Origin of the sequence: Micromonospora sp. DT231 (assembly GCF_049847025.1) — a bacterium.
GTDB lineage: Bacteria > Actinomycetota > Actinomycetes > Mycobacteriales > Micromonosporaceae > Micromonospora.
Genome location: NZ_JBNCNO010000005.1, coordinates 57,672 through 172,632 on the forward strand (window position 1 = coordinate 57,672; position 114,961 = coordinate 172,632).

The 114,961-nt window shown below is 71.7% G+C and carries 96 protein-coding genes, 1 pseudogene and 1 riboswitch (1 of these 98 running past the window's edge); of the genes and pseudogenes, 45 read left to right on the forward strand and 52 right to left on the reverse strand.

Annotated features, from left to right (window positions below):
* Positions 1-398 precede the first annotated feature (398 nt).
* Positions 399-1,037 (reverse strand): TetR/AcrR family transcriptional regulator, encoded by a 639-nt coding sequence (locus ACPXBU_RS14680; protein ID WP_425758419.1) that lies wholly within the window; start codon positions 1,035-1,037, stop codon positions 399-401.
* Between the two features lie 61 nt (positions 1,038-1,098).
* On the opposite strand from ACPXBU_RS14680, the gene ACPXBU_RS14685 reads away from it, so the two are divergent.
* Entirely contained in the window at positions 1,099-1,785 is a 687-nt protein-coding gene (locus ACPXBU_RS14685; RefSeq protein WP_425758420.1) for a class I SAM-dependent methyltransferase, read from the forward strand.
* A gap of 95 nt (positions 1,786-1,880) precedes the next feature.
* Positions 1,881-3,809, forward strand: a complete 1,929-nt coding sequence (locus tag ACPXBU_RS14690; RefSeq protein WP_425758421.1) for an ABC transporter ATP-binding protein — start codon at positions 1,881-1,883, stop codon at positions 3,807-3,809.
* An 84-nt stretch (positions 3,810-3,893) separates the two neighbouring features.
* Here ACPXBU_RS14690 and ACPXBU_RS14695 read toward each other — a convergent pair whose 3' ends face one another.
* Together ACPXBU_RS14695 and ACPXBU_RS14700 are read right to left on the reverse strand one after the other, a co-directional pair.
* On the reverse strand, positions 3,894-4,430 hold the full coding sequence (locus tag ACPXBU_RS14695) for a PepSY domain-containing protein (RefSeq protein ID WP_425758422.1): 537 nt from the start codon (positions 4,428-4,430) through the stop codon (positions 3,894-3,896).
* Between the two features lie 162 nt (positions 4,431-4,592).
* Positions 4,593-5,042 (reverse strand): GNAT family N-acetyltransferase, encoded by a 450-nt coding sequence (locus ACPXBU_RS14700; protein WP_425758423.1) that lies wholly within the window; start codon positions 5,040-5,042, stop codon positions 4,593-4,595.
* 100 nt (positions 5,043-5,142) lie between these two features.
* Here ACPXBU_RS14700 and ACPXBU_RS14705 point away from each other — a divergent pair, with 100 nt between their 5' ends.
* Complete coding sequence (locus ACPXBU_RS14705; protein WP_425758424.1) at positions 5,143-6,024, forward strand: LysR substrate-binding domain-containing protein; 882 nt, start codon at positions 5,143-5,145, stop codon at positions 6,022-6,024.
* 34 nt (positions 6,025-6,058) lie between these two features.
* On the opposite strand, the gene ACPXBU_RS14710 is transcribed toward ACPXBU_RS14705, so the two are convergent.
* Genes ACPXBU_RS14710 through ACPXBU_RS14720 form a run of 3 tightly spaced genes read right to left on the reverse strand, consistent with a single transcriptional unit; the run spans position 6,059 to position 8,623 of the window.
* Entirely contained in the window at positions 6,059-6,613 is a 555-nt protein-coding gene (locus ACPXBU_RS14710) for a DUF5872 domain-containing protein (RefSeq protein WP_425758425.1), read from the reverse strand.
* A gap of 28 nt (positions 6,614-6,641) precedes the next feature.
* On the reverse strand, positions 6,642-7,931 hold the full coding sequence (locus tag ACPXBU_RS14715) for a HAMP domain-containing sensor histidine kinase (protein WP_425758426.1): 1,290 nt from the start codon (positions 7,929-7,931) through the stop codon (positions 6,642-6,644).
* Positions 7,928-8,623 carry a response regulator transcription factor gene (locus tag ACPXBU_RS14720; RefSeq protein ID WP_425758427.1) on the reverse strand — a complete coding sequence of 232 codons (696 nt, stop codon included), beginning with the start codon at positions 8,621-8,623 and terminating at the stop codon, positions 7,928-7,930. The genes ACPXBU_RS14715 and ACPXBU_RS14720 overlap by 4 nt, the downstream gene beginning before the upstream one ends.
* Positions 8,624-8,725: 102 nt before the next feature.
* On the opposite strand from ACPXBU_RS14720, the gene ACPXBU_RS14725 reads away from it, so the two are divergent.
* Both ACPXBU_RS14725 and ACPXBU_RS14730 read left to right on the forward strand, forming a co-directional pair.
* Positions 8,726-9,190: a septum formation initiator gene (locus tag ACPXBU_RS14725; protein WP_425758428.1), complete on the forward strand. Its 465-nt coding sequence runs from the start codon at positions 8,726-8,728 to the stop codon at positions 9,188-9,190.
* A 103-nt stretch (positions 9,191-9,293) separates the two neighbouring features.
* The gene (locus ACPXBU_RS14730; protein ID WP_425758429.1) at positions 9,294-9,698 is read left to right on the forward strand and encodes a hypothetical protein; all 405 of its coding nucleotides are present in this window, start codon (positions 9,294-9,296) and stop codon (positions 9,696-9,698) included.
* A gap of 54 nt (positions 9,699-9,752) precedes the next feature.
* Here ACPXBU_RS14730 and ACPXBU_RS14735 read toward each other — a convergent pair whose 3' ends face one another.
* Positions 9,753-13,682, reverse strand: a complete 3,930-nt coding sequence (locus ACPXBU_RS14735) for a ThuA domain-containing protein (protein WP_425758430.1) — start codon at positions 13,680-13,682, stop codon at positions 9,753-9,755.
* Between the two features lie 257 nt (positions 13,683-13,939).
* The gene (rpsD, locus tag ACPXBU_RS14740; RefSeq protein WP_393361060.1) at positions 13,940-14,548 is read right to left on the reverse strand and encodes a 30S ribosomal protein S4; all 609 of its coding nucleotides are present in this window, start codon (positions 14,546-14,548) and stop codon (positions 13,940-13,942) included.
* A gap of 110 nt (positions 14,549-14,658) precedes the next feature.
* Here rpsD and ACPXBU_RS14745 point away from each other — a divergent pair, with 110 nt between their 5' ends.
* Positions 14,659-15,318: a DUF2470 domain-containing protein gene (locus tag ACPXBU_RS14745; RefSeq protein WP_425758761.1), complete on the forward strand. Its 660-nt coding sequence runs from the start codon at positions 14,659-14,661 to the stop codon at positions 15,316-15,318.
* 90 nt (positions 15,319-15,408) lie between these two features.
* Here ACPXBU_RS14745 and ACPXBU_RS14750 read toward each other — a convergent pair whose 3' ends face one another.
* The 3 genes from ACPXBU_RS14750 to ACPXBU_RS14760 all read right to left on the reverse strand — a co-directional run bounded on the left by ACPXBU_RS14750 (position 15,409) and on the right by ACPXBU_RS14760 (position 19,719).
* A complete protein-coding gene (locus tag ACPXBU_RS14750) occupies positions 15,409-16,869 on the reverse strand; it encodes a hypothetical protein (RefSeq protein WP_425758431.1) in 1,461 nt (486 codons plus the stop codon).
* Positions 16,866-18,716 (reverse strand): dynamin family protein, encoded by a 1,851-nt coding sequence (locus ACPXBU_RS14755; RefSeq protein ID WP_393364396.1) that lies wholly within the window; start codon positions 18,714-18,716, stop codon positions 16,866-16,868. The genes ACPXBU_RS14750 and ACPXBU_RS14755 overlap by 4 nt, the downstream gene beginning before the upstream one ends.
* Before the next feature lie 115 nt (positions 18,717-18,831).
* Positions 18,832-19,719: an IniB N-terminal domain-containing protein gene (locus tag ACPXBU_RS14760; RefSeq protein ID WP_425758432.1), complete on the reverse strand. Its 888-nt coding sequence runs from the start codon at positions 19,717-19,719 to the stop codon at positions 18,832-18,834.
* 293 nt (positions 19,720-20,012) lie between these two features.
* Between ACPXBU_RS14760 and ACPXBU_RS14765 the strand changes: the two genes are divergently transcribed.
* The 6 genes from ACPXBU_RS14765 to ACPXBU_RS14790 all read left to right on the forward strand — a co-directional run bounded on the left by ACPXBU_RS14765 (position 20,013) and on the right by ACPXBU_RS14790 (position 27,451).
* Positions 20,013-21,269: an Hsp70 family protein gene (locus tag ACPXBU_RS14765; protein WP_425758433.1), complete on the forward strand. Its 1,257-nt coding sequence runs from the start codon at positions 20,013-20,015 to the stop codon at positions 21,267-21,269.
* Between the two features lie 5 nt (positions 21,270-21,274).
* Positions 21,275-23,842, forward strand: a complete 2,568-nt coding sequence (locus tag ACPXBU_RS14770) for a LuxR C-terminal-related transcriptional regulator (protein ID WP_425758434.1) — start codon at positions 21,275-21,277, stop codon at positions 23,840-23,842.
* A 43-nt stretch (positions 23,843-23,885) separates the two neighbouring features.
* A complete protein-coding gene (locus tag ACPXBU_RS14775; protein ID WP_425758435.1) occupies positions 23,886-25,835 on the forward strand; it encodes a nitrate- and nitrite sensing domain-containing protein in 1,950 nt (649 codons plus the stop codon).
* Positions 25,832-26,278, forward strand: a complete 447-nt coding sequence (locus ACPXBU_RS14780; protein WP_393361078.1) for a roadblock/LC7 domain-containing protein — start codon at positions 25,832-25,834, stop codon at positions 26,276-26,278. The genes ACPXBU_RS14775 and ACPXBU_RS14780 overlap by 4 nt, the downstream gene beginning before the upstream one ends.
* Positions 26,256-26,636, forward strand: coding sequence for a DUF742 domain-containing protein (locus tag ACPXBU_RS14785; protein ID WP_425758436.1), 381 nt, complete (start codon positions 26,256-26,258; stop codon positions 26,634-26,636). Before ACPXBU_RS14780 ends, ACPXBU_RS14785 begins: the two co-directional genes overlap by 23 nt.
* Positions 26,637-26,710: 74 nt before the next feature.
* Positions 26,711-27,451 carry a hypothetical protein gene (locus tag ACPXBU_RS14790; RefSeq protein WP_425758437.1) on the forward strand — a complete coding sequence of 247 codons (741 nt, stop codon included), beginning with the start codon at positions 26,711-26,713 and terminating at the stop codon, positions 27,449-27,451.
* Positions 27,452-27,525: 74 nt separating this feature from the next.
* On the opposite strand, the gene ACPXBU_RS14795 is transcribed toward ACPXBU_RS14790, so the two are convergent.
* Together ACPXBU_RS14795 and ACPXBU_RS14800 are read right to left on the reverse strand one after the other, a co-directional pair.
* On the reverse strand, positions 27,526-28,467 hold the full coding sequence (locus ACPXBU_RS14795; protein ID WP_425758438.1) for a DUF4394 domain-containing protein: 942 nt from the start codon (positions 28,465-28,467) through the stop codon (positions 27,526-27,528).
* 138 nt (positions 28,468-28,605) lie between these two features.
* Positions 28,606-29,175: a hypothetical protein gene (locus ACPXBU_RS14800; protein WP_393361090.1), complete on the reverse strand. Its 570-nt coding sequence runs from the start codon at positions 29,173-29,175 to the stop codon at positions 28,606-28,608.
* Between the two features lie 184 nt (positions 29,176-29,359).
* Here ACPXBU_RS14800 and ACPXBU_RS14805 point away from each other — a divergent pair, with 184 nt between their 5' ends.
* Together ACPXBU_RS14805 and helR are read left to right on the forward strand one after the other, a co-directional pair.
* Positions 29,360-29,740 carry a YccF domain-containing protein gene (locus ACPXBU_RS14805; RefSeq protein WP_393361093.1) on the forward strand — a complete coding sequence of 127 codons (381 nt, stop codon included), beginning with the start codon at positions 29,360-29,362 and terminating at the stop codon, positions 29,738-29,740.
* A 150-nt stretch (positions 29,741-29,890) separates the two neighbouring features.
* Positions 29,891-32,020, forward strand: a complete 2,130-nt coding sequence (gene helR / locus ACPXBU_RS14810; RefSeq protein WP_425758439.1) for an RNA polymerase recycling motor ATPase HelR — start codon at positions 29,891-29,893, stop codon at positions 32,018-32,020.
* A gap of 19 nt (positions 32,021-32,039) precedes the next feature.
* Here helR and ACPXBU_RS14815 read toward each other — a convergent pair whose 3' ends face one another.
* Both ACPXBU_RS14815 and ACPXBU_RS14820 read right to left on the reverse strand, forming a co-directional pair.
* Entirely contained in the window at positions 32,040-34,124 is a 2,085-nt protein-coding gene (locus ACPXBU_RS14815; RefSeq protein ID WP_425758440.1) for a PQQ-dependent sugar dehydrogenase, read from the reverse strand.
* Positions 34,125-34,303: 179 nt separating this feature from the next.
* The gene (locus ACPXBU_RS14820; RefSeq protein WP_425758441.1) at positions 34,304-34,855 is read right to left on the reverse strand and encodes an RNA polymerase sigma factor; all 552 of its coding nucleotides are present in this window, start codon (positions 34,853-34,855) and stop codon (positions 34,304-34,306) included.
* Positions 34,856-34,908: 53 nt separating this feature from the next.
* Between ACPXBU_RS14820 and ACPXBU_RS14825 the strand changes: the two genes are divergently transcribed.
* Positions 34,909-36,273 carry a serine/threonine-protein kinase gene (locus ACPXBU_RS14825; protein WP_425758442.1) on the forward strand — a complete coding sequence of 455 codons (1,365 nt, stop codon included), beginning with the start codon at positions 34,909-34,911 and terminating at the stop codon, positions 36,271-36,273.
* Here the strand turns inward: ACPXBU_RS14825 and ACPXBU_RS14830 are convergent.
* On the reverse strand, positions 36,270-36,974 hold the full coding sequence (locus ACPXBU_RS14830) for a hypothetical protein (RefSeq protein WP_425758443.1): 705 nt from the start codon (positions 36,972-36,974) through the stop codon (positions 36,270-36,272). The genes ACPXBU_RS14825 and ACPXBU_RS14830 overlap by 4 nt on opposite strands.
* A 317-nt stretch (positions 36,975-37,291) precedes the next feature.
* Between ACPXBU_RS14830 and ACPXBU_RS14835 the strand changes: the two genes are divergently transcribed.
* The 3 genes from ACPXBU_RS14835 to ACPXBU_RS14845 are packed head-to-tail and all read left to right on the forward strand — an operon-like array spanning position 37,292 to position 41,250.
* On the forward strand, positions 37,292-39,259 hold the full coding sequence (locus tag ACPXBU_RS14835; protein WP_425758444.1) for a serine hydrolase domain-containing protein: 1,968 nt from the start codon (positions 37,292-37,294) through the stop codon (positions 39,257-39,259).
* A 42-nt stretch (positions 39,260-39,301) separates the two neighbouring features.
* A complete protein-coding gene (locus ACPXBU_RS14840; protein WP_425758445.1) occupies positions 39,302-40,597 on the forward strand; it encodes a sensor histidine kinase in 1,296 nt (431 codons plus the stop codon).
* The gene (locus ACPXBU_RS14845; protein WP_425758446.1) at positions 40,594-41,250 is read left to right on the forward strand and encodes a response regulator; all 657 of its coding nucleotides are present in this window, start codon (positions 40,594-40,596) and stop codon (positions 41,248-41,250) included. The genes ACPXBU_RS14840 and ACPXBU_RS14845 overlap by 4 nt, the downstream gene beginning before the upstream one ends.
* 13 nt (positions 41,251-41,263) lie before the next feature.
* Here the strand turns inward: ACPXBU_RS14845 and ACPXBU_RS14850 are convergent, their stop codons facing one another.
* The 11 genes from ACPXBU_RS14850 to ACPXBU_RS14900 all read right to left on the reverse strand — a co-directional run bounded on the left by ACPXBU_RS14850 (position 41,264) and on the right by ACPXBU_RS14900 (position 53,941).
* A complete protein-coding gene (locus ACPXBU_RS14850; RefSeq protein ID WP_425758447.1) occupies positions 41,264-42,388 on the reverse strand; it encodes an LLM class flavin-dependent oxidoreductase in 1,125 nt (374 codons plus the stop codon).
* An 18-nt stretch (positions 42,389-42,406) separates the two neighbouring features.
* Positions 42,407-43,474 (reverse strand): LLM class flavin-dependent oxidoreductase, encoded by a 1,068-nt coding sequence (locus ACPXBU_RS14855; RefSeq protein WP_425758448.1) that lies wholly within the window; start codon positions 43,472-43,474, stop codon positions 42,407-42,409.
* Positions 43,475-43,484: 10 nt separating this feature from the next.
* The gene (locus ACPXBU_RS14860) at positions 43,485-44,843 is read right to left on the reverse strand and encodes an NtaA/DmoA family FMN-dependent monooxygenase (RefSeq protein WP_425758449.1); all 1,359 of its coding nucleotides are present in this window, start codon (positions 44,841-44,843) and stop codon (positions 43,485-43,487) included.
* Between the two features lie 16 nt (positions 44,844-44,859).
* Complete coding sequence (locus ACPXBU_RS14865; protein WP_425758450.1) at positions 44,860-46,068, reverse strand: LLM class flavin-dependent oxidoreductase; 1,209 nt, start codon at positions 46,066-46,068, stop codon at positions 44,860-44,862.
* Between the two features lie 11 nt (positions 46,069-46,079).
* Positions 46,080-47,705, reverse strand: coding sequence for a dipeptide ABC transporter ATP-binding protein (locus ACPXBU_RS14870; RefSeq protein WP_425758451.1), 1,626 nt, complete (start codon positions 47,703-47,705; stop codon positions 46,080-46,082).
* Positions 47,705-48,595, reverse strand: coding sequence for an ABC transporter permease (locus ACPXBU_RS14875; RefSeq protein WP_425758452.1), 891 nt, complete (start codon positions 48,593-48,595; stop codon positions 47,705-47,707). Before ACPXBU_RS14875 ends, ACPXBU_RS14870 begins: the two co-directional genes overlap by 1 nt.
* Positions 48,596-48,598: 3 nt before the next feature.
* Positions 48,599-49,534 (reverse strand): ABC transporter permease, encoded by a 936-nt coding sequence (locus tag ACPXBU_RS14880; protein WP_425758453.1) that lies wholly within the window; start codon positions 49,532-49,534, stop codon positions 48,599-48,601.
* Between the two features lies 1 nt (position 49,535).
* The gene (locus ACPXBU_RS14885; protein ID WP_425758454.1) at positions 49,536-51,179 is read right to left on the reverse strand and encodes an ABC transporter substrate-binding protein; all 1,644 of its coding nucleotides are present in this window, start codon (positions 51,177-51,179) and stop codon (positions 49,536-49,538) included.
* Positions 51,180-51,574: 395 nt separating this feature from the next.
* On the reverse strand, positions 51,575-52,483 hold the full coding sequence (locus ACPXBU_RS14890; protein WP_425758455.1) for a zinc-binding dehydrogenase: 909 nt from the start codon (positions 52,481-52,483) through the stop codon (positions 51,575-51,577).
* A gap of 35 nt (positions 52,484-52,518) precedes the next feature.
* A complete protein-coding gene (locus ACPXBU_RS14895; protein WP_393361153.1) occupies positions 52,519-53,052 on the reverse strand; it encodes a flavin reductase family protein in 534 nt (177 codons plus the stop codon).
* Positions 53,053-53,086: 34 nt separating this feature from the next.
* Positions 53,087-53,941 carry a DUF1684 domain-containing protein gene (locus ACPXBU_RS14900; RefSeq protein ID WP_425758456.1) on the reverse strand — a complete coding sequence of 285 codons (855 nt, stop codon included), beginning with the start codon at positions 53,939-53,941 and terminating at the stop codon, positions 53,087-53,089.
* Positions 53,942-54,312: 371 nt separating this feature from the next.
* Between ACPXBU_RS14900 and ACPXBU_RS14905 the strand changes: the two genes are divergently transcribed.
* Positions 54,313-55,110: an SAM-dependent methyltransferase gene (locus ACPXBU_RS14905; protein WP_393361159.1), complete on the forward strand. Its 798-nt coding sequence runs from the start codon at positions 54,313-54,315 to the stop codon at positions 55,108-55,110.
* A gap of 55 nt (positions 55,111-55,165) precedes the next feature.
* Here ACPXBU_RS14905 and ACPXBU_RS14910 read toward each other — a convergent pair whose 3' ends face one another.
* The 4 genes from ACPXBU_RS14910 to ACPXBU_RS14925 form a co-directional block, all read right to left on the reverse strand.
* The gene (locus tag ACPXBU_RS14910) at positions 55,166-55,987 is read right to left on the reverse strand and encodes a cellulose binding domain-containing protein (protein ID WP_425758457.1); all 822 of its coding nucleotides are present in this window, start codon (positions 55,985-55,987) and stop codon (positions 55,166-55,168) included.
* A 228-nt stretch (positions 55,988-56,215) separates the two neighbouring features.
* On the reverse strand, positions 56,216-57,607 hold the full coding sequence (locus ACPXBU_RS14915; RefSeq protein ID WP_425758458.1) for a right-handed parallel beta-helix repeat-containing protein: 1,392 nt from the start codon (positions 57,605-57,607) through the stop codon (positions 56,216-56,218).
* A 186-nt stretch (positions 57,608-57,793) separates the two neighbouring features.
* Positions 57,794-58,705, reverse strand: coding sequence for a winged helix DNA-binding domain-containing protein (locus ACPXBU_RS14920; RefSeq protein WP_425758459.1), 912 nt, complete (start codon positions 58,703-58,705; stop codon positions 57,794-57,796).
* Between the two features lie 440 nt (positions 58,706-59,145).
* Complete coding sequence (locus ACPXBU_RS14925) at positions 59,146-60,396, reverse strand: DUF222 domain-containing protein (protein WP_425758460.1); 1,251 nt, start codon at positions 60,394-60,396, stop codon at positions 59,146-59,148.
* Between the two features lie 598 nt (positions 60,397-60,994).
* Between ACPXBU_RS14925 and ACPXBU_RS14930 the strand changes: the two genes are divergently transcribed.
* On the forward strand, positions 60,995-66,457 hold the full coding sequence (locus ACPXBU_RS14930; RefSeq protein ID WP_425758461.1) for a carboxyl transferase domain-containing protein: 5,463 nt from the start codon (positions 60,995-60,997) through the stop codon (positions 66,455-66,457).
* Between the two features lie 33 nt (positions 66,458-66,490).
* On the opposite strand, the gene ACPXBU_RS14935 is transcribed toward ACPXBU_RS14930, so the two are convergent.
* Positions 66,491-66,613: a hypothetical protein gene (locus ACPXBU_RS14935; protein WP_425758462.1), complete on the reverse strand. Its 123-nt coding sequence runs from the start codon at positions 66,611-66,613 to the stop codon at positions 66,491-66,493.
* Between the two features lie 141 nt (positions 66,614-66,754).
* Between ACPXBU_RS14935 and ACPXBU_RS14940 the strand changes: the two genes are divergently transcribed.
* From ACPXBU_RS14940 to ACPXBU_RS14950, 3 genes are all read left to right on the forward strand, one after another.
* Complete coding sequence (locus tag ACPXBU_RS14940; protein WP_425758463.1) at positions 66,755-67,228, forward strand: RNA polymerase sigma factor; 474 nt, start codon at positions 66,755-66,757, stop codon at positions 67,226-67,228.
* A 13-nt stretch (positions 67,229-67,241) separates the two neighbouring features.
* Positions 67,242-67,688, forward strand: a complete 447-nt coding sequence (locus ACPXBU_RS14945; protein WP_425758464.1) for a hypothetical protein — start codon at positions 67,242-67,244, stop codon at positions 67,686-67,688.
* A 70-nt stretch (positions 67,689-67,758) separates the two neighbouring features.
* Positions 67,759-71,118 (forward strand): hypothetical protein, encoded by a 3,360-nt coding sequence (locus ACPXBU_RS14950; RefSeq protein WP_425758465.1) that lies wholly within the window; start codon positions 67,759-67,761, stop codon positions 71,116-71,118.
* Positions 71,119-71,166: 48 nt separating this feature from the next.
* Here ACPXBU_RS14950 and ACPXBU_RS14955 read toward each other — a convergent pair whose 3' ends face one another.
* On the reverse strand, positions 71,167-71,745 hold the full coding sequence (locus ACPXBU_RS14955; protein WP_393361189.1) for a sigma-70 family RNA polymerase sigma factor: 579 nt from the start codon (positions 71,743-71,745) through the stop codon (positions 71,167-71,169).
* A 185-nt stretch (positions 71,746-71,930) separates the two neighbouring features.
* Here ACPXBU_RS14955 and ACPXBU_RS14960 point away from each other — a divergent pair, with 185 nt between their 5' ends.
* From ACPXBU_RS14960 to ACPXBU_RS14985, 6 genes are all read left to right on the forward strand, one after another.
* On the forward strand, positions 71,931-72,515 hold the full coding sequence (locus tag ACPXBU_RS14960) for a hypothetical protein (RefSeq protein ID WP_425758466.1): 585 nt from the start codon (positions 71,931-71,933) through the stop codon (positions 72,513-72,515).
* A 6-nt stretch (positions 72,516-72,521) separates the two neighbouring features.
* Positions 72,522-73,754 (forward strand): efflux RND transporter periplasmic adaptor subunit, encoded by a 1,233-nt coding sequence (locus ACPXBU_RS14965; protein WP_425758467.1) that lies wholly within the window; start codon positions 72,522-72,524, stop codon positions 73,752-73,754.
* Between the two features lie 5 nt (positions 73,755-73,759).
* Positions 73,760-74,440, forward strand: a complete 681-nt coding sequence (locus tag ACPXBU_RS14970) for an ABC transporter ATP-binding protein (protein ID WP_425758762.1) — start codon at positions 73,760-73,762, stop codon at positions 74,438-74,440.
* Positions 74,437-75,666 carry an ABC transporter permease gene (locus ACPXBU_RS14975; RefSeq protein ID WP_425758468.1) on the forward strand — a complete coding sequence of 410 codons (1,230 nt, stop codon included), beginning with the start codon at positions 74,437-74,439 and terminating at the stop codon, positions 75,664-75,666. Before ACPXBU_RS14970 ends, ACPXBU_RS14975 begins: the two co-directional genes overlap by 4 nt.
* Positions 75,667-75,739: 73 nt before the next feature.
* Positions 75,740-76,441 (forward strand): response regulator, encoded by a 702-nt coding sequence (locus tag ACPXBU_RS14980; protein ID WP_425758469.1) that lies wholly within the window; start codon positions 75,740-75,742, stop codon positions 76,439-76,441.
* Positions 76,438-78,261: a sensor histidine kinase gene (locus tag ACPXBU_RS14985; protein WP_425758470.1), complete on the forward strand. Its 1,824-nt coding sequence runs from the start codon at positions 76,438-76,440 to the stop codon at positions 78,259-78,261. Before ACPXBU_RS14980 ends, ACPXBU_RS14985 begins: the two co-directional genes overlap by 4 nt.
* A gap of 53 nt (positions 78,262-78,314) precedes the next feature.
* Here the strand turns inward: ACPXBU_RS14985 and ACPXBU_RS14990 are convergent, their stop codons facing one another.
* The 4 genes from ACPXBU_RS14990 to ACPXBU_RS15005 form a co-directional block, all read right to left on the reverse strand.
* Positions 78,315-79,262: a metallophosphoesterase gene (locus ACPXBU_RS14990; RefSeq protein ID WP_425758471.1), complete on the reverse strand. Its 948-nt coding sequence runs from the start codon at positions 79,260-79,262 to the stop codon at positions 78,315-78,317.
* A 201-nt stretch (positions 79,263-79,463) separates the two neighbouring features.
* A complete protein-coding gene (locus ACPXBU_RS14995; protein ID WP_393361211.1) occupies positions 79,464-80,372 on the reverse strand; it encodes a hypothetical protein in 909 nt (302 codons plus the stop codon).
* Between the two features lie 31 nt (positions 80,373-80,403).
* On the reverse strand, positions 80,404-81,201 hold the full coding sequence (locus tag ACPXBU_RS15000; RefSeq protein WP_425758472.1) for an SDR family NAD(P)-dependent oxidoreductase: 798 nt from the start codon (positions 81,199-81,201) through the stop codon (positions 80,404-80,406).
* Positions 81,202-81,249: 48 nt separating this feature from the next.
* The gene (locus ACPXBU_RS15005) at positions 81,250-82,080 is read right to left on the reverse strand and encodes a fumarylacetoacetate hydrolase family protein (RefSeq protein WP_425758763.1); all 831 of its coding nucleotides are present in this window, start codon (positions 82,078-82,080) and stop codon (positions 81,250-81,252) included.
* Positions 82,081-82,196: 116 nt separating this feature from the next.
* Here ACPXBU_RS15005 and ACPXBU_RS15010 point away from each other — a divergent pair, with 116 nt between their 5' ends.
* The 4 genes from ACPXBU_RS15010 to ACPXBU_RS15025 all read left to right on the forward strand — a co-directional run bounded on the left by ACPXBU_RS15010 (position 82,197) and on the right by ACPXBU_RS15025 (position 85,700).
* Positions 82,197-82,907, forward strand: coding sequence for a (Fe-S)-binding protein (locus ACPXBU_RS15010; RefSeq protein ID WP_425758473.1), 711 nt, complete (start codon positions 82,197-82,199; stop codon positions 82,905-82,907).
* A gap of 62 nt (positions 82,908-82,969) precedes the next feature.
* Positions 82,970-84,349: a LutB/LldF family L-lactate oxidation iron-sulfur protein gene (locus tag ACPXBU_RS15015; RefSeq protein ID WP_425758764.1), complete on the forward strand. Its 1,380-nt coding sequence runs from the start codon at positions 82,970-82,972 to the stop codon at positions 84,347-84,349.
* Complete coding sequence (locus ACPXBU_RS15020; protein ID WP_425758474.1) at positions 84,346-84,993, forward strand: LutC/YkgG family protein; 648 nt, start codon at positions 84,346-84,348, stop codon at positions 84,991-84,993. The genes ACPXBU_RS15015 and ACPXBU_RS15020 overlap by 4 nt, the downstream gene beginning before the upstream one ends.
* Positions 84,990-85,700, forward strand: a complete 711-nt coding sequence (locus ACPXBU_RS15025; protein WP_425758475.1) for a siderophore-interacting protein — start codon at positions 84,990-84,992, stop codon at positions 85,698-85,700. Before ACPXBU_RS15020 ends, ACPXBU_RS15025 begins: the two co-directional genes overlap by 4 nt.
* A 116-nt stretch (positions 85,701-85,816) precedes the next feature.
* Here ACPXBU_RS15025 and ACPXBU_RS15030 read toward each other — a convergent pair whose 3' ends face one another.
* From ACPXBU_RS15030 to ACPXBU_RS15040, 3 genes are all read right to left on the reverse strand, one after another.
* Positions 85,817-86,287, reverse strand: coding sequence for a GNAT family N-acetyltransferase (locus ACPXBU_RS15030; protein WP_425758476.1), 471 nt, complete (start codon positions 86,285-86,287; stop codon positions 85,817-85,819).
* A gap of 165 nt (positions 86,288-86,452) precedes the next feature.
* Positions 86,453-87,001 carry a DUF1772 domain-containing protein gene (locus ACPXBU_RS15035; RefSeq protein ID WP_425758477.1) on the reverse strand — a complete coding sequence of 183 codons (549 nt, stop codon included), beginning with the start codon at positions 86,999-87,001 and terminating at the stop codon, positions 86,453-86,455.
* The gene (locus ACPXBU_RS15040) at positions 86,998-87,843 is read right to left on the reverse strand and encodes an NAD(P)H-binding protein (protein ID WP_425758478.1); all 846 of its coding nucleotides are present in this window, start codon (positions 87,841-87,843) and stop codon (positions 86,998-87,000) included. The genes ACPXBU_RS15035 and ACPXBU_RS15040 overlap by 4 nt, the downstream gene beginning before the upstream one ends.
* A 95-nt stretch (positions 87,844-87,938) precedes the next feature.
* On the opposite strand from ACPXBU_RS15040, the gene ACPXBU_RS15045 reads away from it, so the two are divergent.
* Positions 87,939-88,886 (forward strand): cupin domain-containing protein, encoded by a 948-nt coding sequence (locus tag ACPXBU_RS15045; RefSeq protein ID WP_425758479.1) that lies wholly within the window; start codon positions 87,939-87,941, stop codon positions 88,884-88,886.
* A 57-nt stretch (positions 88,887-88,943) separates the two neighbouring features.
* Here the strand turns inward: ACPXBU_RS15045 and ACPXBU_RS15050 are convergent, their stop codons facing one another.
* From ACPXBU_RS15050 to ACPXBU_RS15060, 3 genes are all read right to left on the reverse strand, one after another.
* On the reverse strand, positions 88,944-89,243 hold the full coding sequence (locus ACPXBU_RS15050; protein ID WP_425758480.1) for a hypothetical protein: 300 nt from the start codon (positions 89,241-89,243) through the stop codon (positions 88,944-88,946).
* The gene (locus ACPXBU_RS15055) at positions 89,240-89,419 is read right to left on the reverse strand and encodes a hypothetical protein (protein WP_425758481.1); all 180 of its coding nucleotides are present in this window, start codon (positions 89,417-89,419) and stop codon (positions 89,240-89,242) included. The genes ACPXBU_RS15050 and ACPXBU_RS15055 overlap by 4 nt, the downstream gene beginning before the upstream one ends.
* Positions 89,420-89,740: 321 nt before the next feature.
* Positions 89,741-90,952, reverse strand: coding sequence for a helix-turn-helix domain-containing protein (locus ACPXBU_RS15060; RefSeq protein ID WP_425758482.1), 1,212 nt, complete (start codon positions 90,950-90,952; stop codon positions 89,741-89,743).
* A gap of 604 nt (positions 90,953-91,556) precedes the next feature.
* On the opposite strand from ACPXBU_RS15060, the pseudogene ACPXBU_RS15065 reads away from it, so the two are divergent.
* The 4 genes and pseudogenes from ACPXBU_RS15065 to ACPXBU_RS15080 all read left to right on the forward strand — a co-directional run.
* A pseudogene (locus ACPXBU_RS15065) lies at positions 91,557-92,018 on the forward strand (exonuclease domain-containing protein); the annotation flags it as partial.
* Between the two features lie 207 nt (positions 92,019-92,225).
* On the forward strand, positions 92,226-93,092 hold the full coding sequence (locus ACPXBU_RS15070) for an Lsr2 family DNA-binding protein (protein ID WP_425758765.1): 867 nt from the start codon (positions 92,226-92,228) through the stop codon (positions 93,090-93,092).
* Between the two features lie 552 nt (positions 93,093-93,644).
* The gene (locus ACPXBU_RS15075) at positions 93,645-94,202 is read left to right on the forward strand and encodes a toll/interleukin-1 receptor domain-containing protein (RefSeq protein WP_425758483.1); all 558 of its coding nucleotides are present in this window, start codon (positions 93,645-93,647) and stop codon (positions 94,200-94,202) included.
* Complete coding sequence (locus tag ACPXBU_RS15080; protein WP_425758484.1) at positions 94,172-94,594, forward strand: hypothetical protein; 423 nt, start codon at positions 94,172-94,174, stop codon at positions 94,592-94,594. The genes ACPXBU_RS15075 and ACPXBU_RS15080 overlap by 31 nt, the downstream gene beginning before the upstream one ends.
* Before the next feature lie 290 nt (positions 94,595-94,884).
* On the opposite strand, the gene ACPXBU_RS15085 is transcribed toward ACPXBU_RS15080, so the two are convergent.
* From ACPXBU_RS15085 to ACPXBU_RS15105, 5 genes are all read right to left on the reverse strand, one after another.
* A complete protein-coding gene (locus ACPXBU_RS15085; RefSeq protein WP_425758485.1) occupies positions 94,885-98,052 on the reverse strand; it encodes a S8 family serine peptidase in 3,168 nt (1,055 codons plus the stop codon).
* A gap of 306 nt (positions 98,053-98,358) precedes the next feature.
* Positions 98,359-99,063 (reverse strand): DUF998 domain-containing protein, encoded by a 705-nt coding sequence (locus ACPXBU_RS15090; protein ID WP_425758486.1) that lies wholly within the window; start codon positions 99,061-99,063, stop codon positions 98,359-98,361.
* Between the two features lie 86 nt (positions 99,064-99,149).
* A complete protein-coding gene (locus ACPXBU_RS15095) occupies positions 99,150-100,373 on the reverse strand; it encodes a low temperature requirement protein A (protein WP_425758487.1) in 1,224 nt (407 codons plus the stop codon).
* On the reverse strand, positions 100,373-100,987 hold the full coding sequence (locus ACPXBU_RS15100; protein ID WP_393361257.1) for a TetR/AcrR family transcriptional regulator: 615 nt from the start codon (positions 100,985-100,987) through the stop codon (positions 100,373-100,375). Before ACPXBU_RS15100 ends, ACPXBU_RS15095 begins: the two co-directional genes overlap by 1 nt.
* Complete coding sequence (locus ACPXBU_RS15105; RefSeq protein WP_425758766.1) at positions 100,980-101,816, reverse strand: alpha/beta fold hydrolase; 837 nt, start codon at positions 101,814-101,816, stop codon at positions 100,980-100,982. The genes ACPXBU_RS15100 and ACPXBU_RS15105 overlap by 8 nt, the downstream gene beginning before the upstream one ends.
* A gap of 302 nt (positions 101,817-102,118) precedes the next feature.
* Between ACPXBU_RS15105 and ACPXBU_RS15110 the strand changes: the two genes are divergently transcribed.
* The 3 genes from ACPXBU_RS15110 (at position 102,119) to ACPXBU_RS15120 (ending at position 104,216) form a co-directional block, all read left to right on the forward strand.
* Entirely contained in the window at positions 102,119-102,430 is a 312-nt protein-coding gene (locus tag ACPXBU_RS15110; RefSeq protein ID WP_393361260.1) for a hypothetical protein, read from the forward strand.
* An 85-nt stretch (positions 102,431-102,515) separates the two neighbouring features.
* A complete protein-coding gene (locus ACPXBU_RS15115; RefSeq protein ID WP_425758488.1) occupies positions 102,516-103,289 on the forward strand; it encodes a TSUP family transporter in 774 nt (257 codons plus the stop codon).
* A 159-nt stretch (positions 103,290-103,448) separates the two neighbouring features.
* Positions 103,449-104,216 (forward strand): TauD/TfdA family dioxygenase, encoded by a 768-nt coding sequence (locus tag ACPXBU_RS15120; RefSeq protein ID WP_425758489.1) that lies wholly within the window; start codon positions 103,449-103,451, stop codon positions 104,214-104,216.
* A 25-nt stretch (positions 104,217-104,241) separates the two neighbouring features.
* Here ACPXBU_RS15120 and ACPXBU_RS15125 read toward each other — a convergent pair whose 3' ends face one another.
* Positions 104,242-107,415 carry an AfsR/SARP family transcriptional regulator gene (locus tag ACPXBU_RS15125; protein ID WP_425758490.1) on the reverse strand — a complete coding sequence of 1,058 codons (3,174 nt, stop codon included), beginning with the start codon at positions 107,413-107,415 and terminating at the stop codon, positions 104,242-104,244.
* Positions 107,416-107,775: 360 nt separating this feature from the next.
* Entirely contained in the window at positions 107,776-108,627 is an 852-nt protein-coding gene (locus tag ACPXBU_RS15130; protein WP_425758491.1) for a CPBP family intramembrane glutamic endopeptidase, read from the reverse strand.
* Positions 108,628-108,675: 48 nt separating this feature from the next.
* Between ACPXBU_RS15130 and ACPXBU_RS15135 the strand changes: the two genes are divergently transcribed.
* Positions 108,676-108,981, forward strand: coding sequence for a hypothetical protein (locus tag ACPXBU_RS15135; protein ID WP_425758492.1), 306 nt, complete (start codon positions 108,676-108,678; stop codon positions 108,979-108,981).
* Positions 108,982-109,003: 22 nt separating this feature from the next.
* Positions 109,004-110,227, forward strand: a complete 1,224-nt coding sequence (locus ACPXBU_RS15140) for an MFS transporter (protein WP_425758493.1) — start codon at positions 109,004-109,006, stop codon at positions 110,225-110,227.
* Between the two features lie 28 nt (positions 110,228-110,255).
* Here the strand turns inward: ACPXBU_RS15140 and ACPXBU_RS15145 are convergent, their stop codons facing one another.
* Both ACPXBU_RS15145 and ACPXBU_RS15150 read right to left on the reverse strand, forming a co-directional pair.
* Positions 110,256-111,248 (reverse strand): zinc-dependent alcohol dehydrogenase family protein, encoded by a 993-nt coding sequence (locus tag ACPXBU_RS15145; protein WP_425758494.1) that lies wholly within the window; start codon positions 111,246-111,248, stop codon positions 110,256-110,258.
* 106 nt (positions 111,249-111,354) lie between these two features.
* On the reverse strand, positions 111,355-111,801 hold the full coding sequence (locus tag ACPXBU_RS15150) for an acyl-CoA thioesterase (protein ID WP_231396807.1): 447 nt from the start codon (positions 111,799-111,801) through the stop codon (positions 111,355-111,357).
* A 196-nt stretch (positions 111,802-111,997) separates the two neighbouring features.
* Positions 111,998-112,211: riboswitch (cobalamin riboswitch) on the reverse strand.
* Between the two features lie 130 nt (positions 112,212-112,341).
* Between ACPXBU_RS15150 and ACPXBU_RS15155 the strand changes: the two genes are divergently transcribed.
* Together ACPXBU_RS15155 and ACPXBU_RS15160 are read left to right on the forward strand one after the other, a co-directional pair.
* The gene (locus ACPXBU_RS15155) at positions 112,342-114,417 is read left to right on the forward strand and encodes a copper resistance CopC family protein (protein ID WP_425758495.1); all 2,076 of its coding nucleotides are present in this window, start codon (positions 112,342-112,344) and stop codon (positions 114,415-114,417) included.
* A 65-nt stretch (positions 114,418-114,482) separates the two neighbouring features.
* Positions 114,483-114,961, forward strand: partial view of a copper chaperone PCu(A)C gene (locus ACPXBU_RS15160; RefSeq protein ID WP_393361290.1) — the 5' portion only. It continues 121 nt past the right edge of the window; the window shows 479 of its 600 coding nt (coding positions 1-479); its start codon is at positions 114,483-114,485; its stop codon lies off the right edge, out of view.

A 114,961-nucleotide genomic window follows, 5' to 3' on the forward strand; every position in this document is an offset into this window, starting at 1 on the left:
CCAGCAGCCGTTGACGGATGGCTTGCTGCGTACCGGTGGCCAGGGGATCTTTGCCGAGGACGCCCACCTCACCGTGACCGGCAGGACCGTCACCATCATCAACCGCGGCGGCGAGACCGACCGAGGTGGAGCGGCGTTGACCGAGCACCCGGCCGGGGCAGGGCCTCAAGGCGAGCCGGCAGCTATTGGGCCACTCATGGCCGCCCACCACGACCCGGTAAATCCGCGACCCGGGTATATCCGCGACCCGGCACATCCACGTCCCTGCCCACCACCCGGAACTGGCGTTGATCGCCTGGATCCGGTGGATACCCAATCGGTGCCGCGGCTCCTGGGATCCGCCGCGAGCACGACGCCTACCATCGCGCGGCTGGAGGGCGATCGTGACGTCCGTCCGCCTAGCCGGGGTCGGCGCAGAGTTGGGAGGTCAAGGTGGTGCGGGCCCATTCTTCCCACGCGTCCGGTGACCAGTCGCGGTCGCGGACGAAGATCAGGTAGAGCTGCGGGCTGAGCAGGCCGAACAGCAGGTCGGCCGCCATCTCGACGGAGAGGCCGGGACGGGTGTCGGGCTTGCTGACCAGGGCTTCGGCCGCCGCGTACTGCACTGTGTAACGCGGATCGGGGCCGTCCGGCCACTGTGCCGCGATCTCCGGGTCGGTGGCCGCGGCAGCCGCGATCAGCGGCATGATCGGGGCGACCCGGCCCAGGATCTCGCAGGTGCCGTGGACGTGCGCGCGCAGCTGCCCGGCCGCGGTGGGTTCGGCGCACGCGGCGCGGAACCACTCACGATCCATTGTGGCGATCGGCTCGGTGTCCCCGGCGATGGACGCGTCGACGACGTCCTTGAACAGCGTGCGCTTGTTGCGGAAGACGAAGTAGACCGTCTGGACGGCCACGCCCGCCCGGTCCGCGACCTCCTGCAGGCTCGTCGCCCCGTAACCCTGCGCGACGAACAACTCGCGAGCCGCGTCGACGACCTTGTCACGGGTACGGCGTGAGCGCTCGGCCCGCTTGTCCGGCCGCTTGACCTTGTCCATATTGCGAGCCTATCTTTAGAGCACGCCACTAGAGTTGCACTCTAAATTATTGGAGGACACGATGGCCCAGCCCAACGCCACCCAGAAGCCGGACCCGGACCTGGCCTCGACGCACCGAGACCCGGAGGAGCAGCGAGACCCGGAGGAGGAGGCCGTCCACCGCGCGCTGGAGCGCTTCTACCGCGCCGGCAAGCCACCGTGGGACACCGGCGTGACGCCGCCCGAGCTGGTCGACCTGGTAGAGGGGCCCGGGGCGCTGCCGCCCGGCCGCGCCCTCGAACTCGGCTGCGGCACCGGGACCAACGCCACCTACCTCGCGCGGCACGGCTGGGAGGTGGCGGCCGTCGACCTGATCGACCGCGCCGTCGACCAGGCCAGGGAGAAGGCCGCGGCGGCGGGCGTGGCGGTACGGGTGCGGCACGGAGACGCCACCCGCCTCGACGAGCTGGACGTGCCGGGCCCCTTCGACCTGTTCTTCGACCTGAGCTGCTACTGCGGCGTCCCACTACACCGCCGCGATGCCTACGCCGCCGGGCTCACCCACCGCGCCGCTCCCGGAGCACGGTTGCTGATGTTCGGGTACGGCCCCGAGCCAATCGGCAATCCCGTCCCCGAGGTCAAATCGTGGGCGGCAGGCGTCACGGCCGACGAGCTCCGCGCCAGGTTCCGCGGCTGGGAACTACTCGACGTCACACCGGGCACCAACTCGGTGCCGACCTTCTGGTTCACGCTGCGCCGCGACGCCTAGCCAATCTCCGGTCGCGCGCCGGGCGGGAACGCTCGGCGCGGTGACTTGACCTCAAGCTCGGGTGAGGTCCTAACCTCCGGTATCGGAGGTAATGCATGAGCATGGAATTTACCGCGTGGACGTCTCTGCACCACGCGATGAACGCGCAGGAAGAACGACCGCTGTCCCGTGTCACCCTGAAGCGCATCGCGGGGTTCGCGCGGCCGCACCGTGCCCTGATCATCAGGTTCCTGCTGTTGAGCGTGGTGACGGCGGTCCTCACGGTGGCGGCGCCGGTCCTCGCCGGACGGGTGGTGGAGGCCATCGTCGACGGTGCCGACAGCGGCGTCGTGATCCGGTTGGCGGTGCTGATCGCCGTGATCGCCCTGGCCGAAGCCGGCCTGGGTCTGGTGACGCGGTTCCTGTCCGCCAGCATCGGTGAGGGGCTCATCGTCCAACTGCGGACGGCAGTCTTCGACCACGTCCAACGCATGCCTGTGGCGTTCTTCACCCGGACGCGCACCGGTGCGCTGGTCAGCCGCCTGAACAACGACGTGATCGGCGCGCAGCGGGCCTTCAGCGACACCCTGTCCGGGGTCGTCGGCAATGCTGTCACCCTGGCGCTGACGCTTGCGGTGATGCTCAGTTTCTCGTGGCAGATCACGGTGCTGGTGCTCGTGCTGCTCCCCGTCTTCGTCCTCCCGGCGCGCCGGATGGGTTCGAAGCTCGCCCAGTTGCAGCGTGAGGCGGCCGAGCACAACGCGGCCATGAGCACACGGATGACCGAACGTTTCTCGGCACCCGGCGCGACCCTGGTCAAGCTGTACGGGCGGCCGGCCGAGGAGTCGGCCGAGTTCGCGGCACGGGCGCGTCGGGTGCGGGACATCGGCATCCGTGCCGCCATGCTCCAGTGGGTCTTCATCACCGCGCTCACCGTCGTCGGCTCGCTGGCGCTGGCCCTGGTCTACGGGCTGGGTGGTCTCTACGCCCTCCGGGGCAGCCTCGACGCCGGGACCGTGGTCGCCCTGGCGCTGCTGCTGTCGCGCCTCTACGCGCCGTTGACCTCGCTGGCCAGCGCTCGGGTGGAGGTGATGAGCGCGCTGGTGAGCTTCGAGCGGGTGTTCGAGATCCTCGACCTCACGCCGCTGATCCGCGACCGGCCCGACGCGCGCCCGCTTCCCGACGGACCGGTCGCGGTGGAGTTCGACAAGGTGCGGTTCGGCTACCCCTCGGCGGACAGGGTGTCGCTCGCGTCCCTCGAGGACGTGGTGAAGCTCGATGCCCGCGGCGGCGAGGAGGTGCTGCACGGGGTGTCGTTCCGCGCCGAGGCGGGACAGATGGTTGCCCTCGTCGGCTCCTCCGGGGCGGGCAAGTCGACGATCGCGCAGCTCGTCCCCCGCCTGTACGACGTCGAGGACGGCGCGGTGACGCTCGCCGACGTCGACGTACGCGACCTGTCGGCCGAGTCGATCCGGACGGCGCTGGGCGTGGTCACCCAGGACGGGCATCTCTTCCACGAGAGCATTCGCGCCAATCTGGCGTTCGCCCAGCCGGACGCCACGGAGGACGAGATGTGGGAGGTGCTCCGACGGGCCCGCCTCGACGACCTGATCCGCTCACTTCCCGATGGGCTCGACACCGTCGTCGGTGAACGCGGGTACCGGCTGTCGGGCGGGGAACGGCAACGGCTCACCATCGCGCGGCTGCTGCTGGCCCGTCCGCGCGTGGTCATCCTCGACGAGGCCACCGCGCACCTCGACTCCACCTCCGAGGCCGCGGTTCAGGAGGCCCTCGCCGAAGCTCTGACCGGCCGGACGAGTGTGGTCATCGCGCACCGGCTCTCCACCATCCGCGCGGCAGACCAGATCCTCGTCGTCGAAGACGGACGGATCGTCGAGCGTGGGCGACACGGCGACCTGCTCGCCGCCGGTGGCCGGTATCAGGAGTTGTACCGCACCCAGTTCGACCAGGAGCAACCGACGGTCCAGGGGCAACCGACGGTCCAGGAGCAACCGACGGCCCAGGAGCAGCGCGTCGCCATCTGAGGCCGCCGTACCAGCCGCCTGCTCCACGACGCGAGCCGCCGCCCGCCCCGGGGGATCCCCGGAACGGGCGGCGGCAGCGGACGGTCAGTCGTCGTCGTCCTTGTCATCGTCGTCCTTGTCATCGGCGTCGTTGTCATCGGCGTCGTTGTCATCGGCGTCGACGGGCTCCTGCTCGGCCTTGACCACCGAGCCGTTGTCCCGGTCGACGTCCACCTCGTGCTCGGTCTCGCCTGCGACGATCTCGACGCTCCACACCGGCCGGCCGTTCTCCTGCTCGGCCTCGACCTCGACGATCTGGCCGCCACCGGCCTTGGCGAGTGCGATCTCGCCGGCACGCTTCTCGTCGACCGCGCTGCCCGCCGGGGCGGTGCTCGTGGTCGGCGTACCGCTCGACGGCGTACCCGACGAGGCGCCGGCCGACGGCGTACCGCTGGTCCCCGGCGTGGCGGTGGTCGCGCCGGCCTCCGGCGCGTCCGTGGCCGTCGGGGCGACGGTGGCCGCGGCGAGTGCCGTGCCGCCGGCCCGCGTGTCGCTCGCGGCGTTGACGCCGAGCGCGACCCCGGCCACCGCCAGCACCGCCGACCCGCCGACCGTCGCCAGAAGCAGGTTGGTGCGCTTCATCGTGGTGTCCACCTTTCCTCGGATGGCAACTCCTGGGTTGTCGACTCTGAGGATCGGCTGAACGGGGATAGCACCGCGCTGTCCGAACGCTAAGGCCGGGTTAAGCCGGCGCTGGCGTCGGCCGTGCGCCGAGCCCCGGAACCCCGCGTCGGCCGGAGGTGATCAGAGCGCCATCTTCATGAAGACGTCGGCGCGGGCGTACGGCGGCAGCGGGATCTGGTCCGGGCTGACGTGCTGGAAGCCGGCAGTCTCGTAGAGGTGCACGGCGTTCGCGAGCGTGGTGCTGCTGCCCAGGAACAGGGTGGTCGCGCCGAGCTGGCGGGCGCGTTCGATCGCCGCCTCGATGAGCTGGCGGCCGAGGCCCCTGCCGCGCGCCGCCGAGACCACCGTCATCTTCGACAGTTCGAAGACGTCGTCCGAGCTGCGGACCAGGGCGACACAGCCGATGATCTCCCCGCCGTCGCGGAGGATCAGCACGTCGCCGCCCGGGGCGACGATCGCGGCGAACGGGTCGCCGAGCGTCTTACGGTCCGACTCCTCGATGGTGAAGAAGTGGGCGATCCATTCCTCGTTGAGCGTCCGGAAGGCCTCGGCCTCCGCAGCGGTCGTCATGGACGTGACGGTGAGCGTGCTCGGGTTCATGGTCCGATTCTCCGGCCGCCCCCATTCGAACGTCCAATATCTTGTTCGGAGTCATTCGTATCCTTGACGTATGGAACCCGAGTTGCGCCACCTGCGCTACTTCGTCGCGGTCGCCGAGGAGCTGCATTTCGGCCGGGCCGCGGCGCGGTTGCGGATGGCCCAGCCGCCGCTGTCGCAGCAGATCCGCCAGCTCGAGGCGATGATCGGTACGCCGCTGTTCGTGCGCACCTCCCGGTCGGTGGCGCTGACGCCCGCCGGCGAGGCGTATCTGGGCCGGTGCCGGCGGGTGCTGGCCGCCGTGGCCGACGACGTGCACGAGGCGGGCCGCATCGGGCGCGGGGAGCAGGGGCGCTTCGACATCGGCTTCGTCAGTTCGGCGATCCCGCTCGGGCTGGCCGGGCCGATCCGTCGTTTCCGCGAGCGGCATCCGGCCGTCCACCTGCGCCTGCACGAGGCGTACACGGCGCATATCGTCGACCGGTTGCTGAACGGCGAGGTCGATCTCGGCGTGGTTCGGGACGCGGACGACCACGACGACCTGGTCGGCACCACGTTCGCCACCGAGACCTTCGTCGCCGTCCTGCCGGCCGACCACCCGCGGGCGGCCAACCTCGCGATAAACGCCGTGGTGCTGCGCGACGACCCGTTCGTCTTCTTCCCCCGGGTGGCCGGCGAGCGGGCCTACCAGCGCAATCTCCGGCCGTGCCTGGAAGCCGGCTACGCCCCGCGCATCGTCCAGGACGCCACCAGTTGGGCCACTGTGGCGCACCTGGTCGCGGCCGGCCTCGGGGTGACGATCGCGCCGGCGAGCATCTCCGCCGTGGTGCCCGCCTCGGTGACAGTGCTGCCGTTGACCGACACCGAGGCCACCACCGAGGTGCAGATCCTGCGCCGCCGAGATGACGACCGGATCACGTCGACGGGCTTCGAGGCCGCAGGTCAGGCACCCTGACCGGCGCGGTGCGGCAGCACCCTGACCGGCGCGGCTAGCCGCGCCTGTTGAGTTCCGCTTCGAGTCGCTGGACGAGCGTCTTGCGGTCCTTGCCGGCATGCTCGTTGCGCAACGCGGTCCTGAGCTGTCGCGTGTCGAGGCCACGGACCAACTTGGCGGCCTCGGCGACCGACATCTCCGACATCCGGGCGGCCGTGGTGGCGTCGCGACGCGCCCGCTTCGCCGGCCCGGTGTTGGCCACGTACTGCTTGCCGGACCGGGAGGCGGCACGCTTCTTGGTGTCGGTCGCGCGCTTCTGGCTGTCCGACATCTCGTCCCAGGCCTTCTTGGGCAGATAGCGGCTCGTCGTGTCGCCCGTGCGCGCCCGGGTGTCGCCCTCTTTCGTCTGCCACTTCTCGTTTCCCCAGCGCTGAAGCGACTTTTGCCGCTCGTCCTTTTCGCCCAGGAATCCCCCGCCGCGCTTCTTGTACTCCTGAGTCACCAGCTGTGACTTGCGCGCCGACCACTGCCCCGGTCTGCCGCCCTTGTCGGAGGCCTTGACCTCTTCCTTGATCTGCTCCCTGAGCTCGGGTTTCGTATACCGCGCCATAGCTGGCAGCTACCCGAGAGCGGCGCGCCTAACCCTCCCGCCGCGACGCCGGTGGACGCAACCGCAGCAGCACCCGCGCCCCGCCGGTCGGGCCGGCCCGCAACTCCAGGCTGCCGCCGCCGGCCTGCGCGGCGCGCCGGGCGATGTCCAGGCCGAGACCTGTCGACCCGGCCGCGCTGGCGCCCCGCCGGACCGCCCCGACCGGCAGGCCCGGGCCGGCGTCCACCACGGTGAGAACCACCTCCCCCTCGTCGCGGGTGAGGTGGACGGCGAACGGCGTCCCGTCGGGGGTGTGCGCGAAGACGTTTCCGAGCAGGGCGTCCACGGCCGCCGCCAGGTCGTCGGCGGGCACGCCCACCGGCAGCGGGCCGGGGACCAGGTCGAGGGTGACGGCGCGGCCGGTGTCCTCGGCCAGCACCGACCAGAACGCGACCCGGTCGGCGACGATCGCCGCCGCGTCCGAGGTGGCCGGCCGCGCCGTCGGCGAGTGACGCCACCGGGCCTGCCGGATCAGCCCGCTGACCGCGCGTTCGAGACCGTCGGCCGCGGTGGTGATCCGGGCGGCGTCGTCCGGGTCCCGCAACGACTCCGCCTCCAGCCGCAACGCCGTCAACGGGGTACGCAACCGGTGCGACAGGTCGGCGACCTGCTCGCGCTCCTGCACCAGGAGCACCTGGATCCGGGTGGCGAGATGGTTGAGCGCACCGGCCACCTCGCGCAGCTCGGCCGGGCCGGCCGGGGTGACCCGGGCGTCCAGTTCGGCGTTGGCCAGCCGGTGCGACACGGCGGACAGGTCGCTGATCGGCCGGACCAGGTTACGGGCCAGCCGGTCGGCCACCAACAGACCGATCAGCACCAGCAGCACACCGAGCAGGGCAAGCACCAACCAGGACCGGGTGACCCCGGCGGTCAGCTCGTGTCGCGGCACCACGATCCGGATCACTCCGGTCCCGTCCGCCCGGCCCTGCACGGCGATGACCACCTCCCGGCCGGCCGCCGACTCCCCGGTGAGGCTCTGCCCGCGCGCGGCCAGGGCCACCGCCGGGGTACGGGGGGTCTGCGCGCCGAGCACCGACCCGTCCGGCAGGAAGACACTCACCGGTCGCCCGGACTCCGCGGCGAGTTGCTCGACGGTGAGTCGGATCGTCGTCGCGTCGGCGGTGCCGACCACCGGCACCAGGCTCTGTGCGTCGGCGGTGGCCGCGACCGTGGCCCGGTCCTCCGCGACGGTACGGACCAGCAGCGCCAGCGGCACCAGGAACGCGATGAGGGTGAGCACGCTGACGGCGGCGACCAGCAGCGCGAGCCGGGCCCTCACGGCTGCGCCGCCGGCGCCTCGAGACGCACCCCGACCCCGCGCACGGTGTGCAGGTAGCGCGGCTGCTGGGCGTTCTCCCCCAGCTTGCGCCGCAGCCAGGACAGGTGCACGTCGACGGTCTTGTCGGCGCCGCCGTACGGGATCTGCCACACCTCGGTGAGCAGTTCACGTTTGGTGACCACCTGGCCGGGGCGGCCGGCCAGGTGGTGCAGCAGGTCGAACTCGCGCGGCGTCAACTCCACAGCCGTCCCGTCCAGGGTGACCTGCCGGGACCGGGGGTCGACGCGCAGCCCACCCACGACGAGCGACGGGTCCTGCCCGTCCCCGCCGGTCGGGCCCCGCCGCAGCACCGCACGGACGCGAGCGTCGAGCTGCGCGGCGGTGAACGGCTTGACCACGTAGTCGTCGGCGCCCGCGTCGAGCACCCGGACGATCTCGGCCTCGTCGTCACGGGCGGTGGCCACGATGACCGGCACCGAGCTGACCGCGCGCAACATCCGCAGCAGCTCGCGGCCGTCCAGGTCGGGCAGGCCCAGGTCGAGCACGACGAGGTCGGGCCGGTCCTCCAGGGCGTCCCGGAGGCCGGCCATCGCGGTCGAGGCGGCAGCCACCGCGTGCCCGCGTTCCCGCAACGCCCGGATCAGCGGCGTACGGATGGTCAGGTCGTCCTCGATGAGCAGCAGGCGGGCCACAGCTGGCAGGTTAACGGCTGCCGCCTGCGGCGAGGCGCACGTTAACCATGCCTTAGCGTCGGGATGTGCCAACGACAAGGACGGATCGGGGATAGTCAGCGCATGGGCCGTCGTTCGCTTCTCGTCGCCGCCGGGTGGGTGGCCACGGTCGCCGTGGCCACCCTGATCGGGTTGGGCGCGATCCGGCTGGTCGGGGAGAGCATCACCGGCACCCCGGGCGGGGTGCGCAGCGAGGCGGAGATCGAACGCGCGCTCGCCTCCCCGGAGCCGGCGCCCACCGGCGCCACCGGCGGCGGCTCGGCCGCTCCGGGCACGACGGGCGCCGCACCGAGCGCCAGTCCCGGGGTCCGTCGGGGTTTCGCCACCGACGGCGGCACGGCCGTGGCCGAGTGCGGGGCCGACGGCGTACGCCTCGTCTCCTGGGCGCCCGCGCAGGGCTACCGGGTCCGGGACGTGGACCGGGGCCCGGACGACGACGTGGAGGTCACGTTCGCGGGGTCGACCCGCCAGTACGAGTTGAAGGTCCGCTGCATCGGCTCGGAGCCGGTGGCCGTCGCCGACGACTGACGTCGCCGCGGGTCCGCGGACGATCGCCCTACTGCCCCACCTGCTGCTCGCGGTGCGCGGCGCGGCCGAGGTGCGGAATTCTGAAGGTCGCTAAGCTCCTGCCGTGATCCGCACCCTCGTCGTCGCCTCTCTGCTGCTGACCGGTTGCTCCGCGACCGAAGCGCCCGCCCCCACCTCGACCACGCCCTCGGACAAGGCTGCGGCCGCCGCCTGCACCCGACTGGTCTACGCCATGGAGGAGGGCGGAAAGCCCTTCGGGGACACGGGCACCGCGATGCGCGCCATCGAGTCGACCGATCCCGGCGTCCGGGAGGCCGGCCAGCGACTGGGGCCGGCCGCCCAGGAAGCCGCCGACCTCTGGGTACTGAACGACCCCACCGTCAACAAGGGACCGGCCGACAAACGTCTGGCCGACGCACGCCAGGGCCTGCTGACCGCGTGCACCGACCTGTTCGGCAAGTACCCGTGGCCGTTCACCCGGACGCCCACACCGACGCCCAGCACGTGAGCGACGGACGGGGCCGACACGGAACACCGTGCCGGCCCCGTCCGCGGTGGTGGTTCAGCTGGCGTACGCCTCCACCTCCCAGAGCGAGTGGCCGTAGCCGGTGCCCCGGGCGGTACCGTTGATCCGTAGGTAACGGCCGTTGGCGCCGAGCCCGGTGTGCTCGTCCACGCCGCCGTCGGCCCCGGTCACCGTCTTCGCGGTGGTCCAGGTGGTGCCGTCGTTCGAGGTCTGGATCTGGTACGCGCTGCTGTACGCCGCCTCCCAGCTCAGCTTGACCCGGCCGATCGCGGTCGGGCTGCCGAGGTCGACCCGGATCCACTGCGGATCGGAGAACGTGCTCGACCAGCGGGTGGTGAGGTTGCCGTCGACCGCCTGGGCGCCCGACACGTCGGCCCCCTCGTTGCTGGACGTCGACGTGGGTTTGTTCAGCAGCAGGTTGCCGCCGGTCGAGCCGCCGGTGCCGCCGTACACCTCGAACTCGAACACCGAGTAACCCCAGGCGGTGCCCCGAGTGGTGCCGAGCAGCCGGATGTACCGGCCGGAGCCGGTGAGCCCGGTCAGGTCGTCCACGCCGCCGTCGCCGCCGGTCACCGTCCGGATCGTGGTGAAGGTGACGCCGTCCGCCGAGGTCTGGATCTGGTACCCGCTGCCGTACGCGGCCTCCCAGGTCAGCTTGACCCGGTTGATGGCGTACGTGGCGCCCAGGTCCACGTCGACCCACTGCGGATCGCTGAACGCGCTGCTCCAGCGGGTGGCGGTCGCGCCGTCGAACGCGTTCGCCGGCGTGTAGGCCCCCTCGGAGCTGGACGCGCGGGCCGGCTTGCCCCGAGCCAGGTTGGCGCCCGGTTCGGGGTCCGGGTCGGGACCGGGCCCACCGGGGCTGGCGGAGAGGGTGAACTCGTCGATGTCGAACCACGGGCCGGCGCCCTTGAAGACCAGGAACAGGGTCCGGGTGCCGGTCGGGGCGGTGACGCCGCCGGTGACCGTGGCGAAATTGGCGTACCCACCGGTGGGGACCACGGTGGCCGAGCCGACGAGCGGCCCGGTGGGCGAGTCGACCCGCAGCTCCACCGTGCCGCCCCCGCCGGCCGGGGCACCGACCCGGGCGCTGAACGACTGGACGCCGGTCAGGTTGTACGGGCGGAACGAGATCCAGTCGTTGTTGTCGATGTAGCCGACCGCCGCGCCGCCGTGCCCGGCCGCCCCGGACACGATCTGGACGCCGGACGAGTCACCGAAGTGCTCGGCCTGGCGGACCCGGGGTTGCAGCACCGCCTGGGTGTGCGTGGTCAGCGGCGGTTGGCCGCCCCCGCCCAGGTCGGTGTACTCGGCGTCGATGATGCCGAAGATGTTCGCCGCCGTGTCGTGCTCACCGTCGGCGGTGGTCTGGATGACGCCGGTGCAGCCCTGCGCGCTGCCGAGTTGGTGGCCGTGCGAGTCGTGGCCGAGGACGTAGTTCACCTTCACCCGCGCGCAGTTGATCGCACCGTCCTGGGCGTCGGTGACCGTGACGCTGAACGGCACGGCGTCCCCGAAGGCGAACGTCTGCCCGTTCGACGGCGTGTTCACGGTGACCACCGGTGCGCTGTTGCCGACGGTGACGACCACGCTCGCCGTGGCCGTCTTGCCGGTGGTGTCCCGCACCGTCAGTGTCGGGCTGCGGGTCCCGTTCGTGGTGTAGGTGAAGCTCGGGTTCGCGGCGGTCGAGTCGGTGCTGCCGTTGTTGTCGAAATCCCAGGCGTAGGTGAACGGGTCACCGTCCGGGTCGAGGGTGCCGGCCGAGGAGAAGGCCACGGTCAGCGGCGCGGTGCCACTGGTCGGAGTGGCCGACACCTTCGCGACGGGCGCTCTGCCCTCGCGGGCGTACTCGATGCGGTAGAGCGCCGAGTTGGCGTCGCCGTTGAACCAGCCGGTGCCGTAGTCGAGCACGTAGAGCGCGCCGTCCGGCCCGAACTCCATATCCATGACCTGCGTGCCGGTCCACGGGAACGGGTTGATCTTCAACGGTTGGCCGGACGCGTCGAGTTTGATGTTCTTGATCCAGCGGCGACCGAACTCGCCGGCGAAGTAGGTCCCGTCGTAGTACTCCGGGAACGCCACCGGCGAGGTGTTGGTCGGGTCGTACCGGTAGACCGGGCCGCCCATCGGCGACAGGCCGCCGCCGGTGAACTCCGGCGGCGAGCCGGAGCCGCCGTACGGCAGCCACGCCGGGACGGCCGGCGGCAGCTGGGTGATGCCGGTGTTGTTCGGCGAGTTGTTCACCGGCCCGCCCGCGCAGTCGAACTTCGGCCCGGACGGCCCGGACGGGAAGGTGTAGTCGTTGTACGCGTCGTTGCGGGCGGTGCAGTACGGCCAGCCGTAGAAGCCGGGCCTGTCGACGCGGGCGAACTCCACGTTGCCCGCCGGTCCCCGGTTCGGGTCGGCGGTGCCCGCGTCCGGACCGTAGTCGCCGAGGTAGACGATGCCGGTGGCCTTGTCCACGCTCATCCGGAACGGGTTGCGGAAGCCCATCGCGTAGACCTCCGGGCGGGTCCGCGCGGTGCCCGGTGCGAACATGTTGCCGGCCGGGATGGTGTAGCCGCCGGCCGCGCTCGGCTTGATCCGGAGCACCTTGCCGCGCAGGTCGTTGCTGTTCGCCGAGGTGCGCTGGGCGTCGGAGGCAGGGTTGCGCCCGGCCCGCTCGTCGATCGGGGTGAAGCCGGCCGAGTCGAACGGGTTGGTGTCGTCACCCGTGGACAGGTAGAGGTTGCCGGCCGCGTCGAAGTCCATGTCGCCGCCGACGTGACAGCACATGCCCCGACTGGTCGGCACGTTCAGGATCAGTGTCTCGCTGGCCAGGTTGATGGTGTTGTCGGCGTTGACGGTGAACCGGGCCAGCCGGTTGACGCCGTCCCAGACGGCGAAGTCGGCAGGGGTGCCGGTGGCCGGGGCGCCGCCACCGGGAGTGTTGAGCGGTGGGGCGTAGTACGCGTACACCCAGCGGTTGGTGGCGAAGTTGGGGTCGGCCTTGATGCCCTGCAGGCCCTCCTCGTCGCCGGTGTAGACGGGCAGGGTGGCGGCGATCTTCGTGTTGCCGGCGGCGTCGGTGTGCCGGATCACGCCGTTGCGGGAGGTGTGCAGCACGCCCCGGTCCGGCAGGACGGTGAGGCTCATCGGCTCACCGGTCTCGGCCGCGCCCTTGGCCAGCTCCACCTGTTGGAAGCTGCTGGTGACGGTGGGGCCGCAGTCGGCGTCGACCGCGCCGGCGGCGGTCCGGATGCCGCCGAGCAGGTGCTGGCGGAAGGTCGCCTCGGTGTACGACGCGTCGGTGTGGCCCAGGCCCGTGTACCAGGCTCGGCCGCCGGAGTAGTTCTGGCACCAGGAGATCGGGTGGTCGGCGCCCATGCTCCCGCCGGTGTAGGTGCTCTCGTCCAGGGTGGCCAGCACGTGGGCGGCGCCCCGGGGGTTGGTGCGGTAGTTGTACAGCTCGTCGAACCGGTTCCACCGCTGTGGCAGGGTCGCGGTGGACGGGTGTACCTGGTCGGCGACCTTGACGGTGACGTTCTGCTCGGCCGGGTGCGAGGCGAAGTACGCCCCGACCAGCCCGCCGTACCAGGGCCAGTCGTACTCGGTGTCGGAGGCGGCGTGCACGCCCACGTACCCGCCGCCGCCGGTGATGTAGCGCTCGAACGCGGCCTGCTGGGCGGCGTTGAGCACGTCGCCGGTGGTGGACAACCAGATCACCGCGGCGAACCGGTCCAGGTTGGCGTCGGTGAACTGGGCGGCGTCCTCGGTGGCCTCGACGGTGAAGCCGTTGGCGGCGCCGAGCTGCTGGATGGCGGCGATGCCGGGGGTGATGGACCCGTGCCGGAATCCGGCGGTCTTGCTGAAGACCAGCACGGTGAACGGTGCGGCGCCGGCCGTGGGTGGCGCGGCGACGATGCCGCCGGCCACGAGGATCGCGCTCAGCGCGACACCGAGCCATGATCTCAGGGATCTGCGCACGGTTGTCCTTTCGTGGTGCGAGGACGGCGTGCGCCGATCACGCCTGGCAGTGGAACGAGGAATGTGAATGCATCGTTGCGTCCGGGTCACGGTCGCGTCAAGCCTCTTCCGCCATCTGTGAGAGCGTTATCTCCGCAGGTCAGGGGCGACCGTTGCCAGCAAGATCGAATAACGGTTTTCGGGTCACGATCGACGCCTGGAGGGTCCCGACGCGCGACGAAGGCGCTCGGAACCCTCCCCCGACGGCCGGTCGCCGCTCAGCGTGAGTAGTACTCGACGACGAGCTGCTCGTCGCAGACCACCGGGACCTCCGCGCGCACCGGAAGCCGGGTCAGACGCGCGGTCAGGCCGGGCAGACTGACGTCCAGGTAGGGTGCGCGGCGCTCCGCGGCGTGCGCCCCGGCCGCCGCGACGACGAACGGCGCCTTGCCCCGGCTGCGTTCCGCCACGGCGATGACGTCGCCGGGCTGCAGCCGTGCCGACGGTCGGTCCAGGCGGCGGCCGTTCACCGTGACGTGCTGGTGGGTGACCATCTGGCGGGCCTGGTAGATGGTGCGGGCGAAGCCGGCTCGCAGCACCAGCGCGTCGAGACGGCTCTCCAACTCGACGATCAGCTCCTCACCGGTCTTGCCCGGCCGGCGCACCGCCCGGTCGAAGGCGCGCCGGAGCTGGCCCTCGTGCAGGTCGTACTGCGCCTTGAGCCGCTGCTTCTCCAACAGCCGGACCTTGTAGTCACTTGTCGTACGTCGCGCACGGCCGTGCTGTCCCGGCGGGAACGGACGGCGCTCGAAGTAGCGCACGCACTTCGGGGTCAGCGCGATGCCCAGAGCGCGGGAACGCTTGACCTTGGGGCGGGTCTGATTCATCCTTCACCTCTCAAGTAAGGTAAGCCTAACCTTATTAGGAGATGATCGCCGTGAGCAAGCCGTCGACTAACACGGACTCCACCGACGACGCAGGTGTCCGACTACGATCGATGCTGGTCGCCACCGACTCCCTCACCCTGCACGTCCCGGGGGTCGAGGCGTACGTCGCCGGCCGGCACGTCGTGACGCCCGACGGGCGACTGCGGATCGACCTGCCGACCGGCTCCCACCTGACCCACCACCTCGCGCAGCACACGGAGACCGTGGCGATGATCGAGGTGACCGACCTGGCGCCCGTCCCGGTCCGCAACCGGGTACGCGCGCGGGGCAGGCTCACCGGCTGGCTGGTGACCGAGGCCGCCGCGACCGGAAACGATCAGGACCTGGCGGTGGTCCTCGACCTCGCCACCGCGGAGCTGACCGTCGACGGCCGCACCAGAGGCGTCGACCCGGAGGTCTTCGCGGCCGCCCAGCCCGATCCGTTGGCGGACGCCGAAGCCGACCTGTTGTGCCACCTCGACCATCACCACCCGCGCACCGTCGAGCGGCTGTGCCGACTGGTCCCCGGTCGCCATCTCCAGGGAGTTCGCCAGGTCCGACCGGTACGCCTGGACCGCCACGGTGTCGTGCTCCGGTTGGAACTGGCCAGCGGTGACCGGGACGTCCGACTGAGCTTCCGCACGCCGCTGCGGCATCCCGACCAACTCGGCGCCCAGATCGAGGCCCTGCTGCGGCAGTCGCACGGCTGCCGAACCCGACGCGCCCGCTGACGATCTCCGGAGGCCCGCACCGCTGCGACGGCAGAGGCCGCGGCTCAGCGACGGCAGAGGCCGCGGCTCAGCGACGGCAGAGGCCGCGGCTCAGCGACCACCCGCCACCAGTTCGGCGATCATCCCCTCGCAACTGCGGACGACGACCTGGGCTCCACGCCGCTGCGCCAGCGGGAGCAGGGGGTCCTCCGCCCGGTCCCGCCACCGCCACTGCGCGTCGGTGGCCACCTCCCAGAGCCGTCGCACGGTCGCCTCGTGCTCGACACCCAGTCGGGCCGCGAGACCCACCCCGTCACCACCGACGAGCCGCTGCGCCTCGGCGGCCACCTCCGCGTCGAAGCCGAGCCGGGCGTTGCGCAGCGCGACAAGCAGGCGCAGCTCCCGGAACTCGTGCGCGCCGGCGAGGATCCGCTCGACCGCTCCGGCCAGCTCCGCGGAACCGGGGACGGGCTCGGCCCGCAGCAGCGCCTCGACCGCGGCCAGCGCGGACCGGGCCTTGAGGGCGTCGCCGCGGTCGATGAAACAGCGGGTCACCGACTCGCGCAGCTCGGTGAGACCGCTGCGCCGGATGAGTTCCGCCGAGAGCTTCACCCGACTGTCGAAACCGCTGCGCACCAACGTGGTCGCCAGCCGGACGCCGAAGAGCCCGAACCGGTCCAGCAGCGCGGCACGTACCTCGGTTTCCAGGCGTACCGGCAGCTCACCACTGAGGAAACGATCGGCGGAGATCAGGTGGGTGTCCAGCTCGGCCCGGGGCACCTGGGCGATGGCGGCGAGCGCGGCGAAGTCTGACTCGCCGAGCATCCGGCCCGCCAGGCCGAGCATTCCACTGCACGCCACCACGTTCACGCTGACCGCGCTCACCCGTGGATCGCGGTAGTGCCGACGGGCGAGCTGCCGGGCGGTGAGCAGGCCGTCGATCCGGCCTCCGCCGATCTCGTCCGCCCGGGACAACACCGTGATCACATTGACCGGGGCGGCCTGCCCGACCACGCTGTCCCGGCCGGACTCCAGCACCCGCAGATCACTGTCGCGAGCGTCGCGGGTCAGATACAACACCGCGTCCGAATCCCGTAACACCCGCTCCCACACCGGCGTCCGACCCTGCTCGACGCTGCCGGTGACCGCCGGGGTGTCGATGAGCGTGACCTGCCGCAGCGCCCGCGTCGGCCACCGCACCACGATGTCGCGCACGTCGCCCGCGCCCCAGCCGAGGTCCACCCGCAGACCGGTCGCCGACTTGACCACCGTCAACTCCTGCGGAGGCTGACCGGCCGGATAGGCGGTCGCGCGCGGCTCGGCGCCGTCCTCGTACCAGGTGAACGCACCGTCGGCCCGCTCGACGGGTGCGACCTCCTCACCCATCAGGGCGTTGAGCACCGTCGACTTGCCGGAACGCCAGGGGCCGGCGACCGCGATCCGCAGCGGTTGCTCCAGGCGGGCGACCTGGTGCCGCAACTGCCCGACGGCCCGCGGATGGTCCTGATAGAGGTCGATGGCCTGGTGCAACAACCCCCAGGCCGCCTCGTCCAGGCGCAGACCCACGGTCATGCCTGCGGCTCCAACAGCAGCGGGGCGGCACGGGTGCCGGTCAACTGCTGAGCCTGTTCGTAGAGCGCGGCCAACCGGGTCATCTTCAACCGGATCTCGCGCTGCCGCTGCTCGCGCAGCGACGCATCCGTGTCGGCCTCCTGTTTGGCGCTGCGGAACGACTGGACGATCGCCTCCTGAAGCTCCTCGGTCAGGCCCGTGAAGTGGTCCCGCAGCATGCGCTGCACCTGCCGGGCGGTGTCCCGACAGTCGCGGATGATCCGGACGAAGACGTCGTCGACATGCCGCTGGATGGCCGTCTTGACGGTCGCCTGACGGCGACGGAGCAACTGCTTGCTCTCGTCGCGGATGCTCTTGCCGCCGAAGAGCGCCCCGATGCCGACCGAGACCGGGTTGATCATCGGCATGCCGGCCAGGGTGGTCGCCAGACCGAACATCAGCATGCCGCCGTACGAGCCCTTCATGCCGGTGAACAGCTTCTGGCTCGGGGTGAACCTGTCGATCGTCGGCATCTGCAACTCGGGCAGCCGCTGCCCGATGTCCTCCGGCATCGTCATTGACCAGGGCGGCAGCACGTCGTAGCCGTACCTGGTGAAGTTGGCGGCCACCCGGCGGGCGAGCCAGTCGCAGCGCTGGATCAGCCACTCGTGGTTCGCCTCCGCCGCCTCCACCAGGCTGCGTTCCAGCCAGTCCTGGAAGGTGTCCCAGGCGACCAACGGATCGGCCGTGTCGAACGCCTCGTCGACGGTCCGCAGGATCTCCCGGGTCCGGTCGCGCAGGTCGTACTCGATGTCGGACAGCAGGTCGGCGATCTCGTCGCTGAGGGTGTTCTGCCACCGGGTGGAGCACCGGCGCAGCTCGTCGACCTCACGCTGCGCCGCGTGCAGCCGGGAGATCGGCCCGGACTGCTCCTCGGCCTCCTGGGTGGTCGCCAACTCGGCGCGCAGCGGGGCGGCCAACTGCTCCACCACCGTCCGGGCCACCGTCTGCACCGAGGCCCGGGCCAGTTGGTCGGCCTTGCCGGCCAGGTCCCGCTGGAGTCGGGCGATCAGCGCGGGAAAGCCGGACTCGGCGTTGAGACCCCGGTCGTCGGCCCCGGCGGCGCGCAGTCGCAACGTCGCCGAGACCGGGATCAGCGTCGCCGGGATGCCCGCCTCGGCCAGGTGCTGCCTGTTGCGGTCGGCCACCGCGCGCCAGTCCGCCACCAGATCGGTCTTGCTCTGCACCACGACCACGTTGGGGTGTGCGCGCATGACGTGCAGCAACATGTTCAACTCGGCGACCGACAGGTCCCGGGTGGAGTCGGAGACCAGCAGCACGGTGTCCGCGCGGGCGGGCGCGGCGACCGAGGCCGCACCGCCGATGGCGGAGACCTCGTCGGCGCCGGGAGTGTCCACCAACACCAGCCCGGCGCCGAGCAGGGCGCGGGGCACTCCGATCTCGACGTACGCCGGGCCACCACCCGGCCGGCGTCCGACCAGGCCGGCGACGCTCTCCGCGACCTGGTTCAGTGCCATCGGGGTCCGCTCGACGGCCCCCGCGACGGCGGCGCCGCCCCGGGCGGGCCGCGGCGCCTGGGCGACCGCGACGGTCGGGGCCTCGGCATGCGACACCACTGTCGGAAGGACAGTCGTGCGGCCGTCGCCGACCGGACAGGCCGGCGCGTTGATGATCGCGTTGATCAACTGGCTCTTGCCCTGGTTCGGCTCACCGATGACCAGGACGCGCAGCGTCGGATCCAGCAGTTGGGCGCGCTTCTGCCGGACCGTCTGGAGCAGGTCACCACGACCGTGTGCACTGCACGTGCGGGCGATGTCGTCCAGTACGTCCAACCAGATCCCGGCCATCACCGCACCAAGTGTGCGGATTTCGGCTCAATTATCAAGAGGTTCCGGAACTGGAACCGGAGAGGGCCGGACCGCCCGAGACGATCCGGCCCTCCGCTCCGACCGGAGATCCGGGTCAGAGCAGGCCGCCGGTGATACCCAGCAGCCCGTGATCGGACGAGGCGTGCGAGTCGCCGCCGAGCACACCATCGGTGACCCCACCGGTCACGTCACCGACAGTGCCGGTGACACCGGGGAGGAGGCTGTCCACCTGGTGCGTCACGCCGCCCACCGTCGACGGCACGTCGAGCGGCGGGACCGTGCCGCCGACGAGACCGTCGCCGTGCCCGAGGCCCAGCCCGCCGAGGGTGTCGCCGACACCGAGCGAGCTGACGACCCCGCCGAGCTGACCGTGGGCGCCGGGGAGGACGCCACCGGACAGGTCGCCGCCGATCAGATTCGGGTCAGCGCCGCCGAGCAGACCGGTCGGGTCGCCGACGGTGCCCGTGACGTCACCGAGCACCGGGTCCGCGATCGCGTCCACCGGCTGCACCACGTCCGCGTCGAGGGTGTGCGCCACGTCGGCGACGCCGGCGAAGTCGGTGTCCAGGCCGTACGGGCCGACGCCCAGGCCGATCCCCGGCAGCACGGTCACCCCGGCGGCGGCCGTCGAGGGGTCGACCGCGATGGCGCCGAGCACGCCGGCCTTGACGTCCACGCCGGTGGGCGAGCTCGTGACGCTGATCTGCTGCGCCACGCTCTGCAACTGACCCACCACGTCGGTGGTGTCGGTGAGCAGCGGGTCGAGCCCGAGCTGCCCGACCGGTCCGGTCAACGGCGCGAGACCCGCCCCCGGCGCGTAGTCGACCACAAGCGGCACGACGTCCTGCACATCCGCGGCGGTGATGTCGGTGAGCCCGGCGCCCCGCAGCGCGCCCTCCGGGTCGAGGTCGAATGCCGACCGCGCGTCGGGGTTCGTCAGCAGGTCGAGAACGAAGTCGTGGAGCGTCTGGTGCGAGTCCATGTGCCGGTTCTCCTCGGAAGTGGCGCCGGGTGTCGTACGTCGACACTGACGCTATTGCCGGGGCTCGCCCCGGGCATCGGGGCTCAACCCGCAACCGGCCCGGTTGAACTAGGGGCTCCGCGACCTCGTACGTTAGGGGGACAGGGGGAAACCGTCCCGGCGAGATTAGGGTCCCGACCAGGGGCTGATCTCTGGTACGAACGTAGGAGCCCGCGGGGTTCGCCGGGGGTGGGTCGTCGGCAGCACCGACACCATCGCCACCGGCCGGCCAACTCACGGGGGGAGAAGAGACGATGCCGTACGTCCTGGGGATAGACATCGGGAGCACCAACACCGCCGCCGCGGTCGCACGGCGCACCGGCGCGACCTGGACGCGTCCCGAGCCCGTCCCACTGCAGGTCGGCTCCCCGCTCGTGCCGTCGGTGCTGTGCCTGGCGGAGGACGGCTCGCTGCACGTCGGCGAGCCCACGACCGACGACGGCAGCCGCACCACCCGCGACTTCGTCCACCGCATCGGTGACGACGTGCCCCTGCTGCTGGGCGGCGAGGCGTGCACACCGCAGACGCTCACCGCGGAACTCGCGACCTGGGTGGTGGAGCGGGTGCACGCCCTGGAGGGCGGCCCGGCCGAGGCGGTCGTGCTCAGTCACCCGGCGGGGTGGCGTCCGTACCGGCGGGAGGTGCTGCACCGGGCGCTGTCCGACTTCGGCCTGCGGCACGTGACGTTGCTGCCGCGCACGGTCACGGTGGCCGAGAGCCACGCGGCTCGCGGGTTCGCGGGCACCACGGCCGCCGTCTACGCCCTGGGGGGCAACAGCTTCGAGGCCGCGCTGGTGCGCCGCACCGCGCGCGGCACCTACGAGACGTTCGGCACGCCGCAGGGTCTCGACTCGGTTGGCGGCGTCGACTTCGACGAGGCGCTGGCCGGGCATACCCGTACGATGCTGGCCCGGGAGCTGGCCAGCACCGCACGCCGCGGCACCCAGGCCGCCCTGCGCGGGCTGCGCGCGGAGTGCGACCGGGCCAAGCGGGCGCTGACCGTCGACCTGACGGCCGACGTGGTGGTGACCCTGCCGAGCGGACCCGCCCGGATACCGGTGACCCGGGCGCAGTTCGAGCACATGATCCGCCCGATGGTGCAGACCACAGTCGACCTGCTGCTGCAGGCCGTGCGCAGCGCGGACCTGACGTCGGCGCAGCTCGACGGCGTCCTGCTGGCGGGCGGCTCGACCCGCGTACCGCTCGTCGTCGAGCTGATCAGCGCGGCCCTTCCGGTGCCCGTCGAGGTCGAACCGGACTCGCAACTGACCGCCGCCGCCGGGGCGGCGTTGGCCGCCGCCCAGGTGGTGTCGCCGCGCGCTCGCCGGCCCGCGCCGGTCCGCGACCCGGTGCGCAGCGCCGGGCGGGCCGCCATCCCGGCGTCGCGCCGCCCCCACCACGACACCGTTCCGGGCGACCCGCCACCGCGGCCGCCGGTCCGGGTCCTCCCACTGGACCTGCCGAAGCCGTCCCGCCTGGCGCTGGCCCGCAGCCGGGGACGCGAAGGATGACCTCAATGATCATGAATGACGTCGACGCACCGGGGCTGACGCTGGACCGGGGGCCACAGGCACTGCTGGACACGGTCGCGCAGGACCCGACCGGCCCACTGGCCGTCGGCATCGCCGGCCCCGGCGGGCACGGCAAGACCGCGCTCCTCACCGAGCTGGCCCGGGTCCACCAGCGGGCCGGGATCCCCGTACGCACGGCCGTCCCGGAGCCCGACGAACCGGTCGACCCCGACACACTCGTGCTCGTCGACGACGCGCACCTGCTCGACGACGCCCGGATCGAGGTGCTCCTGCGCCTGCTCGGCGCCCGCCGGCACCGCCTGGTGGTCGCCCACCGCCCGTGGCCCCGGTCCGCGGCGCTCAGCGAGCTCGTCGACTCCCTGCGGCGGGACGGGCAGGCCGTGCTCCTCACCCCGTTCACGCGGGAGCAGACCGCCAGCTATCTCACCGCCGCGCCGGAGCTGGGCCGCCGCGACGACCTCGTCGACTTCGTCCACACGCAGACGTCCGGCGTACCCCGGGACGTCGAGCGGTTGGCCCGCGGCCTGACCGGCGCGGAGAGCCGGACCGGCGCGGTGGTCAACCCACCCCGGGCCGTCGTCGCCGAGTTCGGGCCGGACCTGGACGTGCAGCCCGCCGAGGTACGACGACTGCTGCTCGCCGTCGCGGCCGGCGGGTCGCTGCCGGCGAACATGCTCGCCGCGCTCCTGGGCGTGGGCCCGGCGGCGGTGGACGAGTTGATCGCCACGACGCGGGCGGCCGGGCTGCTCGGCGCCGACGGCCGGCTCGCGCCGATCGTCCGGCGGGCGGTCACGACGCTCAGCCCCGCCACCGACCGGACCGCGGTCTGGCGTCGGCTCACCGAGGTGCAGCTCGCGCGGGGCGGAGCGGTGCTGCCGCTGGTCCGCTCCCTGCTCGCGGTCGGCGCGCTCGGCGACTGCCCGGCCTCGACGCTGGCCGCCGCGGCGGGTGAGGCCCTGGCCGACGAGCCGGCGTTCGCCGCCGAGTTGTTCGCCGCCGCCACCGCGGCCGGGCAGCCGGCCAGCGCGCAGCAGGCGCTCGCCGCCGCGCTCGCCGGCAACCTCGACGACGCCCTGCGCTTGGCGGACCGACTGCTGGCCACCGCCGCCCCGTCCGACCGCCGCGAGGCGGCCGTGGTGGCGGCGACCGCCCTGGCGCACCGGGGCCACGTCGGCCGCAGCGTGGAGCTGTACCGGTGGTCGGGCACCGCCTCGGCGTTGGCCTTCGCCGTCGTCGGTGGGCTCGCCACCGGAGAGCTGGACGCCACCGCCGCGGCACCGGCGGGTGACCGGCTGGGCGAACCACCGACCCTGCACGCCAGCGCCGCCCGACTGATGGCCGAGGGGGTACGCGAGAGCGTCAGCGGCCCGCCGACCGCCGCGCTCTCCGCGCTGGTGCAGGCCGCCGCGCTGCTGGAACCGGACGGGCGGGCCGCTCTCCTCCCGGACAGCCCGGCGGCGCTCGCCGCGCTGACGGCAGTGCACTGCGGTGAGCTGGAGATCGCCGAGCAGGTGCTGCACCGCGCCCTGGACGCCGGCGTGGGTGGCCCGCTGATGGCTCGCCGCCACCGGCTGTTGCAGGCCTGGATCCTGATGGTCCGGGGCGAGACCCGCGCCGCGACCGAACACCTCGCCGCGGTGACGCTCGACGGACGGCAGTTGGAGTCACGCGACCTGCTCTTCGCCGCCGCGATCCGGATGGGAGTCGGCCGCCGCACCAGCGACATCGGGGCGCTCAAGAGTGGCTGGGGGCAGGCGCTGGAGGCGGTGGTCCGGCACCCCGTCGACCTGTTCACGCTCCTGCCGCTGGGTGAGCTGGCCATCGCCGGCGCGCGCCTCGGTGACCTGGCCCGACTCGAACCGTACCTGCGGGAGGCGCGTGCGCTGCTCGGCCGACTCGGCGATCCGCCACTGTGGAGTGTGCCGTTGCACTGGAGCGGCCTGCACGCCGCGATCCTCACCGGCGCGCCGGACGTCGCCGACGACCACGTCGCGGCCCTGCTGGCCGCGGCCGAGCACAGCCGGTACGCGGCGGTGGTCGCCGCCGCCGCGGAGTGCTGGGTGGAGGTGCTCCGGGGTGTCGTCGACCCGGCCCGCGTGGAGGCCGCCGCCCGGGCGCTGCACGACACCGGACTGCGCTGGGACGGTGCTCGCCTCGCCGGCCAGGCCGCCATCCGCACCGCGGACCGGCGGGCGATGACCACGCTGCTGGAGTGCGCGCGGGCACTGCAGGGGCGGCCGGCCGGCGGCCACGGCGAGCAGGCGCCGACGAGCACCACCGAGAGCACCACGCGGGTCGCCGGCCCCACCCCGCAGGGGCTCAGCGACCGCGAGTACGAGGTTGCCGAGCTGGTGCTCGCCGGGTTGACCTACCGCGAGATCGGCGACCGGCTCTTCATCTCGGCGAAGACCGTGGAACACCACGTGGCGCGGATGCGTAACCGGCTGAACTGCGCCAACCGCACCGAGTTGTTGGCTCTGCTGCGCACCGTCGTCGCCGACCGGGCCAGCGACACGGCCGGGCAGCCGTGGCCGCAGCGGACGACCCGATGAGGGGCTCGCGCCGGGGACGCCGCCGCGCCTGGCGGAGTGGGGCGTGACGCCCGGCGAGGTCCGGCTGATCCGGACCAGGCTCGTCGTGCTGGCCGCCGTCCTGGTCACACTCTGGTCGTACGCGGCCTACCTGACCAGCCAGGACGCCATCGACCTGCTGCGTGTGCGGGCCCTCGCGGACACCCTGGGCCAGCCCATCGACAGGCTGATCCTGAGTCTGCAGACCGAACGCCGGGCCAGCGCCGAGACGATCGCCGGGGCCGGGGCCGGGGCGACGGCGACCCCGCTGGGCGGGGCGCGCGAGCTCACCGACCGGGCCGCCGCCGAGATTCGCCGGTTCACGGTGGGCCGCGACGTCCGGTTGCTCAGCGCCGGCGAGGTACGCGAGCGGGCCGACGAGCTGGTCCGCCGCCTCGACGGCCTGGGCACGATCCGGTCCCAGGTGGACGCCGGGCAACTCGACCAGGCCGAGGCGGTCGACGGGTACGACCAGGTCGTCGACGTCGCCTTCCGGGTGTACGGCCCGGAGTGGGGCGCGTACGAGAGCACGTTGGCCGCCGACACCCGTGCGGTGATCGCGCTGGCCCGCGCCCGGGAGTTGCTGGCGCGCGAGGACACCCTGGTCAGCGCGGCCCTGACCGCCCACCGGCTCGGCCCCGACGATCGACGCCGTCTGACCGAACTCGTCAACAACCAGCGGTTCGCGCGGGCCGAGGCGGCGGCCGGATTGCCCGACGACGGCCCGGGTGAGCACCAGCGCATCACGAGCGGCCCCGAGTTCGCGGGGCTGATCGCCCTGGAGGACAGGTTGTTGCGGGCGGACACCGCGAACGCCCTGGCCGGGACGACATTGGCGGGCTGGCGGGCCGCCGCGGACTCCGCCCTCGGCGCGCTGCAGACCCTGGTGACGAGCACCGCCCGCGGCAGCGTCGAGCGGGCCACGCCGGGCGCCGCCGTGCTCGTCGCCCGGACCGGCGCCGTGGTGGGGCTGGGCCTCATCGTCGTGCTCGTGCTCCTGGTGAGCTGGGCGAGCACCGTCCGACGGCTCACCGACGCGCTGACCCGGCCGGTCGTCGACGCGCCGGTCCCGACCCCGGATGTCGTGACCGCACCGGATGTCGTGGCGGCGCCCGACGGCCCCGACCGGGAGTTGTTCCTGCGGATCACCCGTCGCAACCAGGTCCTGCTGCGTGATCAGCTCAATCTGCTGGACGGGATGCAGCGCCGGGAGCGGTCCGCCGAGGAGAGCGGCGAGCTGTTCCAACTCGACCACCTGACCACCCGGGTTCGGCGCAACGTGGAGAAGCTGATCGCCCTGGCCGGCGCACGGCCGGCCCGTCGCTGGCGGGGCGCGGTGCCGCTGCTCGACGTCGCACGCGGCGCCGTCGCCGAGGTGCCGGACTACCACCGGGTCCTGATCGCGCCGCACTGGCCGTGGTCACTCGCGGGTCCGGCCGTCACCGACGTCGTCCACCTGCTGGCGGAGCTGATCGAGAACGCCCTCGCCTTCTCCCCGCCCGACACCACCGTCCGGATCAGCGGTGAGCACCGGCCACAGGGGTGCGTGGTCCTCGTCGTCGACGACGGGTCCGGCCTGGACGCCACCGCGCTGGCCGAGGCGAACCACGGGCTCGCCAGCCCGCCGGCCGCTCCACCCACGGGTCCCAGCGGTCTGTACACAGTCGCCGTGCTGGCCCACAGGTGTGGCATCCACGTCTCGCTGCGTCCCAGCCGGCGCGGTGGGACGGCGGCGGTCGTGCTCCTGCCGGCCCACCTGGTCCCGGTGAACGACACCGGCCGGGGGCCCTCCACCGCACCACCCACCACCCCGGCCCCGCCAGCGCACCACGGCACCGGCCCACCCGACGCGGGCGGCAACGGCGCGCTGCCGACCCGGGTCCGGCAGACCGGGCCGGCACACCCCGAACACGGCAGGGCCGCCCTCGACACGGTCGAGATGCCGGTCGCCAGAGCAGCGAGGAGACACCCATGACCTCCGCAGTGGTCAGCGACGACCTGACCGGCGCCCTGGACCGCCTGGTCGACCGAGTGCACGGCGCGGAGTTCGCCCTCGTGCTCTCCCCGGACGGCTTGCTCCTCGGCGGCTCCCGGCAGGTGGAGACGAAGCTGGCCGAGCAGATCTCCGGTGTCGTCGCCGGCCTGATCGCGTTGGGGCTCGCCGCCACCCGGACCTGCGACGCGGGCGCTCTGCGTCAGGTCGTGGTGCAGATGACGCGCGCCTTCCTGTTCGTCGCCACCGTCCCGAACGGGACCATCCTCACCGTGCGGATCGCCGGTGACGACGTCAAGGTCGGCGACATGGCGTACGAGGTGGCGCTCTTCGTCGGGCAGGCCGAGCGGCACCTGCCGATCACACTGGGTCCGGCCTCCTCCGCGACGATCGGGGACACCGGTGCGCACCGGCGGCACGGCTGACGAGGCGTGGTACGACGACGACGCGGGCCCGGTCGCCCGGCCGTACACGATGACCGGCGGGCGTACCGCTCCCGCGCGCGGCCAATTCGACCTGATCTCACTTGTCGTCGCCCGGCGGGGGGTCACGCCTGCCACACCCCTCTTTCCCGAACAGGCGCGAATCGTCGAGCTGTGCCACCATCCGGTGTCGGTCGCCGAGGTCGGCGCCGAGCTGGACCTGCCGCTGGGCACCGTCCGGGTGCTGCTCGGCGACCTCCTCGCGGCCGGGCTGATCGAGACGCACGACCCGCCCGTGCTGTCGGAGCTGCCGACCGAGGATCTGCTCGAGGCGATACTCGTCGGGCTCCGCGCCCTGTGACAGGACACCGGCCAGCCGCGACCCGGACCGATCGTGGACGGGCCTCCGGCGACGAACCGAAGGGGAGACAGGCAGTGCCGGCAACACCACCCCAGCCACGCCGTACCGTGGCGATCATCCTGCTGGACCGGATCGTGGCCTTCGCCACCGCCGCCCGGCGGGTGCTCACCGGCCGGGACGACGCCTCGCGGGTCATCTGGGTGGCGGTGGTCGCGGTGCTCGGGGTGCTGGTCACGACAGCCGTACTCGTCGCCGGGGTGCTGCGTACGCCGGGGAAGCTGGCACCGGTGACGCTCGACCCGCCACTGTCGGTGGATCAGGCGGGCACTCCGCCGGCCGGCACTCCCCAGGCGCGGGCACGCCCGGCGGCCACCAGCCCGGCGGCGGCCGCTCCCCCGCCGTCCGCCTCGGTCACCGCGGGCCCACCGACCGTCGGGGTCACGACCAGGCCCGTGCCGACGGGTTCGACAGGCGCACCCACGCCGGCCGCCCGGACCGCCGCCTTCGCCATCGAGGACACCGCCCTGCTCAGTTACGGTGCGGCCGTGACGATCACCAACCCCGGCCCGGCACCGGCGGCACAGTGGACGCTGGTGCTCACGTTTCCCCGGGAGTCGCTGCGGGTCAGCGCGGTCGAGGGCGCGCGGGCCAGCCGCGACGGCGCGGTGTGGACGTTCGTGCCGGACGGCAGCACCGGTCCGGCGCTCGGCAACGCGTCGGTCCGGGTGGCGTTCCGGGTCAACGGCACGCCCGCCGGCGCCGCCCCCGACGCGTGCGCCATCGACGGGGCCGCCTGCACCGGTCTGCCGAACTGACCGGCACGCGCCGGCCGGAGCACGGCCCGGGGGTGACCCACCCGACGGTGGGCCACCCCCTGCCGGAACCCGGGCTACTGCTGGTTGAGGTGCAGGGCGATATCGATGACCAGGTATTTCACGGCGAACGCGCCGGTCAGCTGCGCCGCGCCGGTGAGCAGGTCGATCTGGTAGACCTGGCTGGGGAAGCCGCCGTTGAGGACGGCGTAGGCGTTGTTGCTCACCGCTCGTCCGCCGCGCAGGGTGCTGTGGATGTCGAGGCCGGCCCGTGGGTTGGCGGCCACGCCCAGGCTGCCGGTGGCGACGAGTTGGCCGGAGTTGGCCGGGGACTGCAGCGCGACCTGGTCGAGGTTGGTGTCGATGTCGAACAACGTGGTCGCGGTGAGCGGATCGAGGTCGTTGTTCGTGTAGGCCGCCGCGGTCAGGCCGGGGGCGGCGGCGACCGCGGGCGGGTAGGTGAGGGTGCCGTCGGCGAGTGTGACGCCGCCGACGTTGACGTTGTGCCGCAGATTCTGGCCCACGTCGCTGATGATGCGCAGGCGGTCGGCGGCCGGGTTGAAGTCGACGCCGAAGAACGACCCGCTGAGGGGGACGGTCAACTGGCTGACCTTGGTGGCGGCGGCGGTGCTCGTGGACAGGGTGAAGATGCCGCCGTTGTTCCCGACGCCGTAGAGCCGGCCGTCCTGGACCCGGTAGTCGATGCCCACGAGGTTCTCCGCGCCGGGCAGGTCCACGGTGCCGATCACGCAGGGCAGCTCCGGTCGGTTGGCGGCGAACTTCAACAACTGCTGGTCCTCGGTCAGACCGACCGCCACCCGACCGTTGCGGCCACCGGCGTTGAGCAGGTCCCACAGAATCGTGCAGGGGCCGGCGTCCAACAACGCCAGAGCGGGGGACGAGGTACGCGCCGACGCGACGCGGTCCGGCCGGGCCGCGGCGCCCGTCGAGGTCGTCAGCAGTGCGATGACGACGGCTGTGCCGGTCAGGAGCAGTCCTCGATGGATCGTGCGATGCATGGGCGGGCCTTCCTTGCGCGGAATACGGGAAATGCCCGGCAGTGGCATCGGAGTGGGTCGTCCCGATCGGTCCAATCAGAACGTTTGCCCAGGTCAGACGCTATACGGCCAACTCCGCGGTTACTGTCGGATCACGTACTATCCGAATTCCCTTCGGAGGGCCGGCAGCGCCGGCGCGAGCGCCACCAGCATGGCCAGGCCGGCGACGGGCAGCAGGTCGAGGGTGACGACCGGTAGGACGATGCCGGCGACCAGGAGCGGCACGCTCCACCACGGCAGCCGCCGTCTCGCGGCGAGCATGCCCGCGAGGATGACCAGGCCGAGGAAGAAGAACTGGGGTACGACGTCGTAGAAGGCCACCTCGACGCCGGGGATGTCCTTGAAGTCCGCGCCGAGCGCCGACATCTCCGCCCGGTCCGCGGCCAGGAGACCCTCCACGATGTCGGCGCCGAACTGCACCATCGTCGCGGCGAGCCCCACCATCGTGAGGGTCACCACCCCGGTGCGCCAGGGGCTGCGCGGCAGGAGGCGGGACAGCGCGAGCACACCCGGGACGAAGCACACCATGCCGGCGAGCGCGACCAGATGGGCGGCCTGCCAGTCGATCCCCGGGCCGTACACACCGTCGGATCGTGCCCACAGGCGGACCAGGCCGTAGGCGGCGATGCCGACCGGTCCGGCGATCACGTAGAGCGCTGCGCGTTTCATGCCGATCATCATCTGGTCGTCGGCGCCCCGCCAGCCTCCGGGAAGATCCCTCGCCCGGCCCTGGGTTCCGCCTCAGGTTTCCCACCCAGCAGACCCTCGGTGCGCCCTCGCCCCTCAGGCGCGCCAGATCGGCGGGGCGGCGTGCGGCGACGGTCGGGTGGCGAGCATCGCTCATGCTGGAGGGGTGATTCGTTTCGTACTGAATGTGCTGTGGCTCATCTTCGGCGGTGGCATCGTGCTGGCGGTCGGGTACGGCGTCGCCGCACTCATCTGCTTCGTCCTGGTCGTCACCATCCCGTTCGGCGTGGCGTCGCTGCGCCTCGCCGTCTACTCGCTGTGGCCCTTCGGCCGCACCCTGGTGCCGAAGCCCGGCGCGGGCGTGGCCTCCGGGGTGGCGAACATCCTCTGGCTGGTGCTGGCGGGCTGGTGGCTCGCGTTGTCCCACGTCGTCGCGGGCATCGCCCTCTGCGTGACGATCATCGGGATCCCGTTCGGCATCGCCAACTTCAAGCTCGTGCCGGCGGCGTTCTGGCCCCTCGGCCGCGAGGTCGTGGACACGCCCTGAGCTTGGAAAACGGGGACCCTCGGTCCCCGCCACTTCTAACATATAGCGCACTGGGGGGCTTGCGGCAAGACCCGGGTCGTGCCGCAGAATTCGTCGGCCGAGACCAGAATCTGCCGAATTGGACGTCATTTGAGTTCCCTGCCTACCTCCGTGTTCGATCTCCCCGCGCACCTCTCCCCCAAGGCCGACCCGACGCTCATCGCCCGGGACGAGCAGCACTTCGCCACGATGGCGCAGCACCTGGACCGGCTGAACGCCGAACTCTCCGAACGCCTTGCCGCCGAGCGCCGGGCGCCCGGCGGCAGGGGCCGGCAGGCGATGGACCGGGACGAGGAGATCCGCCGGCTGACCGACCGCCTGCGTGCGCTCAGTCGCTACGGCCTGGACCTGTGTCTCGGCCACGTGGTCGGTGCGGACGAGCCCGAGCCCGCGTACGTCGGGCGGCGCGGCCTCACCGACAACACGGGTCGGCGGCTGCTGCTCGACTGGCGCTCACCCGCCGCCGAGCCGTTCTTCGGCGCGACCCACGCCAACCCCATGGGTCTGGCCAGCCGTCGCCGGTACCGGTGGACGCGCGGCCGGATCAGTGACTACTGGGACGAGGTGTTCACCTCGGACGGTTTCGTGGAGCACGCCGTCGCGCTCGACGACCAGTCCGCGTTCATCGCCAGCCTGGGCAGCGCCCGATCCGCCCGGATGCGGGACGTGCTCAGCACCATCCAGGCCGACCAGGACGCCATCATCCGGGCGGGATCTGCCGGCGCGCTCGTCGTGGACGGCGGTCCGGGCACCGGGAAGACGGTCGTCGCGCTGCACCGCACCGCCTACCTGCTCTACTCCGACCCACGCCTGGGCCAACGCCGAGGCGGCGTGCTCTTCGTCGGGCCGCACCAGCCCTACCTGGCCTACGTATCCGACGTCCTGCCCAGTCTCGGCGAGGAGGACGTACAGACCTGCACCCTGCGCGACCTCGTCGAGGAGGGCGGCGCGGCCATCGTCGAGCCCGACCCGGAGGTGGCCCGGCTGAAGTCCTCGGCGGACCTGGTCGGGGCGATCGAGGCGGCCGTCCGGTTCTACGAGGACCCGCCCGGCACACCGATGACCGTCACTACCGACGAGGCCGACATCCGGCTGAGCGCCGACGACTGGGCCGACGCGTTCCAGGCGGCGGGGCCGGGCACCCCGCACAACGAGGCGCGCGACGAGATCTGGGCGGAGTTGCTCACGATCCTCGTGGACAGGTACGACGGCGACGAGCCGGACGACGTGCTGCGCCTGTCGCTGTCGCGCAACCGCGAGCTGCGCTCCGCCGTCAACCGGGCCTGGCCGTTGCTCGACGCGGCCGACCTGGTGGGAGACCTGTGGTCGGTGCCCGCGTACCTGCGCACGTGCGCGCCCTGGCTCAGCCCGGCGGAGGTACGGAAGCTCCAGCGTGACGACCCCCGGGCCTGGACCGTGTCCGACCTGCCGCTGCTGGACGCGGCCCGGCGGCGCCTCGGCGTCGCGTCGGGGCACACGCAGCGACACGACCCGGCCGCCGAGGTGGAACGCGAACACCGCGCCCGGGTCGTCGACGAACTGCTCGCGGCCGACGCCTACGACGACGGTGAGGGGCTGCTGACGATGCTGCGCCAGCCCGACCTGCACGACGTCCTGGCCGGCGAGTCCGCGGTGCGCACCGCGGAGCCGGACCTGCTGGCCGGCCCGTTCGCGCACATCGTCGTGGACGAGGCCCAGGAGTTGACCGACGCCGAGTGGCAGATGGTGCTGGCGCGGTGCCCGTCGCGCAGTCTCACGATCGTCGGGGACCGCGCCCAGGCCCGACACGGGTTCACCGAGTCGTGGCAGGAGCGCCTTGAGCGGGTCGGGTTCGACCGGATCACCCTGGCCTCGCTGAGCATCAACTACCGGACCCCGGAGGAGGTCATGGCGGAGGCCGAGCCGGTCATCCGGGCCGTGCTCCCGGACGCCAACGTGCCGACCTCCATCCGCGGCAACGGGCTTCCCGTCGTGCGCGGCTCGGTGGCCGAGCTGGGCGCGATCCTGGACGCCTGGCTCACCGCGCACACCGACGGGACCGCCTGCGTGATCGGCGACCCGACGTTCGCGCCGACGTCGCGGGTCCGGTCGCTGAGCCCGGAGCAGGCCAAGGGTCTCGAGTTCGACCTGGTCGTGCTGATCGACCCGGAGGCGTTCGGCACCGGCGTCGAGGGGGCGGTGGACCGTTACGTCGCGATGACCCGAGCGACCCAGCAGCTCGTCATCCTGACGAGGTGCTGAGCCGCCCGGCCCACGGCTGTCAGTTGCCCAACGTGACGTGCAGGATCCTCTCGTTGCTGTTGTTCGGGGTGCTGTCCTTGTCGCCGGTGGTCGTGGTGGTCAGCCACAGCCCGCCGTCCGGAGCCGGCTCCACCGTCCGCAGGCGACCGTAGGTGCCACTGAAGTACGTCTGCACGTTCGTCAGGCTGCTGCCGCTGATCACCGCGCGGTACATCCGGGCACCCCGGGCGCAGGCCACGTAGAGCGCGTCCCGCACGATCGTGATCCCGGAGCAGGACCCGTCCGCGGTCGGATAGGTGCGCGCCGGTGCGATGAACCCGGCGGTGCCGCAGGTGCCGCTGGTGCCCTCACACGCCGGCCAGCCGTAGTTGCCGCCCTTCGTGATCAGGTTGGTCTCATCCATGATCGAGTTGCCGAATTCCTGCTCCCACAGCCGGCCCTGCGAGTCGAACGCCAGCCCCTGCGGGTTGCGGTGGCCGTAGCTCCACACGTAGTTGCCGAACGGGTTGTCCGAGGGGACGGTGCCGTCCGGGTTGAGGCGCAGGATCTTGCCTTCGAGGGCCGAGCGGTCCTGCGCGTAGTTGCCGTTCTGCGCGTCGCCCGTGCTGGCGTACAGCTTGCCGTCCGGGCCGAAGCGCAGCCGACCACCGTCGTGGTACTTGTTGCGTCGGATGCCGCTGACCAGCACCTGCTCGCTGGAGGTGTTGAGGCGGCCGTTCTCGAACTTGATCCGCACGATCCGGTTGTCGCTGGGCGAGGTGTGCATGATGTACAGCCAGCGGTCGCTGGCGAAGCTGGCCGACACGGCGAGCCCGAGCAGGCCGCCCTCACCGTCGGTGCTCTGCACGTTCGGCACCGTGCCCAGGTTGGTCTTGACCCCGGTGGTGGGGTTGAGCTGGATGACGTCGTGCGCGTCGCGGCGGTTGTAGAGCACGGTGCCGTCCGACAGCGTGACGAGCCCCCACGGGATGTCGGTGTCGGTGGTGACCTGGCGCACCCCGCACACCGGGTTGCCGCAGCCCGCGCCCGTGGTCACCGTCGTGGTGGCGCTGCGCGAGGAGGTGTTGTCCTGCGCGTCCCGGGCCACCACGTAGTACTGGTACGCGGTGTTCGCCGCCAGCCCGCTGTCGGTGAAGGTGGTCGCCGGGGGCGTGCCGGTGACCGTGCCGACCTTCACGCCACCCCGGAAGACGTCGTACGCCCGGACGCCGACGTTGTCGGTGGACGCGGTCCAGCGCAGGGTCACGGTGGTGCCCGAGGCGCTGCCGGTGAGCTGCTGCGGCGCGGTCGGCGCCTGGGTGTCGGCCTGACACTGCGGGGGCGTGATCGACACGGTGCTGCTCGCCTGGGACACGTTGCCGGCGGCGTCGCGGGCGTTGACGTACAGGCCCCAGGTCGCTCCGGCGACCACGGTGAGGCTTGCGGACAGCGTCGAGCCGCTCACCGACGTCATCAGCTGACCGTCGTGGTAGATGTCGTAGAAGGCCACCGCGACGTTGTCCGTCGAGGCGTTCCAGGCGAAGGTCACGGAGTTGCACGTCAGGCCGCTGACCCGCGGGCTGCCCGGCGCCGTGGGCGGCTGGGCGTCGGAGCTGCCCAGCGCCGTCGTCCAGCGCTGGTTGGCCTGCCCGTTGCAGGTCCAGAGACCCACCAGGGTGCTGTTGGCGGTGCCGGCGCCGTTGACGTCCAGGCACAGGCTGGACTGGACGCCGACGATGGTCCCGTTGGTGTTGATCCGCCAGCGCTGGTTGGCGCCACCGGTGCAGGTGTTGATCTGCAGGGTGGCCGGCGCGGTGGTGTCCTGACCGACCACGTCCAGGCACATCGTCTCGTCGTAGACCCGCAGCTCGCCGGCCGAGGTGAACGTCCAGGCCTGGTTGGCCTGACCGTTGCAGTCGTAGATGTTGACGCCGGCGCCGGCCGTCCGGACGTTGCCGACGACGTCCAGGCAGCGGCCCGAGGCCACGCCGACCACCGTCGAGGCCACCGCGGCCGATGCGGGTACGCCGATCGCGACGGTCAGCAGCGTCACCGCTGCCATCGCCGCCGGCAGTAGCCGTCGTCGTCGTGCGTGGCGTGGGTTGGGCCGCGCGAAGGCTGCCATCAGTCCTCCAGGGTCGGGGCGTCGACCGGACCGCCCCCGGCACCGGATGGCCCGGCGCCCGACCAAGTCGAACTGTGAACATCGAACATCAAAGATGGGTCGCCGGCGCATGTCAAACGATGTCAGGTGATCGGCGACAAAACCCCAGATCGATGCGATGTCCGGCAGGGGCCGCCGCCCTACTCCCCGCCCCGCAACGACTCCCGGACGTGCCGGCGGGCGTGATGGATCCGCGACTTCAGCGTGCCGACCGGCACGCCCAACTGCTCGGCCATCTCCTGGTAGTCCAGCTGGCACAGGTCCCGCAGCACGAGCGCCGTCACCAACTCCGGCCGGTGGGCCTCCAGCCGGTCCAACGCGTCGAGCAGATCGAGACGCGACCCGGCGATGACGCTCGTCGTACGGGGATCGGCAATCTCGACGGGCAGCAGCGGACTCGGCCGCTCGGCTGCCCGTCGCCGCAGCGACCGATAGGTCTGGCGGGCACAGTTGGCGACCACGACATGCAACCAGGTCGAGAAGAGCGACCGACCCTCGAATCGCTCGATGTTCCTGGCCACCTGCAGCAACGCGTCCTGCGCCGCCTCCTCCGCGTCCTGCTGACAGGGCAGGAACCGGCCACACTGCTCGAGGACCCGCGGACCGATCGCCGCCAGCAATTCGTCACGTGCCGCGCTGTCGCCGGTCGCCGCCCGGCGTGCCAGCTCCTCGGTCGACGACTCCTCCACCACCGGCGCTCCCCCGCTCGTGCGACACCGTTGCCGCGGTGCCGGATAATACGGCGGTGTCCATTCCGCCGCAGATCGGCCGGTACCGCGTCGCACGCCCGGTCGGTGCCGGCGCGTTCGCCACCGTGTGGCTGGCGTACGACGACGAGTTGCAGGCCCCGGTGGCCGTGAAGGTGCTCGCCGAGAACTGGTCGCAACGGGCCGACATCCGGGCGCGTTTCCGCCAGGAGGCCCGGTTCATGCGGCAGGTGGACTCCGACCACCTGGTCCGGGTGTTGGACATCGGCGAGCTGCCCGACGGCCGGCCGTACCTGGTGATGACGTACGCCGGAGGCGGCACGCTCGCCGATCGGCTGGCCGACGGCCCGATGCCGGTACGCGAGGCGCTACGGACCGCCGCCGACATCGCCCGGGCCGTGGCGGTCCTGCACGACAAGGGAGTGCTGCACCGGGACCTCAAACCCTCGAACGTCCTCTTCGACACCACCGCCGCCGGAGCCCGGGTGCTGGTCGCCGACCTGGGACTGGCCAAGGCCCTCGCGCACGCGTCCGGGTTCACGCTCGTCGCCGGCACGCCCGGTTACATGGCACCGGAACAGCTCGTCGCGGGCGGCACGCTGGACGCGCGCGCCGACGTCTACGCGATGGGCGCCCTGACCCAGCACATGATGACCGGAGCGCCGCCGGGGCAGGAGGGGCAGACCGCGTCGGCCGTACCCGCCGTGGTCGAGCGCGTCGTCCGCCGCGCCCTGCACCGTGATCCGGACCGCCGCTGGCCCAGCGCTGCCGCGTACGCCGCCGCGCTGGAGGGCCTACTGGCCCCACGAACGGGTCCGGCCCGGCCGTCGCCACGGCGCGCCCGCCGGGCCCTCACCACCCTCGGCACGGTGGTCACGACGCTGGTCCTGGCCGGTTCGTCGGCCGCCTCCGCCACGCCGCCGGGCTGGACCCGGGTACGCGACGCGACCGGCACCATCTCCGTCGCCGTGCCCGACGACTGGGCCCGGCACCTCCGCGACGGCGGCTGGAAACCGGGAGTGATCGGCCCGCCCGGCGCACACTACCCGGGCCTGGTCGTCGGGCCCGACCTCACCGAGTGGTCCAACGCGAACAGTCCCACGCCCGGCGTGTTCGTCGGGGTGAGCCGGACTCGCACCACCGCGACGGTCCCGCCCACCCTGACCGGCCACAACCGTTGCTCCCGTGCTGCCGACCGCACGATCACGGTCGGCAGCCTCAGCGGGACCGTCCGGCGCTGGACGCGGTGCGCCAACACCACGACGACCTTCAGCGAGGCCATCCTGACCGCGGCCAACGGCACCCTCGACGTCTGGGTCCAGGTCAGACAGACCGCGGGCGCGGATCGCACCGACGAGATCCTGGACACGCTGCGCGTGACCGGCACCACGGCCGAGCCTTAGTACCGCTCCCAGGTGCCGCTGCCGTCGGCCTTGCGCCACCGGCGGGTCTCGGTGCCGCCGTCGATCGTGCGGACGGTGGCCTCCACGTTCTGGCCCACCAGCCGGTACGAGACGAACGTCATGACCTGGTCAACTCCGGAACCGGGCTGGTCTCCCCTGATGGCCGGCCACGCCTGGCGTCCCCGGCCGTTGTCCGAGAGCTGCACGGGCACGAGCGCCTGGCGTCGTGAGGCGTTCGCGTTGCCCAGTTCGACGAGGACGAGCGCGTCCTCGGTCGACGGTGCGTTCGCCGGTTCCTCGACGATGAACTCGCCGTACACCGGCTGCGCGCCGCCGGGCAGGATCCGGCACGGCACGTCGAACCCGTTCGACCCGTTGCGGAACACCACGGCGTCGTCGGACTCGCTGCAGAAGGTCAGCTTGCGAATCACCGCGTTGGGCCAGTCGGTCTGCCTGATCTCGCTCACCTGGGTGGCCGGCCCGGAGGTGCCGGAGACCGGAGCACCCTGGGTGGCGCCGGCGGTGGCCGGCGTACCCGGGCCGGAGCTGGCGGGCGTCGGGGCGCTCGACGCCGACGGGCTCGCGCTGCCCGCGGAAGAGCCGGCGGGCACCGCGTCACCGTCTTGCCGGTCTACCGATGGGGTGCAGCCAGCGCCGAGCGTGACGCCGAGTGCCACACCGACGAGCAGTTTGCCGTGCATGGGTGGTCCTTTCCTCTGCGGGATCCGTCACCACATTTGATGCCCCGGCGCGGGAGGCGGTTCACGCAACGAGCGAGGATCTTTCCACCGCCGGTGCGCACGCCCCTCCTCCTCAGGTCGTAGGCGCATTGCCGTCCTGCGCCAGATGGCGGGGTGCGATCGCTGGAACAGGCTTGGCCCAGGGCGTCGGGTGACGCCGTACGGACCTGCTCCGGACACCCGTTCGCCTGGAAAGGCAGTAACCGACGATGCGATCTTCTTCCTCTTCCCCATCCCGCTCCGCCCGAATCGCACGGCCCGTCGTCCGCCTCGGCGCGGTGGTGGCGACCGCTGTCGTCATCGCCGTGAGCACCGCGGGTTGTGGCGCGGGGCAGAGCGCTCCCGCGCCACCAGTCGACGCTCCGGCGGCACCGGCTGCCGCGAACGGGGCGGCCTCCGCCCTGACCGACGCCGACGTCAACGCCTGGCTCGACGGTCTGTTGCCGGCCGCGCTGGACCGCACCGGCATCGCCGGGGCCACCGCCGCCGTCGTCCACAATGGCCGCATCGTCACCACCCGGGGGTACGGCCACGCCGACACCGGTGACGGTGGCGTCGGGGCGGTGCCTGTCGACCCGGACCGGCATCTGTTCCGGATGGGATCGGTGTCGAAGCTCGTCACCGCCACCGCCGTCCTGCAACTCGTGCAGAGCGGCAAGCTGGATCTCGACGCCGACGTCCAGACGTACCTCGATTTCCGCCTGCCGCGCGGCTTCGAGCGAGCCGTCACCCTGCGGCACCTCCTGACGCACACCGCCGGTTTCGAGGAGCGGGTCGCCGGCCTCATCGGCACCGGCGGCGGCACCGTCAACCTGCGCCGGGCGCTGGTGACCGACCCGCCGGAGCAGATCTACGAGCCGGGCACGGTCCCGGCGTACTCCAACTACGGCAACGCGGTCGCGGGTTACGTCGTCGAGCGCGTCACGGGGACGCGCTTCGAGGAGTACGTGCAGCGCAACATCCTGGACCGGGCGGGCATGCCGTCGTCGAGCTTCGAGCAGCCGCTGCCGACGCCGCTGCGCGAGCGGATGTCCAAGGGGTACGACACCTCCGGCGCGCCCGCCGCGCCCTTCGAGATCATCGGCACTCCCCCGCCCGGCGCGCTGAGCGCCCCGGCGACGGACATGGCACGGTTCATGCTCGCCCAACTCGGGGAGCCCGTCGGTTTCGGGGCCCTGCTGGACCCGCCGACCCGCGAGCTGATGCAGCGCCCGGCGCTCGACGCGACATCGCTCGGCACGCTGGCCGACGGACCCCGGATGACCCTCGGCTTCTTCGACGAGAGCCGCAACGGCCACCGGATCCTCGGCCACGGCGGCGACACCGCGTACTTCCACACCCACCTGCAGATCTACCCCGACGACCGGACCGGCATCTTCCTCTCACTCAACAGCAACGGCTCGGGGGCGCTCGCCAGCCACGAACTCCGCGAGTCGGTCGTGAACGGTTTCGCCGACCGCTACTTCCCCGCCCGCGACGGGCAGCCGACCGCCGGCGTCGACCCGGCGACCACCGCCGAGCACGCCGCGCTGGCAGCCGGCACGTACGAGTCCTCGCGAGCGATACGGAGCAACTTCCTGACGGCGATCGGCCTGGTCGGGCGGACGACGGTGAGCGTCACCGACGGCGACCGGTTGCTGTTCGAGCCCGGGCCACTGTCCGACTCCCCCGCCCGCTACGAGGAGGTGGCCCCCTGGGTCTGGCGGGAGGTCGGCGGGCAGCGCACGATCGCCATGCGGGCAACCGACGACCGGGTCGAGGCGATCGGTTTCGACTCCGCGTTCGCGTTGCTGCCCGTCGAGCCCGCCCGCGCCTCGACGGTGGCCGTCCCGGTGCTCGCCGTCTCGACTGTCGTGCTGCTGCTCACCGTGCTGTCCTGGCCGGTCGGCGCGCTCGTCCGCCGCCGGCTCGGCCGCGCCCCGCGCGAGCGGGCCGGGCGCACCGCGCGGATCCTGAGCCGCGTCGCCGTCGCCGGCACGATCCTCGCCCTGGCCGGGTGGGTGCTGGCCATCAGCAGCATCATGAGCCTGCGGGAAATCCCCGGTGGTGTCCTGCGCGCCGTTCAGGTGCTGCAACTTGTCGGTCTGCTCGGTGTGCTGCCCGCCGCCGTGCGGCTGGCCGACGACGTCCGACGCCACCTCGGCTGGCGCAGGATCGCCGGCAGCGCCCTGCTCCTGCTCGCCCTCGCCGGTGCGGGCTGGTTCGCCGTGGAGTTCCGGCTGCTCGCGCCTAGCATCTCCTACTGACCCGCCCGACCCGGGACGATCCGGAGCGAGGATGCGCACCGCATGAGGGACCACACCGGCACCGAACCCGGCTCGCCGCGACTGACGAGGTGGCTCGACGAACGCCTCACCCGACTCGGCGTGACCGGGGTGTTCCCCCGGGACTGCCTGCTCGCGGCGGCCCTGACCGTCCTGACGTTCGTCCTGTTGACGGTGCTGATCTGGTTCGTGGCACCGGAGGACGGGGTGTCCTTCGACCCGACGCGGGCGTGGCTGCTCATCGCCGTCTGCTGCGTCCAGGCGATGCTGCTGTGCCTGCGTCGGGTCCGCCCGCTGCTCTGCCTCGCGCTCGTCGTCGGCCTCCAACTGCCCGTCATCGGCGTCTCGCTGCCCGAGGCGACCGTCCGGGGCGTCGCGCCGTTCGTCGTGGCGTACACCATCGGGTCGGTGCTGCCGTCCCGGCGCGCGCTGCTGGCCGTCGGCGCGGCCGTGCTGGTGGAGTCGGTCGGGGCGGCCTTCGTGGTGACCCCCAATCTCCTGACGGGCGTCGCGTACGTCGCCGCCAGCGCGCTGACCTACCTCGGCGCGACATTCGTCGGCACCTACGTGGCCACGTCCCGGCGCTACGTGGAGCTGGTCCGGGTGCGGGCGGAGGAGGCGGTCCGGGAACAGCAGACGAAGATCCAGGGGGCGATCGGCGCGGAGCGCACCCGGATGGCCCGGGAGCTGCACGACGTGGCGGCCCACCACCTCTCCGGCATGGTCGTGCAGGCGGCGGCGGTCGAGCGGTTGATCGACCGGGACCCGGCAGCCGCGAAGGCCGGGGTGGCCTGGATCCGGAGCCAGGGCAAGGAGACCCTGGACAACCTGCGGCTGGTCGTCGGCGTGCTGCGCGGCCGCCCGGGACACGAGGGCGGCGACGGCGCCACACCGGTGCCGGGCCTGGGCATGCTCGACGACCTGGTCCGCACCGTCGGCACCCTCGCCGGTCCGGTCGAGTTCGTCCGCGAGGGGCAGCAGCGTGCGGTGCCGCCGATCGCCGACGTCGCGCTCTACCGGATCGCGCAGGAGTCGCTCAGCAACGCCCGTCAGCACGCCCCGGGCGCGGCGGCGCGGGTGGTGCTCCGCTTCCGGCCCCGCTCGGTGTCACTGGAGGTGGTGAACGAACCCGCCGCCCGGCGTACCGTGCCGGCGCCGCGCACCGGCGGTGTCGGCCTGGTCGGCATGCGCGAGCGCGCACAGCTCATCGGCGCGAGTTTCGCGGCCGGCCCGACCACCTCCGGCGGTTGGTCGGTCACCACGACGCTACCGACGAACGACCCCGTCGCGTCGCCGGCAGAGGGAGAGGCCCCGGCATGATCAGAGTGATGCTCGTCGACGACCAGGCGGTCGTCCGCGCCGGCTTCCGCGTCATCCTCGAAGAGGTCGGCGACATCGAGGTCGTCGCGGAGGCGTCCAGCGGTACGGCCGCCGCCGACCTGGCCCGTCGACTGCAACCCGACGTGATCTGCATGGACGTCCGGATGCCACACGGCGACGGGCTCACCGCGACCCGGCAGATCCTCGCGGACGCCGCCGGAACGCCACCGGCGGTGCTCGTGGTGACGACGTTCGACCTCGACGAGTACGTCTTCGGCGCGCTGGAGGCCGGCGCCAGCGGATTCATCCTCAAGGACTGCGAACCGGAGGACCTCGTCGAGGCGGTCCGTCGCCTCGCCGACGGTTACGGCCTCGTCGACCAGGCCGTCACCCGCCGGGTGATCTCGGAGTTCGCCAGGCGCACCCCCGCGCCCCGCTCGGACGCCGCGACGGCCCACCAGCTCACCGCTCGGGAGACCGAGATCGTGCAGTTGCTCGCGCAAGGGCTGTCGAACGTCGAGATCGCCGACCGGCTGTTCATCGAGACCAGCACCGTCAAGTCGCACCTCGGGCGCGCGATGGGCAAGATCGGCGCACGGGACCGGCTGCAGACCGTCGTGTGGGCGTACCAGAACGGGGTGGCCCGCCCCTGACGGGCGCACCGCCTCAGTCGTTCCACTCCTTGGCGAGCAGCTCGTAGGAGCTGACCCGGTCGGCGTGCGCGTGGGTGATCGTGGTGACGAGCAGCTCGTCGGCCGCGGTGACGTCCCGCAGGGTGCGCAGCCGCTCGACCACCGTCGGTGGTGATCCGACGAACTGGGTGTCCACCCGGTCGGCGACGAGATCGCGGTCGTCGTCGGTCCACGGCAGCGCGGCGGCCTGCTCGGGGCTCGGGAAGGGCATCGCGCCCGCGCCGCTGCGGATGCTGCGCACCCACGGCCCGTACGGTGCGGCCAACCGGCGGGCCGTGTCGTCGGTCTCGGCGACGACCACGTCGGCGGAGACCACCACGTACGGCTCGGCGAGCGTGGGAGAGGGTTGGAACGCCGCCCGGTAGGCGGCGACCGCGTCGAGGATCGACGAGGGGCTGACGTGGTAGTTGGCGGCGAAGGGCAGGCCCAGCGCGCCAGCGAGTTGCGCGCTCTCCCCTCCGCTGCTGCCCAACAGCCACACCTGCAGGTCGGTGCCCTCTCCCGGCACGGCGTGCGCGTCCAGGCCGTCGGCGTCGGCGTAGTCGCCGCGCAGCAGGGCCAGCACGTCGGCCACCTGCTCGGCGAAGGGCGGTGGCTGGGCACCCGGCTGGTGCAGCAGTGCGGTGCTCAGGGCGAAGCGTGGCGAGGCGAGCACCTGGGCGTACGAGAACGGTGGCGGGATGAGCAGCCCGTCGACCACCCGAGCCGCCACCGGCGGCGGGGCGGGCGCGGCGCTCTCCCGGGCCGCCTCGATGCGCCGCTGGCCGGAGCGACCCAGCCCGAGGTCGATGCGGCCGGGGTGCAGGGCGGCGAGGGTGCCGAACTCCTCGACCACCGACAGGGCGGTCCGGTGCCCGACCTGGACGGCCCCGGAGCCGACGCGGAGCACGCTGGTGGCCGCGGCGATCTGCCCGATCAGCACGGCCGGCGCGGAACTGGCGACACCGGCGGCGAGGTGGTGCTCGGCCAGCCAGTAGCGGTGGTAGCCGGACTGCTCGGCCCGGCGGGCCAGGTCGACGGTGTTACGCAGGGCGTCGGTGACGGTGCCGCCGGCGGGCACCGGGGACAGGTCGAGGATGGACAGTGGCGTGGACGGCATCGTGGTCCCCGTTTCTGGTCAGGCCGCCGCGGCGGCGGTCGCCGGCGGCGCGAAGGGGCGGCTGGGGATCTCCCGGCGCAGCACCGGGGCCACCTCGGCCTGGAAGAGTTCCAGGCTCTCCCGGTGCTGCTTGTCGGTCAGCCCGTCGTGGTCGGCCTGGAGGTGGATGACCTCGTGGCCGAACCGCTCGTGGTAGCGCAGCACCTTGTCCACGAGCTGTTGCGGGCTGCCGACCAGGATCGAGCTGCGCTCGATGGCGTCCTCCAGGGTCGCGAAGACCGGCTGGATGCCGAGCCGCCGGAACGCGACCAGCCGGGCGTCGAAGATCGGCCGGTACCGCTCGATGGCCTCCTGCGAGGTGCGGGCCACGTAGAAGCCGGCGGTGCCGGCACCGACGAGGGCGTCCGCCGGGTCGTGCCCGTAGTGGACCCACCGTTCGCGGTAGTAACTGATGAGGTCGGCGTACGGCTCGATGGGGTTCGTGACGTTGGCGGAGAAGATCGGGTCGCCGTACCGGGCGGCGAGGTCGACGGAGTCCCTGCTGGTGGCACTGCCGTGCCAGACCCGGATGGGCTGTTGCAGCGGGCGTGGCCAGGTCTCGGCCTCGGTGAGCGACGGCCGGTACGTCCCGGACCAGGTGACCGTGTCCTCCCGCCAGAGCCTGCGGAACAGCTCGTAGCCCTCCCGGTTGCGGTCCCACTGGTCCTCGGCGGTGACGTGGAACAGGTGCGCCTGCGCGGCGCCGTTGCCCTTGCCGATGATCAGTTCGAGTCGGCCGTCGGAGAGGTGATCCAGGGTGGCGTAGTCCTCGTAGGCGCGGACCGGGTCCAGCAGGCTGAGCGTGGTGACCGCGGTGAACAGCCGGATGGTGGAGGTGCGGGCCGCGATGTGGCTCAGCACCACGGGCGGCGACGACGAGATGAACGGGCGCTCGTGCCGTTCACCGACGCCGTACCCGTCGAACCCGAGTTCCTCGGCAAGGACTGCCGTGTCGACCACGTCCCGGAACCGGTCGGTGGTGCTCCTGCGCTGGCCGGTGACCGGGTCGGGCAGGTGGGTGATGAGCGTTATCAGCAGGAACTTCACGCGGCGACCATCACTTTCGGCTGGCGAGCGGGGCGACCGGACGGGCGGGGGCGAGACCGAGGTGGTCGCGCAGGGTGGTGCCGGTGTACTCGCTGCGGAAGACACCGCGTTCCTGCAACAGCGGCACGACCTGGTCGACGAACTCGTCGAGCCCACCGGGGGTCAGGTGCGGCACCAGGATGAACCCGTCGGCGGCGTCCGACTGCACGAAGTGGTTCATCCGCTCGGCGACCTGCCGCGCGGTGCCGACGAAGGACTGCCGGCCGGTGACCTCGATGATCAGATCGCGGATGCCGAGCCCCTTCTCCTCGGCCAGCGCCCGCCACCGCCGCGCGGTGTCGACCGGGTCGGGATACATGCCGGCGCGACCTCGGCTGATCGCGTCGCCGGAGACGTCCGGGTCCTCGGCGGGCAGTGGTCCCTCCGGGTCGTACCCGGACAGGTCCCGGTTCCACAGTTGTTCCAGCAGCAGGATCGCGGTCTGCGGGCTGACCTGCTGGCGGCGGATGTGGTGCGCGCGTTCCTGCGCCTCGGCGTCGGTGTCGCCGAGCACGAACGTGACACCCGGGATGACCAACAGGTCCTCGGGTCGGCGGCCGTAGCGGACCAGCCGGGACTTCACGTCCCGGTAGAAGTCCTGGCCGTCCTCCAGGGTGCCGTGCCGGGAGAAGATCGCGTCGGCGCTGGACGCCGCGAACTCGCGCCCGTCCGGCGAGTCGCCTGCCTGCAGGATCACCGGGTGCACCTGCGGACTGCGGGGCACCGTGAAGTGCCCCGCGATGTCGAACTGGTCGCCGTGGTGGGCGAAGCCGCCGGGGGCGGCCTCGGTGACGAAGCGGCCAGCGTCCCGGTCGCCCACGATCGCGTCCGCCGGCCACGACTCCCACAACTCCCGTGCCGTACGCACGAACTCGGCGGCCCGGTCGTAGCGCAGCGAGCGGTCCAGGTAGCCGCCCCGGCGGAAGTTCTCCCCGGTGAACGCGTCGGAGGTGGTGACGACGTTCCAGGCCGCCCGCCCACCGGAGAGGTGGTCGAGGCTGGCCAACTGCCGGGCCAACTCGTACGGCTCGCGGAACGTGGCGTTGAGCGTGCCGGCGAGACCCAGGTGTGTGGTGACCGCCGCGAGGGCGGCGAGCACTGTCAACGTGTCCGGGCGGCCGACGACGTCCAGGTCGTGGATGCGGCCCCGCTGCTCGCGTAGTCGCAGCCCCTCGGCGAGGAAGAAGAAGTCGAACTTGCCCCGTTCCGCGGTGCGGGCCAGGTGGACGAAGGAGGCGAAGTCGATCTGGCTGCCGGACGCCGGGTCGCGCCACACGGTGGTGTTGTTCACGCCGGGAAAGTGCGCGGCCAGGATGATCTGCTTGGGCATGACGGGTCTCCAGTGCTCAGGCGGTCGCCGCGACGGCGTACCGGCTGGCCGGTCGGGGCAGGCCGAGCAGGTCACGCAGCGATCCGGCCGGATAGTCGGCGCGGAACAGGCCGCGGTCCCGCAGCGCGGGCACCACCGCCCGGGTGACCGCGGTCAGGTCGTCGGGGAGCACGGCCGGTCGCAGCCGGAAACCGTCCACCCCAGCCCGGTGCCACTCGGCGAGCACATCGGCCAACTGCCCCGGCGTGCCGGCGAAGACCGCCGCGTCGGACGTGAACTCCGCGCCGTGCAGCTCGTCCAGGCGGGCCCCACGGTGTCGGGCCAGCGCCGACGTGTCGTCGATCAGCACGACCAGGTCGGCGAGGACGCGCAGTCGCCCGTCGCTCCGGCCGACGGTCTCCTCGGCCGCCCGCACCTCCGCCACGATCGCGGCGGCGTGCCCGGCATCGGTCGGGGTGACGAAGACGACGTCGGCGTGCCGGGCGGCGAACGCGTACGTCACCGCAGCGTGGGCCAGCGCGGCGACGACAGGTTGCCCCTGCGGTGACCGGGGCACGATGGAGGGGCCCCGGACCGAGAACCACGGGCCGGTGAAGTCGACGTAGTGCAGCCGCTCGCGGTCGACGAAGCGGCCGGTCGGCACGTCTCGAATCACGGCGTCGTCCTGCCAGCTGTCCCAGAGCCGGCGGACCACCTCCACCGCGTCGCCGGCCTCGGCGATGAGGTCACCGACGCGCCGGACGACCTCCGGTTCGTCGAGCCGGGCCGGGTCCAGCGGTGGGATGTCACGGCGACCGAAGTGCCCGGCCTCGGCCCTACGGGCGGAGATCCGGGGCCGCCAACCGGCCCGCCCGCCGCTGACGTGGTCGAGCGTGGCGATCGCCGTGGAGACGTGGAACGGCTCGGTGTGGGTGGTGCTTGTGGTCGGGACCAGCCCGATGTGCCGGGTCAGCGGGGCGAGCCGGGCGGCGACCTGCACCGCGTCGAGCCGTCCCCGGAGCTGGTCGGTGCGGTCGTCGGGGCCGTCCGGCCGGGACGTCTGGAGGTCGAGGCTGTCCTCGATGGTCAGCAGGTCGAGTGCGCCGTGTTCGGCCTCGCCCGCGAGGGCGTTCCAGTAGCGGGCGGTCAGTGGGGCTGTCGCGTCGGCGCGCGAGAGCCGCCACGCGGCGGGGTGCCAGCCGAGACCGTCGAGCGCCACGGCCAGGTGCAGGCTCTTGTCGGTCATGGTGTCTCCTCCTACGGTCGGCCGGCGGTGACCAGCGTGGGCAGCGCGTCCAGCAGGGACCTGGTGTAGTCGTGTCGGGGATAGCTGAAGACGTCGCCGACCGGGCCCTGTTCGACCACCGCGCCGTCGTGCATGACGAGCACCCGGTCGCTGAGGTGGTGCACCACGCCCAGGTCGTGGGAGATGAAGAGCAGGGCGGTGCCGTCGGTGGCACGGAGGTCGGCCAGCAGGTCGAGGACCTGCGCCTGCACGGAGACGTCGAGGGCGGAGACGGGCTCGTCGCAGACGATCACGCTGGGTCGGGGAGCGATCGCGCGGGCGATGGCGACCCGCTGCCGTTGGCCGCCGGAGAGGTGCCGGGGGTGCCTGTCGACCAGGTCCGCGCCGAGACCGACCCGGCGCAGCAGGTCGACGACGCGGTCGCGCCGGTCCGACCGGCTGACGTCGCCGTCGAGGTTCTCCGCGACGACCCGCCCGACGGTGTAGCGGGGGTCGAAGGAACTCAGCGGGTCCTGGGAGATGAGCTGCAACCGGCGTCGCAGCGGGCGGCGGGTCCGCTCCCGCACGCCGGTCCACGCGGCGCCCTCGAAGGTGACGGCGCCCGCGTCGGCGTCGAGCAGACCGGCGACGATCCGGGCGACGGTGCTCTTGCCGGAGCCGGATTCCCCGACCAGGCCGAGCGTCTCGCCCTGGGCGATGGTGAAGGAGACGTCCCGCACGACGGTCTGCTCGCCGTAGCTCTTGGTCAGCCCGGCCGCGTCGAGCACGGTGTCGTCGGCACGGACCTCGGGCCGGGCGGGCAGGGCCGCCCGTGCCTTCCCGGACCGGGACACCCCGAGCCGGCGTCCCCGCGACGTCGCCGAGGGCACCGCGTCCAGCAACTGCCGGGTGTACGGATGCGTGGGGGCCCGCAGCAGCGTGGCGGTGGGACCCTGCTCGACGATCCGACCGTCACGCAGCACCAGGACCCGGTCGGCGATCTGGGCGACCACCGCCAGGTCGTGGCTGATCAGCAGAAGACTCACCCCGGTGGCCCGCCGCTCGGCGAGCAGCCGCAGGATCTGCGCCTGCACGGTGACGTCCAGCGCGGTGGTGGGCTCGTCGGCGATGAGCAGGGCCGGTTCCCCGGCGATCGCCGAGGCGATGAGCGCCCGCTGCCGCAGCCCTCCGGAGAGCTGGTGCGGGTACTGGCGGGCGCGGCGCTCCGGCTCCGGTAGGTGGACCTGGTCGAGCAGGTGGCCGACCCGGCCGGCTCGTTCCCGGCGACCGACGATGCCGTGGGTGGTCAGCACCTCGCCGATCTCGGCGCCCACCGTTCGCAGCGGGTCGAGCGAGACCAGCGCGTCCTGCAGGACCAGCCCGGCGAGCCGGCCACGGACCCGCCGCCAGTCCCGTGGCCGGTGCCCCCGCACGTCCTGGTCGGCCAGTTCCAGCCGGGCCGCGCGGACCCGCGCGCCCGGCCCGGCGAGACCGACGAGGGTACGAGCGGTGACGCTCTTGCCGGAGCCGGACTCGCCGACGACCGCCACGCACTCGCCGCGCTCGACGGTGAAGCTGATCCCCCGCACCGCGGCCACCGGGCCGGTCGGGGTGTCGAAGTCGACGTGCAGGTCCTCGACCGTGACCAGGGCGGCCATCAGCGCCGCCGCCCGTCGAAGCGGGCCTGCCAGTGCCGGCCGACGACGGTCAGCGACACCACGGTGGCGGTGACCGCCAGGCCGGGCAGGATGCTGATCCACCAGGCCACCTGGAGGTAGTTGCGACCCTCGGAGAGCATCGCCCCCCACTCCGGTGACGGTGGCTGCGGGCCCATGCCGAGGAAACTGAGCCCGGCGGCGGCCAGGATGGCCTCGCCGAGCCCGATCACGGCGAGCACCGGCACCGGGCCGACCACGTTCGGCAGCACGTGCCGCACCACGAGTCGAGGCCGGGACTGGCCGAAGGTGACGGCCTGCTCGACGTAGCCGGAACGGCGCACGACAAGCGTCTGACCGCGGACCACCCGGGCGTGGTGCGGCAGGGTGGCGATGCCGATCGCCACGATCAGGCTGACGGTGCCGGGACCGGCGATGGCGATGAACAGCAGCGCCAGCAGCAGCATCGGGAACGCCGACAGCGCGTCGAGCGTGCGGCTGAGCGCCTCGTCGGCGACCCGGTGCGCCAGGCCGGCGAGCAGCCCGAGCAGCACGCCGCCGCTCACCGCGATCGCGGTGGCGGCCACCCCGATGGTGAGGGAGTGCCCGGCGCCGTGCAGCACCCGGGTCCAGACATCGCGGCCGAGGTGGTCGGTGCCGAACCAGTGCGCCGCGTCCGGCGGCGCGAGCACGGCCAACGGGTCGGCCGCGAGGGGGTCGCCGGGGGCGAGCACGGCGGGCCAGGCGGCGGCGACGACAAGCAGGAGCAGGTACGCCCCGGCGACGAGCGGGCCGGGTCGCGGCCGGGGCCGTCGGCGTACGGCCGGACGGGCGGGGTCGGCGACTGTCAGCGCCGAGGCGTCGGTGAGCGGTGGGCCCAGGGTGACGGTCATCGGTCAGCTCCTTCGCAGACGCGGGTCGACCAGCAGGTACGCCAGGTCGGCGGCGGTGTTGACCACCACGTAGACGGCGGCCGAGAGCGTGACGACGGCCAGCACCACGGGCATGTCCCCGCCGGTGACCGCGGTGAGGGTGACCTGGCCGAGGCCGGGCCGACCGAAGACCTGTTCGACGATCACGGTGCCGCCGAGCAGGATGCCGAAGAGCCAACCGGCCAGGGTGACGGCCGGCAGGAGCGCGTGCCGCAACGCGTGGCGCAGCAGCACGGTGCGCTCCCGTACGCCCCGGGACCGGGCGGTGAGCACGAACGGTTCGTCGAGAGCCCGGTCGATGCCGTCGCGCAGCACCTGGGCCAGCAGCCCGGCGATGGGCAGCGCGAGGGTGACGGCGGGTAGCACCAACGCGGCCATCCCCTGGTCGCCGGAGACCGGGAAGATCCCGAACCGGAACGACAGCACACTGAGCAGCAGGAGCCCGATCAGGAACGACGGGGTGGAGACCAGCAGCAGTTCGGTGCCGGAGCTGGCCCGGCGCAGCCACGGGCGCCGGTCCCCGGCGGTGGCCACCGCGATGAGCAGGGCGAGGAGCACCCCGAGACCGGCGGCGGCGACCGCGAGGGTGAGGGTGGGGGCGACCTGCTCGCCGATGACCTCGGCGACGGGGCGTTGCAGCAGGTACGAGCGTCCGAGGTCGCCGCCGACGAGCCTCCGGAGGTAGTCGAGGTACTGCACGACGGCCGGCCGTTCCAGACCCCACTCGGCGATGATCTCGGCACGGATCTGCGGGGTGTCGGCTCCGTCGCCGACGATGTTGTCCACGGTGTCACCGGGGGCGGCCAGCAGCGCCAGGTAGGCGGCGGTGGCCGCGACCCAGAGCACGATCAGGCCGGCACCGAGCCGGCGGGCCACGGCACGTACGGGTGGGCTGCTCATCTCATTTCCCGATCCACAGGTCGTAGGCGCTCGCGGGAACCCCGGCGGTGGGCTCGAAGCGCACCCCGCCGACTCCGGTGCTGGCGGCGATCTGGTCGGCCGGCGCGTACAGCGGCAGCGCCAGCGCCTGCTCGGCGACGACCTGCTGTTGCACGTCGGCGTAGATGCCGGCGCGCTTCGTCGGGTCGGCGGCGGCCTGGCCGGCTTCCAGGAGCCTGTCGATGCGCGGGTCGTTGACCTGGGTGCGGTTGATGCCGCCCAACGAGTGCAGCAGCAGGTTGAGGGCGGCACCGGCGTCGGTGTCGGCGCGGGAGTTGTCGAAGACCTCGTACTCGTTGCGCTGGAACGCCTCCGTGGCGGTGCCCTGGTCGACAAGCGACACCTTGAGGTCGATGCCGGCGCTCTGCTTCACCGCGGCCTGCACGGCCTGGGCGAGGACGTCGCGGCGGTCCCGGACGAAGGGTGCGGACTGCACGAGGCGTACGGTGAGCCGCTTGCCAGCCTTGACCCGGTAGCCGTCGGCGTCCCGGGCCGCCCAACCGGCCTGGTCGAGCAGGGTGTTGGCCTTGGCGCTGTCACCGCCGTAGCCGCCTTCGAGGCGCTTGTCGTAGAGCGGGCTGGACGGGCTGATCACGCTCCAGGCCCGGGTGGCGGTGTCGCGGTAGACCGACCTCAACACGGTGTCGACGTCGACGGCCTCCCGGAACGCCTGCCTGACCCGCAGGTCGTCGAAGGGCGCGTGCGAGGTGTTGAAGTAGTAGGAGTACGCGGAACCGGAGTTCAGCTCGCGGGTCAGGCGCAGCGCCCGGTTGCCGGTGACCAGCGGCTGGTCGGTGGCCGGCACCCCCTCGATGAGCTGCACCTGGTTGGACGTGAGGGCCCCGACGCGCACCGCCGACTCCTTGAGGAACCGGTAGGTGATCCCGTCGAGGTGGGCCGGACCGGTGTGTGTGGCGGTGGGCGGCGCCCAGTCGTAGCCGGGGTTGCGCCGGTAGCGCAGCTCCTGACCGGGGACGTAGCGGTCCAGTACGAACGGCCCGGTGCCGACCACGTCGGTGCCACCGGCCTTGAGGTTCTTCGCCTGCCGCAGCGACGTCGGGGAGACCTGCGCGCCCTGCGGGGAGGCCAGGAAGTCGAGGATCAGCACGTCCGGCGCGCTGAGGACGAGTCGTACGGTGCGTGGGTCGACGGTCTCGACGGCCCTGAGGTTGCGCAGTTGGACGGCGGCGACGCCCGGGGCGTACCCGGGTTCCCGGAGTTTGTCGATGTTGGCCTTGACGGCCGCCGAGTCGAAGGGGGTGCCGTCGGTGAAGGTGACCCGGTCGCGCAGCGTCAGGGTGTAGGACAGCCCGTCCGGTGCGACAGTCCAGCCGGTCGCCAGCCAGGGCACGAGCTTGCCCTGCTGGTCGTAGGTGAGCAGGGACTCGAAGGTGTTCCAGACCAGCAGGCGGGCCTTGGCCTGGGCGTACTGGTGCGGGTTGAGGGTGACCGGCTCGGTCTCCACGGCCCAGGTGAGGGTGCCGCCGGAGCGGGGCTGGCCGGCCGCCTCGGCGGCGGGGGTGGAGCCGGTGGAGCAGCCGGCGACGACGGCGAGCAGTGCGGCGAGCGAGGCGGCGGCCAGGGTACGCAGACGGTACGCGGGCATGCGGAGATCTCCTGTCCAGGCAGGCGGAAGCGGGGTGCCGACAACGGGCCCGACGCGTGGGCGTGGGCCGGTGGCGGTGTCGGTGCGGTGGTGGCGCGGCGGTGCGCCCCACCCCGGCGGGCCGGTGTGGCGGGCCGGGTCACGGACGAGGTGCCGGGTCAGGCCAGACAGGAACTCGACCACACCCGACCGAAGTCGATGTGGCCGCGGATCGTCAGCCGCAGCTCGCTGGACATGAGCCGAGTCCACCTTCAGGGCGGTGGTGGTGTCAACGAATCCGTCGCCGGATGTCGGCTATCGCACGTGTGGACGTCGATCCGTTGACGCATACCCTACTAAGGCTATAGGGTTTGCAGGGATTTTGCCTGACCGAGGAGTCAGCCGGCCACTCCGGCTCAGTCCAGGTCGAGCAGGATCTTCCCGGCCACCCGACGCTCCCGCAGCGCGTCGGCCGCCTCCCCGAGGCGCTGCCACGAGCCGCGCCACCCGATCGGCGCGCGCAGGGCTCCCCGCGCCACCAGGTCCGCGAGCAGACCGAGATCCGACCCCGGGGCGCTGGCGTCGCCGAAGGACCGCAGTGTCCGTGCCGCGCCCGGCGTGAACGTGGAGTTCACCGGAAGGACGGCCGGCTCGCCGGAGGCCCAGCCGATGCTGTGCAGCACCCCACCCGGGGCCAGCAGGCCCCAGGCGGCCACCAGGTGGGCGCCACCGACGGTCTCCAGCACCACGTCGACCGGGTCGGTGACCGCGTCGAGGCCAACCACGACCTCGTCGGCCCCGAGGTCTGCCAGCCCCGCGCCACGAGCCGGCGAGCCGACCACCGCGACCACGTACGCGCCGCCGTGCCTGGCGAGTTGGACGGCGACCCGACCCACTCCCCCGGACGCACCGGTGATGAGCACCTTGCGGCCGAGCAGCGGCCCCGACGTCCGCAGTGTGCGCAGGGCGGTGAGGCCGACGGTGGGCAGCACGGCCAACTCCGCCAGGTCGGCCGCGGCGGGCACCACCGCCACACTGTCCACGTCGAACACCGCCAGGCGGGCCCAGGCCCCCGGCCCGAAGGCGACCACCCGGTCCCCCTCGCGGGGCCCGGGCCCGTCGATGCCGCCCCGCACCACGTGTCCCGCGGCGTCGTGCCCGAGCACGGCCCCGGCCGGCCAGACGTCGAGGTGACGGATCTCGCCGGCGTTGACGCCGACGTGACGCACCTCGACGAGCACCTGCCCCGGCCCAGGAGTGGGATCGGGCAGGTCCGTCACCCGGAACCCCGCGCGGGTGTCCGGAGCGGCGACGATCGCGCGCACGGCATCCTCCTTCGTGTGGATTGGCGTACGCCCACTCAGGCGGCGGGACGGCGGGACAGCCCGGGCTGGTCGCCGGCCAGTCCGGCGTAGCGCCCCCGGTGGTACAGCAGCGGCGAGCCGACGTCGGCGTGCCGGAGCACCTCCGGCTCGGCCAGCACGACGGCGTGATCGCCGACGGTCACCCGCTCGACGACCCGGCAGAGCAGCCAGGCCAGGGTGTCGTCCAGGATCGGCACCTCCTCCGGGCCGCTCCGCCAGCGGGTGGGAGCGGCGAACCTGTCGATGCCGCTCGTCGCGAAGGTCCGGGCCAGCTCCTGCTGGTGGTGGGCGAGCAGATGAACGGCCACGTGCCGGGCACGGGCCACCGCGGGCCAGCTCGACGACCCGAGGTTCAGGCAGAAGGAGACGATCGGTGGCGCCAGCGACACCGAGGTGAACGAGGTGGCGGTGAAGCCGACCGCGGGCGAGCCGGGAGCGGTGACCACCGTGACGGTGCTGGCCTGGTGGCGCAGCAACGTCCGCAGCGCGTCGCTGTCGGCGTCGATCGGGGTGTCCGTGGACTGGGTCATGACGATCCTCCCGAGGGGTGGGGTGCGCAGAGGGCTACGAGCGGGCGGCGGAATCGGCCGACAGCCGCTCGTACGGGGTCTTCTCGCCGGCCTCGACGGCGATCGGCAGCCGGTTCTCCGCCGGGGGCAGCGGGCAGGTCGCGAAGTCGGTGTACGCGCACGGCAGATTCGTGGCCCGGTTGAAGTCGAGCGTCACCCGACCCCGCTCGTCCGGAGCGGCGACGGCCAGGGACCGGTTGGCCGGATAGGTCGTGACGCCGGAGGTGGCGTCGGTGAACAGCACCGACAGGCTCCCGGGGGCGACGCCGTTGAACGCGGTCAGGCGCAGCGGCACTCCGTCGACGGCGAACTCGATCTGACCGGGTGCGTCGTAGACGTGCGCGAGCCCCTCCACGGCCGCGCCGACGGTGGTGGGGCGCGGGCTGTCGAAGGGTACGAAGCGCCCGCTCACGACCCACCGGTGATCGGCCGGATAGCTGGAGGTGCCCCGGTAGCCGACGCGCAGCGGATGGTCCGGCCGCCGGGGACGGAGAATGTCGTGCCCACCTCGGCGGGCCACCTCCAGCACCCCGGCGTCGAGACCGACGGTGACGCCGGCACGCTCGGCGATCGGCCCGAACTCATGCCGGCCCCGACCCTGCCGGCCGTCGACGACGAGCAACTCGTCCTCGCCGAGAGCCACCACCGGGCCGTCGTCGCCGGTGTGCCACTCCCCCGGCACGTCGGGGAACCGCTGCGGCACCGAGGTCAGCCAGTGCAGACCGGTGACGGCGAGGAAGCCGTGCGGGTCGGCCCGAACCTCCTCGTGGCGTCGGTGCCACTCCCGCCAGGCCGCCTGGAAGTCGAGCCGGGGGTCCACGACGGGCGGCAGGACGGCCTCGTTGGTCATGACAGGGTCCTCCTCGACGAGATGCACCGCCACACGTGCGGGATGCGGGGATGACGGGCGCGACCCTGCGCCGGCGACGACAAGAGGGGGCCGGCGAGGGCTGGGCAGCCCGTTCAGGCCGGGATGGGCGCGCCGGGACAGAGCTGTGCGGCGACCCGCATCAGGTCGACGACCCGGCGGGAGGTGAACAACCGAACCAGCGGCATGCCATCGAGTTTCCTACCAATGCAGTAGGAATTCAAGTCCCCGGGTCGAACGAGACATCGTTGGTCCATCCGGTCCGACGTCGACTGTGGACGTCGGCGGAGTACGATCCCGCTGCGCACCGCGGTGGTGATCTTCCGCCGACGACCCCTCGATAGGAGGCTGGCATGGCCGGTCCGGACGCCGAACTCGCCGCGAAACTCGAGCCCGACGTGCCGCACGCGGCGCGGATCTGGAACTACTGGATGGGCGGCAAGGACAACTTCCAGTCCGACCGGGCGGCCGGCGACGCCGTCGCCGAGGTCTACCCGGAGATCGTCCTCATGGCGCAGCAGTCGCGCGTGTTCCTGGTGCGGGCGGTGCGTCACCTCGCGGCCGAGGCGGGCATCCGGCAGTTCCTGGACATCGGCACCGGCCTGCCCACCATGCAGAACACGCACGCGGTCGCGCAGGGCGTCGCGCCCGAGTCGCGGATCGTCTACGTGGACAACGACCCGATGGTGCTGGTGCACGCGCGGGCACTGCTGGCCAGCACGACCTCGGAGGGTGTCACCACCTACGTCCCGGCCGACTACCACGACCCGGAGAAGATCCTCGCCGAGGCGGCGCAGACGCTCGACTTCGACAAGCCGATCGCCGTCATGTACATGGGTGTGCTCGGCTACGAGCCGGACCTGGACGTGGTGCGTTCCATCGTCGGGCGGACGATGGACGCGGTGCCCTCCGGCTCGCACCTGGTGCTGTGGGACGGCACCAACACCAGCCCGGCGGTGGTCTCCGGCGCGGAACGACTGGCGCAGAGCGGCGGGGTCCCGTACATCCTGCGCAGCCCGGAGGAACTCGCGAGTTGCTTCGACGGGCTGACGATCGTGGAGCCGGGCCTGGTGCCGATCCCCCTGTGGCGACCGGAAGATCCCGACGCGGTCGGGATCGACGCCTACGGCGCGGTGGCCCGCAAGCCCTGACCAGCCTGACGCCGCCCCGCCGCCGCCGTGGGTGCGGCAGCGGGGCGGACGTCACTCACCCGTCACACGTCAGCGTCAACCCGTCGGGCACCACGCTCGTCGACACGAGCAGGCCGAACCTCGCCACACCACCCGGCGCCAGCGTCCCGTTGAACGTGGCGTTGCGGACCGTGATGTCGGCGCCGACCGTCTCCAGCACCCCACCCCAGACGTGCTCGGCCCGCTCGTCGCCGGACCACCGCCAGGAGACACGCCACCGGTCCAGCGGCTGGCTGCCGGTGTTCTCCACGGTGGCCGTGACGAGGAAACCGCTGCCCCATTTGGCGTCGATCGAGGCCGTCGCACGGCACGACGTCAGCGGGGCGGTCCGGGCCGACCAGATGATGAACGGATCCCGCTTGCCGTCGGGAGCGGTGAACCGGTACCAGTACTCGGTGTTGGGCGTCAGCCCGTCGATCGTCACCGCGCCGAAGCGCTCCGGCCCGGACACGGCCGTCGCCACCGGCGCCCGCCACTGCTGGGCGTCCTCGCGACTGGCGAAGAGGCTGACGGTCAGCGGCGGGTCGTAGCCGCAGGGCGGCCGGAAGAATATCGAGTACGAGATGGTCACGCTCGTGGTGGTGACGGCGGTGACGCTGGCGCCGATCGGCAGGGCCGGCGGGCAGGCGAGCGTGGGCGTGGCTATCGGAGTGGGCGTGGGTGCGGCAGTGGGTGTGGGTGCCGCGGTGGGTGTGGGCGTGCGTATCGGAGTGGGCGTGGGTACCGCGGTGGGTAGCGCCGTGGCCGACGGTGTCGGTGCTGGCGTCGCCTCGGCGACGGCGGTCCCGGCCCAGGCGGCCAGCGCCATGGTCGTGACGGCGAGGAACGTGCGAAGCATCGGTGCCTCCGTGGTTTGGCAGGCACCGAGGACCGAGGTGGTGGCCGGTGCCGCGCTCGGGTGTCCGGTCACCGACGAGGACTGCCCGGCACGGGTGACGTGACCACCGCGTGCGCCCCGTGGACCGGAGAAGGTGTGGTGCGCGCTGGCTCCCGAGCACGACCGAACCCCAGCATGGCAGTCGACGAGCATCGATACAAGCGCGCACCGTCACGTCGGGCTACGGCATCAGGTGATCGAGTTGTAGACCGGGACCCAGCCCAGGCTCTGACCGGTGGAGGAGAACACCTCGATCTTGCGAACCACCGCACCCGGCGTGGTGGCGGCGACGCTGTTGCCGACTCCGATCCCGCCGACGGCGATGAGCTTGCCGTCGGTGCGGATCTGCCCGGCGCCACTTCGCCGGATGATCACCGTGTCCGCCGGCGCCTGGTAGGGAACGGCCGCTTCCACGGCGTTCCACGCCAGCGTGACGTCGACCGAGGCGGTGTCCACGAAGACGGCGGGATGCGAGGGGTGCGCCTGACGCAGGTGGTTGCCCACCACGACGGCCTTCGTGGAGCCCTGGTGCACGGCGACGCAGCTGACGGCCCGGCTCGCGTTCGGATTCTCCACCCGGTTGCCGACCACCGTGACGTCCCGGGCGGACAGGACGTTGATGTGGCCGACACAGTTGGTCGCCACGTTGCCGGTGATGGAGACACCCACGGCCTGCCCGGACCGGGGCAGGGAACCACGGGCGCTGCCGTCGACCTCGATGCCGCGCAGTTGGCAGCCCGACACGGTGTTGTCGGCGACCACCAGGTTCGTCACCTGCTGCGTGTAGACGCCGGCCTGGCCACACTCGGTGATGGTGTTACCGGAGATGACGGTGCGGTCGGCGCCGAACCAGACGTTGATGCCGTCGTAGTACTTGGACTCGGCCCGCCAGACGCCGCCCCAGTCCTCGGCTTCCTGCGACGACAGCCAGTCCATCGCCACGTGGTTGTTGGTGATCCGCACGTCGTGGCCGTTGCTGGCGATGCCGAACCGGACGTCCTCGGTGGTGCAGTTCGTGATGAGGATGTCGTTGGACGTGCCGGGGGTGTTGTCCCACACGCTGATGCCGGTGTGGCGGAACCCGCGGGACACCACCCCGTCGACGACGATGCCGGTCGACGCCGTGATGATCAGGCCGCTGTACCAGTACGCGGCGGTGTTGTCGACGAGGTTGAGCCCGAGCACCTTCAGCCGGTGGCAGTCCTGGATCTGGAGCACACCGCGGACCTGATCCTTCACCGTCACCGGGCTGGCGCCGACAAGCGCCAACGTCGCCCCGTGACCCCGCAGCGCGGTGTCGGTCAGTCCCGAGAGTGTCACCCGGTTGCTGACCCGGTACGTCCGGCCGGCCGGGAACAGCACACCCAGGTTCGGAGTGGCCGCCCGCGCGGTGTTGAACGCCGCCTGGATCGCCGCGGTGTCGTCGGTGACCCCGTCGCCGACCGCTCCGTGCGTCAGCACCGAGACCCAGCCGTCGTCGGTGGCGGGCAGCACGGCCGCAGCCGGCTCGGCCGCCAGAGCGGCTCCGCCCGCCAGCGCCGTCGCGGCCAGGCCAGCGCGTAGAGCCGCGCGTCGTCCCATCGATGTCATGTGATCGCCTCCCGTGAAACGTGCCCAATCACCATCGCCGCGCACCCTATCCGTCCCGCCTCGGCCGTAGGGGCACGCTTTCGCCCCGCCCGTCGGGACCAGGGGTGGGGCGAACCCGTGCTCCGCCGACCGTCGCCTGATCTCTTCGTCTACCCGGGGTCGGACCGTCGTGGTCCGTCACCGCGTCGACGAACCGACCCGTACCCGGTCGCTCTCGTTGTCCGAGAGGAAGGACGCCAGGGCCTGCCCCTGCTCGGTCACGGCGGCCCGTTCCGCTGGGGAGAAGCCGCGTAGTGGGCTGACGGTTACCGTGCCCGAATCGACGCTCCAGGTCGCCGCGACCCGCCCGTCGACGAGCACCACACGCTCGCCGGCCACCGAGAGGCCACGGTGGGCGTCGTCGATGATGCGGCTGCGGTCGTCGTAGCCGAGGATCGCGTTGTCGAACGCCGGGAGGAACCGCACCGGGGCGGGTGTCTGCGGGTCCGGGCGCGGCGCGTCGGGAAGGTCGATCAGCTTGCGGCCTCGTTCGTCGCGGAAGGTCACCAGCTCGTCCCGCATCGCGGTCACCGCGGCCGGCAGCCCGGCAAGGCCGCACCACGCCCGCAGGTCGGCCGTGGCCGCCGGGCCGAACGCGGCCAGATAGCGGCGTACGAACAGCCGCCCGACCGGATCGGCGCCCACCGCGGTCGGCGGGGCGATCTCCCGGCCGAGCGACGCGATCTCCCGGCCGAGCCACGTGGAGAGCAGGACGTAGCGCGCGCCTCCCTTCGCCCGCCACACCCCGCGCGGCGGCACCTGTGTCATCGGGAGCAGCGCGACCGCCATCTCGCCCAGCACCCGCGGCTCCGGCGTCGGCCAGCGCTCGCCGAGCGCCCGCCCGATCTCGGGCATCGAGCGGGGCTCACCGTCGGCCACCACCGCCCGCGCGGCAGCGGCGAGATCGTCGAGGTCCACCCCGTCGAGCTCGCCGCGGTAGACCCCGAGCACACGTTGGCGCAGCATGGCGTCGTGACGGGGGCGCCAGGCCACGGCGTCGTCGGCGACGAGCAGGTGGACGGTGCGACGCATGAGGTGGGTACGCACCACGTGTCGGACCGGTGGTGACAGTTTCGGGCGAGGGCGGATCGCCCCTCTCCGGGCAGGACCCGAACGCGCCCCGTCCGGCGGTCACGGTGGGAAGTTCGCCGGGCCTGGTCACAGTGAAGGCGGCCCGAGCTTGATCGCAGCGAGGGCGGGCCGAGCCTGACGTCAGTGAGGCGGGCCGAGCCTGACGTCAGTGAGGCGGGCCGAGCCTGACGTCAGTGAGGCGGGCCGAGCCTGACGTCAGTGAGGCGGGCCGAGCCCTGGTCGCGGAGGAGCCGGCCGAGGCTGATCGCGGTGGTGGCGGGCCGGGCTTGGTGGCGTGGGAGTAGGCCGCTGTCCTGGGCTTCGGGTCGTGTGTGTGCACCAGGAAGCCGAGCGGATCTGGCCTCTGATGCCGGCGGATCTGGCTTCGGGGTGCGCGGGTTGGCGGCGGTTGGCTGTGCTCAGGTTCGGTGGTGGTAGTGGTTGCGGCGGGGGATCTGGTTGGGGTCGAGCCAGGCGGGTGGGATGAATTCGGGGTGGCCGTCGCCTGCCAACCGCACTGTCCAGTCGTTGTGATGGAGGTGTCGGTGGTGGTGGCCGCAGAGCAGGACGGCGTTGGTGAGGGTGGTGGTGCCTCCGTCGGCCCAGTGGTGGATGTGGTGGGCGTCGCACCAGCGTGGTGGGCGGTCGCAGCCGGGGAAGGCGCAGCCGCGGTCGCGTAGGACGAGGGCGCGTCGCAGGGGGCCGGTGATGAGGCGGCGTTGCCGGCCGACGTCGAGGACCTGGCCGGTGCCGCCGAGGACGGCCGGGAGGATCGTGGCGTCGCAGGCGAGTCGGCGCACCGTTTCCGCGGTGAGGTGGAAGCCGGTGTCCAGGGTGCCTGCGTCGAGCTGGCGGGCGAGTGCGTCGAAGCTGGTGGTGACGACGATTTGTGCGGGGTCGCCGCCGTGTTCGGGTAGGTCGGTGGTGCGCAGGGTGAGTCGGCAGAGGTCGGCGAGGGCGTCGTGGCGGCGCTGCCCGGGGGTGCGTGGGTCGTCGGGGCCGTTGGGTGCGGTCAGTGGGTCGATGGCGGCGCGGAGCAGGCCGGCGGTTTCGCTGTCGAGGACGCCGGTGAGTCGCAGGCGGCCGTCGCTCAGCGTGGAGAGGGTGAGGTGGCGGTCGCGGCTGGCTCGGCGGGCTTCGGCTTCCAGGGCGGCGTGGGCGGCGGCGTCGGCGATGTCGGGGGCGACGTGGTCGAGGATGCGGGTGCCGAGTTTGCGCAGGAGGGTGGGGTCGAACTGGCCGGACCAGTCGGTGAGCACACCGACGGCCTTGTCGGCCGCCTGCGCGCCGGCGGTCGTGTGCACGGTGGCGACGGTGTCGGCGATGACCCGGGCCTGGTCGACGGTGATGTCCCCGTTGGCCAGGGCGGCACGTACTCCGGGGTTGCCGGTGTCCAGGGCGGCGGCGAGGTCGACGAGCCGGCGGGCGGCCGGGACGGTGAGGCGGAGTCGCTCACGCAGCCAGACCGCTGTGCTGGAGGCGCCCTGCGCGCGGGCGGTGCCCCGACCGTCGATCTCGCGGACCAGGGCGAGCGTGACTGCGGCGAGCCGCTGCTCCAGGCGGTGCGCGGCGTCGAGGGCGGCGACCAGCTCATCCTCGGTGAGGGCCCAGGCGGCGTCGTCGACGCAGGCGGCGACCGCCTCGTCTGCCTGCGCCAACTCCTCGACCATGACCAAACACTAGAACAGGTGTACGACAATTTTCGGTGGTCAAGATCGATTGCGCAGCGGCGCTCCGCTGGCACTGCCAGGCACTGAGGCTGACCGCCCGCAACGCCGGTTCGCGCGTGCCAGGCGTGGCCCGCCGGCCGCATGCCAGGCCGCGCGGATCGAGCACCGGCATGCCAGGCCGTGCGGATCGAGCACCGCCGCGCGGATCGAGCACCGGGCGGACGAAATCGAGTGGGGCACCGATCAGCGCCTGCCCCGAAGATCCCGATACCGTTGGCGACCGCACACTCCGTACCGCCTGCGCCGGGATGGTCGAGCCGGACCGGCGCTTGACTGGACCGGCGATGATCGTCTCGACCAGCCGATCTGGCGCGGGTGAACAGCGGAGGCGGGGCGACGCGAACCCGTCGCGCCCTTCTCGATCAACTGCGACAGCAGGCCGGGGCGCCAAAAACTTTTGTGCACTTCCTACAACTGGGGGACGGTGGGTTCGGTGGTTGCGCCATAGCGCTGGCCGCCGCCAGCCGGAAGGGTGATCACTGCTGGGAGCCGTCGTCTCGCGGCACGCAGTCCGAGGTCTAGCTAAGGGGTCAGTCGGGTGTTCAACCGTGTCGCCATCGTCAACCGAGGTGAAGCCGCCATGCGGCTCATCCACGCGGTCCGCGAGCTGGCTGCGGAAACCGGCAGACGGATCGAAACCGTAGCTCTCTACACCGACGTCGACCGCACCGCCACATTCGTCCGCGAAGCGGACGTCGCCTACGATCTCGGTCCGGCAGCCGCCCGCCCGTACCTCAATCTGGCGCTGCTGGAGCGCGCGCTGACCGAGACCGGGGCCGACGCCGCGTGGGTCGGCTGGGGCTTCGTCGCCGAGGATCCGGCGTTCGCCGAGCTGTGCGAGAAGATCGGCGTCACATTCGTCGGGCCGAGCGCGGACGCCATGCGCCAACTCGGCGACAAGATCGGCTCGAAGCTGATCGCGGAGAAGGTCGGCGTGCCGGTCGCCCCGTGGAGCCGTGGCGCCGTCGAGACCCTGGACGCCGCACGTGCCTCGGCGGCCGAGGTCGGCTACCCGCTGATGCTGAAGGCGACCGCGGGCGGCGGCGGGCGCGGCATCCGCGTGATCCGCAACGAGGCCGAACTCGACGACGCGTACGAGCGCACCAGCCAGGAGGCCGCGCGCGCGTTCGGCAGCGGCATCGTGTTCCTGGAGCGCCTGGTCACCGGCGCTCGGCATGTCGAGGTCCAGGTGATCGCCGACGGGCAGGGCACGGCCTGGGCGCTCGGCGTCCGGGACTGCTCGGTGCAGCGGCGCAACCAGAAGGTCATCGAGGAGTCGGCGTCGCCGGTGCTCGACCCGGCACAGGCCGCCGAGCTGAAGACGTCGGCCGAGCGACTGGCCATCGCTGTCGGTTACCGGGGCGCGGCGACAGTCGAGTTCCTGTACCACCCCGGCGATCGACTCTTCGCGTTCCTCGAGGTCAACACCCGCCTCCAGGTGGAGCACCCGATCACCGAGTTGACCACCGGGTTCGACCTGGTCAAGGCGCAACTGCACGTCGCCTTCGGCGGGCGCCTCGAGGGCGCGCCGCCCGCCGAGCGCGGGCACGCCATCGAGGCCCGGCTGAACGCCGAGGACCCCGACCGCGACTTCGCGCCGTCGCCGGGCCGGATCGCACGGCTGGACCTGCCCAGCGGCCCCGGCATCCGGGTGGACACCGGCGTCAGCGAGGGCGACACCATCCCGGCCGACTTCGACTCGATGATTGCCAAGATCATCGCGTACGGCCGCGATCGCGACGAGGCGCTCGGCAAGCTCCGTCGGGCGATGGCGAACACCACGGTGATCATCGAGGGCGGCGCGACGAACAAGAGCTTCGTGCTCGACCTGCTCGACCAGCCCGAGGTGATCGACGCCAGCGCGGACACCGGCTGGATCGACCGCGTCCGCGGTGAGGGCCGGCTGGTCACGCACCGGCACTCCGCGGTCGCGTTGGCCGCCGCCGCCATCGAGGCGTACGAGGAGGACGAGCGCATCGAGCGGCAGCGACTGCTGTCGACGGCGTCCGGTGGCCGCCCGCAGGTGCAGCACGCCAGCGGTCGACCGTTGGACCTCAAGTTGCGCGGTGTCGGCTACCGCACGCGCGTGGCGCGGGTCGGCGCGCACCGGTTCCGCGTCGGCATCGAGGCGGGCGCCGCCGTGCGCACCGCCGACGTCGAGCTGGACCGCTTCGACCGGCACACCGGTCAGATCGTCGTCAACGGCATCCGGTACCGCCTGCTCACCGGCACCCACGGGCCGACCCACCTGGTCGAGGTGGACGGCGTGACCCACCGGATCAGCCGCGACGAGGGCGGCGTCCTGCGCTCCCCGATGCCGGCGCTCGTCGTCGCCACGCCACTGGAGATCGGTGCCGAGGTCGAGGCCGGCGCGCCGGTGCTGGTGCTGGAAGCGATGAAGATGGAGACGGTGCTGCGGGCGCCGTTCAAGGCGCGGCTCAAGGAGTGCGCCGTCTCGGTGGGCAGCCAGGTCGAGGCGGGTGCGCCGCTGCTGCGCCTGGAGCCGCTCGCGGACGAGGCCGACGACACCGCGGCCGACCCGACGAGCGAGGCCGTCGAGCTGGACCTGCCCACCGCCGCCGGGGAGGTTCCGGCGTCCGCGCGCAGCAGGCGCGGCCAGGAGGACCTGCGGGGCCTGCTGCTCGGCTTCGACGTCGACCCGCACGACGACAGTCGGGTGCTCGACGGCTACCTCACGGCCCGCCGGGCCGCCAGCGAGGCCGGTCCGCGGCAACTGGCCGCGGAACTCGACCTCATCGAGGTGTTCGCCGACCTCGCCGAGTTGAGCCGCAACCGGCCGACGGGCGAGGACGGCGGCGCCGCACACGTACACAGCGCCCGTGAGTACTTCCACACCTACCTGCAGAGCCTCGACGTCGAGCGGGCCGGGCTGCCGGACGCCTTCCAGACCAAGCTCGCCAAGGCGCTCGGCCACTACGGTGTCACCGACCTGGAGCGCTCCCCCGCGCTCGAAGCCGCCGTCTTCCGGATCTTCCTCGCCCAGCAACGGGCGTCCGCCGACGCAACCGTCGTCGCGACGCTGCTGCGCGCCTGGCTGGGGGAAACCCCGCCGGACGAGGCGCTGCGCGAGCCCGCCGGTCTCGCGCTGGAACGGCTGATCGCCGCCACACAGGTCCGTTTCCCCGCGATCGCCGACCTCGCCCGCGGCGTGGTGTTCGCCTGGTTCGCCCAGCCGCTGCTGCGCCGCAACCGCGCCCGCGTCTACGCCCAGGTCCGTGGGCACCTGCGGCACCTGGACGCCCACCCGGACGCGGCCGACCGCGCCGAACGCGTCGCCGAGATGGTACGCAGCACCGAACCACTGGTCCGGCTGCTCGGCCAGCGGCTCGTCCGCGACCACCTCGACAACGCGGTCGTGCTGGAGGTGCTGACCCGGCGCTACTACGGCAACCGGGCGCTCACCGGCGTGCGGACCCAGGAGGTCTCGGGCTGCACGTTCGTGGTGGCCGAGCGCGCCGATTCGAGTGTGGTCTCCGCCGCGGTGCGCTTCGACGCGCTGGGCGGCGCGCTGCGCGGCCTGGCCGAGCTGGCCACCGACGAGGACTCCGTCGACGCCGACATCTACCTCGGGTGGGAGAACCAGCCGGAGGACTTCGACGCGATGGCGGCGGCACTGGCGGAGGTCATCGCCGCGCACCCGCTGCCACCGCAGGTCCGGCGGGTGACCACTACCGTCGCGGGTCGCGGCGGGGCGGTCATGCACCACCACTTCACCTTCCGCCCGTCGGACGACGCGCTGACCGAGGACCGGTTGATCCGGGGCCTGCACCCCTACATCGCGCAGCGGATGCAGCTGGAGCGGCTGCACAAGTTCGACCTGACCCGCCTGCCGTCGTCGGACGAGGAGGTCTACCTCTTCCAGTGCGTGGCATGGGACAACCGGGCGGACGAACGCCTCGTCGCGTTCGCGCAGGTGCGTGACCTGACCGAGCTTCGCGAGCAGGACGGCCGCCTGGTGGCGCTGCCGACGGCCGAGGACGCCATCGCCGCCTGCCTCGACTCGATCCGTCGCGCCCAGTCACGGCGACCGTCGAAGACCCGGTTCAACACCAACCGGATCGTGGTCTACGTCTGGCCGCCGAGCGAGCTGACCCGCGAGGAGATGGAGATGATCGCCGGGCGCGTCCGCCCGACGACAGTGGGCGCCGGACTGGAGGAGATCCTGTTCATCGCGCGGCAGCGCGACCGTCGGACCGGCGAGCTGACCAAGATCGCCGTACGGATCTCGTTCGACGCCGCGGGGGGCGCGGAGCTGGCCGTCGGTGAGCCGCCGGTCGAGCCGATCGAGCCGCTCGACGAGTACCGGCTGAAGGTGCTGCGGGCGAGCAGCCGCAACACCGTGTACCCGTACGAGCTGACCGGCCGGCTCGGTGACTTCGTCGAGCACGACCTCGACGACCAGCACGTGTTGGTGCCGGTGCGGCGGCCGAAGGGGCGCAACAGCGCCGCCATCGTGGCCGGGGTGGTCACCACGCCCACCGAGCGGCACCCGCAGGGCGTGACCCGGGTGGTGCTGCTCGGCGACCCGACAAAGGCGCTGGGCGCCCTGTCGGAGCCGGAGTGCCGGCGCGTGATCGCCGCACTGGACCTCGCGGAGCGGATGAACGTGCCCCTGGAGTGGTGGGCGCTGTCCGCCGGGGCGCGCATCTCGATGACCACCGGTACGGAGAACATGGACTGGGTGGCCGCGGCGCTGAAGCGGATCGTCGAGTTCACCCAGGCCGGTGGTGAGATCAACATCGTGGTCGCGGGCATCAACGTCGGCGCGCAGCCGTACTGGAACGCCGAGGCGACGATGCTCATGCACACCAAGGGCATCCTGGTGATGACACCCGAATCGGCGATGGTGCTCACCGGCAAGCAGTCGCTCGACTTCTCCGGTGGCGTGTCCGCCGAGGACAACTTCGGCATCGGCGGCTACGACCGGGTGATGGGGCCGAACGGGCAGGCGCAGTACTGGGCGCCGAACCTGACGGCCGCGCGGGACGTGGTGATGTCGCACTACGACCACACGTACGTCGCGCCCGGTGAGGACGCGCCCCGACGGGCGGTCACCGTCGACCCGACCGACCGCGACATCTCCGACTTCCCGCACGACGTGGCGGGTAGTGCCTTCGCCACGGTCGGGGAGATCTTCTCCGTCGCGCACAACCCGGACCGTAAGAAGCCGTTCGACATCCGTACGGTGATGCGGGCCCTCTCCGACCAGGACCACCCGGTGCTGGAGCGTTGGGCGGGCATGGCGGACGCGGACACCGCTGTCGTGCAGGACATCCACCTCGGTGGCATCCCGGTGTGCCTGCTCGGCATCGAGTCCCGGTCGGTGCCTCGGCACGGCTTCCCGCCCACCGACGGTCCGGACACCTACACGGCGGGCACGCTGTTCCCCCGTTCGTCGAAGAAGGCGGCGCGGGCGATCAACGCGGCCAGCGGCAACCGGCCCCTCGTGGTGCTGGCCAACCTGTCCGGCTTCGACGGCTCACCGGAGTCGATGCGCAAGCTGCAACTGGAGTACGGCGCCGAGATCGGCCGGGCGATCGTCAACTTCCGGGGGCCGATCGTCTTCTGTGTGATCTCGCGCTACCACGGCGGCGCCTTCGTGGTGTTCTCGAAGGCGCTGAACCCGAACATGACAGTGCTCGCCCTGGAGGGTTCGTTCGCGTCGGTGCTCGGTGGCGCGCCCGCCGCCGCGGTGGTGTTCTCCGCCGACGTCAATGCCCGCACGGCAGCCGACCCGCGGGTGCGGGACCTGGAGGCGCGCGCCGCCGCCGCGGCCGGCACCGAACGCGCCGCGTTGACCGCCGAGCTGGACGAGCTGCGTTCGTCGGTGCGCGCGGAGAAGCTCGGCGAGGTGGCCACGGAGTTCGACCGGGTGCACAACATCCAGCGCGCCGTCGAGGTCGGGTCGGTCGACGCCGTCGTCCGGGCCGCCGAACTGCGTCCGCGCATCATCGAGGCCATCGAGACCCGTCTGGGCTGACGCCGAGGTGACGCCGACCAGGGACCAGCCTGATCAGGCTGGTCCCCGGTCGACCACCGCGAAGCCGGTGACCACGAGGGCCGGCGGCCCGCCGGCGTCGCGGGCCGCGCCGAGCGTGAGTGCGGTGACGGTCGTGACGAGGCCGGTACGCGACACGGGTTCCTCCAGGGTGGCGAGTGGGAATACTCCACCCAGGACATGCCGTGGCGCTCCCGGCGATTGCACCCCGGTCAGATGCAATCGGCGGGCGGCCCCGGGTGTGTCTGTGGTGGGAGATCCGCGACCGCAGGAGGTGCCGTGCGAGGCGACCAGCCGGATGACCGTGCCGCCTTCGAACGGTTCTTTCAGACCTGTTACGGCCGGATCAGCGCCCAGGTCCACGCCTATCTCGGCGACCGGGCCGAGGCCGAGGACATCAGCCAGGAGGCGTTCCTGCGGGCCTGGCAGAGGTGGCGCGTCATCTCCTCGTACGACGATCCGGTGGCGTGGGTACGCCGGGTGGCCTGGAACCTCGCCACCAACCGGCTGCGCCGGCTCACCGTCGCGGCCCGCGCGTTACGCCGCCAACCCCTCGTGGCGCCCGTGCCGGCGGTCCAGCCGGACCATGTGGCGCTCGTCGCCGCCCTGCGTACGCTGCCGGAGCGGCAGCGCCGGGTAATCGTGGCCCGCGCCACCGCCCACACCGGCGACGACGTCCCCCTCCACACCGCCCGACCGGCGGACCCCGTCGCGGTCGACGTCACCGTCGGCCACACCGAGCGCGACCGGTAGCGCTCCGACGCCGGTGAGCGTGCGCGGTGTCGACCTGGCGAACGCCACGATCACCATGACGGCGTCGACGGGCGACGAGTGCCTGACCGGCAGGATCCGATTCGTCGACGGCAGGGGCGGCCCGTCGGGCGACGCCGCGCACATCTCGATCTCCTCCGCGTACGACGAGGGCCCCGCGACGTTCGGTGACCTGAACGGCGACGGCCGCGACGAGGCGGTCGTGTACGGGTCTTGTCTGGCCGGCGCCGGTGACGAGGACGCCTCCGGTCAGGTGCTGGTCGTCACCGGGCGCACCGGTCAACTGGTCGGCAGCTGGGTCGGGCCGGTGGCCGAGGCGGGCAACGACGTGCGGATCACCGGCGGGCGACTGGTCATCTCCTCGTTCAAGAAGTACGCCGAGCCCGAGGTGCCGGTGGATCACACCTATCGCTGGAACGGGACCCGCTACGTCCAGAGTTGAGCCCTCGGGTCAGGGCGGCGGGCCGAAACCGGGGCGACGGTTCGGGGTCGTACCGGCCACAATGGGCGCCGTGCAGAGACCGACACAGCACCTGCTCGACGACCTCGACGTGCTGCCGTACCCGCAGCGGATGGCGACGCTCGCGCGTCGAGTCGGTGACCTCGCCACCACAGGTGACCTGCCGGTGGTGCTGGCGGACCTGCGCGCCGGGACGACGTACCACAGGTTGCTGGCGGTCACCGCCAGCCAGATCGTCGGTGACCACGCGGCGGTGCGGCTGGCGCTCGACGACCCGGACCGCGTGATCCGGTCCGTCGCGGTGAAGGCCGGCCTACGCGCCGGGTGGCTCGCCGGCGACGACCTGCTGGCGCTCGTGCACGACGCGCCGGCCGACCTGCGCAGCCTGGTCTACCGCTCGCTGCGGCACCTGCGCCGCCCGTCGATCGCCGACGGGCTGGTCGACGGCCTGTGGGATCGCTTCGGCGCCACGGAGGTGGCCGCGCTGCTGCCGGCCTGCGGTCCGGACACGGTCCGCCGGCTGCTGCCGGCCGTCGAGCACACGGTGCCGGGGTGGGCGCCACTGGCCCGTCGCCACTCCGATGTGCTGCTGGAGCACGCCGAGGCGGTGTTGGCAGGTCTCGGCCCGCGCCAGCGCGTCACCTGGTGGACGACGCATTCCCGTGGCGTCCTGCTGGCCGGCCGGGATCGGCCGCGACACGCGCTGACGCTGCTGGAACGCTACGCCCCGACCGATTACCTCCCCGGCGACCTGACCGCCTACGGCCCGCTCGCCGCCGCGTCGCCGGAACGGGTCCTGGCGATGCTTGTCGCCCCCTCCCGGGCGGGCTGGGTGCCCTACGAGTGGCTACCTCCGGCGCTGCTGCGCCGGCTGGGTCGCCTGCCGGACGCGGAGCTGGTCGAGTTGGGTCGGCGGGTGCGGGGCCACAACAACTCGTTGGACCGGCTGTTGGCGGCCGTCGCACCGTCTCGGCGGGGCGTCCTCTACGACGCGGTGCACGCCGGCGTGGAGACCGCCGCCGAGATCCCGGACCCGCCGCTGATCGAGGTGCTGCCCCGCGCCTGGCGAGCGCGGGAGGCTCGCCGGGTGCTGGCACTGGACCGGGTCCGCCACGACGCGGCGGCGGTGCGGTCGTGGAGTGCGTTCCTGCCCTGGCCGGAGGCGTCCGCGGTGCTCGGTCCGGCGCTGGGCGCGGCCGACGCGCAGGACCGTGCCGTCGCGTACGAGCTGCTGCTGGCCGCCGCGCGGCGCAGCGCAGACCCGGCGGTGGTGGCCGAGGCGGTGGCCCGGCTGGTTCGGCTGCGCAACGAGCAGGACCCGGTCCGTGCCGCGGCCCTGACCGCCCTGGCCGAGCTGTCCCGGTTGCTGCGCGCGGACTCGGTCGAGGCGCTGACCCAGCTCACCGTCGACGCGACGACCACGCGCGACGCGTCGAGCCGTACCCTGACCGCGCTCGGCAGCCTCGCCGTCGGCGTGCTGGGCCAGCACCACGACGACCCGGCCCTGTTGGGATGGGCACTGAAGACCCTCGACCGACTCTTCGGCGGCCACCGGCTCCCCCCGTTGCCCCGGCTCGACAAGACGCTGCGCCACGGCCAGGAGGAGATGGTCTTCGCCCGGCTGCGGCCCTGGATCGAGGCGGGCATGACCCGTGGGTCGCGCACCGAGCTGTTCGCGGTGACCCGGGCCCTCGGACGGCGGGCCTGGCGGTTGCCCCAGCTCCAGGAGTTGCTGCGCCGGGCGGGCACGCCGGGCACTGTCGCCGGGGTCGTCCGCCAAGCCGTCGAGCTGTGGCTGGCCGACCCGACGACCCGGGCGCAGCGGGTCGAGCAGGTGCTGGCCCGCGACCTGTCCACCATCACGTTCCCCACGGTGTGGCGGACGGTCAGCACACGGCGCACCGACCTGCTCGACCGGGTGCTGCTCGGCCCACCGCCCAGCGGGGCGTTCCTGACCGCCGGCGCCCGCTGGGTTCCCGGCCCGCCCGAGCACGCCGAGCGGTGGCTGCCCCGGCAGCAGCAGGCCTACGTACGCCTGCTGGCGCAGGTCGCCGCCGATGCCGGCACGCCGCGGCACAGCCGCGCCGCCGCCATCCGGGCCGCCGCGCCGATCCCCGGCGCGGGGCGGGACCTGGTGCTGCGGTACGCCGGGTCCGCGGACGTCACCCTGGCCGAGGCGGCGCTGGGCGCGCTGCCGTGGACCGACCGACCGGACGAGGCGCTGCCGGTGCTGCTGGCGCACGCCGACGACGATCGGGCCCGGGTCGCCCTGTACGCCGCCAGCCGCGCGGCCCGGTTCATCCGGCCGACCGACCTCCTGACGCCCCTGTCGCGGGTGGCCCTCGGCCGGGGCAAGGTGACCAGCCGCAAGGCGTCGCTGCGACTGCTCGGCCAGTTCGGCCCGCCGGCGACGATGCCGGTGCTGCTGGCGGCGTGGCGGCAACCCGACCAGCACCGCGACGTCCGGGTGGCGGTCGTCGACGCGGCCCGGCAGCGGCTACCGGCACCGGAGAGCTGGGTGATCCTCGAAGAGGCGGCCGCCGGCGGTCCCGAGGAGGCGCAGAGCGTCCTGGCGACGTCGCCCGAGCAGGTCGCCGGGCCGGACCGGCCCCGCTACGGCGCCCTCGTGGCGCTCGCCTGCGCGAGCCCGCACCACGACGTCGCCCGGTCGGCCTGGCCCCGGATGGCGCGGTGGATGCCCTGGGGGCCGGATATCGGCGACCTGGTCACGGCGGCGCTCACCGACCTCGGCGGCCACTCCGCCTGGCCGTCGGCGCATCCGATCGTCGGCGCGATGCTCGACCACCCCGATCGACCCGAACGGGACGTGCTCTCCACCGCCCTGCGCGCCCTCGTCGGCATCGACGAGGCCGACCCGGACGACGGTGGGCCCTTCGCCGACCGCCCGGCCCGGCGGCGCATCAGTGCCGTCCTGGGCCAGGCGGGGACCTGGGCGCGGTCCGCCGAGTCGCACCGGGACCGGGCTCCGGCGCAGGCGGCGGCCCGCGAACTGGGACAGCACCCGGCGTACGTCGCCGAGGCGGCCACGCTGCTGACCGCGTTGCTGCGGCTCAGCGGCACCACACCGGAGCAGCTCACCACCGACGTGGTCGAGATCGCCGAGCTGGTCGCCGGTCGGCCGGCGCTCGCCGCCCGGCTGGCCGACGTCCTCAGCCAGCGGACGGCGCGGTGGTCCCCGGTGGCACCCGATCCGGACCTCGTGCTCGCCGCGGCCCGCACCCTCGCCGCGCGCGGCGATGCCACCACCGGCCTGTTCGCGGTGGCCCTGGTGCACGAGGGCCGGGCGCGCGGGTGGGCGGAGCCCTGGCGGGACCTGCTCCGGTCGCTGCGGAGGCATCCGGTCGCCGACGTCCGCGACGGCGCCTTCGGCATCTGCATGGCGGCGGACTGACGGGTGCCCGCCGGTCGGCGGCCGGCCGCACCGTGCCTCGATGCGCCCTCAGCCGGTTCGCCGACTACGGGTCGGACCCCCGTCGGCCTGCCAGGCCGCGACGAGATCCTCGCGGGCCCGGGCGACGCGAGAGCGGATCGTGCCGACGGGACACTGGCAGACTTCCGCGGCCTCGGCGTAGGACAGGCCGAGCACGTGCGTGGCCACGAACGCCTCGCGACGCTCGCGGCTCAGACCCGCGATCACCTGCTGGAGGGTGACACCCTCGTCGGCGCCGGCCGTAATGGCGCCGGCGGCCTCGGCCGCCGCCTGCCAGTCCGGCACCGACGCCAATCGTGGCCGGACGACCGCCGTCCGGACGTGATCCACGGCGACGCGGCGCGCGATCGTGAACACCCAGGTACGCGCCGACGAGCGGCCGGCGAAGCCGGGCAGGTTGCGAAACGCCCGCAGGAACGTCTCCTGGGTCAGGTCGTCGGCCTCACCCGGCCCGGCCAGGTGCGACAGGAACCGCCAGACCTGGTCCTGCAGTGCGCGGACGAACGCCGTGGCGGCCTGCCGGTCGCCCCGGCCCGCCTCCTGCGCCCACCGGGTCACCTGCTCGTCGTCAGCGGCGCCGTTGCGCACAGACCACCGTCCTGGGTGCCACGGGCGCTCCTCCATGCCGAGATGCCGTCATCGGATCGCGCCGCTCAGCCGCGCACTCTGGTGGTCGGCGGCGGGCCCGGGAAAGTTCCCGGGACCTGACCGCGCTGGGAAAACGGTGTGCGCACCTAACACATTGCTGACATGCGGCGACCAGGCTGACCGGCATGCGCACAACGAACGTGAAGATGATCGGTTTGGCGGGTCTGCTGTTGTCGCTCGCGGCCTGCGGCGGCGACTCAAGGGGATCGGGGCCGGAGGTGGCCGCGATCCCGGGCGCGACCACGTCGGCGAGCGCCGGCCCGGCCGGTTCGACAAGCAACGCCGACCGCCAGCTCCCCCTGGGCGCGAGCAAGCAGGAGATCGACCGCCTCTACGGCGCCTATTACGCCTGCTGGACGCAGCACGGCGTGCCCTCGGCACCGGCGAAGGACGGCAACGGCGGCCCGCTGCTCAGTTACAAGATGGACGAGAAGAAGTATCAGCCGGCCGTGGACGCGTGCGCCGACAAGGAGCCGCTGGGCGCTCCCGAACTCGACCCGCACCAGAATCCGAACTTCGCCGACGACCTCCGCGAGAAACTGCAGTGCGTCCGGGAGCACGGCCTGTCGATGGAGATCCGACAAGGGGGCACCGACAACGCCGACATCTGGGTCGCGCCGGAGACCAAGGCCAACCTCGAGAAGGCGAACAGCGACGCGGGCATGGAGATCCAGCGTCAGTGTGAGATCTCGGCCTTCACGCAGCGGTAGCCGATCATGCGAACGAAACCCCTCATCATCACCATCACGTGCGGCGTGCTCGCGCTGGGCGGCGCGGGCTACGCCGTCCACGCCAGCGCCGGCGACGACTCTCCGGCCGCGCAGCCGGCCGCGGCCAGGGTGGCCACGGTCGAGGTGGTCCGGACCGACCTCTCCGACTACTGGGCCGAGAGCGGCACGGTCGGCTACCGCAAGCAGCGCACCCTGCGGGGTGTCGCGCCCGGGGTGCTCACCTGGCTGCCGAAGCCCGGCGCCACGATCGCCCGCGGTGACATCATGTATCGCTCCGGTGACCGGCCGGTGATCCTCTTCTACGGGTCGTCGCCGATGTTCCGCGACATCGACGTGATCGGCATGGTCGGCCGCGACGTCAAGGTGCTGGCCGACAACCTGCGGGCGCTCGGCTACCGGATCGGGTCCCAACCCGCGCCGGGCACCCGGGTGACCGTCCAGGGCCTGTCGACACCGGCCGCCGGCGACCAGGGCCTGTCGAGCCCGGCCACCGGCGACCAGGGCGCGAACGGGGAGGCGAACAAGCCGGGTTCGACGCCGGCGGCCTCCGGCGCGGGGGCGTACCAGACCGTCGTGACCAGCCAGGACGCCGTCTTCACCCGATCGCTCAAGGACGCCGTGAAACGCTGGCAGACGGCCAAGGGCGTACGTCCGGCGACCGGCACCGTGACCCTCGGCGACGTCCTGGTGCTGCCCGGTGCGGTGCGGGTGGGCGTGGCTTCGGCCCAACTCGGCGACGACGCCACCGGCAACCTGATGGCGATCAGCGACCAGGCCAAGGCGGTCTCCGTCGAGATCGACGCCAGTCGGGCCGACGACCTCGGTGCGGGCCAGAAGGTGCAGATCACCCTTCCGGACAGCTCGCACACCAGCGGCACCATCACCTCGGTGAGCAGCAACGTCCAGGCCAGCTCGTCGGACGGCGACAATCCGGGCTCGGAGGGTCCGAAGGTGCAGGTCGTGATCGCGGTGGACGATGCCGCGGCGATCCAGAACATCAGCTCGGCCGCCGTCGAGGTCCGGTTCACCGGCACCACCGAGCGCGACGTGCTCGCCGTCCCGGTCGGCGCGCTGCTCGCGCTCAGCGGCGGCGGCTACGGCGTCCAGATCTCCGACGGCGCTCTGGTCGCGGTGAAGGTGGGCCTGTTCGCCGACGGCATGGTGCAGATCACCGGTACGGGCATCACCGCCGGCACCCGGGTGGTGACGACGTCGTGACGACGGTGCTGGAGATCGATGGCGCCAGCCGGCGCTACGGCGGGGACGTGACGGCGCTGTGCGACGTCTCGTTGCGGATCGACGCGGGCGAGTTCGTGGCCATCCTGGGGCCGTCCGGGTCGGGAAAGTCCACCCTGCTCAACATCATGGGCACGCTGGACCGGCCCACCGAGGGCCGGGTGCTGATCGGCGGGCGGGACCTCAGCACCATGTCCGACCGGCAGTTGTCCAGCCTGCGTGGCCGCTGGCTGGGTTTCGTGTTCCAGCAGTTCCATCTCACCGACGGGCTGAGCGCGACCGAGAACGTCGCGACCGGCCTGCTCTACGCCGGCGTACACCGCCGGCACCGCCGGGCGCTGGCCCTGGCGGCACTGGAGCGGGTCGGTCTGGCCCACCGCGCCGACCACCGTCCCCAGGCGCTCTCGGGTGGCGAACGCCAACGGGTGGCGATTGCCCGGGCGCTCGTCAACCGTCCCGCGCTCGTGTTGGCCGACGAACCGACCGGGGCGCTCGACGCGGCCACCGGCTCGGCCGTGCTGGACCTGCTGACCGAGTTGAACCGGGAGGGGACCACGATCGCGCTGATCACCCACGATCACGAGGTGGCCGCCCGGGTGCCCCGACAGCTCCGCATCCTGGACGGCCGCCTGGTGTCCGACTCCGCGGCGGGCGGTGCGCCGGCATGAGGCGTACCCGTCGAGCGGCGAGAGTGGACCGGGACGCCGCACCGGTCCGGTTGGCCCCTGCCGACCTGGTCGGTCTGGGCCTGCTCGGTCTCCGCACGCGGCCGGCGCGGGCCGCGCTGTCGGCGCTCGGCATCGCGATCGGCATCGCCACCCTGGTCCTGGTCACCGGGATTCCCGCGTCGAGCCAGCGGGCGCTCGAGGAGAAGCTGGCCGCCCTGGGCACCAACCGGCTGCAGGTCACACCGGCGCCCAACCGCGAGCCACCGGTGCAGCTGCCCGTCGAGTCGGTGGACATGGTGTCCCGGATCGCGCCGGTGACGGTGGCGAGCGCGACCGCCGACTTCGGGCTGAACGTCGCCCGCTCGGACCGGACCGGCGCCGGCGACTACAACGCCATCGCGGTCGTCGCCACCAGGGCGAACCTGCTCGCGGCGATCGACGGCCGGGTACGCTCCGGCCGCTTCCTGGATGCCGCGATGGAACGCCTGCCGACCGTGGTCCTCGGCTCGGTGGCCGCCCAGCGGCTCGGCTTCGCCGCCGTCGACCTCGCCCAGCCGATGCAGGTCCACCTCGGCGGGCAGCGGTTCAGCGTGATCGGCATCCTCGACGCGGTGCCACTCGCGCCCGAGATCGATCGCTCCGCGATGATCGGCTGGGAGGCGGCCAACCGCTGGCTGCGCTTCGACGGGCACCCGACCCGGATCTACGTGCAGACCACCGACGCCCAGGTCGTGGCGGTGCGTTCGGTGCTGGCCGCCACGGCCAACCCGGAGCATCCGAGCGACGTTCTCGTCAGTCGTCCCTCCGACGGGCTCGCCGCCAAGCAGGCGGTGCGGCAGACCTTCAACTCGCTGCTGTTGGGGCTGGCCGGGATCGCGTTGCTCGTCGGCGGCATCGGCGTGGCCAACACGATGTACATCTCGGTGCTGGAGCGACGCCGCGAGATCGGCCTGCGCCGGGCCCTGGGCGCGAATCGGGGCCAGGTGCGCATCCAGTTCGTGACCGAGTCGATCGTGCTGTCGGCCCTTGGCGGAGCGGCCGGAGTGCTGGCCGGCGCGGTGGCCGTCGCCGGCTACGCGACCCTGCAGGACTGGCCGGTGACCATCCCGGCGGCGGCCGCCGCCGTCGGGCTGGGAGGCGCGCTGATCATCGGGGTGTTGGCGGGGGTCTACCCGGCCATGCGGGCGGCCTCGCTCGATCCCACCGAGTCACTGTCGAGTGTCTGAGCTGCCGTTAGGAATCTGTCAGGTCGGGCCGGCAATCGGTTCGGCGCCGCAGCGGCGACCTATCATCGCCGGCATGTGTGCGATGGTCCTGGTTGCTGACGACGATCTGCGGCACGCGGAGGGGATCCGCCGCTATCTGGTGGCCGCCGGCCACGAGACGATCGTGGTGCACGACGGGCGGGCGGCGCTGGACGCCGCCCGCCGGGACCGGCCCGACCTGCTGATCCTGGACGTGATGATGCCGGGAATGGACGGCTTACAGGTATGCCGCACGCTGCGGCAGGAGTCGGACGTCCTGGTGCTCATGCTCACCGCGCGCAGCGCGGAGAGTGACCTGCTGCTCGGCCTGGACCTCGGCGCCGACGACTACCTGACCAAGCCGTTCAGCCCACGGGAGTTGGTGGCCCGCACCCGTACGCTGCTGCGCCGCGCGTCCCGGGGCGCACCCGAGCCCGCCGCCCGCGGTATCCGGCAGACCGGTCGGATCAGCGTCGACCCGGTCGGGCACCACGTGACCGTCGACGGTGAGCGGGTCGAGTGCACCCGTGGCGAGTTCGCCATCCTGGCCGCCATGTCGGAGCAACCGGACCGGGTCTTCACCCGGGCCCAGTTGCTGCACCACACCCGTGGCCTCGACCGCAGCTCGACCGAACGCACCATCGACGTGCACGTGGTGAATCTGCGCCGCAAGATCGAACATGACCCGAGACGTCCCCAGCAGTTGCTCACCGTGCACGGTGTGGGCTACAAGCTGACTCCGGGCCCGACGCCGTGAGCAAGGACCGGGTGCCGCTGCGGCACAGCCTGGTGACCCGGCTGCTGGTCGCCTCCGTGGTGATCGCGCTGGCCGCGATCTCGGCCACCGCCTGGCTGGCGGCGACCACGACCACCCGCGCGATCAACCACGAGCAGGGCGGCGCGGTCGCCGACGACAAGGCCGTCTACCAGGCGCTCGTCGGTTACGCGGCCACCCACCATGACTGGTCGGGGGCCGCCGACCTGGTGCACGCGCGCGCCGCCGAGCTGGGTCGCCGCATCACGCTGACCACCGACGACCACCGGGCCATCCTCGACTCGCAGGCCGGGCCGTCGCTGCGGAACACCCGCCCCTCGGCCGTGGTGGACCCGCTCTCGGTCGACCTGGGCCTGACCGGCGGCGACGCGCACATCGACGAGCGGGCCGTCGGGCCCTACGTCGTGCCGTCCGACGACCGGTACGTGCTGAACGAGGTGGCCAAGAACACCCTGACCTGCTTCAACAAGGTGGGCTACGACGGTGCCATCGAGATCGCGAAGACCGGCCGCCCGAGTGTCGTGCTCACCACCGTCCGCGCCGAGGCCGAGCGACCCCTGACCCGGTCCGTGACCGAGAGCTGCGGGTTCGCGCTCGACAGCCTGGTCAGTGCCGCCGAGAAGAAGGCACTCGAGACGCTGGCCACCCTGACCGCCCGCTGTCTCGGCCTGGGCGACCGCGCCTCCCAGTTACGCATCACGCCGACCTTCACGGCATATCTGAGCGATTCGGCTGTCGTCCGGACCGCGCACGACGACATCGAGGTGAAGCCGCCGTCACTGCTCAAGCCGGCCGGGCCGGTCGGCGTCGTGCAGGGCTGCGTCGAATCAGCGCGTCGGACCCAACTCCGACCGTACGTGGCGCCCCGCGCGCTGCTGTTCGTCACCGCGCCCGGCACCGGCCGCACCACGCTGAGTCTGTCCGGCGGCAGCATCGGACGGATCGTGGCGGTCACCGGCGCGATCCTGCTCGCCACCGTCGCGGCGACCGTACTCGTCGGGCGACGCCTGGTGCGGCCGCTGCGCGACCTCGCCGTCGCGGCCGAACTGCGCACGCCCGCACCGGTGGCCGGCCGCGACGAGATCGGCCGGTTGGCGCGCGCCCTGAACGACTCCGCGCGACGTCGGGACCGGGCCGAGGCGCAACGCCGCACCATGGTCGACGACGTGGCGCACGAGCTGCGTACCCCACTGAGCAACATCCGTATCTGGCTGGAGGCGGCCCAGGACGACCTGGCCCCGACCGACGCCCACCTGCTGGCGCTACTGCACGAGGAGGCGCTGCTGCTCCAGCACATCATCGACGACCTCGGCGACCTGGCAGCCGCCGACGCGGGCACGCTGCGGATCGACCTGGAGCCGACCGACCTGCGGGACGTGCTCACCCACGTGGTCGACAGCCAACGGGGCAGCGCGCTCGCGGCCGGGGTACGCCTGGAACTCGGCGTCGTGGGCGATCCGGTGGTGCACGCCGATCAGGTGCGCCTACGACAGGTGGTCGGCAACCTGATCTCGAACGCCATCCGTCACACCCCGTCCGGCGGCTCGGTCACGGTCGGCGCGAGCGGCACGACCATCTCCGTCCGGGACACCGGCAGCGGCATCGCCGCGGCCGACCTGCCGAGGATCTTCGACCGTTTCTGGCGGGCCGACGAGTCGCGCAGCCGGGTGACGGGCGGCAGCGGGCTCGGCCTGGCGATCGCGCGCCACCTGACCGAGGCCCACGGCGGCGCGATCGAGGTGCAGAGCGAACCGGGCCGGGGCACGCTCTGCACCGTCCGACTGCCGGGCCTCGGCGGTTGACGCGGCGGTTCCGCCGCCAACCGCCGGGACCACGACACTGACCGGGGTACGCGTCAGCGGACCACCCCGATACCCGAGAACGACCTGTCGTACTCGGTGAACGATCTGTTGGTGTGCGGCGCGTAGATCCAGGTCCGCAGCGAGTTGGCGGCGGTGTCGATCTCGACCAGGCGGACCGGGTTCGTGGAGTTGGAGTGGAACGTCTGGAGGAACGAATAGATCTTGTTGCCGTTGACTCCGGTGTCGACCCGGTTGCCGGCGATGCCGGTGTGACCGGAGAAGACGAACCGGATGTTGGCGTACTGCTTGACCAGGTTGTCGAAGAGATACTGCGGGCTGGTCGCGCCGAACCCGGCGCTCTGCTCGATGGCGCCGTTGCCGTCGATGTAGTCGTGGGTGACCACGATGACGTTGTGCCGGGGGTTTGCCGCGACGACGTTCCTGGCCCAGTTGACGGCCGCGACCCGGGGCCAGAGTTCCAGGGTCAGCACCAACCACTGCGCGCCGCCGGCCTCGAATGTCGAGTACGAGTTGTCGACCTTGCCGGCCTCGAACTGCCCCTTGACCGCGCGGTACTGGCTGACGGTGAAGTACTGGTTGAACACCGTGGTGTCGCGGATGAGTTCGCGGGCGGGGTCGCGGACCGGGCCGCCGACGCCGGGGGCCTGGGTGTCGTGGTTGCCGAGGGCCAGGGCGTACGGGATGGCGGCGTTTTCGATCGGGCGCATCGCGCTGCGGGCGGTGACGTACTGCGCGTGGTCCGGGGTGTCCCAGTTGACCACGTCACCGGAGGAGGTCACGAAACGCAGGTCCAGCGCGGACCGGTTCCGCACCAGCCAGTTGGTGCGGTTGAGGAAGCGGGTGTCGCTGCTGTTGATCACCTCCTGCTGGGTGTCCGGCAGGACGGCGAAGCTGAACTTCGTGTCGGTGGCGTCGGCGGCCGCCGTACGAATCGCACCGCCACCAACTGTGCCCCCCGCGACGACGACCGCCACCGCCATCGCCACGAACCTTGACCTGGATCTCCTGATACGCACCGCTGGTCCTCTCCTGCCGAGATACGCCCAGGAACTGGGTATTCGCAGCCTAGAGAGGATTGGTACGGCAGATGTAAATGTCTGGAAACGGTCCTGAGTACATGGGTCGCTTCCTCCGCGAGGGTGATCCACCTCCGCCGCGCCGGCGAGGCGACCGACTCCGCCCTACCGGGACGTGCCGCCGCGGCGACCCGCGCCGGCGGTGGAGGGCCGGTGGGCGATGCGGGGAGCCCGCACCGCCGAGGAGTTGCCGGACCCCGGGCGGAAGTCCCGGGCCGCGCTGGCCACCATCTCGTCGGGATCGCGGGTGAGGGCCTGCCGGATGTGCGCCGGAACGATCTCGGAGGTCGCCATCGCCAGGCGGACCTGCACCGAGCGATCGTCGAGCAGGCGCGTCAGGTCCGCCTCGTCCACCTCGACGGCACGCACGAGCGCGACGCGGACGTCGACCACCGGGTCCGCGGCGAGCGCGCTGCGCTGCGCGGCGGTGGTCCGCGGGTTACGGGCCAACCCCTTGCGGACGCGTGCGGTGCGATCGGCCAACAGGGCGGTGAGCACGTCCGGGTCGTGGGTGTGGCTGGCGAGTCGCTCCCGCACCTCGGGTGAGACGTCGTCGACAAGCTTGGCGGCCAGCTCCGGCTCCAGGTCCCGGCGCTCCGCGAGGAGACCGCGAAGCTCCTTGTCCGATGCCTCGGACATGACCCGGCGGATCGACTCGTCACAGGCGGGGTTGCTGCCGACCGCCCAGCGGATCCACCGGTCGGCGTCCTTGACGAGACGCATGAGGTTGGCGATCGAGGCCGAGGGGTTGCTCGCCACGGCCTCGCGTACCTGCCGGTCATGGTCGCGGGTCAGCGGCCGCAGTGCCTGCGCCGGCGCGTCGGCCCGAGCGGCGACCGCCTTGCGGACCACCGCCGACGGATCGGACGCCAGGTCGATAAGTGTCATCTGTGGCGTGGTGGGGTCCTGGGCCAGGGCGAGCCGGGCGTCAGCGCTGCCACCGATCGGACGGTGGTCGGCGACGTCGGACCCGCTGTGACGGTCGGGCTCGCCGACGTCCTGCTGTTTCCCCATGGCGCAATCATGTCACGCGCCGCCGGCCCCCTCAGGAGGCGACCGCTCCCGGCTGCGCCGGGGCCGGCGCGGAGGCGGCCCGGGCGGGTAGCCGCAGGCCGGACATGCCGCCGTCCACCGGAAGCGACGACCCGGTCACCGACCCGGTCGCCGGCGACGCGAGATAGACGACGGCGGCGGCCACCTCGTCGGCGGTCACCAACCGCCCCGTCGGCTGGCGGGACGCGAGTTGCCGCTTCTCCGCCGTCGGGTCGGCCGCACCGGCGAGCAGGCGGGCCACCCAGGGCGTGTCCACGGTGCCGGGGGCGACACAGTTGACCCGGACCCCCTCGGAGACCAGGTCGGCGGCCATGGCGAGGGTGAGGGCGTGCACGGCGCCCTTCGACGCCGAGTAGAGGGCGCGCTGGGGCAGGCCGACGGTCGCCGCGATCGAGGAGATGGTGACGATCGCCGCGGACGACGACCGGCGCAGGTACGGCAGGGCGACGGCGCTCATCCGGGCCACACCGGCGACGTTGACGTCGAGTACCCGGCTCCACGCCTCGTCGTCGTTGTCCTCCACCGTGCCCACGGCGGAGATGGCGGCGTTGTTGACCAGGACGTCGATGCCGCCGAAGGTGTCGGCGACCGAGGCGACGGCCGAGGCGAGGGAGGACCTGTCGGCCACGTCCGCCCGGACGCCGTGAACGCGCGGGTCCTCGGGGAGACCCGACACGTCCAGGTCCAGCACTCCCACCCGGGCGCCGGCGGCCAGGAACGCCCGCACACAGGCGTGGCCGATCCCCGAGCCACCTCCGGTCACCACCGCCACCAGACCGTCACACCGCATGCCTCGCTCCCCTCCCGAGCAGTCCTCCGAGTCGACACCCACCGCCGTTCAGGCGGCTTCCAGCGTGTTGCGCTGCCGGCCGAGGCCCTCGATCTCGACCTCCATCACGTCGCCGGCGGCCAGGTACGGGAACCGGCCGGAGAGCGCCACGCCCTGCGGGGTGCCGGTGTTGATGACGTCGCCCGGGTCCAGGACGGTGTACTGGGACAGGTGCCAGATCAGGTACGCCACGTCGAAGATCATGTCCTTCGTCGTGGAGTCCTGCCGGGGCTCGCCGTTGACCCAGGAGCGCAGCCGCAGCGCCTGCGGGTCGTCGATCTCGTCCGGGGTGACCAGCCAGGGGCCGAGCGGTTGGAACGTCTCGCAGGACTTGCCCTTCGACCACTGCCCACCGGACACGGCGAGCTGGAAGTCGCGCTCGGAGACGTCGTTGGACAGCGCGTACCCGGCGATGTGCCCGAGAGCGTCGGCCGGCGAGGCGAGGTAGCGGGCCTGCCGGCCGATCACCACCGCCAGCTCCACCTCCCAGTCGGTCTTCGTCGAGCCCCGTGGGATCAGGACGTCGTCGTAGGGGCCGACGACGGTGTTGGGCGCCTTGTAGAAGATGATCGGGGCGGTGGGTGGCTCGGCGCCCGACTCGGCGGCGTGCGCGGCGTAGTTCTGCCCGACGCAGAGGACCACACCGGGACGGGCGATCGGTGCGCCGACCCGCTGCCCGGTGACGTCGATCTCGGGCAGGTCGGTGGCCTCGCGGACGCGCCGGACGCCGTCCGCGCCGAGGAACTCCGCGTCGATGTCGGCGGTCAGCGACGAGAGGTCGAAGTGCCGGCCGTCGACGGACAGGACGGGGCGTTCCCGCCCGACGGGCCCGACGCGCATGAATCTCACGAACCATCCTCCGGTGCCTGGTGGCGGCAGAGTCGTTTCCGATAGGATCTTGCTTCGCCAGTGTGTACTCGCTCACACCAACACAGTCAAGGCGGGTCGACGCCGCCATGCGGATAGCCCTCTTCATCACCTGCGTCAACGACATCGCCTATCCGGGCACCGGCATCGCGGTCACCCGCATCCTGCGCCGGCTCGGCCACACCGTCGACTTCCCGACGGGCCAGACCTGCTGCGGGCAGATGCACGCCAACACCGGCTACCGGGCCGAGGCGATGCCGATGGTGCGCAACTACGTCGACGTCTTCGACGCCTACGACGCCGTCGTCGTGCCGTCCGGGTCGTGCACCGCGATGATCCGCGACCAGTACCCACGGCTGCACGCGCCCGCCGCGTCGGTGGCCGAGCGCACCTACGAGCTGTCCGAGCTGCTCGTCGACGTCCTCGGCGTCACCGACGTCGGCGCCGAGTTCCCGGAAACGGTGACCTACCACCCCACCTGCCACGGGCTGCGACTGCTGCGGCTGGGTGACCGGCCGCTGCGGCTGCTGCGTCAGGTGCGAGGCATCCGGTTGGTCGAGCTGGCCGACGCCGAGGAGTGCTGCGGCTTCGGCGGCACGTTCGCCCTGAAGAACCCGGACGTCTCCACCGCGATGCTCACCGACAAGTGCGCCCGGGTCGGCGAGACCGGAGCACGGGTGCTCGCCGCCGCCGACAACTCCTGCCTGGCCCACATCGGTGGCGGCCTGGACCGCCACCGGTCGGGCGTGCGGGCCCTGCACTACGCCGAGATCCTCGCCGCGACGGGGGGCACCTCGTGAACGGGCCGGTCGCACCGGCCACCGGGAGCGGGCGGATCCGCGTCCCACTGCCCTTCCCCACGATGGCGAAGCCGGCCGTCGCCGACACGCAGCTTCGGGCCAACCTGCACCGGGCCACCCGCACCATCCGCGGCAAGCGCGCCCGGGTCGTCGACGAGGTGCCCGACTGGGAGGCTCTGCGCGACGCCGGCGCCGCGATCAAGGCGGACGTCCAACGCCGGTTGCCGGAGCTGCTGGAGCAGTTCGAGGCGTCCGCCACCGCCGCCGGCGCCACCGTGCACTGGGCCCGGGACGCGGCCGAGGCCTGCCGGATCGTCGTCGAGCTGACCCGGGCCACCGGCGCCGACGAGGTCGTGAAGGTCAAGTCGATGGCCACGCAGGAGATCGAGCTCAACGAGGCCCTGGAGGCGGCCGGGATCGCCGCGTACGAGACCGACCTCGCGGAGCTGATCGTGCAGCTCGGCGACGACACCCCGTCGCACATCCTGGTGCCGGCGATCCACAAGAACCGGACCCAGATCCGGGACATCTTCCAGCGTCGCATGCCGGACGCACCGGCCGACCTCAGCGACGAGCCGGCCGCCCTGGCCGAGGTGGCCCGCGCCCACCTGCGGCGACGTTTCCTCGCGGCCCGGGTCGCCGTGTCCGGCGCCAACTTCGCCATCGCCGACACCGGCACGCTCGTGGTCGTGGAGTCCGAGGGCAACGGGCGGATGTGCCTCACGCTGCCGGAGACGCTGATCAGCGTCGTGGGCGTCGAGAAGCTGCTGCCGACCTTCACCGACCTGGAGGTCTTCCTGCAACTGCTGCCGCGGTCCTCGACCGGTGAGCGGATGAACCCGTACACCTCGATGTGGACCGGCGTCACCCCCGGGGACGGCCCGCAGGACGTGCATGTCGTGCTCGTCGACAATGGCCGGTCCGCGGTGCTCGCCGACCCGGTCGGGCGGCCGGCGCTGTCCTGCATCCGCTGCTCCGCGTGCCTCAACGTCTGCCCGGTGTACGAGCGGGCCGGCGGACACGCGTACGGCTCGGTGTATCCGGGGCCGATCGGGGCGATCCTGTCGCCCCAGTTGACCGGGGTGGCCGACAACGCCTCCCTGCCGTACGCGTCGACGCTCTGCGGCGCCTGCTACGACGTGTGCCCAGTGAAGATCAACATCCCGGAGATCCTCGTCCACCTCCGCCAGCAGGCGCCGCATCCACGTGCGGAACGGGCCGCCATGCGCGTCCTGTCGTGGGTGATGCGCAGCCCCCGGCGCTGGGCCGCCGCCCTGCGGCTGGCCCGCCGGGGCGCGGGGCCGCTCGGCGCGTACCGCGAATGGCGCACCGGCGCTCGGACGCTGCGCCGGCTGCCCTGGCCCGCCTCGGCGTGGACCCGGTCCCGGGACCTGCCGCTGCCCGCGCCGCAGACCTTCCGCGAGTGGTGGGAGCAGCAGTGACCGCGCGTGACGAGATCCTGGCGCGGCTGCGGACGGCCCTGGCCGACAACCCGCCCCCGGTACGGGTGCCCCGCCGATACCGCCGGGCCGACGACCGCCCCGACCTGGTCGAGGTCTTCGTCGACCGGCTGGTGGACTACCGGGCGACGGTCCACCGCGGCATCGACGCCCTGGCCGGGCTGCTGGCCGAGCTCGACCGGCTCGCCGTCCCCACCGACGTGCCCGCCGACTGGTTGACCGGCCACGTCGGGCGGGCGCACCACGACGCTCCCCCGCTGACACCGGCCGAGCTCGACACGATGGACGCGGTCCTGACCGGTTGTGCCGTGGCCGTCGCCGACACCGGCACCATCATCCTCGACGCCGGCCCGACGCAGGGGCGGCGAGCGCTCACCCTGGTGCCCGACCGGCACATCTGCGTCGTCCGCGCCGACCAGGTCGTCGGCCTGCTGCCGGAGGCACTGACCCGGCTCGACCCACGCGCGCCCCAGACCTGGATCTCGGGCCCGTCCGCGACAAGCGACATCGAACTCGACCGGGTCGAGGGCGTGCACGGCCCCCGCCGACTGGAGGTCGTGCTCGTCGGCGGGCACCCCCGAGGATCGCTGCCGCACAACGACGAAGCCTGGAGTGAGGAACGATGATCGGACTCGCCGGACGCCTGGCCGACCTCGCCAGTGGCGCGATCTTGGACAACGCCCGCGTCACAGGCCTCCGCCAGCTCTCATCCGAGTTCGTTCGGATGACGCTGTCCGCCGAGCCGTTCCGGAAGGCGACCTGGGTGCCCGGAGCGAAACTCCAGCTCCGGCCACGGCGCGGCTCGATGAGCCTACGCACCTACACACCCACCAGTTGGGACGCCGCCCGGGGCGTGACGGAGCTGGTCGTCTACACGCACGGCAACGGTCCCGCGAGGCAGTGGTTCGAGCGGGTGACAGAGGGCCAGACCTGCGAGGTCCTCGGGCCACGGCGCTCGATCGACCTGCGCGCGGCCACGGGCCCCGTGCTCTTCGTCGGGGACGAGACAAGCGTGGCGCTCGCCCGCGCGTTGGGCACCCTCCCCGCCGAGACGTCGTACGTCTTCGAGGCACGCGATCCCGTCGCGCTCACCGACGTGCTCGCCCAACTGGGGATCACCGAACGACTGACGGTCGTCACGAAGGACGCCGACCCGGTCGCGCTTCTCCACCACTGCCGCGCGGCGGCCATCCAGGCGCCGTACACCCTCGTCGTCACCGGCGACGCCGCGACCGTGCACGCCGTACGGCGAGACAGCCGTGGGTGGACGCGCAAACCCCGGCAGGTCATGGGCAAGGCATATTGGGCCGAGGGCCGCACCGGCCTGGACTGAGCACCGACCGAGCACCACGCCGGACGACGATCGTTGCCTCCCAAGCAGCGTTGGTCCGAGTGCTGTGGTCGACGACCTGTTCGGGGGTGGGGCCTCGATGTGAGGCCCGCCTCAGCTCAGCACGCCTCGACTGGTTTTCGGTAACGGGGTTGCCGCGCGGTCACCCGATATCCCGCCTTCTCGTACAAGCGAACGCTGTTGTTCGGATTCTCCGCGACCGTGCTGAGTCGGGCCGTCGAGACTCCCGCTTCCGCCAGCCACCGCAGCATCGCGGTGCCGATGCCCCGGCGGCGCCACGCTGGTGCCACACATCCACTCAGCAGGTAGACCCGGGTATCGGCCCCTTCGGACCACCAGTCCATCCAGGTGAAGCCCACGGTTCGCCCGGAGTCGGCTTGGGCGACCAGACAGAACGGGTGTACGCCGTCGGGTTCCTCGCCGGTATCGGGACCGGGCAGCCAGAGATCGCCGTCGGCCCGGCGCACCTCGGCACGGACGGCCTGGACGCTGGCAATGTCACCGGCACCCGCGTAGGGACGCACCGTGACGCCGGCCTCCGCCAGCGAACCGATGTGGTCAACGGCCACTGTCCCGCCCTTCTGGGTGCCAGTTCCCCCACAGGACTACACGCCCGGTGCTCGCGAGGACCGCCGCACCGCGCTACGGACCGCTGATCGCAATGGTAAGGCGTACGCGGAGAAGCCCTTTCCGATTTATCCGGTAACAGGCTGCGGTCTGTCCGGTGGGGTCTGCTACCGGTCGGGTTCCGTGGAGAGGTTCGGCTGGGCGTTCTGCGAGGGTCGGGATGGTGCCACGGTGGTGGTAGAGCCCGCGTGCAGGGCGAGGCCGAAGGCGACGACGGCCAACGTGCAGCTGATGGCCCGGACGTTGTTCGCCGGGTTCCATTTGGCCAAGTAGTTCGCCCACTCCGTGTGACCTGCGGCGGTGGTCGGGTCGACCGCGGCCAGGCTGTCGTTCAGCGGGATGTTGATACTGAAGCTGATGACCATCACGCCGACGACGTACAGTGCCGCTCCGCCCACCAGCCACCACGCGCCCGGGCTGTCCTTGACGAAGGCGAGCACCGCCAGCGCCAGAGAGACCAGCGCGGTACCCAGGAAGATCAGCAGGAAGAGCGGGTTCTGGATCCGTACGTTGATCAGGTTCATTGCGGCCGCGCCCTGTCCGGCCGGCATCCGCTGCAGCGAGCCCATGATCGCGGTGCCGAAGGCGTAGAACACGCCGCCCATCAGCGCCGTACCGGTCAGGCTCACGAGGGTGAGGATCTTGACGGTGTTCACGCAGACCATGCCCCGGTGCGTGCGGCAGTGCGCGCCCAGTCACTGAAATCGCGGGGTGCCCGGCCGAGGACCTGCTGAACGCCATCGGAGGTGTACTCGGAGCGGTGGTTGCGGATCACTGCGAACAGATCGCGGAGGGACTCGGCGTCCTCCTGAGGTGCGCCGTACCCGACGAGCTCGGCGACGAACTGCTCCGGTTCGAGGGCGACATACCCGATGGGCCGTCCGATAGCGTGCGACAGCTCGGCCGCGACCTGGGTCAGGGTGAGGGTGCGCGGTCCGGAGAGGGAATACCCCTGGCCGACGTGCCTGGTGTCAAGCAGAGCTGCCGCCATCACCTCGGCGACGTCGTTCACGTCGATCCAGGGTTCGGCGCCGTCGCCCGCCGGCAGCCGGATCTGGCCGGCCAGGACAGCTTCGTGGAGGAAGTCCTCGCTGAAATTCTGCGCGAACCACGACGGCCGCACGATGGTCCAGTCGACGCCGCTGACCTTCACGGCGTTCTCAAGGTCGAGGCTGCCCTGGTAGACCGCGAACTCGCGGCCCGGAGCGCCGACACCGCGGCCGGAGAGCAGGACCACCCTGCGCAGGCCCTCCGCCGCGGCCTGCTTGACGAACGTGCCAGCCTGAGCGAGTCCGGTTGGCCCGACCGGCGGGGCCAGGTACGCCGTGTCGACGCCGGCAACCGCAGCCGACCAGGTGCTGTCGTCGTACCAGTCGAAACGCTGTTCACTCGAACGCGAGGCCAGCCGGACCGGGACCTGCTGGGAGGTGAGCTGCTCTGCCACCCGGCGACCGGTCTTGCCCTGCCCGCCGAGAATGAGGATCGGTGTGTTGGTCATGGTTCGATCTCACCGCCGATCGATGAGGCAAACCATGGTTGTTCCGCGCGATTTCATGTTTGTGCGTCTCACCCTGGCAGCTAGGGTCTTGCGACATGGATGTGCTCGACGACCTGCTGGCCGGCACCCGCGCACGCGGTGGGGTCTTCAACCTGACGATCATGGACACACCGTGGGCGCTCGAGATCCGCGAGAAGGCACCACTGACCCTCGCGACCTTGGTGCGCGGATCCGCCTGGGTGGTGCGCGATGGAATCGCACCGGCCCGGATGCACGAGGGTGACGTCGCCATCTTCACCGGCCCCGCGCCGTACGTCGTGGCCGATCAGCCCGGCACCGCCCCACAGCTTCGGATCCATCCCGGCGGTATCTGCGAACCGTTGCCCGGCGCGCCCACCGACTACAGCACCCGGCTCGGCGTGCGGACCTACGGCGGTCACCCCGACGGCGAGGCGATGGTCGTCAGCGGCACCTATCAGCTGGAGAGTGACGTCAGCCGGCGACTGCTCGCGGCCCTGCCGTCGGTCCTCGTCGTTCCGGCGGCTGAGGTCGCCGGACACGTGATGTCGATGGTGCGCGGCGAGATCCAGCGCGACGAGCCGGGCCAGCAGAGCGTCCTCGACCGCTGGCTGGACCTGGCACTGATCACCGCGATACGTGCGTGGTTCGCCCGGCCGGGCTCCCACACCCCAGGGTGGTATCGGGCGCAGAGCGACCAGGTCGTCGGCCTCGCACTCAGGCTGATGCACGAGGACCCGGCGTACCCATGGAGCATTGTCGAGTTGGCCGAGCGGACCGGCGTCTCCCGCGCCAGCCTGGCCCGGCGGTTCAGCCCACTGGTGGGCGAAGCGCCGATGGCGTACCTCACCGGCTGGCGGATCGCCCTGGCCGCAGACATGCTGCGCGAGACGACCGACACGGTCGAGGCGATCGCACGCCGGGTCGGCTACGCGAACGCCTTCGCCCTCTCGGTCGCCTTCAAACGAGTTCGCGGCACCAGCCCCACCGCACACCGCCGCGGTGCGTTGCCGGCGTCGGCCTAGCTACTTCGACCCGCGTGTCGAGCGTGAACGTGCGCGGATGATGCGAGGTCAGGCGGTCTACCGACGGGTGTATCGGCTCGGTCCGGCTGGTGCGGTTGCTGTACCTGGCTGCTGTACTGCCGGCTTCGACAGCTCGGCCTCCCTGGTCCATCCGAGGAACCGGCGGTGCAGCAACCCTGCCGATGTCCACGGCATGTCCTCGGTTGCCTGGACGAGGTAGGACCCGAGGTAGAGAGTCAGCGATACCGAAGCATCCGCATACTCCGCCCGCAGCTCGCGCTTCTTTGTCGGGCAGGGCCAGGGCAGGGAGCAGCCACTGCAGGTCCAGATCGGCATGACCGGGCCGTGGACAGTCACCGCACACCCGTCAGGACGCGAGCAGTGATGGGCCGGGCATGCAGGCTGGTCGCCCATGCGACCTGCCAGCATGGGTACGGCGTGAGCCGTCCCCACCACGTGCGACAGCCGCCGCACATGCCGTCCCGCCCGCGGACGTGCACCGCGATGGTTACCTCCTGCTGCCCGATATTCACTGCTCACCTTCCTGCGGCCAGTGGTCCCGACTGATCGGAATCCGGTGCCGGGCACGGCATGGCAGGACGGCTCCGCAGCAGCAGATACGCAACGACCACAAAGGACGATGCCAGCGGGCGAGAGTCAGCGCGGTTGCCGAGAGGTATTCGTCATACGAGACGCGCCGCACGGACCCTCCCTCGTTCGAGCACGAGGACGGCTCCTGCCCTCGAAGCTGAGGGACGCGGCGACCGGGCGACTCCCGCACCGCCCGCCGCATCCTGTGAGCAAGAAGCTACGGTGGGTCGCGGAGCCAAATGGGTAAGGTTCCTACCCCTGGATCACGAGAGCAGCCCGACCTTGAGCGCAAGATCACGGGCGTCGTCACGAGTGGAACGCGGGCCGTCGAGCAGGTCTAGGGTGATCTGGCGGGCGTACCCGTTGAAGCGGATCGTCTCCGGGGCCGACTCGTACGCCTGCCGGAGGGTCATCACGGCAGCTTCCTTGTCGTCCTTGCCGTAGTGCGCCCGTGCGGCCTCGATGAGATGGCGTGCCCGGCGCGGCCGCGACGGAATCGCCGCGGAATCATGACGGCGTGCCTGCCGCACCGCCTCACCGGACTTCTGCAACTCCACCGCCACGGTCACCGCGTGTGCGCCCATGATGATCTGTGAGAACGAAGTCTGCGGCTGATAGAAGCCCGGGGGCAGGCGCCGTGCCACCCGGTCGGAGCGATCCCAGTACCGCCAGGCCCGACCTTCCTCGCCAGCACGGGCGGCGGTGTAGGCAGCCTCGAAGTTCAACGCGCCCCAGAGCGCCAACATGTTCGTGTTCCCCTCGGTCGTACGCGGCTCCAGCGCCGACAGAAGGTCCAGGTTCAGCGTCATCGCGGTGTCCCAGTCGCCCGCATCCCGATGCACCTGGCACAGGAACCATCCCGCGCACGCCACCGCCTCCGGGTCGCCGGACTCCCGCGCCGCCACCATCGCGCGGTCCGCGACCCGCCACAGCAACTCGGCAGCGGGTTGATAGGCAAGGAACATCTGCGTCAGCCCGAACGTCTCCGCCAACAGGGCCTGCGCCTGCCGACGCTCATCACCCTCGTACGCCAACGCGGCACGCTGAACGTCGCGCAGCAGGCCCGGCAACAACCCGCCCAGCACCGTACGGTGATCCGCCGCCTGATGGCGTGCCCGCCACGCCATCGCGAGCCGCTCCCTCAGGCTCGTCAACGACTCCGGGGACGCCTCGTCGGAGATTGCGAAGCGGTTCACCGCATCCCGGACCGACGCCAGCGCCGGATGCTCCGGCCCGTTGACCACCGCAGACCGGGCGCTCAACTCTCCAACCATGGCCGATACCTCGACCTTGAGGGCACGCGCGATGCGATCCAGCATGTGAACGCGCGGCGGCAGGATGCGATCGTTCTCCACCGCCTTGACCCACTCAGCGCTGCGCCCCACCAAACCCCCGAGCACCGCACGGGTCTTCCCGGACCGCTCCCGGTAGACCTTCAACCGCTGGCCGAAAGTCAGCTCCGGCAAGGAATCCATTCCGGACCTCCTCGTAGCGCCTGACGCACCGTCGGCGCCCAGGCCGCCGCCACCCAACGCTACCGGCCTGCTGCCGCCTTACAACCTCTCACACGCGGCGCGCCGCCTACCACGCCGATATCCAAAGCCATGAACTCCTCGCTTGTAAGTTTGGGGCGCGTCTTGCGGCGACATGCGTCCTCGCTCGCGACCTCGGGCGACGATCCGCACTCCCCCGTCGGCGGAGTTCCTCGTTCGAGGTCGGGCTGTCACCGATGCTGTCGGCAGACTGAGAGCCGCCTTCGGTGAGCGCTAATCGGCGCTCGACGCGTGCTGGCCGAGAAACTCACGAAGGGCCCTGCAGCGGTGAGAGATGGCCACTCGTGGTCGTCATCGCTGGCAAAGGCGCCGCCCTTCAGACCACGCATCTGTCCGAAAGCCGACGGAGAAGCTGATCTTACTTGCGCTCCGCCATGCGCTGTCAGAGCATACGGCTTCGCGCTGAAGGCGGGGTGCTGTGGGAATCTTGGAACGAATTCGCGGGCGATTGAGCACGACCAACGTTCCACCTCTACCTAGGCAGCCCTCGGATGCTGGCCAGCCCACTGCTTCCTTCGCCCCACCTGTGGGCGGCTTTGCTGTTGTCGACGTAGAGACCACCGGCTTGGTGGCGTCTAGAGATCGTGTGGTCGAGGTCGCCGTCATCGCTACCGACCCGTTCGGGCGGGTCGTGGACGAGTGGACGACACTAGTGAACCCGGGCGGCCCCGTGGGTGCCACCAAGATCCATGGGATCACCGCCGGCGAGGTCAGGAGAGCACCCCGGTTCGGCGAACTCATCGGCGAGATGAACGCCCGTCTAGCCGGCCGCGCTCTAGTCGCTCACAACGCCCGCTTCGACCTTGGCTTCCTTGGCAATGAGTATGAGCGAGCAGGTTGGGCCATGCCCACTAGTCCACACCTCTGCACCTTGGAAGCGAGCTGGATCTACCTCCCGCACCTAGACCGTCGTCGCCTGTCCGACTGCTGCTGGGCCACTGGAATTCGGCTCGACAACGCTCACTCAGCACTCGGGGATGCACGCGCAACCGCCAGCCTGCTGATGTCTTATCTCGATCGGAACTTTGGTCGACCCCCGGAGCCCGACCACCTCCACCTGCCCGCCCACGCTGCCCAGGTCACGTGGCCAGTAATCCCGCGTCAAGCTCTCAACGTGACCCTGCGAGGCCCTGCTGGTCCTACGCCCGTACCGGCCGAGCCTGGCGGCCTCGCAGCCCTTCTCGACGATCTGCCCATGTCATCCGCAATGGAAGAAGGCGCTCCCACCAACACAACCGGTTACCTGGAGCTGTTGGCAGAGGTACTGGAAGACGGGGTGCTGACGGACGATGAAGCAGCTTCCCTCGCGAGCCTTGCGAGGACTTACTCACTGAGCCGAGAGCAGGTCCATGCGGCTCACCGTGGCTTCCTCTTGGCGTTGGCGCACAAGGCCATCGAAGACGGCAAGGTCACTCGCGATGAGCGCCGAGAGTTGCTCGCCGCCGCTCAGGCCATCGGCTTCACCGACGGGATCGTCAAAGCCGTTCTGGACGAAGCTCGCACCGCTCTCGCCGAACAACGGGGGAAGGGTTGCTTGCCGCTGCCAGATCTATGGCTGCACGGCGATCCTCTACGAATCGGCGAGGGCGTCGCCTTCACCGGTTGCGACGAGTTGCTGCGCGCTCGTCTAGAAGGCCGAGCACAAGCTTTCGGCCTCCGCGTAACCGGCTCGGTGTCCCGCAAGACCGCCGTTCTCGTAACCGACGGGGTAGACCCATACACGACCAAGGCCCAGGCAGCCCGCGAGTTCAAGACGCGGATCGTGGCTCCAGAGGTCTTTGCCGAACTGGTCCACTACGTCCAGCCGGCAAAGACTGGAACGGATCGCACCCCAGCGGAAACTGCGCCCTCACCCACCCCAACGACCACCGCACCAATGGCCGCAACTACAACAGTTTCCACCCTTCCGGCTCCCGGCCCCACGATACGTGCGTGGGCCCGAGCCAACGGACTGCCAGTGGGGGTGAGAGGTCGGCTCGCCACCGAGACCGTCAATGCATACGCCGCCGCCCACAGACTTGACATGGACCCGACTGGTGACACCGCTGCCCGCAACCCGTAGAGATGAAGCGGAACCAAGATGTGCGATCGGCTCACCAGTGGCAACGGCGCTCGACAGCTGCTCACGCCTCGTCGCGGGCTGCCATCCTCTCTGGCTGGTTGACGACGTTTGACGGTGTCTTGTGCCCCGTTCTGCCCTACACTGCCAGCGGCTCTCAGAATCGCCCGGCCTGCGCCGGGTCGTAACCTACGGCTGGGCGGTCGCTCGTCCCGCCAGTCGGCGTCGATCACTGACCGCGACTTATTGACCTCGGGCAGATCTGGCACGTTGCGCCCTCGAACGCCTGGCGGGCCGACCCCGGCCGATGTTGGCCGTAGGTCACCAGCAGTCCGGAGCCAAACCGGAGTGCGTTGCCTTGCCACCTTCACACGGGGCTTAGGAATGCAGCAGCGCTCGCCCACTCGCGATCCTTAAGCCTCCACCTCGGTGCTTGACCCAGAACAGTCGCCTAGCTGACTGACGCTTCTCATCGTCAACCGGATTTTCGTCTAATGGCCGATTTGAGAGCTATGTGACCCCCTAGAGACACCTGTGGCCGCCTACAATCTGCGCATGTCTGACATCCATTCAGAATCACAATATGATGTGGCGCTCTCATTCGCAGGCGAAGACAGAGAGTATGTCGACGTGGTCGCGAACGGCTTAAGATCAGCTGAGGTAAAAGTCTTCTACGACAATTACGAACAGGTCAGCCTCTGGGGCAAGGACCTCTATTCGCATCTGGATTTCGTCTACCGAAAAGCCGCCCGGTATTGCATTGTGTTCATTTCCGAGCACTACGCACGAAAAGTTTGGACGAACCACGAGCGACAGAGCGCCCAAGCCCGAGCGCTTAACGAGAATGACGAGTACGTTCTGCCCGTTCGGTTCGATAGCACAGACATCCCGGGCATTCGCCCAACTGTCGCTTACCTCGACCTTAGGCAGCTAAGCCCCGAAAGCCTTGTGGAGCTAATCCGGAAGAAGCTTGGACCTCGACGAGTCCGGCAGAATTTGCCGCTCAATCCGGACCGGCTCTACGAAGCATTGAAGGTAGTGAGCACGATGAACAAGGCAAGCAACACGCTGCAGAGACGGCAATGGAGTTCTACCAGCGGCTGCAACGCATGACCGAAGAAGAGCGCAAAGCAGTTCTCGGGGCGTTCGCCTTTGGGTGCGGGGCAGAACTGCCGAGCGGAGTTCACATCTCTCTCGACTACTTGCGCCGAATGACAGGACTACCTAAGGCCGAAATCCTTGAAATCTTCAGGAACGTCGGTTCGCTGGGAATCCATGCCATTAAAAGGAACGCGGTACACGAACCCACCCAAGGGGAGATTGTAGGGGATGACGAGGACCTACTGATTTGGTTCCGCAGCCAAAGTGACCAAAGCACCGAGACGGCCACGAGAATGACCCTTCTCGCAACCGACCATTACTGTGCTGACCACGGTCTCGACATGGTTGTGCGGCTAGACTTCAGCCGACTGTCGTCCCTCACACCGCCCGAAGCTATCGGCTAGCTCGATGGCTTATTCGACCCGTTTCACGATCCTCCTCCTCACTGGGTCAGCGGGCCGGATAGCTAGAAGTTAGTGCTTCCGACCCCACCTCAGCACTGGCGCTGTGCGACGCGAGGTCAAGCGTGCTCGTGACCACGGCTTGACGATCGTCGGCGCTTGCTCGTGATCGGGTCAACGCGACGCCTACGGGCACCGGAGCGGCGACGAGGGTCTGGCTGACCTTGCTGGCCCCGACGTGGAATCGGGGCCAGCAGGGCGTCGGTCATCTCAGGTGCGGGCGTGCGCCGAGGTCAGCCCTCGATGCGGTACGCGCGGGTGATGGTCTGGCGCACCGTGTTGCCGCTCTGGTCCACCGCGTACGCGCGGAGCGTGGCGTAGCCAGCGCCGGCCGGATGACGCACGTCGGCGAGCCAGCCAGCACCGGACTCGCGGACCGATGCGGACTGCCAGGTCCGGCCGTCGTCGTACGACACCTCGACGGTCAGCGACCGTACCTGTGCTGGCGTCGCACCGGCCTGCTGCTGCACGGTGACCGGGATGCGGAGTGCTCTGCCGGCCGGCGCCGCGTTGTCGCCGTCGAGCGCGGGTGCGAAGCGTACCGCCATGACCGGCAGTTGGGTGAGCTGCTCCGACTTCTCGGAGCGGAACGTCCACTCGGCCTGCACGCGGGTGGAGAGTTCGGCGTCTCGGGTTGCGGTGACGCTGTATCGGTAGTTCGCCGCCGCCGCGGGCACCTCGTAGTCGAAGCCGTCGATCGAGGGCACCAGCTTCCCGTCGCGGAACAGGTGTCGCGTGTAGGACGTGGTGTCGGCGAAGCCGGCGTGCCGGATATCCCGGTCGGAGAAGAGCGGAACGGCGGCGACGATCCGATTTCCCCGTCGGGTGACCCAGTGACCGTCGGAATAGACCGCGATGACGGACGGGAGTGCCGGGAAGCCCGGGCCCAGCGGGCCCGCCTGCCACGATTCGGTCTGCCGGCCGGCCGGATAGGCGGTGGGCGCCGACATCTGCTCGACCTCCCCCATCCTGACATCGGCCGACCATCGGGTGTCGTCCGCTCGGGAGTAGTACTCGGTGCGCGTGCCCGGCAAGGGAACAAGGCCACCGAAGGACACCGCTTCGGTGTAGTCCGGACGTGACGCCGTGACCACCTTCTCACCGATCGTGCCCGACCCGCTCGCGGGATACGTCGCGGTCACCTGCGCCAGATCCGTGGGCCGCACCTCCTTGCGGATCCCGGACGGCACCTGTCCGGACGGGAACCAGGCCAGGTGGTAGCGGTGCGACCCGGACCCGAACTGGCCGTCCGGGCCTGGCTCGGTGAAGACCGTCTGCAGACGTCCCCGCATCACGTTCCCGGCGAGCGCGGGACCGAGCTGTGCGGCGAACAGCGGTGCCATGCCGTCGAGCGAGACCACCGACGCGGAGTTCAGACCGCCGTCCGGAAGGTGGCGGTAGTACCCGACGACCGATCCGTTTGGCGTTGCCGCCGGCCTGGGCACGGTCACCGTGTTGGACTTGGCGAGCCGGGCGTCCAGCACGACTGTGGTGTCCGCCGTCAGTTCGAGCTGCGGCTGGGTGAGCAGGGACCCGAGGCGATCATCGCCGTGTTCCTCCGAGATGATGCTGGTGAGGTGGTAGTTGCCGGCCCTGAGCCGGATGCTGACCGTCCCGTCCGGCTCGTAGGGCACGACGGTGCCGGAGGCGGAGAGACCGTCCAGCGAGGTGGTGTAGCTGTCGGTCAGGCTGCCCGTCCGGTCCAGGTGCGTGAGCTTCAGGTCATAGCTCTCCGGTTCCCGGTCGATGGTCACCGGGACCCGCACGACGCCAGCGGGGCCGCTGGCGACCACCCGCCCCTCGTACACCCCTTCCGAGCCGGGAATGGCGGTCCTGGCGGTGATGGTCGCCGACGCCGAACCACCGGCCGCGACGGTGAGCTGCGCTGGTTCGATGCGGAACATGCCCTCCGGCGCGTGGGCGCCGTCCGGCCCGGTCAGGGAGACCGTCAGCGACAGCGTTGCCGCCGTCGCGCCGTCATTGCGGAAGGCGACGGTACGGCTGGCCGCCCGGTCGTCCTGGTGGGGCCATCTCGCGATGCCGAGATCCACCGCCGGTGGGTCCGCCCGCACCGTCGAGCCCGACGCCGCCGCCACATCGACGCGTCCCGCGCCCTGCTCGGTCAGCCGGTACGTCGCGGCGGGCCGGGCCGTGCCCATCAGGGTCGCCTTCAGATCCGCCGCCCGGAAGGTCGGGTGCTGTTGGGCGAGCAACGCGGCGGAACCGGCGACGTGCGGCGTCGCCATCGAGGTTCCCGACATTCGGGTGTACGACTCGTCAACCGGGTCGTCCGCCTCGAAATTGCGCGCCCGGGCGGCGACGATGTCCACGCCGGGTGCGGTGATCTCCGGCTTGATCGCACCACCGGTCAGCCGCGGGCCACGGCTGGAGTATTCGGCGAGTGTGTCGGCGCCATCCACCGCGCCCACGGCCAACGCGGAGTCGGCGCTGGCCGGCGAACTGATGCTTCGGGCCTGGGGCCCGCTGTTGCCGGCGGCCACGACGAAGAGCGTGCCCGCACGCGCGGTCAGCGTCTCCACCGCCTCCTTCAGCGGGTCCGTCTCGGTGGTGTCGGCGCCGCCGAGGCTGAGGTTCACCACCGCCGCGCCATTGGCGACGGCCCACTCCATCCCGGCGAGAATCGCGGAGTCGGGGCAGCCACCATCGGTGCAGACCTTGCCGACCAGCAACGTCGCGTCCGGCGCCACACCCCGGTACCGGCCGCCGGAGGCGGCACCCGAACCGGCGATGGTCGAGGCGACGTGGGTGCCGTGGCCCAAATGGTCATCGGCGTCCGGGTCGTCGGTGAAGTTGCGTACCTGCGCCAGCCGACCGGTGAAGTCCGGGTGTGTGGCGTCGATGCCCGTGTCCAGCACCGCGACGGTGACGCCCCGGCCGGTGCGGCCCGCCTGCCACACCGCCGGCGCACCGATCTGCGGGACACTGCGGTCCAGGCTGATCTGACGCTGCCCGTCCAACCACACCCGTTCCACGCCCGCGCTCGCGGTCTTGCCGGCAGCCTGCGTGTCGAGCGACCTCCAGAACTCTCCGGCCCGCTTCTTGGGGACCCGGACCGCCTGAGCCCCTATCCCCGGCAGGTCACGTACCACCGCGTAGCCGGAAGCGCGCTGCCTGGCAGCGGTCTGGTCCGTCGCGCGTACCAGCAGCGGCAGCTCCGTCTGCGCGGCGTCGTCGTACCTCGATGCCAGCAACTCGGTGATGTCGAACAGTCGGCGGTCGACGCGCCGCGCACCGATCATGGACATCGCATCGGCCGGAATGACGTAGTCGTGGCCACCAATCCGGTGCTGCGCGAAAACCATCCGCTCGCGACCGGGACCAGGCTGGATCTCGTACGTGCCGGACCGCACTCGAACCCGGTCGCCGGAAACCAGAGTCACCGTACGCAGCGGAGCCGCCGCGTCGACTCCGGTGCTCCCGGGGACCGCCGTACCGGTGGACTCGGCGGCCCCCGCCTGCCCCACACCCGCGACGGCCAGCGCCGCACTGAGCGCAGCCGCCCCTATTCCTCGCACTCGTTTCCCCATCGTCACCCAGCGCCTCCGTGAGGTATCCGTCCGCCGGTAAGTCGAGGTTGAACGAGCGACAGGCTGCCTGGGTACGGAGTGAAACTGATCACCGAGGTGATGAGGGCTTCGGACCTCGGGTGTGTTTCCGGTCGGTGATCGGGGTGGTGGAGCTGGAGGTCAGTTGCCTGTGGATGCCGTGGTGGTGGATGCACTGGTCGCGGCGACGCGGGGTGCGCCAGAGTCGGCCCGGCCGCGGAGCAGTGCGACGGCGACGGCGAGTTGCCAGATGACGATGGTGTAGACGGAGCCGCGTTCGATCGCGCCCGAGGGCAGGCCGGCATCGAAGGTGAGGAAGAGAGCGGTTACGGAGACCAGGCCGAACACTCCCACGACGATGCTGATGAGGCCGAGCAGCCGCGTCTGGGGAGTCTTTCGCCAGTGGATGCCCAGGACGAGGGCAAGCACGTTGCCGCCGAGGATCGCCAGCGTTGCTCCGGTGAAGTGCAGGGGAAGCGTGCCGTTCTGCTGCGCCTGCAGGGAACCGTGGAAGGTTCCGACAAGGATGTAGCCGATCATGGTCACGATCCCCGTCACGGCGGTGAAGGTTCGCCGCCCGCTGATCATCCGCGACAGCAGCACCGCGGCGATCCCGAAGAGGACGCCCTGAATGACGAATCCGGAGTTCATGACGACGTGCAGCGGCGAGTCGAGTTCGCGGCCTTGGAACACCCCGGCCGTCGCGGATCCGAGGTCGCTGATCCAGTTGTCGGCGTAGCTGTAGCTGGGCGATTTCCACGCCGCGGCCGTGATCGCTTCGGCGGCGAGATAGATCACCGAGCCCAGCAGGAAGGCGGCAGCGGCGAGGGGCCGGAGCTTGCTCATGATGTCTTCCATTTCCGTTTGGATGACTGATCGGTCAGTCGCGTGTGCAGGGGAAGTGGCGGCGGTTCCAGGGGTGGCGGATGCGGTCAACGTGGCCCCAGTCGTCGTTCGAACCAGAGGTGGGCCAGGACGATCAGGGCCAGGTAGACCACGAGCGTTCGGCCACTGACGGCGGTGGCGAGCAGGCCAAGCAGCAGTGGGGCCGCGATGCCCGTGGTGACCCGTGAGATCGTTCTCGGCAGGTCGGAACTGCGGCTGGCGACGCCGGTGACCACGCCGAGGGTGAAGTAGGCAGCGACCGCGCCGCACAGCAGCCAGCGACCGTGCTCGGGCAGTGGGTCGGAGCCGTGCTTGACCACCAGGGAGAGCGGTACGGCGATGGTGGCGACGACGCCGGTGACCAGGCAGTGCAGGCCGAGGGCGGCGCGGGTGGGGATCCGGCCGGCGCGCAGGTGCGGCAGGCCGGCGTATCCGAAGACGACGGACAGGCCGAACATGCCGGCCAGCAGAACGAAGGACGCGATTGCGGTGGCCAGCAGGCCGATGTCGTACCGTGTCTCGCTTGCGGCGGCGACGATCTGCACCACCGATTCGCCCAGCACGATGATGACGAAGAGTCCCAGCCGCTCGGAGAGGTGGGCCGGATCGACCGACACCCCGTGGATGACCGGTCCCGTGCCGTCGGGGCGGCCTCCTGATCGTGGCCGACGCCGAGTACGTTCTGGCGCGGTGAGGTACGACTGGACGCGCTGGAGGATCCTGCTGCCGGACAGGACCAGGATCAGCAGCAGGTCGAGGCCGACTCCTGCTGCCCAGAGCGCGAGCTTCCAGTGTTCGTCGACCCAGAGCGACGCGAACCAGGGCAGCAGTCCTACCGAATACTGCACCACCGGGAAGTCCAGCAATACCGCGCCGCGCTGCCACGACTTGGACCCGTAGACGCGCGTGGCGATGTAGGCGATCGCGAAGACGTTGAGCGGACGGACGTCGCTGCTGTGCCCGAGCACGGTGTGTGCCACGCCCGGCACAGACGCGGCCATGGTCCCCAGGCCGAACATGCCGACCATCAGCCGCAGCACGCGGGTCTGGCCGGCGGCGACGTTGCCGTAGAGCATGAACGTCGTCCAGGACAGCCACAGAGCCAGGAACAGCAGTGCGTAGAGACCGAGCGCCGCGGCGTCCAGCTCAGGTCCGAGCACGTGTGCCAGGGCGGCCACTCCGGCCACCGCCACCAGATCGAAGAAGAGTTCGGCCCAGCTCGCGTGCCGCTCGACCCTGGCGCCTGTGGGTTCTTCGTCGATGGTCACCATCAGTGGCCGCCGGGTGGTGGTGTCCCGGTGATCGTGGGTGCGCTGGTGGTGGCCCGCAGCCCGCGGTCGAGAAAGTCGATCATCCAGGTGAAGCTGTCGTCGACGGATGCGTCGAACCGGAACCCGCCGGCTGCCTCCTGGGTCGAGAACCCGTGCAGGGCGCTACGGAGCATCCGCAGGGCGTGAATCTCCTGGCTGGAGTCCAGGTGGTAGCCGCGCAGCATGGCCGCCCAGGAGGCGACCACCCGTTTGACGGCGGGGATGATCGGGTCGTCGGGTCCGGTCGGGCGGGCAGCAGCAGCGTCGCCGGCCGCGTACCGGCCGGGGTGCTCCAGCACGTAGGTCCGCATCGCCTGCGCGCCGGCGGCGAGGGCGTCACTGCCGGCCCGGCCCTGGATGGCGTCACGAATGGCGTCAGCGAACTCGGCCATGGACAGGATGGCGATGCGGTGGGCCAGATCGGCCTGGCTGGCGACGTGTTTGTAGAGCGCGGGGGTCTTGACTCCGAGCCGTTCCGCGAGCAGGCCCATGCTGAAGTTCTCCAAGCCGATCTCGTCGATCAGGGCGGCGCCGGCCTCGGTGACCGTCAGTGGGGTGAGACGGGCCCTAGGCATTCGCCAGCGTCTTGTCGAGGAAAGGCCGGGCCAGCGCGAGTACCTGATCCGGTGTCTGCGCGTGCGGGTAGTGACCGGCACCCTCGATGACGGCCAGCTCACCGAGCCCTCTGGGCAGATCAGCGATGATCTTCTCGCCTTCGGCGCGGGGGTCGGCCCAGTCGGGGTCGAGGCTGCCCTCGATGATCAGGACCGGACAGGTGACATTGGCCAGCTGCGCGCCGGCGTCGGTCGGGCTGGTCTTGCACATGGCCTGCAGAACCTTCATCCGGCCGGGCTCCGTCAGCTTCGCCTCGATACGCGTCAGTTCGGCGTCCCAGTCGGCGGGCTTGACCGGATACGCCGCGTCGAGGTACTTCTTCCAGCTCGCCAGACGTCCTCCGACCATGACCTGCGCCATCTGGCTGTAACCGGTTCGGAAGCGCTTCACCCGCATCAGCCCGCCAAGATCGAAGGGTTGCACGCGGGTGAACGGCGCCAGCTCGATGATGCCGTTGATCAGATCGGGCGCGGTGGCCGCCGCGACGGTCGCCGCGCCGCCGCTGATCGACTGGCCGATGATCACGGCGGGGCCGCCGAGGTGGCGCACGAGGGCGACGAGGTCACCCGCGATGTCGGTGCGGCTGTAGGCATCCCAGCCGAGGCTCGAGTCGCCGCAGCCGCGGATGTCGACGTTGGCGACCCGGTACCCGGCGCCGACCAGGGCCGGAACGAGGAAACGGTAGGAGTGCCGGCTGTCGCCGATACCGTGCGCCAGGACCACGAGAGGGCCCTGCCCGGACACCTCGTAGGCGAGGTTGTTACCGGCGATGCTCAGGTACTCGGTGATGACGACCTCCACAGGACTGGTTAACGGAACTTCCCGTAGGTTAATGGCGTTAACCAAATGCGTCAAGTGATCTTCATCGACGGTTCCGCCGATCACGGCGGCCCCGACTGATGCCCGCTCCCGCACGGGCACTGGAAGCACATCGCCGCGCCCAACCGGTCGACACCGCGACGACATCCCTTCGAAAGCGCTGGTCCATACGGTTCGTGGCACGGTCCGCCGACGTCGCGCGGATCGGCCCGATCCCGCTTCGGGAGTCGCCGCCACGGCTCCCGGAGCGCCGCTGCCTTGGAGGTAGAGCAATGCCCGCAATTCGCGTCCTCGCCGCGCTCGCACTCGGCGTCGTCACTCCGCTCGCGGTCGCGGCCGAGCCCGCGTTCGCCGACACCCCAGGCGCGACGGCACCCGCCTGTGTGGCCCGCCCGGTGACCGAACGGGGCACGGAGGCTGGCACGGTCTACACCGTCCACCTGCGCAACAACTGCAGCGACAACAAGCGGGTCAAGGTCGTTGTCGACTGGGGCCCGGACAGCAATTGCTACTCGCTCGCGAGCGGCCAAGCCGTCGACCACTCGTTCGCCCTCGGCAGCTACGGCAAGACCGTCATCTGCTGACACCGCCGCGGCGGGCGCTCCCTCGGACGACGGGAGCGCCCGCCGCGCCCCTGCGACGGCGCTCCCTCCGACTCCGGGAACCTCGATGGACCTGCACGAACTCGCAATGCTCCTCCTCGTCGCGGCGGCCGCCGGCTGGGTCGACGCCGTGGTGGGGGGCGGTGGACTGATCCAGATCCCCGCCCTGATGATCGCTTTCCCAGGGCTGTCACCGGCCACGGCCCTCGGTACCAACAAGCTGGCGGCGATCGCCGGCACCTCGTCCGCGGCGTACTCCTACGCCCGACGAGCGAAGATCGACTGGCGGATCGCGGCTCCGGCCGCCGGTACCGCCGTGGTCTTCGCGGGGCTCGGCGCCGCAGCCGCCGCCAGCGTGCCAACCGCCTACTTCCGCCCGGTCACCATGGTGCTGCTGCTGCTGGTACTGGCATTCGTGGTGGCGCGCCCCTCCTTTGGCACGATTGCCGCGGAGACGGCCGTGACCGTTCGGCGCCGGTTGGGCATCGTGCTGCTGGCCGGAGTGTTGATCGGGTTCTACGACGGGATCTTCGGGCCGGGCACCGGCACCTTCCTCATCATCAGCTTCACCGCGCTGCTGAGCCTGGACTTCGTGGCCAGCTCGGCGACCGCCAAGATCGTCAACGCCGGCACCAACCTCGGGGCTTTGATCATCTTCGCGGTCCACGACCAGGTGCTGTGGAAGGTGGGGCTGGCGATGGCCGTCTGCAACGTCCTCGGCGCTCAGCTGGGCGCCCGCACCGCCCTGCGTCGGGGCGCCGGCTTCGTCCGAGTCGTGTTGGTCGTCGTCGTCCTCGGCATGGTCGGCCGGCTCGCCGCCCTCTACGTCTGGCCGCAGTAGCCCGGCCGGTTCGGCCGACATCGCAACGACATGGCCCGCACACGTGTCGCTTCCAGCCTCGCAGCCACGTCCGTGCCCGACGCCTCGGGCGCCACCATTTGGGGAGGATCACCACCGTGAACACCGTTGCCAACCTCAGCGCCTACACGCTCGACGAGGATGAGAGCCGGGCCCTCGCTACCCTCGCCGACCGGGCAGCGCACCGCCTCCACGACCACGACAGGTGTCCTGATGCTCGTCGCCGAGCTGCTCGGCTCGCTGATCGGGTACGCCGACGAGAAGGACGGCGCACTTGTGCACGAAGTGCACCCCGTCCGCGGCGAGGAGCAGCGGATCGAGAACACTGGTTCGGTGGCGTTCGACTTCCATACCGAGAACGTTCACCATCCGCTGCGTCCGGACTTCCTGGGCCTGCTCTGCCTGAGGCGGGATCACGCGGGCATGGCGGCCACCCGGGTCGCCTCCGTGCGCGAGGCCGCCGCGCACCTCGATCCGCGGCATGTTGCGATCCTGCGCCGCCCCGAGTTCCATAGCCTGTACCCCACGTCGTTCACCCGCGGCATCCACGGCGAGCGGCCGGCCTCCGGCCCGCACCCGGTCCTCTTCGGCGCTGATGACCGACTGTTCATGCGCTTCAACTCACACAACACCCAGGCGGTCGACGACGCCGGGCGGGCCGCACTGCGCGCACTCGCCGAGGCACTGGAGCACGTCAGTCATGACCTGGTCCTGGCACCCGGCGACCTCGTCGTCGTGGACAACCACGTCGCCGCGCACGGCCGGGCGGGATTCACCGCCCGCTACGACGGCCACGACCGCTGGCTGCGCCGCTGCTACTCGCTGCGTTCCGTGCCGCGGTGGGCGGAGGAGATGATGGCCCGACCTCGGGTGCTGCCGTCGCTGGCCGACATCCGCGGCGTGCTGTGACGGCACTGCGGGGCCCGGGCTGCGGTCAACCCGCAGCCCGGGCCCCGCAGTGGGGCACCCGATCCAGGGCGGCCATCGCCTGGTGGCACCGTGCCAGCCAGATCGGTGCGTGGATCTGTCGGCACAGGCGCGCCGCGCTGTCGATCAGCTCCCGCGCCGGTTCCGGACGGCCGGCGTCGCGCTCGTACTGGGCTAGGGCCAGCAGCGTGGGAATCTCGATCAGCCGGTCACCGATCTCCGCCGCCGTGTCGCGGGCCCGGTAGAGCAGCGCCGCCGCCTCCTCGGCCCGGCCCTGACCCAGCCAGGTGCGGCCGAGTCCGTGCAGCGCGTAAGCCTGGCCGCGCCGATCCCGCAGCCCTTCGACGACCCCCAGCACCTCGGTGAAGGCGCGCTCGGCCGCAGCCAGGCGGCCGCGGGCCAGGTCCAGCTCGCCGAGGCGGTACCGCGCCTGGGCGCTGGCCCGCCGCGACCCGTGCGACATCTCCATCGCGCGCAGCAGGTACGGCTCCGCGCGGTCCGGCAGGTCTGCTTCCAGGTAGAACTGGCCCATCCACCGCAGGACGTGCTCCTCGGCACCCCGGTCCCCGGTCTCCCGGAGCAGCTCCAACGCCTCCTCGTACCGGCGTACCGCACGTTCGGGATTACCGTTGACGCTGTCGGCGTACCCGGCCTTCCTCAGCGCCACCGCGTACCCGTGCCGATCGCCAAGTTCCGAGAAGATCGCCAGAGCTGGTTCCAGGTACTCGACGGCGGCGTCATAACGGTGCTGGGTGACGTACAGGTCGCCGAGGCCGGTCAGCACAGCCGCCTCGCCGCGGGCGTTGCCTGCGGCCCGCGTGGCCAGCAGTGCGACCTCGTGCGTGCTGCGCCACTCGTCGTAGTGGCTGCGGGTACCGAACAGGGAGACCGCCGAGACAGCCAGGTCCCAGCAGTGGTCGAGCAGCCCGTACTGGGCGGCCTGCTCGACAGCGGAGACGACGTTTCGTCGTTCCGACTCGTACCATCCGGCCGGGTCGGCGAGAAGCTCCTCAGCCGCCTCCGGCTCCAGCGGCCACCGCTGCGCCGAGCTGTGCACGACGGCGTAGTCGCCGCCGAGGAGGTCGACGTGCGCCCGTTCGACCAGAGCGAGCCAGGCACCGAGAATCCGTGCTACCGCCTGCTCCCGCTCGACCGGCGGATCCTCCCGATCGGCCTGTTCCTGGGCGTAGAGCCGGACCAGGTCGTGGAAGCGATAGCGCAGCTGGCCCGCCTGGTCCCGACCGACGACGTCGAGCAACTGAGCGTCGACGAGCCGTTCGAGGTGCTCCTCGGCGTCGGCGATTCCAGTCTCCATCAGCGGCGCGCCGACCCAGGCGGCGAAGTCGGGTGTCGCGAGTAGCCCGAGCCGTCGGAACAGCCGCCGCGTGCGCGGCTTCAGCCCCAGATAGGACAGGCCAACGCTGGTGCGGACCTCCAGCGAGCCGTGGGCCAGTTCGTCGAGGCGGCGGCTCTGGTCGGCGAGGCGTCGCACGAACGTGCCGAGCCGTTGGTGCGACCGCGCCGCCAATCGGGCGCTGACGATGCGGACCGCGAGCGGCAGGCCGCCGCAGTAGCGGACCAGCTCGGCGACGGCCTTCGATTCGGCGTCGACCCGGGGGTCGCCGACGATCCGTCGCACCAGCTCAACGGCCTCGGCGTCGTGCAGCACGTCAAGGTCCATCAGCCGGACTCCGCTCAGACCGGTGAGCCGCGAACGGCTGGTCACGAGAGCGGCACACGACTCCGCCCCGGGCAGCAGCGGCTGCACCTGCACCTCGTCGGCGGCGTTGTCAAGGACCACAAGGATCCGCCGCTCCGCCAGGATGCTGCGGTACATCGCCGCCCGCTGCTCGACGTCGTCGGGGATCGCGTTGTTGTCGACGCCCAATTCGCGCAGGAACACCGCGAGCACCTCCAGTGGTTCGAGCTGTCGGTGCTCGGCGCCGTTGAGGTTCACGTACAGCTGACCATCGGGAAAGACGCCCCGCAGCCGGTGCGCTGCGGCCACCGCCAGGGTCGTCTTGCCGATCCCGCCCGGCCCGGCGACCGCCGCGATCCGCACCGCGTGGTCGTTGCCATCGGGCGTATGGGTGAGCGCCTCGACCAGGAACGCCAGGTCGGCTTCGCGCCCGGTGAAATCGGCCACCTGGGCGGGCAGCATCCGTGGTTGCTGAGGAAGCGGCCGGGGTGGGTCGCCGGCTACCTCGGAGGTGTCCGGGGCGGTCGCCGCGGCCGGCTCGAGCTGCGGACGGTGTGGTTTGGCCGTCCGGTCCGCGGCCACGGATGCGGCGTTCCCGCCCGGCCCGGCCGGGTGTCGCGGCGCCGGCACGCTGACCGGGTGTGCCCTACCGTCGCCGGACCGGCCGACGGCCGGTGTGTCCGGCCTCGGGCCCACCGCCACCGGGGGGCGGCGTGGCTGCCGCGGGGCGATGGTGCCGCGGAGCATGGCGTCGTGGAGTCCCCGCAGCTCGGCGCCCGGCTCCAAGCCCAACTCCCGTTCGAACACCAGGCGGGCGTCCTGGTAGACAGCGAGCGCCTCCGCCTGGCGGCCGGCATGGTAGAGGGCCAGCATGAGCTGCCGGCGCGGTCGCTCCCGCAACGGATGTGCGGCGACCAGGATGGTCAGCTCGCCGATCAGCTCGCGGTACATCCCCAGCTCGAACTCGAGTTCGACGCACTCCTCGACCAGACCGAGCCGCAGCTCCTCCCATCGCACGGCCTCCGGCTCGAGGAGCCGGCTGGTCAGACCGGATAGCGCCGGCCCGCGCCAGATCGCTAGCGCCTCCCGCAACCGGTCGGCCGCCGTCGCCGCTTGTCCCGCCGCCGCGGCCTCCCGCGCCGCGCTCTGTAATGCCAGCACGCGCCGGGTGTCCAGGCCGTCGTCGTCGACGCTGATGAGATACCCCGGTGAACGGGTCACCAGGAGGCCGCGGTCGATTCCCGCGTCGACGAAGCTGCGTCTCAGCGCCGACACGCAGATGGCGATCTGGTTCTCCGGTCGAGCGGGTGGCTGGTCTGCCCACAATGCCTCCGTCAGTCGCTGCACGGAGACGACCTGGCCAGGGTTGAGTAGCAGCATCGCGAGCGTTATCTGCTGCCTGGCGGCGGTGATCGGTACGAGCCGACCAAAGGCCCGTACCTCCAATGGGCCAAGCAGCAAGAATTCACACGTGTTGCCCATGAGCGTGCCACCGTTACTTCCTGATCCTTCCCAGCCGAGCGCTCCTCAGTCGCTCGGCTGGGTATGACTCACCGCCCCCGTCGTACGGTTGGTCCGGGGGTTGTGAGGGGGCAACGCGTACGCGGCGGGTTCAGCGTCTTCATGGGCCGGGGTTCACTGGCACGGACGCTTGCCTGTCGGCGACGGCGATCATCCGTTCGAAACAGCGATGACAATGCTCTACCCCCGTACGTGTTACCGGCCGCTGCGACAGCCGTCACGCACACTACAGAAGATCATTGAATGTTGCCATGTCGCTACACTGGGTGACCTGGCAGCGCGCAGATGGGGCCCGCGTAGATCTGACACGCTGCCACCCGCTCACCGCAGATCAGCCATTTCGCGGTGGTCCAGCGCCGGTCGGTCCTGGTCACGGTTGCGTTGTGCGGCGAGCAGCGCGGCCGCCACGATGATCTGTACCGCCAGGACGAGCGCCTGGGCGGCGGGCGCCTTGAGGGTGAGCAGCGCGATGGTGGTGTTCACGCCGAAGTGGACCGCGACCGATGCCGCGACCCCGGCGAGTTCGTAGGCGTAGCCGGTGAGCAGTGCCATCGGGAAGACGCTGAGCGTGAACAACAGGCCACTCCAGCTGACCAGGCCGAACTCGGACTGAAGAGTCCCGTCGATGAAGAACAGCGGCAGGTGCCACACCGCCCAGGCGGCGCCCAGCAACAGACCGGCGCGCAGGCGGCTCATCGACGCGCGCAGGCGTGGGTACGCCGTGCCACGCCAACCGGGCTCCTCGGCCAACGGACCACCCACCAGCATGCTGATCAGGAACGGTACGGTTCCGCCCGCCGTCGCGATCAACTCGCGCCCTTCCGTCAGGCTCACCGCGGGGCCGCCCAGGAGCTCCGCGAGCAGTGCGGCTGCCAGCACGGTCCCCGCTGCCAGGGCCAGCATGGGCAGCGCCCGGAACAGCCGTGGGCACAGCCGAAGTCGCACCGTGTGGGCGGGGATCGGTTGACGACGGCGAGAGCGCCGTATCCGGACGGCGATCGCGCCGATCGCCGGCCCGAATCCACCGAGAAGGTACGGAACGAGGGTGGGGGACGTCATCGCCGGTTCGTCGAGGGTGCTCGCGAAGAGCCAGAAGGCGAAGGTCCAGGCGAACGTGACGATCCAGAAGGTGGGGAGGCCGTCGTGTTGGCGAGCAGAGGTTGCAGTGGTCACGCCATTTCCCTTCGGGGGGTGAGCAGGGGTTGTCGCGGCCGGGCCGCCATGACCCGCGACGATCACCGACGCGCCTACACCACGTTCGCGGCGTCACTGCTTGGCGACTTCGACCGCTACCTCGCCCACGAACACGCCGACCCCCACCGCGACGGCGTGGTCTACCGACAGGCCGCCGTCTGGCTCACCGACGAAGAGTTCGCCGCGATGGTCGCCGAGATCGAACACGCCGTCGTCAGTCGGACCGGCAACACCCGCGACGGACGGAGGCGCCGCGTCGTCAGCCTCGTCGTCGTACCGGACACGCCATCGACACCACCTGGATCGGCCACAGGCTCGGCCCCGGTGCCTTGATTCCGCGCCTTAGCGTGGCGGGATGGCAGCATCCCGCAGGGCATCGCCGTCGGGAATGAGCGGCCACATCACGTTCCTGTTCGCGGTGGCGGCGGGAGTGGCCACCGGCAACCTGTACTGGGCGCAGCCGCTGCTCAGCTTCATCGCGGGTGACCTGCGCGCGGCGACCGCGACGGCCGGATGGCTCGTCACCGCGACGCAGGTCGGTTACGCCGTCGGCGTGCTGCTGCTCGTGCCGCTCGGCGATGTCCTCGACCGCAGCCGTTTCGTGCCGGTGATGCTGCTGGCCTCGGCCGCCGCGCTGCTGTTGTGCGCGCTGGCGCCGACGATCGGCGTACTCCTGCTCGCACTCGGCGTGCTCGGCGTGACGACGATTTCCGGGCAGGTCCTCACGCCGCTCGCCGGGGACCTGGCCGGCGACACCCACCGCGGTCGGGTCGTCGGCGTTGTCGGGTCCGGGACTCTCACCGGCATCCTGGCGTCCCGCACGATCAGCGGGTTCGTCGCCAGCGCCGCCGGTTGGCGGACGGTCTTCGTCCTCGCCTCGGTCGTCGCCGTCCTGCTCGCGGCCCTGCTCCACCGCGCGATTCCGCCGCTGCCGCCGCGCACGCGCCTGTCGTACCCGCAGCTCATCGCCTCGGTCGGCACGGTGGTCCGGCGCGAGCGGGCAGCCCGATGGACGCTGGTTCTCGCCGCCACCGGGTTCGCCGCGTTCTCGCTGTTCTGGACGGCGCTGACGTTCCTCCTCAGCGGCCCGCCGTTCCGCTACCCGGTAGCGGTGGTCGGGTTGTTCGGGTTGGCCGGCCTCGCTGGTGTCCTTTCCGGCCTGCACGGCGGTCGTCTGCACGACCGGGGCTTGTCGCTCCCGGCCACCGGCGCGGCCTGGGCACTGGCCCTCGGCGCCTTCGTCGTCGCGACATTCGCCGGCCGGTCGGTCACACTGATCATCATCGTGATCATCGTGATCGATGTCGCCCTCCAGACGCAGGCCCTCCTCAACCGGGCGCGGCTGTTCGCCCTCTCCCCCGAAGCCCGCAGCCGGCTCAACACGGCGTTGGCCACCGGCAACTTCATCGGCGGCGCGATCGGCTCCGCCGCCGCGACCATGCTCTGGTCCGCCGGCGGCTGGGCAGCGGTAACGATCACGGGAGCGGCACTGTGCTGTTTCGCGCTCACCGTCTGGGCGTTGGGACGTCGCGGTCCACTCGTGATCGGGCTTCGCCCGGACGGACCGCGCGCCACCTGACCACGTCGCCCGTCACGAACGGCTCCGCTCAACCGGCGATGTCCACGACGACCTTGCCGTTGGCGGTGCCGCTGGCGACCAGTCGGTGGGCGTCCAGGACCGTGTCGAGCGTGAACGTGCGCGGATCCAGTCGCGGGCGCAGGGCGCCGGCGTCGGCCAGCGTCGCGATCTCGCGCAGAATGTCGCCCTGGTGTTCGCGCCCGCGCCCGGTCAGCATCGGCAGCAGGGTGAACACGCCGGAGTAGGTGGCTCCCCGGAACGACAGCGGGGCGAGCGAGTGCGTCCCCCAGCCCAGCGCGCTGACCACGTGGCCGTGATAGGTGCGCACCGCCGCGAAGGACGCGTCGAGGGTCGAGCCGCCCACGTTGTCGGCGATGATGTCGAACCCCGCCCCGTCGGTGTATCTCCGCACGTACTCCTCGACGCTTGTCGAGGTGTAGTCGATCGCCACCGCGCCCAGGCTCTCGATCAGACTCATGCTCGCCGGCCCACCCGTGGCGTACGCCTCCGCGCCGCGAGCCTGGGCGAGTTGGACGCTCACGTATCCGACACCGCCGGCGCCGCCGTGCACAAGCACCTTCTGCCCGGCACGGACTCCGGCCCGGTCGACAAGCCCCTCCCAGGAGGTGATCGCCGCCAGGGGCAACGCGGCGGCCTCCCGCATCGAGAGGGTCTTCGGCTTGCGGGCCAGGAGCCGCGCGTCCACGGCGGCGTATTCGGCAAGCGAACCCTGGAGGTCGCCCACTCCCCCGCACAGCCCGTACACCTCGTCCCCCGGCGCGAAGTCGGTCACGTCTGCACCGGCCGCCGCGACGACGCCGGCGAGGTCCAGGCCGAGCACCGCCGGAGGCTGGACGCGCGCGTGCGCGGCCTTTCCCGCCTGGATCTTCGTGTCGAGCGGGTTGACCCCGCTGGCGACGATCCGCACCAGCACCTGCCCGCGCTCGGGGATGGGTCTGTCGATCTCCTCGACCAGGAGCGGAACGTCGAACTCCCGCAGCACCGCAGCGCGCATAACCATCCACACTCTCCGTGACCGAGTCTTCACGTGGACGCTATCCGACCAGATCGACGGCGGGGCGGGTTCCTCGGACCGGCCAGCACCGCGACGGGGGGCCGAACGCGGGTCAGCCGTCGTCGGCGCCGTCGAGCAGCGCGCGTCGCAGCGCCAGCCGGTGCTCGCGGCGGATCTCCGCCTCCCGGTACCGTCGCCGGTCCCCGTCGGTCTCGGGCAGCAGCGGCGGCACCGTACGGGGCTGGCCGTCGTCGTCGATGGCGACCATGACCAGGTGGGCGGTGGCCACGTCGGTGGGTGGCACCGCCCGGTCCCACCGGTCGGCGGTCACCTTGACGGCCACCTCCATCGAACTGCGGCCGGCCCAGGTGATCCGGGCGTCGACGTGCACGACGTCGCCGACCCGTACCGCGCGCAGGAACGCGGTCTCGTCGATGGCGGCGGTCACCGCCGGCCCGTCGGAGTGCCGGGCGGCGACCACACCGGCGACGGAGTCGATGAGGTTGAGGATCCGGCCGCCGTGCACCGTACCCATCAGGTTCGTGTGGTGCTGGTCCATGATCTGCGACAGGGTCAGGTGCGACGCCGACGGCGCTCGGCCGGCGATCGTGGTGGTGTCGTGCACAGCGGTAGTCCGTCCCTCGGGAAACCACGCCGCCGGTCGCGGACACACGCTGACGAGGACCTGGCCGTGCGCCACACGCACGGCCCGTCACCCGCTCAGCCCACCCGCGAGGCCGACGGCAGCGCACACGGTTGTGTACGCGGCGCCGGCAGGTCTTCGGACTCGCGGGCCTGACCGGTCGTGCCGGTCCCCTACTGGCCGTCGCTTCCCAGGCCGCTGGCCCAGTGCTGATGACGGCTGTCGTTCCCACTCACCGCTGCGGGGCAGCCCCGGATTTCCACCGGGTTCCCTCTTACGACGCCCAGCCGGTCAGGACGGGGCGAACCAGCGCCGTCGGCAGCATAGCTGGCCAGGGAATCTGTCCACCGGGGGCATCGTGCCGCAGCGGCCCGCGTGCTCGTCGTCAACTTTTGTCGTTCGAGGAAGAAGATCGCCACCTCTTGAAAAAAGTCTCGCGAGGGTGAGGATATCCAGATGCGTCGTCTCCCCCAGACTTGCGGCCGGGTGGTCTCGGGCCTCCTCGCGTTCCTCCTCGCCTCGGCGGTCGCCCTCCTCGCGTCCGCCCAACCCGCCGCGGCGCACGGGACCCTCGCCGCGTCCACGCCGGCGAGCGGGACCACCGTGCGCGAGCCGTTCACGGAGGTGCGGCTCGCCTTCACCGAGAAGGCCGCCGCCAACGCGTTCTTCACGGTCACCGCCCCGGGTGGCACCCGGGTCGACAACGGCTGGTCGCAGGGGGAACCGAAACCGCTGGAGAAGCCGGTACGGGAGTACTTCCTGGTCAACGGGCAGTTCGAGCCGCGGGAGTACACGACGGGGTTCCCCGCGGTGGTGAGCGTCGCCCACCTGCCCGCCAAGGGCCAGTACTCGGTGAGCTATCTGTCGGTCGCCTCGGACGGCGACACCGTGCGGGGCACCCTGACCTTCCGCTACGACGGGCGGGTGACGGCGGCGCCGAAGGGATGGAGCCCGCCGTCGACCCAGCCGGACCCGGCCCTGGTGGCCGCCACCGAGCAGCACAACAGCGGGCAGGCCTCGGCGGTGCCGACCACCGCGGACGATCCGTCGAGCCCACCGGCTGCGGCAGCTCCGTCGACCGGGTCCACCGAGGAGAGCGGCCGCGGAACGGTGGCTTTGGCCGGCTGGGCGGTCGTGGTCGCGGCGGCCCTGGCGGTGGCCGGGTACGTCGTCTGGCGTCGCCGATCGGCCTCCGCCGGCACATCCACCGGCCGGGGCCGTACCTCGGCGGCGACCTCCGGTCGACGCGGCGGTGGTGCCCGTTCTGCGACCAAGGCCGGCGCGGGCCGGACCGTCGGGGCCAAGGCTGTCGGGGGCAAGACCAGCGGGGGCAAGACCAGCGGGGGCCGGGCTGTCGGCGGCAAGACCGTTGGTGGCAAGGTCGGCGTCGTCGCGCCGGTCACGGGCGACAGGGGGCAACCCGCCACCGTGCCGGCGGCGCGCAAGAGCAACACGGTCGTCACGGCCCGCACGGGCGTCGCGGCCGATCCGACGCCGATCGATCAGACCGGCGGCGGTACGGACGGCGAGCCGACGGTCGAGCCCGGACCACGGCCCGACACGGACCTCGCGGCCGCGACCCCGGGGTCCCGGCTGAGCAACACCCACCTGGCGTTGCTCGTCGGCGGGCTGGTGATCGCTCTGCTGGCCGGGTTCGGGCTGGCCCGCATCGGGACCGGCGACGGGAACCCGGCGGACCGCAGCGCCCGGCAGCCCGCCGGCGCTCCGCCCGCCCCGGGCCAGGAGGGCGCCGCGAACGACGGGCACCAACACCCGGCGGGCACCGGTCCGCACACGCACCGGGGTGACGGCGCGACGGGCGAGACGCTGGCGACCGGCACGACGGTCAGCGCCGGCGGGTACACCCTGCAACCACTGGAGCGAACCCAACCCCCAGGTGTACGCGCGGACTACCGGTTCCGCATCGTCGGGACCGACAGGCAACCGGCGACCCGCTTCGCGGTCGTCCACGACAAGCCGTTGCACCTGATCGTGGTCGGCCGTGACCTGTCCGGCTACCAGCATCTGCACCCGACGATGGCGCCCGACGGCACCTGGAGCGTCCCGCTGACGTTGGCCCGACCCGGCGGCTACCGCGTCTACGCCGACTTCTCCGTCACCGCGGCCAACGACACGCAGATCCCACTCGTGCTGGGCGTCGACCACACCGTGCCCGGCGCGCACACCCCGACCCCGCTGCCACCGGTGCGGGCCCAGGCGACGGCCGGGCCGTACACGGTGTCGATGAACGGCACCCCCACGGTGGGGGTGACGGCGCCGATGCACTTCCAGGTCAGCGCCGACCCGACCATCCCCGCGCAGTTGGAGCCGTACCTGGGCGCGTACGGGCACCTGGTCGTCGTCCGCGAGGGCGACCTGGGGTACGTGCACGTCCACCCCGAGCCGGAACTTGTCGACGGGTCGGTCAAGTTCTGGCTGACCGCCCCGAGCTCGGGCCGGTACCGGGCGTTCTTCGACTTCCAGGTCGCCGGCAAGGTGCACACCGCCGAGTACACGATCAACGTGCCCTGAGGCCGGAACTTTCTCCCCGCTGCGGCCGACCATCCAGCCAGCAGCAATCATCGGAGGAAGAACACATGCGCACCACCAGCCCGCTCGGTTCACGCCGCTCGGCCACCGTCCTCGCCGCCGCCGTCCTGGCGCTGGGCGCCGCCGGGTGCGACTCGTCCGACGCTCCGTCGTCGGCGCAGTCGCGCCCGTCCGCGTCGGCCTCGGCCAACCCGGACGCCGGGGTGCTCGGCATTCGCGACCCGTGGGTGAAGGCCGCCGACAAGGGCATGACGGCGGCCTTCGGGACCCTGGTCAACGACGGCGACAGCGATGTCACGGTGACCGGTGCCACGACCACTGTGTCGTCGATGGAGCTGCACGAGATGGCCATGAAGGACGGCACGATGGTCATGCGGCAGAAGCAGGGCGGCATCGTCGTCAAGGCCAGGGGCACGCACGCGCTGGAGCCCGGTGGCGATCACCTGATGCTGATGAACCTCACCAAGCCCGTCCAGGCCGGTGACGAGGTGACCTTCACCCTGACCTTCGCCGACGGCCGGACCCA

Excerpts from the sequence above, each read along its gene's own strand:
- ACPXBU_RS14680 (WP_425758419.1), bottom strand. The coding sequence starts at position 1,037 with ATGGACAAGGTCAAGCGGCCGGACAAGCGGGCCGAGCGCTCACGCCGT.
- ACPXBU_RS14685 (WP_425758420.1), top strand. The coding sequence starts at position 1,099 with ATGGCCCAGCCCAACGCCACCCAGAAGCCGGACCCGGACCTGGCCTCG.
- ACPXBU_RS14690 (WP_425758421.1), top strand. The coding sequence starts at position 1,881 with ATGAGCATGGAATTTACCGCGTGGACGTCTCTGCACCACGCGATGAAC.
- ACPXBU_RS14695 (WP_425758422.1), bottom strand. The coding sequence starts at position 4,430 with ATGAAGCGCACCAACCTGCTTCTGGCGACGGTCGGCGGGTCGGCGGTG.
- ACPXBU_RS14700 (WP_425758423.1), bottom strand. The coding sequence starts at position 5,042 with ATGACGACCGCTGCGGAGGCCGAGGCCTTCCGGACGCTCAACGAGGAA.
- ACPXBU_RS14705 (WP_425758424.1), top strand. The coding sequence starts at position 5,143 with ATGGAACCCGAGTTGCGCCACCTGCGCTACTTCGTCGCGGTCGCCGAG.
- ACPXBU_RS14710 (WP_425758425.1), bottom strand. The coding sequence starts at position 6,613 with ATGGCGCGGTATACGAAACCCGAGCTCAGGGAGCAGATCAAGGAAGAG.
- ACPXBU_RS14725 (WP_425758428.1), top strand. The coding sequence starts at position 8,726 with ATGGGCCGTCGTTCGCTTCTCGTCGCCGCCGGGTGGGTGGCCACGGTC.
- rpsD (WP_393361060.1), bottom strand. The coding sequence starts at position 14,548 with ATGAATCAGACCCGCCCCAAGGTCAAGCGTTCCCGCGCTCTGGGCATC.
- ACPXBU_RS14745 (WP_425758761.1), top strand. The coding sequence starts at position 14,659 with ATGCTGGTCGCCACCGACTCCCTCACCCTGCACGTCCCGGGGGTCGAG.
- ACPXBU_RS14750 (WP_425758431.1), bottom strand. The coding sequence starts at position 16,869 with ATGACCGTGGGTCTGCGCCTGGACGAGGCGGCCTGGGGGTTGTTGCAC.
- ACPXBU_RS14755 (WP_393364396.1), bottom strand. The coding sequence starts at position 18,716 with ATGGCCGGGATCTGGTTGGACGTACTGGACGACATCGCCCGCACGTGC.
- ACPXBU_RS14760 (WP_425758432.1), bottom strand. The coding sequence starts at position 19,719 with ATGGACTCGCACCAGACGCTCCACGACTTCGTTCTCGACCTGCTGACG.
- ACPXBU_RS14765 (WP_425758433.1), top strand. The coding sequence starts at position 20,013 with ATGCCGTACGTCCTGGGGATAGACATCGGGAGCACCAACACCGCCGCC.
- ACPXBU_RS14770 (WP_425758434.1), top strand. The coding sequence starts at position 21,275 with ATGATCATGAATGACGTCGACGCACCGGGGCTGACGCTGGACCGGGGG.
- ACPXBU_RS14780 (WP_393361078.1), top strand. The coding sequence starts at position 25,832 with ATGACCTCCGCAGTGGTCAGCGACGACCTGACCGGCGCCCTGGACCGC.
- ACPXBU_RS14795 (WP_425758438.1), bottom strand. The coding sequence starts at position 28,467 with ATGCATCGCACGATCCATCGAGGACTGCTCCTGACCGGCACAGCCGTC.
- ACPXBU_RS14800 (WP_393361090.1), bottom strand. The coding sequence starts at position 29,175 with ATGAAACGCGCAGCGCTCTACGTGATCGCCGGACCGGTCGGCATCGCC.
- ACPXBU_RS14815 (WP_425758440.1), bottom strand. The coding sequence starts at position 34,124 with ATGGCAGCCTTCGCGCGGCCCAACCCACGCCACGCACGACGACGACGG.
- ACPXBU_RS14830 (WP_425758443.1), bottom strand. The coding sequence starts at position 36,974 with ATGCACGGCAAACTGCTCGTCGGTGTGGCACTCGGCGTCACGCTCGGC.
- ACPXBU_RS14840 (WP_425758445.1), top strand. The coding sequence starts at position 39,302 with ATGAGGGACCACACCGGCACCGAACCCGGCTCGCCGCGACTGACGAGG.
- ACPXBU_RS14845 (WP_425758446.1), top strand. The coding sequence starts at position 40,594 with ATGATCAGAGTGATGCTCGTCGACGACCAGGCGGTCGTCCGCGCCGGC.
- ACPXBU_RS14850 (WP_425758447.1), bottom strand. The coding sequence starts at position 42,388 with ATGCCGTCCACGCCACTGTCCATCCTCGACCTGTCCCCGGTGCCCGCC.
- ACPXBU_RS14860 (WP_425758449.1), bottom strand. The coding sequence starts at position 44,843 with ATGCCCAAGCAGATCATCCTGGCCGCGCACTTTCCCGGCGTGAACAAC.
- ACPXBU_RS14865 (WP_425758450.1), bottom strand. The coding sequence starts at position 46,068 with ATGACCGACAAGAGCCTGCACCTGGCCGTGGCGCTCGACGGTCTCGGC.
- ACPXBU_RS14870 (WP_425758451.1), bottom strand. The coding sequence starts at position 47,705 with ATGGCCGCCCTGGTCACGGTCGAGGACCTGCACGTCGACTTCGACACC.
- ACPXBU_RS14875 (WP_425758452.1), bottom strand. The coding sequence starts at position 48,595 with ATGACCGTCACCCTGGGCCCACCGCTCACCGACGCCTCGGCGCTGACA.
- ACPXBU_RS14880 (WP_425758453.1), bottom strand. The coding sequence starts at position 49,534 with ATGAGCAGCCCACCCGTACGTGCCGTGGCCCGCCGGCTCGGTGCCGGC.
- ACPXBU_RS14885 (WP_425758454.1), bottom strand. The coding sequence starts at position 51,179 with ATGCCCGCGTACCGTCTGCGTACCCTGGCCGCCGCCTCGCTCGCCGCA.
- ACPXBU_RS14895 (WP_393361153.1), bottom strand. The coding sequence starts at position 53,052 with ATGACCCAGTCCACGGACACCCCGATCGACGCCGACAGCGACGCGCTG.
- ACPXBU_RS14900 (WP_425758456.1), bottom strand. The coding sequence starts at position 53,941 with ATGACCAACGAGGCCGTCCTGCCGCCCGTCGTGGACCCCCGGCTCGAC.
- ACPXBU_RS14905 (WP_393361159.1), top strand. The coding sequence starts at position 54,313 with ATGGCCGGTCCGGACGCCGAACTCGCCGCGAAACTCGAGCCCGACGTG.
- ACPXBU_RS14910 (WP_425758457.1), bottom strand. The coding sequence starts at position 55,987 with ATGCTTCGCACGTTCCTCGCCGTCACGACCATGGCGCTGGCCGCCTGG.
- ACPXBU_RS14915 (WP_425758458.1), bottom strand. The coding sequence starts at position 57,607 with ATGGGACGACGCGCGGCTCTACGCGCTGGCCTGGCCGCGACGGCGCTG.
- ACPXBU_RS14925 (WP_425758460.1), bottom strand. The coding sequence starts at position 60,396 with ATGGTCGAGGAGTTGGCGCAGGCAGACGAGGCGGTCGCCGCCTGCGTC.
- ACPXBU_RS14960 (WP_425758466.1), top strand. The coding sequence starts at position 71,931 with ATGCGCACAACGAACGTGAAGATGATCGGTTTGGCGGGTCTGCTGTTG.
- ACPXBU_RS14965 (WP_425758467.1), top strand. The coding sequence starts at position 72,522 with ATGCGAACGAAACCCCTCATCATCACCATCACGTGCGGCGTGCTCGCG.
- ACPXBU_RS14975 (WP_425758468.1), top strand. The coding sequence starts at position 74,437 with ATGAGGCGTACCCGTCGAGCGGCGAGAGTGGACCGGGACGCCGCACCG.
- ACPXBU_RS14980 (WP_425758469.1), top strand. The coding sequence starts at position 75,740 with ATGTGTGCGATGGTCCTGGTTGCTGACGACGATCTGCGGCACGCGGAG.
- ACPXBU_RS14990 (WP_425758471.1), bottom strand. The coding sequence starts at position 79,262 with ATGGCGGTGGCGGTCGTCGTCGCGGGGGGCACAGTTGGTGGCGGTGCG.
- ACPXBU_RS14995 (WP_393361211.1), bottom strand. The coding sequence starts at position 80,372 with ATGGGGAAACAGCAGGACGTCGGCGAGCCCGACCGTCACAGCGGGTCC.
- ACPXBU_RS15000 (WP_425758472.1), bottom strand. The coding sequence starts at position 81,201 with ATGCGGTGTGACGGTCTGGTGGCGGTGGTGACCGGAGGTGGCTCGGGG.
- ACPXBU_RS15005 (WP_425758763.1), bottom strand. The coding sequence starts at position 82,080 with ATGCGCGTCGGGCCCGTCGGGCGGGAACGCCCCGTCCTGTCCGTCGAC.
- ACPXBU_RS15010 (WP_425758473.1), top strand. The coding sequence starts at position 82,197 with ATGCGGATAGCCCTCTTCATCACCTGCGTCAACGACATCGCCTATCCG.
- ACPXBU_RS15015 (WP_425758764.1), top strand. The coding sequence starts at position 82,970 with ATGGCGAAGCCGGCCGTCGCCGACACGCAGCTTCGGGCCAACCTGCAC.
- ACPXBU_RS15025 (WP_425758475.1), top strand. The coding sequence starts at position 84,990 with ATGATCGGACTCGCCGGACGCCTGGCCGACCTCGCCAGTGGCGCGATC.
- ACPXBU_RS15040 (WP_425758478.1), bottom strand. The coding sequence starts at position 87,843 with ATGACCAACACACCGATCCTCATTCTCGGCGGGCAGGGCAAGACCGGT.
- ACPXBU_RS15045 (WP_425758479.1), top strand. The coding sequence starts at position 87,939 with ATGGATGTGCTCGACGACCTGCTGGCCGGCACCCGCGCACGCGGTGGG.
- ACPXBU_RS15060 (WP_425758482.1), bottom strand. The coding sequence starts at position 90,952 with ATGGATTCCTTGCCGGAGCTGACTTTCGGCCAGCGGTTGAAGGTCTAC.
- ACPXBU_RS15070 (WP_425758765.1), top strand. The coding sequence starts at position 92,226 with ATGTCATCCGCAATGGAAGAAGGCGCTCCCACCAACACAACCGGTTAC.
- ACPXBU_RS15075 (WP_425758483.1), top strand. The coding sequence starts at position 93,645 with ATGTCTGACATCCATTCAGAATCACAATATGATGTGGCGCTCTCATTC.
- ACPXBU_RS15080 (WP_425758484.1), top strand. The coding sequence starts at position 94,172 with ATGGAGTTCTACCAGCGGCTGCAACGCATGACCGAAGAAGAGCGCAAA.
- ACPXBU_RS15090 (WP_425758486.1), bottom strand. The coding sequence starts at position 99,063 with ATGAGCAAGCTCCGGCCCCTCGCCGCTGCCGCCTTCCTGCTGGGCTCG.
- ACPXBU_RS15095 (WP_425758487.1), bottom strand. The coding sequence starts at position 100,373 with ATGGTGACCATCGACGAAGAACCCACAGGCGCCAGGGTCGAGCGGCAC.
- ACPXBU_RS15100 (WP_393361257.1), bottom strand. The coding sequence starts at position 100,987 with ATGCCTAGGGCCCGTCTCACCCCACTGACGGTCACCGAGGCCGGCGCC.
- ACPXBU_RS15110 (WP_393361260.1), top strand. The coding sequence starts at position 102,119 with ATGCCCGCAATTCGCGTCCTCGCCGCGCTCGCACTCGGCGTCGTCACT.
- ACPXBU_RS15115 (WP_425758488.1), top strand. The coding sequence starts at position 102,516 with ATGGACCTGCACGAACTCGCAATGCTCCTCCTCGTCGCGGCGGCCGCC.
- ACPXBU_RS15120 (WP_425758489.1), top strand. The coding sequence starts at position 103,449 with ATGAGAGCCGGGCCCTCGCTACCCTCGCCGACCGGGCAGCGCACCGCC.
- ACPXBU_RS15125 (WP_425758490.1), bottom strand. The coding sequence starts at position 107,415 with ATGGGCAACACGTGTGAATTCTTGCTGCTTGGCCCATTGGAGGTACGG.
- ACPXBU_RS15135 (WP_425758492.1), top strand. The coding sequence starts at position 108,676 with ATGACCCGCGACGATCACCGACGCGCCTACACCACGTTCGCGGCGTCA.
- ACPXBU_RS15140 (WP_425758493.1), top strand. The coding sequence starts at position 109,004 with ATGGCAGCATCCCGCAGGGCATCGCCGTCGGGAATGAGCGGCCACATC.
- ACPXBU_RS15145 (WP_425758494.1), bottom strand. The coding sequence starts at position 111,248 with ATGGTTATGCGCGCTGCGGTGCTGCGGGAGTTCGACGTTCCGCTCCTG.
- ACPXBU_RS15150 (WP_231396807.1), bottom strand. The coding sequence starts at position 111,801 with ATGGACCAGCACCACACGAACCTGATGGGTACGGTGCACGGCGGCCGG.
- ACPXBU_RS15155 (WP_425758495.1), top strand. The coding sequence starts at position 112,342 with ATGCGTCGTCTCCCCCAGACTTGCGGCCGGGTGGTCTCGGGCCTCCTC.